Source organism: Microlunatus elymi (assembly GCF_007362775.1).
In the GTDB taxonomy this organism is placed as follows: domain Bacteria; phylum Actinomycetota; class Actinomycetes; order Propionibacteriales; family Propionibacteriaceae; genus Microlunatus; species Microlunatus elymi.
In genome coordinates, this window is the sequence record NZ_CP041692.1 from 1729106 (window position 1) to 1841600 (window position 112495).

Here is a 112495-nt window from a genome sequence, read left to right on the forward strand (position 1 = left end):
GGACTCCGGGTCACGGGACAGCTCGGCCAGCATCTTCGGCATCGCCGCAAATGCCGGTAGCCACTTGTCCGGTCGCCACCATTTGTTGATCGTCATTCCGATCATGAACACGACCAGCTCGCTGTCATGATCATGGGTCATTCGGCCCGCGTTCACCCGCGTCCGGGGGACACGCTGGGGGTTGCTCGTCGACATGAGTGCCTCCGTTGAGATACTAGATAGTGTCACTGTCCAGAAATGGAGAGTAACACTGTCTAATGACCTGTCAAGGAGGAATCGGTGCGAATTTCCGAACTGTCCCGGCGCAGTGGGGTGCCGACGGCAACGATCAAGTACTACCTACGCGAAGGCTTGCTGCCGACCGGCGAACGCACCGCGGCCACCCAAGCGCAGTACGACGATGATCATCTGGCTCGGCTGCGATTGATCCGCGCGTTGCTCGGCCCCGGTCGGCTGTCCATCGCCGAGATCCGCGACGTGCTGGCCGCGGTCGACGATCCGCCGGAGTCCCCGCTGGACCTGCTCGGGCAGGCATCGGAGGCGATCGGTGGGGAGCGCCCTGCCGACGAAGCTGATCTTGAACCGGCCCGGGACCTGCTTGCGGAGCTGCAGTGGTCGGTCGCCGACGACAGCGCCGCCCTGCATGATCTTGCTCGGGCGCTGGCCGCGATCAACCAGGCCCACCTGAAGTTGATCAAGGGTGGCGCGGTGGCCTACGGCAAGTCGATGCACAGGATCGCGGTCGCCGAGATCGCGACTGTGCCGACCGATGCGCCCGACACGGCCGTCCGCCAAGCCGTGCTGGGAACGATCTTGATCGAGCCGTTGCTGCTGTCCCTGCGCCGGCTGGCGTTGCAGGACGCCGCGGCCAGGAAATTCGGTGATCACTGACGGCGTACGGTGTCGGGCATGATCGCCGTCGAACTGACCTACCAGAACCCAGATCCGGAGCGGATCTCACTGCGCCCGCAGCACCGGGAGCGACTGCAGCGGCTGCTCGACGACGGGAAGCTCTACGCCGCCGGGCCGTGGCCCGACGACTCCGGCGCCTTGATCATCTTCACCACCGACTCGATCGACGAGGCCCGGCAACTGATCGCCGACGACCCGTACCTGCACACGCCCGGCGTCAGCGTGGTCGGCTACCGCGAGTGGAACGCCGTCTTCGGCGTCGGCCGAGTAGAGGCGGGCTGATCACAGTCCGGCCGAACACCCCAAACGATGGGAGCAGTCACGATGTCTGATGCTGCACGGCCGCGGACGCCCAATGCTGCCGAAGCGGGGACCTGGACCCTCGGTGACCGGATCGTCAACCGGATCGGATTCGGGGCGATGCGGCTCACCGGAGATCGGGTGTTCTCCCACGGCCGGCCACGCGACCGCGCGCAGGCGCTCGAGGTGTTACGGACCGCAGTCGAGCTGGGCGTGAACCACATCGACACCGCAGCGTTCTACTTCTCCGCGCTCCGCTCCGCCAACGAGCTGATCAACTCCGCCCTCGCGCCGTACCCCGATGATCTGGTGATCGTCACGAAGGTCGGCCCCGGCCGCGATCCGTGGGGCGAATGGACCGAGTCGCTGCGTCCGGATCAACTTCGCGGACAGGTCGAGGAGAACATCCGCCAGCTCGGCCTGGATCAACTCGACGTGGTCAACTTCCGTCGACGTGACGAACCCGACGTCACCGAGTACGTCGGTGCTCTCGACGAACTCCGTCAGGCCGGACTGATTCGGCACATCGGTCTCTCCGGCGTCGACTCGACCGAGATCGCCGCTGCCCGGCGGATAGCCCCGATCGTCTGCGTACAGAACAGGTTCAGTCTGGAGAATCGTCAACAGGAGTTGGAAGCTCTCCGCTACTGCGGGGAACATCGAATCGCTTACGTGCCGTTCTTCGCGGTCTCCGGCAGCCGCGCCACCCAGCCGGCCGGACCGTCGGATCACCCAGACGCCGACCGGGTGATCGGCGAGGTCGCCGCCGCGCACGATGCGTCGGCTGCCCAGGTCAGGCTGGCCTGGATCCTGCACCAGGGCGATCACGTACTGGCGATTCCGGGCACTGGCAGCGTCGAGCATCTGATCGAGAACGTCGCCGCTGCCCGGTTGCGGCTGACGGCCGACGAGATTGCCCGGCTGGACCGGATCGACCCGGACCAGTCGTGATCATGATCGGCCGTAAAACTTGGCGGGCCGGAGATCCAGGATCAGACCGCGAGCTCGCGCCGCAGCTTGGCGACGTGGCCCTTGGCACGCACGTTGTACTGTGCGACCGCGATGGTGCCCACGCCCTTGTCGTCCACGTCGACCACGAAGGTGGAGCGGATCACGCCCTCGATCAACTTGCCGTAGAGCAGCTTCTCCCCGTACGCACCCCAGGCGGACAGCGTGGTCTTGTCCACGTCGGACAGCAGCGGGAAGCTGATCGTCTCCTTCTCCTGGAACCGGGCCAGCTTGGCCGGGGTGTCGGGGGAGATGCCGATCACGCTCAGCCCGGCGGCGTTCAGCTCGTCCATCGCGTCGGTGAAGTCGACCGCCTGGGTGGTGCAGCCGGGCGTCATCGCTGCCGGATAGAAGTAGATGATCACCCGCCGGCCGGCGTAGTCGGACAAAGAGACTGTGCTGCCGGATGCCTCGGGAAGGCTGAATGCGGGGGCGACATCCCCCGGGCTCAGACGCTCGCTCATAGCCCGAACACTAGACGACCGCGCTGACACTGCCGCCGCCCGATCGGCGCCCGGTTCCGTCACCCGATGCCGGTGCAATACGCTGACCGGACAGCAGCATGGCTCGATGGGAGAGAGGTCACCGTGGCCGACGCGACTTCACCCGGTTCAGCCGGGTCCGGTTCTGCACCTGCCCGATCAGCACACCCCCGTACGAAGGCCCAGATCGAGGCTGACCTGGCAGCCACCCGGCAGCGGCTGGCGAACTCGATCGAGGATCTGATCGATCAGGTCCATCCGCAGCGGGTCAAACAGCGCCAGATCGAATCGGCCAAGAGCTTCGCCAAGGCCGAGCTGGACTACGTCAAGGCGCAGCTGTACTACCCCAGCGGTGAGTTGCGGACCAGCCGATTGGCCGCCGTCGGCGGTGCGGTGGCAGGCTTCGTCACGTTTGTGTTGGTGATGCGGCGGATCGTCCGCGGCGGCAAGAGGAGGCAGAGCTGAGCTCCAGCAACGCGTCGGGCTCGGGCCCGGCAGCCAAGGCGAGCCCGTCACTGGAGGCCGGCAGCGATCTGCCGATCCGGATGCTGCACGATCGCGTGCTGGTGCAGCGCGAGGCCGATCCGGGCGAGCGGCGCAGCGGCAGCGGGATCCTGATCCCGGCCACGGTGGCGATGAGCCGACGCCTGGCCTGGGCCGAGGTGGTGGCCACCGGCGGCAGCGTCCGGGTGGTCAAGGTCGGTGACCGGGTGCTGTTCGATCCCGAGGACAAGGCCGAGGTCGAGGTCCGCGGCAAGGACTACATCCTGCTGCGCGAACGAGACCTGCATGCGGTTGCCGCCGAGCGGTTGAACGACGGCCAGACCGGCCTCTACCTCTGAACCGGTCGACACCGGAGCGGTCGACACCGCTGAATCGGCCGACCGGCGAAGTTGATCTTCAAGCCGTCGGTGCGACAGGCAAGTGCGACAGGCAAGATCAACTCGGATGCTGCGAATGCTTCGGAGGACGAGCGGTACGCATCTCGGCGCGATGGACATCGCCGGCCCGTTGATCGGTCGCTCGTTGTCCGGCCGGCTGCTCGAGCCGGGACGCGTCCACCTTGTTGATCTTGGCGTCGAGTTTGTCGCTGTCGAGATCGTTGCTGTTCAGATAGGTCAGTTCGTTCAGCAGATCGGCCGAGGACTCCAGCTCCCGGTACTCCGTCTGCTGACCGGTTCGCCGGCTCCTTCGCCACTGCACCAGCTTGATCAACTGCTGAACCAGCACACTGATGCAGACGGCGAACGCGATCGCGATCACCATGCCCCAGATCGGGTGGCTGGCGATCTTGCCGCCGATGCTGCCGATGGTGGAGTAGATCAGCGCCCAGAGGCCACAGCCGACGATGTCGGCCGGAATGAATCGGCGCAGCGGAAACCGGCCCAGGCCCAGAGCGATGATCACCGGCGCCCGGCCGCCGGGCACCAACCGACCGGTGATGATCGCGCTGAACGCGTTGCCGTGCAGCTTCTTCTCCGCCTGGTGCACCCGGTCGGCGTACTTGCGTCGTTCCAGCCAAGGCCGTAGTCGTTTGGAACCCAGCCGCGCTTCCAGCAGCAGCAGGGTGTCGCCGATCACTGAGGCGATCCAGGTGACGATGAAGATCAGGAAGATGTCCAGCCGCGAATGGGCGGCCAGGGCGGAACTGCCGCTGACCATCTCGCCGGTGGGTACGAACGGGATCGCGGATCCGATGGCGACTGCGAGGAAGAGCAGCAGGTGTCCGCGAATGTGATCCACGGACCCGAATGTAGTCGCTCGCCGGTGGCATCTCCCCCATCGACCTGACGCCCAATGCGTCACACTTCGCGCCCCGGTCGGATCCTCAGCTGCTTCGCAGCTGCCTCGCTTCACCCATCCGACCCAAGGTCCCTGAGCCTGCCGAAGGGCCGCTCAACCGATCCGATCCAACGCGCGATCGACGAAGCCCTGGAAGCGGGCGAGGTGACGATCCAGCCGTCGCGGGTCCAGGCCCCACTCGCCGAGTCGGCCGACCGGCCGGCGCGCGGCGACCAGATCCCAGTACGGCAACCCGTCCAGGTCGAGCTCACCGGCCCGCGCGGCGGCGTACCGCCGGGTGAAGTCCTCGGCCGCGTCGACGCCGTAGGCCCAGACCAGCTCCATCCGCAGGTTAGCCAGGTCCGAGCGCGGATCACCGACCGCGGCGTCTTCCCAGTCGATCGCGACGACCATCCGATTCCCGTGCCACAACGTGTTGCCGGGCCAGATGTCGCCATGCAGGATCCGCGCCGGATGCTCGTTGTGCCGTGGCCACCAGGCGCCGAGCCGGTTTCGGATCAGGGTCTCGCGCATCGACTCGTCCGGCTGCTCCGGGGCTGCGGCCAGCCACCGGTCGACCTTGTCGGCGTAGCGTCCCAGCCGGTCGAGTGCCGGGCCCGGCGGCAGCCGGTGCAACTGGGCCAGCAGTTCGACGAACTGATCGGCCACCGCTGCCGACCACGTGGGCGGGGGAGGGTCGGCGTCGATGAAGTCGATCACGCAGAACGGTCCGCCGAGCAGGTCACCGGTGTCGTCGGCGTACCGCGGGGTCGGCACCGGCAGCCCGTGGTCGGCCAGCTGCCGCAGCAGTTCGGTCTCGGTGCCGGCTGGATGCCGATCGGCGGCCAGATTCTTGGTGCCGTACTCACGGACGACCAGCCCCTCGGCTCGGCCGTCGGGATGTTCGAGTTCGAGTACGGTGATCTCGGCCGACATGCCGCCGAGCAGCCGCCGCACCCCGCGGAGCCGGGCCTCGGGCGCGACGCGCCGGGCCACCGGCAGGAATCGCGACTGTAGATTCACGCCAGCCATCCCATCACGAAGGCCATCCCATCAAGGAGCGAGGGAGACGACGGATGCCGACATCGGGTAGCAGTTCGAGCGCACGCCTGTCGGCTCGGATCGGTGCGCGCATCCTGCGGACTCGCGCGGTGGTGCGGGCACCGATCTGGCTCTACCGGGCCGGTTTCGGGTTCGTCTTCGGCCGACGGCTGTTGCTGCTGGAACACATCGGCCGGCGTTCCGGGGTCGCACGTTACGTCGTGCTGGAGGTCGACGGACGAAGCACTCGCGGCGGCTACGTGGTTGCCTCGGGTTTCGGCACCCGGGCGCAGTGGTACCGCAATCTGATCAAGCAGCCGGAGGTCCGGATCCAGATCGGTTGGAGCGGCTGGCTGCCGGCTCGGGCCCGGCAGCTGCCCGACGACGAGGCGGCCGCGGTGTTGGATCGTTACGCCGAGCAGCACCCGACGGCCTGGCAGCAGCTGCGACCGATCTTCTCCGAGACATTGGGCGCCGACATCGAGGTCGGCGGCACGTCGCTGCCGATGATCGCGCTGGAACCGCGCTGATCTTGTCGCGATTCGGTCGGGTGATCAGAGCGCTGCGGCGACCGAGTTGATGATCTTGCAGAGCTGGTCCGGCTGGGCCAGGAACGAGGAGTGTCCGGAGGCGATCTCGTACGTCTGGTCGGCCCGTTCGCTGAGCCGGCGTTGCACGCTGACGGCGGTCGCGCGGTCATCGGTGGTGATCACGTACGAGGCCGGAATCTCCTTCCAGACAACGGATTGTGGCGATTGGCCGAGCACCGCCGGGTTCATCGGACGGAGATGTTCGATCGCGGCATCCGGGTCCGGACAGTCGTGGAACAGCACCTCCCGGGCCCGTTCCGGTTTCATGATCAACAGTTGCTTCTCGGTCATCGCGAGGTCGACCTCGGGATGGATGTTGGATTCGTCGGCCGGCGGTTCGAAACCGCCCAGGCTCTCGCCGAGGTCGGCCATGTACGCCGACAGATAAAGGATGTGGCGCACCGACGGATGCCCGGCCGCGCCCTCGGTCGCCGGAATCCCGCCGTAGGAGTGAGCGACCAGCAGCGCGTCCTGCTGCCGGTCGAGCACCGTACGGATCGCGGCGGCGTCGTCGTGCAGGTCGCCGTGATCGGGACCGCAGCTGGGCAGATCAACTGTCTCGACCCGTACGCCTTCTCCGGTCAACCCGGCGACGACCTGGTGCCAGTGCCAGGGCGCATGCCAGGCGCCGTGGACAAGGACAACGGTCGGTCCGTCTGCGTGACTCGGGTTGGTTGCGTGCTCGGTCATCGGATCCCCTCCGGTAGCTGCGTTTGCTCCGGGGTGAGTATGCCGCCGAACGCGGGTCAGGTCTGCCGACTTTCGGTGTTGGTGCCCGGGTCGGGCACCAACACCGCCCTCACCACGGAACTGTTCTCACCACGGAACTGGGCCGGAGTCGTCGAAGAACTGCCCGGTCGGGCCGTCGTCGGGCAGGTTGGCGAGCTGAATCGCGACCGCGGCACCCTGCTCCGGCGGACGCACTCCACGGTGGCCGTTCAGATCGGTGTCGCAGTAGCCGGGGTCTGCCGCGTTGATCAAGATCGAGGTGTCGGCGAGTTCCTTGGCGTACTGCACGGTGAGAGCGTTCAGGCAGCTCTTCGACGGCGAGTAGGCGGCCGACACCGGTCCGACCGCGTCGGACTGAGACGTCTGCAGCGTCATCGAGCCGACTCCGCTGGACACGTTCACGATCCGCGGCGACGCGGAGCGGCGCAGCAACGGTAGCATCGCGTTGGTGACTCGGATGACACCGATCACGTTGGTGTCCAGCACGTCTCGCACCGTCGCCGGATCGACCGTGGACGGCTGCTGACTCCAGCCGCCGGTGATCGCCGCGTTGTTCACCAGTACGTCCAGCCGTCCCGTCGTCCGGTCGATCAGCTCGGCAGCCGCGGCCGCGCTGTCCTCGTCGGTCACGTCCAGCGGTACGCCGAACGCGTCGATACCCTCGGCCCGCAGCTTGTCAACGGCGGCCTCGCGGCGTTGTTCGTCGCGGGCGCCGACGCCGACCTGCCAGCCCAGCCGACCCAGCCCGGCCGCGACCTCGTACCCGATTCCCTTGTTGGCGCCGGTCACCAGCGCCACTGTCTTTTCTGTCATGTCGGCCATCGTGTTCTCGGTGACCGTGGCAGATCCAACACCGATCGGGTCCCGGGCGATACCGCAGAGGTATTGCCGGCGGGTACGGTGAGGTCCTGTGGAGACGCGTGAGCTGCGGTATTTCGTTGCGGTGGCCGAGGAGTTGCATTTCGGCCGGGCGGCGGAGCGACTCGGGATGGCACAGCCGCCGTTGTCCCGGGCGATCGCCCAGTTGGAGCGGCGGTTGGACGCGACGTTGCTCGAACGCAACAGCCGGGGCGTCCGGCTGACCGAGGCCGGTACGGTGCTGCTGCGGGAGAGCCGGACGGCGTTGGACGCGGTCGATGCCGCCGAGCGCAGGACGAGGCGGGCGGCCCAGGCGGTCTTTGGCGAGCCGGAAGTGGTGCTGGTGACCAAGGCCGCAGCGACGACCGAGTTGCTGAGCAAGCTGCTCGCCGCGTACGCCGCCGAACCGGGTGCGGTCAAGGTCGAGGTGTTGCTGTGCGGACCCGGCGAGCAGGAGCGGCTGCTGCGCGACGGTCGCGCGGACGTCGGTCTGCTGCATCGCCCGTTCGACAGCATGATCGGGCTGGACGCCGAGGACCTGCTGACCGAGAACCAGCTGCTGATCGTGCCCGCCGGTCACCCGCTGAGCACCCGGCCACGGCTGAGTCTGGCTGAGGTTGACGCGGAGCTGGACCTGCCGATGCCGGTCTGGCCGGACGGGCAGGGGCGGTATCCCGACGTACCGGGCCCGCGGGTGCACGATGCGGCCCAGTTGGCTCAGTTGATTGCGCTCGGCCGGACGGCCGCGATCCTGCCGGAGTCGATCAGAGGTCAGTTACGTGACGACGTGGTGGCGGTACCGATCACTGACGCGCCGCAGGTAACGACGATGATCGCGTGGCCGGCTCAGAGTCGGTCGAGAGCGGTCGCCGACCTGGTCCGTACGGCGACCCGGATGTAGCAGTCTGCCTGGACTTGCTGCGTTTCGGTCGGTCGGTCTTGTCGCATTATGGCCCCGGGTCTTGTCGCATTCTGGCCCCCGGGTCTTGTCACATTTTGGATGGCACTGACGTCATTGTCTGTGCAGGACAGCAGAATGAGGCCGTTGCCTGCCACAGCGCTTGCGCTGATCGACGTCGAGTCACCAGGAGCAGTTGATGCCAGCGAAGATCATGATCACCGGAGCCACCGGAAACCTCGGCCGCGCCCTCGTGCCGGTGCTGCAGCAGGCCGGAGCCGAGCTGCGGTTGCTGAGCCGATCCGAGCAGCCGGCCGGCGACGGGTTCGAATGGGTCCGTGGCGACGTGTCGACCGGCGAGGGTCTCGAGGTCGCGGTCAAGGGCGTGGACACGATCGTGCACTGCGCCGGCAGTGCCCAGGGCGACGCGGACAAGGCACGCCACGTGGTCGAAGCGGCAGCCGCGGCCGGCGTCGAGCACCTCGTACACGTGTCGGTGGTCGGCGCGGACACCATCCCGGTCGTCGGCCGGATCGATCACTCGATGTTCGGCTACTTCGCCGCGAAGCGGGAGGCGGAGCAGGTGGTCATGGGCTCGCCGATCCCGTGGACGATGCTGCGGCCGACCCAGTTCCACAGCTTCGTTGTTGATCAGCTGGACCAGCTGTCGAGGACGCCGGTGTTGTTGCCGGTGTTCAAGGGCGTCAGCTTCCAGCCGGTGGACGTGAACGACGTCGCCGTACGGCTGGGGGAGCTGGCCCTCGCCGATCCCGCCGGCATCGCCGCGCCGATCGGTGGTCCCCGGATCTACTCGTTCGACCAGCTCGCTCATGACTATCTGACCGCGACCGGCAAGCGCCGCGTGGTCGTCAACCTGCCGGTGCCCGGCGCGTCGGTGAAGGCTTTCCGCGCCGGGGCGAACATGGTGCCCGATTACGCCACCGGCACCGGCACTTGGGAGGCCTACCTGGCGGAGCGGTTCGGCCGTTGATCTTGCTCGTCCTGCGGGAAGCGGGTCAGCGCTTCTCGCAGGCGATGCCGTCCTTGTCCCGATCGCTCTTCTTGTTGGCGTTGTAGAGCCCGGCTGACCGCTTGAAGTTGGTCACCTTCTTGGTGTGCCCGCGCACCTTGTCGTGCGCGCCCGGCTTGCCCACCCCGTGCTTGTAGACCTTGTTGAGCGCCGTGCAGTTCTTGTACGTCTTGTAATGCGCGGCCTCAGCAGGAAGCGCCGACGCCGCCAGCGGCAACGAGGCGAGAAGGACCGAGGCAACCGCAACGCGGATCTTCATCTGTTGACTCCGTTCAACGTTTCCGACGTGCATGACTCGCCTGACCAGCGCGTCATGCCGGGATGAGCATAGGGGGCAACCGGCGACGTCCCGCCCGTTCGGGCCAGGACCAAAGTCCCTGATTTCGCGCCGGAACGCTTCCGCGGAAGCGTCTCCGCGGGAACGACTTCTTCTCTTGGTGAGTCGTCGCCTCGGCGTGCTAATGGACCGTGTTGTGCTCGCAGGTGTCCTTCGCCTGTGATGGCGCAGTCGATGGTGCGGCGCGAGCTGGATGCGCCCAGCGGATTCGCAAGGAAGTACGAGGGCAACGCGGCGGGACTTTTCACGACGACAGCGGTAGCGGGGGTTCAGTCTCAGGGCCTGCCAGAGGTGGTGCGCCATCAGGGACTCGAACCCCGAACCCGCTGAAAAGCGCCGCGCTGATTTTGGCGGCTTGCCCGTTCTTGATCATCTGGTCGCTGACTAGGGGAGACGCGGGATTCGCGACCGAGCGGAGAGGTTGGCTCTTGGCTGTTTTGGCTGCAAACGGCGTGGCGTAAAGCGTGGCGTCGGCCCACACCAGCCCCGTCCCCTCGTAGGCGCCAGATTGTAGGTCGGAGCGGAGTGGGTCAAGTGTGGAGCGAAGCGGAATCCGTAGGACGCCGGAGGTGCTTTTGCGGAGGCGCTCTTGACGTGCGGAGTGGAGACCGGAGACTGGTCCGAAGAGGGGACGCGGCGAGCCCGAGGCTGAGATGGGGAATGGACCGGCGCTTGCCGGACCGAGCGAAGGGCACCGTGCGCTGTCCTTGAGGTGGATTTGGGATGTCCAGGTTGCCAACGGCTCGAATGGGCGTCGGTGTCAGCTGGCACAGTGCTGCTCATGTTGTCGATTGTGCTCTCGGTGCTCGCGCTGGTCGGGACGGCAGCGTCCATTACCTGGCAGGTCGTTTCTTGGCATTTGACCGGTCCTCGTCTGAAGGTCTCAGCGACCTGGGGAGTGGCCGGCCGAAGAGACAGGCCTGATCTGCCCGCGCTCTACCTCATGATCGAGGTAGCGAATATAGGTCGAGCCGAGACAACGATTCATACCCTCGGCTACCTCACGCCCGACAATAGTCAACTGGTTGAATTGCAGTGCGCGTTGCAGGGGCAGGTGCTGCCTCGTCGGCTCGCGCCGGGTGACGCGCTGACGTTCTTCTATGACTTGGAGCGCATGCAGCACTCGCTCCGCCACAACGACATCCATGGGGAGCTTCGTCCGTACGTGCGATCCGGACATGGGCGGCGAGTCGGGCGCAGTCGGTACACCGCCGCTGAGGTTGTGAAGCTGGAGCGGTAGTGGGGCTATGGCGACGCGACTCGCGTCGGTCTGGCAGGGTCGTGTACTGGGGATAATATGCTCCGTCGCGGTCGCCCTTTTGAGCGTGCCGTGTGAAGGATGCCGGGCATCTGTCTGAGATCCTGAGCCTCGTGATCCTGACCATCATCGTCGCCATCGTCGGCCTGCTAACCACGCTGGCGGCGGCTCTCCTACAGCCGTGGCTCGGCGCCAAGTATCAACGCGCGGCTTGGACCCGTGATGCTCAGTTTGGGGTCTACTGCACCGCCCTGGCATACGCTGAACACCTAACGGCGTTGGTAGACCGCCTCACGACGCCCTACGCCGATGCCGCCGACGCCATGGAGATCGACCTGGAGTCCGCTAGTGGGCGAATGCGGTTGCTGGCTCCGAGCAATGTCGCTCAGGCGTGGTCGGACCTCCTAGAGGCCGATGCGATCTTGAGGTGGAACGTGAGTGAGAACGGGCCCTGGCAGCCTGGGGAAGTTATGTCAGGGGATGACACAGATCTGGTTCGGCTCAAGAGTGCGATCGACAAGTTGACAAGCTTGATCCGCTCCAGCTTCTCGAGTGGGGCCGTGCCCCCAGCGAAGTCCTCTGGTTGGGCATCGCGGTGGGGCAGCTCCTCGTTATGACCGAGTTGACGCGCAGGGCGAGGACCGGAGCGCAGCGAAGCGAGCACCGGACCGCAAGCCCGCGCGGCGAAGCCGCGCCTTGATCTATTAGAGGTGTATTCGGCAGTGCTTCTTCCGAGACGCTGTGCTCCGTCGGTTGATGTGCGACACACGTCCGTCAGTTGATCTGCGACACCGGTCTTGTCGGCACTCTGATTTTGGGCGTCTCCGTGGGGCGTCTCGGAGTCAGGGAGGCCGGGATTGGTACTGGTTGTCTTGTCTGTGGTGGAGCAGCGTCTGGACGCGGTCCGGGCAGTGCTGAGTGGGATGGATGTGGTCGAGGTTGCGGCCCGGACCGGGGTGCATCGAGCGACGGTGCATCGGTGGGTGGCCCGCTATTTGGCTGAGCAGATCGGCGGTCTGGCGGATCGGTCGCATCGGCCGGTGTCGTGTCCGCATCAGGCTGGTGAGCCGGTCGAGGTGGCGGTGGCGGAGATGCGGCGGTTGCATCCGCGGTGGGGTTCGCGGCGGATCCGGTTGGAGTTGTTGCGTGGACCGCTGCCTTGGGCTCGGGATGGTTCGGTGCCGTTGCCGGTGCCGTCGGAGCGGACGATCGATCGGATCCTGATCCGTCAGGGGTTGTTGCGGCAGCGGCCGCGGAAACGGCCGCGGGAGTCGTTTATCCGGTTCCAGCGTGAGGGGCCGATGCAGTTGTGGGGCATCGATATTGTCGGCGGGATCGAGCTGGTCGATGTGCGGACCGGGGAGATTCGGGGCGCGAAGATCGTGACCGGGGTTGATGATCATTCCCGGTTTTGTGTGATGGCGGCGGTGGTGGAACGGGCGACCGGCCGGGCGGTGTGTCTGGCCTTTGCGCAGGCGCTGGCCCGGTATGGGGTGCCGGAGGAAGTGATCACCGATAACGGCAAGCAGTTCACCGACCGGTTCAACCGGTATGGGCCCAGCCGGGGTGAGGTGTTGTTCGACAAGATCTGCCGCAAGAACGGCATCACGCACCGGCTGACCCGGCCGGCCTCGCCGAATCAGAACGGCAAAGTGGAGAGATTTCACGGCACGTTCCGGCCCGACTTCCTCGATCAGGCTGGCCCGTTCGCATCGGTTGAGGCCGCCCAGGCCGCGGTGGATGCCTGGGTGGCCGGCTATAACGCCGACCGGCCGCACCAGGCACTAGACGACAAGGTGCCGGTAGTGCCGGCCGACCGGTTCACCCCCGCTGCGGCCGTGCCAGGGATTGGGTTGTGGGTGCCGACCGGGTTAGGGATCCTCAACACCACCAGCGATCCCGCCAACGCCGGCAAGTCAGCAAATGATCACGAACCGCCGCGTGTTCATGACCTGGGTGATGATCATGAACCGGTGAGCGGGCAACCAGCGGTTCGGGTGCCGGGCAGTGGTGCGGCGATCGAGTTGGATCGGGTGGTGCCGGCGTCGGGGAACATGGCGTTGTGCAACAACCAGTTCTGGCTCGGACCGGGCCGGGCAGGTCAGGTGGTGCGGTTTTGGATCGACTGCCAATGGGTGCACCTGTCGATCGGCGGAACCCGGGTCAAGTCCTTGCGATCTCGGTTCACCGTCACCGACCTCGATGTGCTGACCGGCCAAGGTGCGGTGCCGGCCGGTGCGCCGCCGTTGCCGGCCAAGCCCGGTCCGGGCAGCCGGGCCAGTCGGACCGTGACCGAGGTCGAGCGGACCGTGGGCCGAGCCGGCACCGTGTCGCTGGGCAACCGGGTGGTCCTGGCAGCGGAGATTCTGGCCGGGCGTCGGGTCGGCATCTTCATCGAGGAAGGTGCCCCGCTGCTGTTCTTCGACCCCGACACGCGAGAACTGCTGCGGGTGCGACCCAACCCGCTGGAACCGGGTGAGGCGTTCGATCTCAGACACGCCCGCCCGGTCGGCCCGGTTCCCCGGCCCTCGACCGAGCCGATCACCGTCCAGCGGCGGGCCTCCAACACCGGCGTCGTCACCGTCGCCGGCCAGCACGTCGCGCTCGGCCGAGAACACCAACACCGCACCGTCACCGTGCATGTGTCCGAGACCAGTCTGGCTATCGAGTTGCCCGGAGCCGATGAACTCGTGGTCCGCAGGACCACCATCGACCCGGTGCGTAGCATCAAGGGACAGCGGCCACGGACCGCTGAACCCTCAGTTTCCTAGGCCAGCTGTCGCACATCAGCTGGCGGAACTCTGTCGCACATCACCTGTCGGATCACATTCTTCCGAGACGCCGGGGGCAAGGAGATTCATGGTCAGGTATCGCGTCACCGGTGTCACAGGCGCACAATTTGGAGTTCAGTGGGAACACAAGGACGACGATCGCGAGATTGCGCGCCGCGTTCTCAATATTCTTTCCGACCGACGGATGCTTTGGAAGGATTTCTCGCTTGAGATTGAGGAGCATTGCGTGAAGTCGGCCAACCTTAGTTCGTGATCGAATCGGAACGCAGCTAGACAATCCTGAGATCGACTTCGACCTGTCGCGGCGCCTTCAACTTTCGCAGCGCCTGTTCCGTGATTTCGCTGATGAGGTAGGACCAGCAGAGTCAGAGCCTGATCGTGCATGGAGGTCGATGGGTACTGATCGGTTGTCTATGGCACTCGGTAGGCTGCGAGCTTTGGTAGGTGTTCAGATCGGCGACTGGGCGAGCGAGTATGACCTCGAAGTCTCGGACGAGTTGGCGGTCAGCGTTCGGGATCAAGTCGGTTGGTTCTTCGAGCGATTCGACCGAGCGCGTCCAGTGAGCTGCGGATCCGCTTGTCGCGGGCCGCGCTGATGTTGGTCGCTTCCAGCGGATCCGGGCGCATCAGCGCAAGAATTGCGCCATGAGCACGAGCACATGGATCGCCGCCGCTGCTGTTGTCGTCGCTGTCGCAGCGCTGTTTTATGCCCGCCGATCGGCGAATGCTGCGCGCGAGCAGACCAAGATACAGAGGCAGCTTCGTGAGGATGCCGCCCAGCCCTACGTGTGGGCTGATCTTAGACCATCTGAGGAGCACGGGCAGTTCATTCTGTTGGTCATCGGTAATAGTGGGCCCACGCTCGCGACGGATGTTCAGGTGAGTATCACTCCGGAACTCCGCACGCAGGAAAAGGAGCGAAGCGGTTTGATCCACAAGGCACTTGCCGATGGGCTTTCGGCGCTGGCTCCAGGCCGGACGATCACCTGGAATCTCGGGGTTCCGTGGGAGGTCATCACCAAAGGGCAGCCGAATATATACAGGATCCGCATACGGGCCAACGGTCCCTTTGGTGCCGTTCCTGCGATGACTTACTCAGTCGACCTTGAAACACTAAGGTATTCGCTTGCTGTTCCACCGGGCACTCTCAATGGTATAGCGGTCGCCATTGCTAAGGCATCGAAGACGCTCAGCGAAGCGGTGGTCGGGCAGGCGGCAGACTGAGTCTCATCGCTCAGTGTCGATTCAACTGGCGCACTATATTCTCGGCCGCATGAACGAGGTCTTTCTGCGGATTCGCGGGGACGGACTTACCGGTGACTTCGGTTTCGTGGAGGTAGTCGTCGACACTGAGTTCGAAGGTGTCCGAGTACGGTCTGCCGCGGTAATCCTTGTACGAGGCAATCACAGTAAATGTGTCTGGAAGTGGCTCAGAGTTGCGCACATCGCTGGGCTTGTTCGGGTTCTGCTCGCCGATATAGTACGCGGACCGGATGGGCCGTCCTGGTGGAAGTATGCGTAGCGTTCCTGTGAACCGCTTCTCAAGCACCGTGGCAACTTGGGGCCTGCGTTCATCCCTCGGAATGATGATCGGGGTTGGGTCGAAGGCTACGCGAAGGTCGCGGGCAGCGGTCGCGCCACTGTTCCGGAGCACTAGATCAAGGTGGCGTTGGTCTCGGCTGAGCGGTGCTCGCTCCAGATCGGCTGTGACAAGCGGCCGCGTGCGCTCTCGGCTGTCTCGCAGGATCGCCAGCAGGCTGATAATTGCGACGGCGGCCGCTGCGGCCGTAGCGATTGCTGTGATTGGTCCCCACATTGGTTTGTTAATCCTTCGGGTTATGAGAAACTCCTTCAACTCTGGAAGCCTTTGGACCTGAGATAGTCCTCGACTGCGGGAGCGAAGCCGTATGGGACGTATTCTGAGGCTTCGCTCGAAGGCACCCAAGCTACGGCGGCGAGCTCTTCGGTGTCGGTGACGTGGGCTTCGCCGGAGTCGATGTCGCAGGCGACGTAGGCCATCCGACGTCCGGTGTTGGGGTGGACGCGTTCGCCGAGGTGTTTGGTGGCGTGGACGGTGAGGCCGACCTCTTCGCTGGTCTCGCGGACGGCGGCTTGTTCTGCGGATTCGCCGGGTTCGACTTCTCCTGCGGGGAACTGCCAGGAGAGACTGCCTTCCCTGACCTTGCGTTGCGCGAGGAGGAGTTTGCCGTCTTGCAGGATGATCGCTGCGGCGATGGCGGGGCGGTCCTCGGGTGCGGTGGTCACACGGCCTCCTTGATGACGTCGAGCACGGGCGGATAGATGCGGTCGATCGGTATGAACTTGGTCAACTGGTCCGTGGGGACCCAGCGGACGTTGAGATTTTCGAAGGGGTCGCGGTTTTCGGGTTCGCCGGCTAGGTACTCACACAGTAGGTAGACGCAGAAGACGCCCGTGATGGGGTGGGTGCGGCTGCCGATCTGCCCGCGTACGGCGCAGTCGATGCCGGTCTCGGCCAGGGTTTCGCGTACGGCCACGGCTTCGGGTGACGATTGCGGTTTGACCACCCCGGCCGGGAACTGCCAGGACGCAGACTCCGGGGTTCGTGGTCGCACGAGGAGGATGTCGGGGCCTTTGATCACGACGGCCAACGCTGCACTGAGTGCAGCCGCTGGCGGGGCCTCGGCATCGCTCGCGTAGAAGCGTTGTCGCTGTTCTGGTGTCGCGGTTTCGAGCGCGTGATCGAGGAGCTGTTGGATCGCCGGTCTAGGGATGACGTCGGGGTCCTGGTGCCAGCGGGCGACGGTGCGCGGGGCGATGTTGAGGTGTTGGGCGAAGTCTTCGATGGAGTGTCTGAGGGCATCTTGCAGTTGCGTTGCGGTGCGTCCGCTCCATTGCTGCATGCCTGTCATGTGTCAGTCCTCGGTGACCTATCGCTGACGGCTGGTTGTCGGTGACATGTCACGGCTGATGCACGGATCCGTCATGGCTCCGCCGGGTCGTCGCGACTTGCCTTGGATGCATGGTGTTCGAGGTCGGATGTACGGCTCGCCAGGTCGGATGTGCCGCGTTCAAGACTGTCGAGTCGGTTGCGGATTGCCCGCAGCTGCTCGGTCAGCGGTTCTTCGTCGGGCGTGGGCACGGCCAGCACGCGGGATCGTGTCCCGCGTCCGGTGGAGACGATGCCTTGCTCCCGCAGTGTTCGCAGAGCCTGTTTCACGGTCATGTGCGAGACCTGGAACTCCTCGGCCAGGTTCGTAACGGTCGGGAGTTCGTCTCCGACGTTGAAGCGGCCGCTGCGGATCTGCGCGCTCAGCGTGGCGACTACGTGACCGTATCTGGTCGAGTTCGCGGACGCCATGCCAGGAATCTTAGCGAAAGGGCTAGACAAGTTCATCTCGAAGTGATAGGCAATAATAAGCTAGCTCAATCTACTCAAGGAGGCTGCGATGCCTGTTCAGGGACCGTTTCGTGTGGAGTGTGCCGAGGTGTTCCCACATGGTGTGGGGATTGTCGGTGAGGTTGGTCCGCTGGCCGATTTTGATCGGTCGACTCGGGAGAACCGAGTTCAGGCCACGGACAAGGATTCCGGGCTGCCCGTCTGGGTGGTGGATGTGATGGATTTCGATCCGGAGGCTCGGGAGCGGACGTTCAAGGTGAAGGTGGCAGCCCCGGTGCAGCCGGTTCCTCCGGAGGCGGTCTCGGGTGTGCCGGTGCGTCCGGTGCATCTGGAGGGGCTGATGGTGACGCCGTACGTGAAGGAGGTCGGCAACTTTCATCGGGTCGCCTACTCGTTCAAGGCGTCGGGATTCTCCGAGCCTCGACAGAACCGCAGTTCGGGCGGTTCGTCGGGTTCGTCGGCGAAGGCGGCGTGATCATGTTCGGCAATGGCCTGGACGTGAGGGTTGGCGGATTGCGGGCCTGGGCTCGCGGTGACTACGCGTGCGAGGCGGCGGTCGAGCTGCTGGTGCGGGGCTTTGGTGGACGGTTCGCCTCGGGCAGTTGGCCGTGGGTTCGGGTGGATGACAGGTCTGGGTCATGTTGGCTTGATCCGGACGAGATCCCTGCTGAGGCCGGCGTCCTGTCGTCGGGTGAGCGCGCCTTTTTGATCTTGGTCGCGGCGTTGGCCGGCGGACCGCCTGCGGCTGATCTGGGTGGTGTGCTGGCCTGTCTGGATCGCGAACACCTCGGGTTGGTGCTGGCAGCTTTTGCTCACGCAGGTGGTTCGCATGAGCATGCGGTGATTTGTTGGACCGATGAGGGCGCTCGGTTTGATCGGCCTGGCCCGTTGGTGGACTGGCCGGTCATGGCCCGCTCGGTGGGGGTGGCGTGATGTCGACGCAACCGACGAAGCAGCAGGAGTGGTCGGCGTCACGGCCTGCCTGGGCGGTGGCTTCGGATCGGGATGAGATCGCTGATTTGGTGCCGTCGTGTTCGCGGACGGATCCGGATGTCTGGTTCTCACGAGAGCGTCAGGATGTCCGGACGTGTGCCCGGATCTGTGCGGGGTGCCCGCTGCGGGCGGCGTGTCTGGCGGGTGCACTGGTACGTGACGAGGAGGCCGGGATCTGGGGTGGTGTTCGGTTCACTCCGGCCTGGGCCTTCGGCGCGGTGTGTACCGACGGCGGTCGCTGCATGCTGGACGGCCGTAGTTCTGCTGGTACGGATGTGGGTCGGGAAGCACGTGATCTGGCCCGTGCCCAGCTGCGGTTGCGGCGGCTGTTGTATCAGGGCCGGCGTCGGGCGTTCGTTGCCCGCTTGGTGCATCGGATCGGTAAGCCGGTGCGGATGGTGCCGGGTGGCTGGTGGGTTGGTCCGTGGACCGACCCTGACCCGGCGCGGGGCCTGTTGCGGATGCGTGCCTTGGTTCCGACGATGCTGGCTGATCGCCCGATCCAGCGGTGGCCGTGGGAGTTGCGGTTGTTGTTCGAGTTCCCCGACTCGGCGATTCCGGAGCCTCGTCGGCTGAGTCGGTGGTGCACCTTGGACGAACTCGACCCTGGTGTTGATCATGAACGCGAATCGGGCCACTCCGTGTTGCTGCGGCCCAAGCATCCGGAGCGGCTTGATCGGTCGGCGGCAGCATGACTGCCTCGGCTCCGATGGCGGTGCGGCGTGGCGGTCGTGCTGTGGTCCGGGAATGCTGGTGGTGGCTGTCCGGCGCGGGCAGGTTGCTGCGCGGCTACCCGTTCCGGTCGTTGGTCTGGCTGCTCGTCGTCGTGATCGCCGTAGTGGCGGATGCGCGGACCGTGTTGGTCATCGTCCTGGTCCCGGTGTTGATCATCGCAGTATGGGCGCGGGTGTTGCCGGTCTCGTACGGGCGGCTGCTGGCCGGTCCGCTGTCGCGGTTCCGGCTGCGGCGGTGGGTGCGGAAGGTGTGGCCGTCGTTGATGGAGTCGTGTGGTCTGGCTCGTCGTGCCCCGCTGCACTCGCGCCGTGCGGACCGGGTGTTACCGGGTGAGCGGTTGGTTCTGCCCCGTCTGGTGTCGTGCCGGTGGCGGCAGGGCCGGCTGGTGATCGTTCCCGGCTTGGTGTCGGGTCAGACGGTCGCCGACGTGGAGGACGCGTCGGAACGGCTGCGGACCAGTCTGGGCGCGGTGCGGCTGCGGGTGATCCCGGATACGGCGCGGACGTCGTGCCGGATCGTGGCTGGGTTCGATGACCCGCTCGCCGCCGTGTTCACCGCATCTCTGCCTGATCCGAATGTGCCAGCGGCGTCGGCGGGCCTGTCAGTGGTGTTGGGCCGCACCGAGGACGACGAGCCGTGGCGGGTCGATCTGGACATCTCCTGTTTGACCGCGGGCTGCTCGGGCGCAGGTAAGGGGTCGGTGATGTGGTCGCTGCTGCTGGGGCTGGCTCCGGCGATCCGGGCCGGTTTGGTCGAGGTCCACGGGATCGACTTGAAGGGCGGCATGGAACTCGGCCTCGGCCGGGGCTTGTTCACCCGTTACGCCGACGAACCGTCGTCTGCGGTGATCTTGCTCGAAGAAGCCGTCCGGGAGTGCGAGGCCAGGGCTCGGCGGATGGCGGGCCGGTCCCGTCAGCACGTGGCCTCGGGGTCGGAGCCGTGGGTGGTCGTGATCATCGACGAGCTGGCCTCGCTGGTGGCGTATCTGTCGGATCGGGATCTGTTGCGGAGGGCTGAGGCGGCGTTGGCGCGGTTGTGTTCAATCGGCCGCGCTCCGGGGTTCGTGGTGTTTGGGTTCCTGCAGGACCCGCGTAAGGAGACGTTGAAGGCCAGGCATCTGTTCGGGCAGACGATCGCGCTACGGCTGCGGGAACGCGAAGAGGTCGCGATGGTCCTGGGCGACGGGGCAATCGGCGCGGGTGCGGAGTGTCACCACATCCCGCGGGACCTTCCCGGTGTGGGCTTCGCTGTTGATGACACCGGCCGGCTGGCGCGGGTTCGGGCCGGGTTCGTACCGGATCGGATGATCATCGATGCCGCACGCCGGTTCGCGGCACCACATCCGCGCCCGATCGTGGTTCCAGAGGAGCCGGAGCAGCCGAAGCGGCGGTCTCGTTCGCGGAGTGCGGCATGAGTATGCGGCTGCTGGTCGATCTGACCACCGACATGGTGCGCGAGCTAGCGGTCGCCGAGAAGGTCTGCGTGCGTCCGTTGCTGCGCCGGGTGCTGGATCGGGAGACCGGCATCGAGGAGACGGTGCCGATCCCGTGCGGCTCGACCCTGGAATCGGTGTGCCCATCGTGCGCGCACAAAGCCAGGGTGCTGCGGATGCAGCAATGCGCCGAAGGCTGGCACCTCGGCACCGAACCCGAAGATCACGAATCCGAAGATGATCAAGAAATCGGCGATCATGGCCAGGCCGACGAGGACGATCACGGTGAGGAAGATCGCGACGGAGACAGTGATCGGCGGGTGCGTTCCACGCGGCGAAGGTCGGATGCAGCGGATCTTCCTCGCGTGGCTGCGGAGGATCGGACGATCGGGCGGACGTTCACCAGTCTGGACGGGCATGAGTACCGGCCCTCGATGTTCCTCACCCTGACCCTGCCCTCCTATGGTGCGATCTGTGCTGGTGCACCGGTCGATCCGGAGTCCTATGACTATCGGCGGGCAGCGATGGATGCCCTCCTGTTCCCGCGGCTGGTGGATCGGTTTTGGCAGAACCTGCGCCGCTGCGCCGGGTACAAGGTGCAGTACTTCGCCGCTGTCGAACCTCAACACCGTCTCGCGCCGCACTTGCACGCGGCGATCCGGGGTGCGATTCCTCGCCAACTGCTCCGGCAGGTGATCAGGGCAACCTACGTGCAGGTGTGGTGGCCACGGTTCGACCGTCCAGTGTTCGTGCAGCGGGTGCCGATGTGGGACGGCACCGGCTACGCCGACCCGGACACCGGCGAAGTCCTCCCCACCTGGGAGGAAGCCGTTGACGGGCTGGCCAATGATCCCGACGCCAGGCCGGCGCACGTGATGCGGTTCGGGACACAGGCCGACATCCGCGGGATCATCGCACCGTCTGAGGAAGCCGACCGGGCCATCCGCTATCTGACGAAGTACCTCACCAAAGCCATCGCCGAACCGCTCACCACCGACCCCGACGAAGATGATCCGGTAGATGAGCGGCGGGACGCGCACATTGATCGACTGCACGCGGAGTTGCGGTGGCTGCCGTGTTCGGAACACTGTGCGAACTGGCTGCGCTACGGCATTCAGCCGAAGAACCCGACACCCGGGATGCAGGCCGGTCACTGCCCGAGCAAGGCCCATGATCGAGAACACCTCGGCGTCGGCGGCCGCCGCGTGCTGGTGTCGCGGCACTGGTCGGGCAAGACCCTGGCCGAACACAAAGCCGACCGCGCCACCGTCGTCCGCGAAGCACTCCATGCGGCAGGAATCGTCCCTCCCGAGGTCGAACGGCTGGCAGCCGACGTGACCGCCCAGGACGGGCTACCTCGCTTCGTCTGGACCGACACCCGGCCCAGTAATGCCGGTGAGTACCGCAAGATCATTTTCGCTGCGATCGAGGAACGGCGGGCCTGGCGGGAACAGTACGACGCCGCCAAGATCATCGTGGCACCTGTGGGCGATCATTCGGCAATTGATCATCACAGTGAGTCGGATGGGCCCGCGCCGTGATCAAGTGCCGTGGTCGGGCTCGCTGTTGTCGGCTGATGTTGATCATGAGCGAGTCGATTTTGGTCCGGTTCCGTTGGAGGGATTGGGATTCAACCGAGAGAGGGTGTTGGTGATGGTGTCCGACGAGATCCCGAGTCGGTTCGAGCAGCTGTGGGACGTGAGTCAGGCTGCGGAGTACATGAAGGTGAGCGCGAACACGCTGTACGGGTGGCGGTGTCGCAAGTACGGGCCACCGAGTTATCGGCTGGGGAACAAGGTTCGGTATCGGCCGGATGAGGTACGCGATTGGGTGACTGCGCAGGAGGTTCGTGCCTGGGTTGAATATCAGTCTGCCTGGGCGTCCTGAGGTGTTGTTGTCATGGGACGTTCTCCGATGCCGATCGGGTCGTGGGGTCTTCTCCGTACGTACCCGATGGGCCACGGTAGGGATGGCAAGCCGACCTGGGTGAAGGCGGTTGCGCAGTACCGAGACTTCGACGGCGTGACGCGACAAGTTCAGGCGAGCGGGAAGTCAGTGACACAGGCGACGCAGAACCTTCGGAGCAAGCTGCAGAGTCGATCAGCCGCGGGGAGACATGGTGAGCTGACTGGGATGACCCGGTTCCGTACGGCGGCGGATGTGTGGTTGGAGAGGATGGACGGGATGGTGGCCGATGGCCGGCGGTCACCGGGCACGGTTGAGACCTATCGGCGGCAGCTGAAGAATCATGTCTTGCCCGCGATGGGTGAGATTCGCCTGGGTGAGGCGACGACGCCGTTGGTTGACAAGGTTGTTGGCAAGATCAAGACTGACGTGAGTGCAGCGACGGCGAAGAGCTGCCGAAGCGTGATTTCGGGCGTCCTCGGGCTGGCAGCCAGATACGGCGCGATCATCGTGAATCCGGTGCGCGACATCGAGCGGATAGAGGCGAAGCCGAAGAAGCCACCTCGGGCGCTGACGGCGGATGAGCGGATCGAGTTGTTGAAGCAGCTGCAGGAGGACGAGAAGGCTCGGCGGCGGGATTTGCCAGATCTGGTGTTCTTCATGTTGGCGACTGGCGTACGGATCGGTGAGGCCTTGGGGGTGGTGTGGTCGGAGGTCGACTTCGAGGCGGGGACGGTCGAGATCACGAGCACCATCATCCGGGTTCGGCATGAGGGACTGTTGCGGAAGGATACGAAGAGTTCGGCGGGCAGACGAACGTTGGCCTTGCCGATGAGTGCCGTGGCCGTGTTGCGGCGTCGGTTCGCAACGGGTGCACGTCTTGATCAGCCGCTGTTTCCGAGCGTCCTGGGCGGCTTTCGGGACCCGGCGAATGTTCGTCGCGAGCTGCGGGATGCGCGGGGTGATGCTGCCTTGGCGTGGATCACATCGCACACGTTTCGGAAGACGGCGGCGACGATCTTGGATGAGGCTGCGTTGTCGGCCCGGCTGGTTGCGGATCAGCTGGGTCATAGCCGGCCCTCGATGACTCAGGATGTCTACATGGCGCGGCGGGCGGTGGACTCGCAAGCGGCGCTCGCGCTCGATGCCGCGTTAAGGGACACACTGGCCGAGAGCGAAAAGCATGGCAAAAGCATGACTGGACCGGAGGGTCGGGCTCGGTAAACCGAGCTGACTAGGGGTTTTGGTGCGCCATCAGGGACTCGAACCCCGAACCCGCTGATTAAGAGTCAGCTGCTCTGCCAATTGAGCTAATGGCGCGTGCGCGGAGAAACAGTAGCAGCGACCGGCCCCGGACCTGAAATCGACGCGTTGACTCATCGAAAATGCCCGCGTAGGTCGTGTCGTTGACTCATCTCAAGTTGCCCGCGTGGGACCTCTCGTTGGATGGAGCTCTCGATGGCGGCGCGGAAGGCGATCACTCAAGCCCAGTTGGACAAGTGGCCGAAGGCGACGAAGGCGGAGAAGTCGGCGATCTTGGATGCGGTCTGCCAGGTGACGGGCTGGCATCGTGATCATGCCCGCAAGGCGATCCGGATCGCGTTGGCCCACCGTGCCCACGGTGGCCCGCCTCCGCGTAAGCAGCGTGAGCCGGTGCTGACCTACGACCAGGCCGCGGTCGATCTGCTGCAACGCTGTTGGGCCGTGCTGGACGGGCCGAGCGGCAAACGGTTGAAACCGGCCCTGGCCGACGTGTTGAACAACCTGGCCCGGCACGGCCACCTCGACGGCATCGACCCCACGGTGATCGCCCAGGTCCGGCAGATGTCACCGGCCACCATCGACCGCCGGCTGGCACCGGCCCGGATCGGTCTGGTCGCAGGCAAGGGCATCTCCCACACCCGGCCCGGATCGTTGCTGAAATCGTCGATCCCGATGAAAACCTGGCACGAGTGGAACGAGTCGATCCCCGGCATCATCCAGATCGACCTGGTCGGCCACGACGGCGGCGACGCCAACGGCCACTTCCACTACAGCCTCGATGCCACCGATGTGGCCACCGGCTGGACCGAAACGATCACCGTCAGGTCCAAGGGCGAGCGGATCGTGGCCGCCGGGCTGGAACAGCTCTGGCTGCGTTTTCCCTTCCACGTCAGTGGAATCCACTCCGACAACGGTTCGGAGTTCATCAACCACCACCTGCTGAAATGGTGCACCACCCGCAAGATCAACTTCTCCCGCGGCCGCGCCTCACACTCCAACGATCAAGCCCACGTCGAGCAGAAGAACTGGTCGGTGGTCCGCCGCAACGTGGGCTACTACCGCTACGACAGCCCGCGCGAGCTCGACCTGCTGAACCAGGTCTGGCCGCTGGTCTCACTCCAGGTCAACCTGTTCCTGCCCCAGCAACGCCTGATCTCCAAAACCCGCCACGGCGCCACCGTCACCAAACGCCACGACACCGCCGCCACCCCGATGGATCGACTCCTCACCCGGTTCGGCGACATGGTCGACCCCCACGACCTTGACCGGTTGCAGACCCTGCACCACGACACCGACATCGAGCAGCTGAAATATCAGATCACCGACCTCCAGGCCAACCTGCTCGAACTGGCCCGACGCCGAGGCCAGGTCCAACGCCGAGCCAAGACCAACCACGTCTACCTCAGCAAACGCAAAATGCCCCGAACCAAGCGGGCACCTTCCGATGAGTCAACGACTCAAAACACGCGGGCATCTTGACATGAGGCAACATGATCGAGGGTCAGGAGTCCAGCACGGCCATCGCGGCGCTGTGGCCGCCGAGGCCGCTGACGGCACCGCCGCGGCGGCTGCTGGAACCGCACAGCAGCAGTCCGGGGTGCTCGGTGGCCACACCCCAGCGTTCGGCCGGGGTCTCGGCTTCTTGATCATCATCTCGCCAGGGCCAGCTGAGGTCGCCGTGGAAGATGTGGCCGCCGGGCATGCCGAGCTCGGCCTCGATGTCGAGCGGTGTCATCAGCTCAAAGCAGGGGTCACCGTTGGCGTCAGTGGCGATGCAGTCGTACAGCGGTTCGGCCAGAAAACCCTTGATGCTGGCCTTCACCGCCCACTCCACAGCAATCGACCGGCCCGGTTCGTCGAAGAGATTCGCCGGGGCGTGCAGGCCGAAAAGCGTGAGCGTGTGCCAGCCCTTCTTGACCAACTCCGGGCCGAGGATGCTCGAGTCCGTGAGCGAGTGGCAGTAGACCTCGCACGGGAACGGGGCTGGCAACTGGCCGGACATCGCGCGCTGGTGCGCAGCGCGAAGCTCCCGATAGCTCTGATGCACATGCAGCGTGCCGGCGAACGCGATCTTCGGATCGAGTCCCGAGCGGAGCGTCGGCAGCCGTTGCAGCACCATGTTGATCTTGATCTGATTGCCGGCCGGTTTGGCTGTGGCCTTGCCGAGCAGGCGATCGAGCGTCCACCGAGCACAGTTCGCCAGCACAACTGGTGCCTGCCAGGATCGGCCGTCGGCAGTGACCGCACGCCAATGATCAACTTCTCGACTCAGCTCGGTCACGGCCACTTCGGTGATCAACTCGGCGCCGGCCGCAGAAGCCGAGCCAACCAGGGCATCCGCGACCGCGCCCATCCCGCCGACCGGCACCCGCCACTCACCGGTGCCCCGTCCGATCACGTGGTAGACGAAGCAGCGGTTCTGCACCAGCGATTGATCATGGACGTCGGCCTCGGTGCCGATCAGCGCATCGGTCAGCACCGTTCCGCGTACGACGTCATGGGCAAACCTGTCCGTGACCAGATCGCCGATGGGCCTAGCGGTCAACGCGTCCATCAGTTCGTCGCCGACGCGGCGGCGGATCTCGCCGACCTGGGGAAGCGGCTCGGTCAGGGTCGGTGCGACCACCGAGGCGAAGCGTTCAAGATCAGCATGGAATCGCTGCCAGGCCCCGTACTCCCGTTCGTTGCCGGTGATCTCGGCGAACGACGCACGCGTCGCGTCGCCTTCCGGGCGTTCCACGAGCAGTCCATGATCACCAACCGGTGTGTACGAGCCGACGGTGCGGGAACGCAGTTCCAGGTCAAGATCAAGATCGGAAATGATCTTGTCCGGCAACAGCGACACCAGGTAGGAGAACCGGGACAGCCGGGCGTCGACGCCCGGAAACGTACGCTCTCCCGCAACTGCGCCGCCGAGCTGGCCGCGCGCCTCCAACACCACCACGGACCTGCCGGCGCGTGCCAGATAACTGGCGGCCACCAGCCCGTTGTGCCCGCCTCCGATGATCACCACGTCAGCGTCGGTCATTCGTTCATCCAATCACCGGCGCCGGCGCGCGTCGACAACCCGCCGCTCCAGACCCGTATGGGCATCAGCCGCACCCAAGATCGTCTCCCGCGCGCGATATTTCGGTAGCGGGAGCGGGTTTTGCGCGCGGCTGTCTCGGGTGACGGCGGTCAGCGGGCCGCGGCGATGCGCTGGCGGCGCAACTCGGTAACCTCCGGGCGGTCCAGCTTGGGCAACTCGGTCTTCAGCGCCAGCTCGAGGACGTGGTCGGCCAGCGCGGGGTTGCGGGCCAGGGCCGGGCCGTGGGGATAGATCGCGATCACGTTGCCCTGCTGGGCGCCGTCGGTGCCGTCGCCGCAGTTGCCGACGCCGACCTCGACCCGGGTGACCGGCCGGGCGTCCGGGCCGAGCCGGGTGTAGCCGCCGTGGTTCTCGAAACCGGTCAGCCACTGGTCCTCGCCGTCGTGTCCGATCCAGTGGCCGAGCAGCTCGCCGACGGCGCGCCGTGGACCGCGGGTGGTGGTCACGTCCAACAGCCCGAGCCCGGCGGTGACCGTGTCGTTGTCGCCGACGGTGAACGAGTTGCCGAGGATTTGATAGCCAGCACAGACGGCGAAGACCGCCGCGCCGCGTTCGACGGCGCGGTAGATGGTGCCGTCGGCCTTGAGCGCCTTCACCGCGGAGATCTGGGCCGCGTCCTCGCCACCGCCGAGCAGGTAGACGTCGCCGTCGGTGGGCAGCGGATCGCCCGGCTCGACCACCGACAGCACCGGGTCGTAGCCACGCCAGGCAAGCCTCTTGATCAACACCGTCGCGTTGCCGCGATCACCGTAGATTCCCAACAGGGATTGGTAAAGCAGGACGACGTGCACCCGCTTGCCGGCACCGTACGAGCTGACGCTCACGCCAGTCCTCCCATCTTCCGCAACCGCTGGAACGGCGTGTACGTGGCGACGATGTCCACCGGTTCACGATGCCCGAGCACCGCCTCACCAAGATCGGGTACGCAGTCGTGCTCGACCTCGGCGTAGGCCAACCGGACCGCCAGATCCTGCGCCCGCGGCCCGGTCGCGATCACCCTCCGACCGGCCAGCTGCTCGTACTCCACATCCCACAGCCAGGACACGTCCCGACCGTCGGCGGCCGCCGAATCGATCGCCAGGATCACCGTCTCGGTCTGCACCAGCGGCAACGCCTCGGCCCAGCCGGCCGGATTCTTGGCCAGCAACAACCGAGCCGTGGTCGAGCCGAAGTGCGCGGTACCGAACCGACCGGCGGGCGAGGTCACCGTCTGCATGCCACCGATCGCGGTCTGCGGATCGATGCCGAACAACCCGGCCGCGGCCAGTGCGCACGCCGCGTTGCTGATGTTGAACTTGCCCGGCACCTGCAGCTGCGGATGCCAGACTCGCCCGTCCGGCGTACTGATCTTCTCGCCGACCACCCGGTAATCGGCCTGCGGCTCGGCCAGCGAACAGTCCCGGCAGCCCCAACTGGTGCCGCCGGCCGACTCCGTGCGCAGCAGCGTGCCGCCGCATTCGGGACACAGCGCCGCGTCCTGCACCCAGCTGCCGGCGGTGTCGACCCAGACCGTCTGCTTCGCGGCGTGTGCGGCCCAGACCACCAGCGGTTCGTCCGCGTTGGCGACCACGACCGGACCCTCGTCGCCGGCGTCGATCAGCGCGTTGCGCCAGGCTCGGGCCAGCGCTTTGATCTCGTGATGGCGATCGAGCTGATCACGGCTGAAGTTCAACAGCACAAGGACTTCCGGCTTGCCGAGCCGGACCACGTCGGCGACCACGCGTTCGTCGGTCTCCAGGATCGCGAGGTCGGCAGCGGGCTTGGCCGACAACGCCGAGGTGATGCCGCTGTGCAGGTTGGCGCCGTCGGCGTTGTGCACCAGCCGATCGTCGCCGCCGACCGCGTTGCGTACGGCTGCGGTGAGCAGGTGGGTGGTGGTGGTCTTGCCGTTCGTCCCGGAGACCGCAGCGATCCGCCGTCCGGCCAGCAACTCGGCCATCGCCTTCGGGTCGACCTTGAGCATCACCTGGCCGCGGATTGCTGTGCCGGTGCCGCGGCCGGCCAGCCGGGACGCGGTTGCAGCAACGTCGCCGGCCCAGGTCGCGGCGCGCAGCCGGAGCCGGGGGATGATGCCCAACCGGGCGCGACGCGGGCCGGTCGGCACCAGTCCGGTGGTGGTCTCGGGTAACGGCATGGCGCCCATTCTCACCCATCGCGCGGGGTGCGACGATTCCGGCCGGGGAGCCCTCGTCGCCGTCCCATCCGCCCATTAGGCTCGCGGGGCGGGCACCCGACGGCTGACGGAGGAACATGATCGACAGCAGGCTGACCAGTGCGTCCCGTACGGCCGCGCTGCAGCGGCTCCGCGACAGTGCGCAGGCCACTCATCAGCTCGACATCCTGGTGATCGGCGGCGGCGTCACCGGCGCCGGCATCGCGCTGGACGCGGCTACCCGGGGACTGAACACGGCCGTGGTGGAGGCGCAGGATTGGGCGTCCGGCACGTCGAGCAAGTCCAGCAAGCTGATCCACGGCGGACTGCGCTACCTGCAGATGTTCGACTTCAAGCTGGTGCACGAGGCCCTGGTCGAACGCGGCCTGCTGCTCAGCCAGTTGGCGCCGCACCTGGTCAAACCGGTGCCGTTCCTCTACCCGCTGCACGGCCGATTCGTCGAGCGCGGCTACGTCGAGGCGGGCATCAGCCTGTACGACGTGCTCGCCAGCCTCAGCCGCGGTACGAAGGTCCGCGGCCAGCGTCGGCGTACGGTGCCCTGGCACAACTACATCGGGCATCGCAAGCTGATGCAGCGTTTTCCCGGGCTGCAGCCGGACGTCGCCCAGGGGGCGATCCAGTACTGGGATGCCTCGGTCGACGATGCCCGGTTCGTCGCCGATCTGCTCCGCACCGCACAGGCGTACGGAGCCCACCCGGCCAGCCGGACCCAAGTGACGAAGTTGATCAAGAACCCGGGCGGCGCGGTGATCGGCGCCGAGCTTGTTGATCTTGAAACCGGTGATCAGTTCGAGGCCCATGCGCAGACGGTGATCAACGCCACCGGGGTGTGGACGGACAAGACCGAGAAGCTGACCGGCGGCAGCGGAAGCCTGCACGTGTTGGCATCCAAGGGCGTACACATCGTGGTGCCGCGGGATCGGATCGACGGTAAGGCCGGATTGATCTTGCAGACCGCGACCAGTGTGCTGTTCGTCATCCCGTGGTCGCGCTACTGGATCATCGGCACCACGGACACGCCGTGGAAGGAGGATGTCGCCAAGCCGGTGGCGACGTCGGCCGACATCGACTACGTGCTTGACCAAGCCAACTCCGTACTGGCGCAGAAGATCGGCCGGGAAGACATCGTCGGCCATTACGCCGGACTGCGACCGCTGCTGCAACCCGGCACCACCGGCGACGGCACCTCGGCGAAGATCTCGCGTGAACACACGGTCGCCTCGCCGGTGCCGGGAGTGGTGTCGATCGCCGGCGGCAAGTTCACCACCTATCGGGTGATGGCCAAGGACGCGGTCGATTTCGCGCTGGGGGAGCGGGCCGAACGGTTGCCGTCGGTGACCGCGAACGTTCCGCTGGTCGGTGCGGTCGGCTATCCCGGTGCCCGCGAACACACCCGGACGCTGGCTTTGCAATACGGCTGGGACGAGTGGCGGATCTCGCACCTGCTGCATCGCTACGGTGCCGAGATCATTCAGATCGCCCAACTGTGCGCCGACGATTCGTCGATGGCCAAGCCGTTGCAGCAGGCACCGGCCTACATCCGGGCCGAGATCGCCTTCGCGATCACGCATGAGGGTGCGCTGCATCTGGACGACATCCTCGCCCGGCGCACCCGGATCGTCTACGAGGTGCCGGAGCAGGGGCTGGCCGCGGTGGACGAGATCGCTGACATCGTCGCGCCGATGCTCGGCTGGTCCGATGATCAACGCGAAGCGGAGGTCGACGCCTATCGCACCTGGACCCTGGCCGAGTTGGCGGCGATCAAGGAACCGGACGATCGGGCAGCGGTCGGGGTGCGCGAGGCGGTCGACGAGCTGATTCCCATGCTGGACGGCGATTCGACTCAGTTCGGATCGAGTCGTCGTGCCCGCGACAGCAGGTAATTGCGTTCGGTCACGGTGGGTGTTCGCCGGGATGCCTGGCGGTAGGTCTCGGCAGCGGCCGGATCGTGGCAGCGCTCCAGCAGATGGGCGCGGACTGCGAGCACGCGATGATGATCAGCGGGCAGGACGGCCGCGATCGGTTCCAGCGCCCGCAGCCCGGTCCGCGGGCCGTACACCATCGATTCGGCCACCACGCGGTTCAGGCTGACCATCGGATTTCCCGTGAGCTCTTCGAGAATTCTGTACAGGGCAAGGATTTCCTGCCAGTCGGTGTCCGCCGTGCTCGCCGCTTCGGCGTGCAGAGCAGCGATGGCCGCCTGAATCAGGTACGGCGTCGGCCGCCGCCCGGGAAGTGCTTCGTGCAGCAGCCGCAGCCCGGAGTTGATCTTGTCCCGATCCCACAAGGTCCGATCCTGCTCGTCCAGCGGGACCATCCGTCCATGATCATCAACCCGGGAGGCTCGGCGTGCGTCGGTGAGCAACAGCAACGCCAGCAGGCCACTGGTCTCACCATGATCGGGAAGCCGGTCGTCCACCTGCCGGGTCAACCGGATCGCCTCGGCAGCAAGATCAACATCGTACAGTTGATCACCGCTGGTGCTGGTGTGCGCCTCGTTGAACATCAGGTAGAGCACGGTCAGCACCGGCTCGAGTCGATCGGTAACGTCGACGGCCGTGGGGAAGCGGAACCCGGCCTCCTTGATGTTGGCCTTCGCCCGGCTGATCCGTTGTGCGATCGTCGCTTCGGGTAGCAGATAGGCGTGCGCGATCTGAGCGGTGGTCAGTCCGCCGACGGCCCGCAGAGTGAGTGGGATCTGCGCCGATCTGTTCAGCTCTGGATGGCAGCACAAGATCAACAACTGCAGACTGTCGTCGGTCTCGGGCACCGGGCTCTCGGCCAGCGGATGAGCAAGCCGGGCTTGGGATTCCTCGCGTTCGCGCCGGTGGGCATCGCTCCGGATCCGATCGATCATCCGCCGGCGGGCGCTGGTCACCAGCCAACCTGCCGGGCTGTCCGGTACGCCGTGGCTCGGCCATTGTGCGTACGCCTCCAGCATCGCTTCTTGGACGGCGTCCTCACAGAGATCGAACTGATCGGTGCCGTAGCGTCTCAGCAGCACGCCGAGGACCTGCGGTCCGATCCGGCGCAGCAGGTCCTCGAACGCGCTCGTTTCCATGATCAGCTCGCGGCCCGCGATCGGGTTCGAGTACGTGATCGGGATCAGACCGGTTCGCCGTCGCTGAACATGACCGGCCGGACCTCCAGCGCAAGACCGTCAATGCTGGCGTCCGGGATCTTCCGGGCCAGCTCGACCGCGCGATCCTTGGACTCGACGTCGATCAGGTAATAACCGCCCATGAACTCCTTGGTCTCCGCGTACGGCCCGTCCAGCACCTCGGGCTTGCCGCCGCGGGCGCGCACCGTGGTGGTCTGGCTCGGATCGCCCAGGGCGTGAGTGCTCAACATCTCGCCGGACGCCTTGATCTCGGCCATGAACGCTGCATGCCCGTCCATGATCGACTTCTGCTGGTCGTCGGTCAGGTTCTCCAGCACGGTCGGGTCGACCTGCATCAAGATCAGGTACTTCATCGAAGGCTCCTTGTCTCGGTGACCGCCAGCGCGGTCTGTGACCTGTGGTCGACACCGACAAGACATTCTCGACAGAACGCGGACGGAATTTCCAGGTTCGTACTGGGCGAAGATCAGCGGCTGCGGGTGTCGGCTAGCCTCAACCCTGTGTTCAAGATCTTTCTCGCCCTGCATCTGATCACCGCCATCGGCGTCGTCGGTCCGCTGATCTACGGCGCGACCACCGCGGTCCGTGGGATTCGGACCAAGGACGCGTCGGCGACCAAGTCGTCGGCCCGGCTGGTGCAGATCTACTCGATCGTCTCGATCGCGGTGGTGATCTTCGGATTCGGGCTGATGTCGGCCACGTCGCCGTACACGCACAAGCCGGTCGCGAGCTTCGGCGAGACCTGGATCTGGCTCTCGCTGCTGCTCTGGGCGATCGCCGTCGCGCTCGGTCTGGCCGTGCTGACGCCGGCGCTGCAGCGGATCACCGCCGAGATCACCGTCGGCAGCGAGGTGAGCTCTGCACTGCGGGGACGCGTCGCGGGGGTCGGCGGCGTCACCGGACTGATCTTCCTGGTGATCATCGTGCTGATGGTCTACCAGCCGGGCGGCCACTGACCGTCACGGCCGGCATCCCGGCGACCGAAGCTCCGTACCCTTCTTGGCACGTGCGGCCCCAGGCTTCGGGTGCCCTCGCACCTGCGGACCGACGCTCCGTACCCGGACCCGTCGGATCTGCGGCCCCCTGCGCACCACGCATGCTCCGGCGCGCAATCACTGTGCTCCGGCGCACCTTCGGTTCTGCCGCGCAGGTACCAACCCGGTACCAACCTGGTTGGAACTTGCGCGGCAGCGCCATGGATGCGCGGGAGCGAGTGCCCGGGGTGACGACGGTGCGCGGGAACGAGGTGCCGGGGCAGCAGCGGGAGTCGGGGAATGGACGGTGTCTGGTCAGCCGGGGGCGTACGGCGATAGCGTCGTCATCCATGTTCTCCGATCTCAGCATGGGCGCTCTGGGCCTGTCCGCAGACCTGCCGACCGCAATTGACCTTGCCGCCAAGCACGGCTTCGGTGGTGTCGATCCCGATCTTGGTTACCTCAAGCAGCTGGGCAGCGATGCTGCCGTCACCGAATTCGCCGCCGGCGTCGGCGACCGCGGGCTGCGATGGGGAATGGCCGGGCTGCCGATCAATCTGACCGCACCGGCCGGCGAGTTCGCCGCCGCCCTGGCCGAGTTGCCGGCGGCGTTGTCGATCTTGACCGCAGCCGGGATCGATCGGGTCGGCACCTGGATCCGGCCGATGCACGACGACCTCAGCTACCGGCGCAACTGGGTGCTGCATGTCAGCCGGCTCACCCTGGTCTCGCAGCTGCTGGCCGATGCCGGCATCCGGATCGGCCTGGAGTACATCGGGCCGAAGACGTTCTGGTCGACCGAACGCTTCCCGTTCCTGCATTCGCTGTCCGAGGCTCGCGAGCTGATCGCCGAGACCGGCGCGAGCAACATCGGGCTGATCCTGGACAGCTACCACTGGTACACGGCCGGCGAGAGCGCCGATGATCTTGCCGGGCTGACCGACGCCGACATCGTTTCCGCCGACATCAACGACGCCCGCGACGATCGTGAACGTGATCAACAACAGGACCTGGATCGGCGGCTGCCGGGATCGACCGGCGTGATCGATCTGGACGGGTTCATGTCCGCGTTGCGCGCGGCCTCGTACACCGGGCCGGTGAAGATCGAGCCGTTCATGAAGTCGCTGGCCTCCCAGCCCGTCGACGAGGTGCTCGCCGACGCCGCGTCCCGGCTGACGAGCGCGATCGGGGGCTGAGCGCTCCGGCCGGGTCCATGATCATCGGGGCTCGGCGACGGCAGTCCTGATCGCCGATCGAGCAACGTCACTGGTCGAGCAGGAGGGCGGCGACCGCCTTCGGGTCCTCGGCCATCGCGTTGTGGCCGGTGGGCAGGTCATGCACCCGCCATCTCGGGTCGGCGGCCAGCCGAGCACGCAGACCGGCGAAGGGCGTCCGGTCCTCCCACCCGCTGCAGTAGACGAATTCGCGACGCGGCACTCGGTCGACGGCGCCGCTGATCCGGATCGACTGCAGCAGCGAGGCGAGCGGGTGCGGACGCCGGCGCGGATCGCCACCGTTCGGCGGACGGAACGGCGCGCGTACGGCGTAGCCCGTGTCGGCTGCACCATCCACGAACGCCTGCCGGTAGCTGTCGTTGGCCAACCACCAGCACGACTCGCCGTCACGAGGAACGTAGGCGTCGAGGTGCACCAGCCGCGAGATCCGACTCGCGGCGCGATCGGCGACGGCGGTGATCACCATGCCGGCGTAACTGTGGCCGACCAGGGTCGCGTCGCCGATCTGCTCTTGATCAAGAAGCCGCAGCACATCGTCGGCGTGGGTGTCGAGGTTGGCGGCGGCGACCGTCGCCCGGTCGTCGTCGGGTCGCAGACCGGTCAAGGTCAGCGCGTGGACCGTGTGTCCGGCGCGTTCCAGCAGGGGGGCGACCTCCTCGAACGTCCAGGATCCGTGCCACGCACCGGGCACGAGGATGTACGTAGTCATGCGTGCAGTCTGGTCGGCTGACGGCGTGGCGTGCTACCGCTAGATTGACAACCGATGCCTGTTCGCCGCCAACCTCGTCCGAGCGCCGAGGTCACGTCCCAGCTGTGGCCCTCCGGCGGACGTCACCTGTGGCCGTCCGGCGAAGCGAGCGAACTGCAGGCGCACGAACGAGGCCATCTGGTGTACGCAGCGACCGGGGTCTTGGCCGTACACACCGAGCGCGGCACCTCGATCGTTCCGGCCAATCGGGTCGCCTGGACGCCGGGCGGGTTCAGCCACTCGCACCGCGCCCACGGCGACACCGACATGCGGATCGTCTTTCTGACGCCGTCGATGGCCCGGCTCGTCGGCGATCGTCCGGCGGTGTTCCAGGCGTCCGGCCTGGCCCGCGAGGTGCTGCTCGCGCTGACCGGTCCCGGCAACTACGACGAGACCGCGCCGCGATACGGCGCTGCGGCCCGGGCTCGGCTGGTGCGCGTCCTGGTCGACGAGCTCCGCGAGGCACGCGAACGACCACTGCAATTGCCCGAGCCACGAGACGACCGGCTGCGGGCCGTCGCGCGGATGCTGTACGAGACGCCGGCCGACAGCGCCCCGTTGCCGGAACTCGGTAAGCGGATCGGCGCCAGCAGTCGTACGCTTAGTCGGCTTTTCCGCGACGAATTCGGCATGTCCTTCTATCAATGGCGCACGCAACTGCGGATCTATCACGCGTTCGTGCTGCTGGCCGACGGCCACGACACCACCCAGACCGCGTACGCCTGCGGCTGGGCCAATCCGAGTGCGTTCATCGCCGCGTTCAGGAAGGTGATCGGTACCACGCCGGGTCGCTACCGTGCCGGCGGGCGTGGCACGGCCCAGGGTCTGGTAGCGAACGCGCCCGACAGCTGAGGAGCGGTTTGCGTCGGCGTACGAAGGCCTGGCAGGGTGGGCGGAAGTGGCCGGGTTGTTATCTCCCCCGAGTAGCTCCCGGCCACGCGGCTTTCAGTACGGCGTCGGCCGCGGAACGCAGCAATCCTGACGAGTGCGCGATTCCGCGGCCTGGACGCTCCCGATCACAGATCAACGATGTGTTTCAGGTGCTGCGTGAGGGTCCCGCCTTGTCAGGCGGTGTCGTCCTTGTCAGGACGATGGGGTGGATGACGAGACTCGAACTCGCGACATCCTGGACCACAACCAGGTGCTCTACCAACTGAGCTACACCCACCATCGGACGACGTTGCGTCATCCGCCGGACGCCGAGATGTTCCCACCCGTGGCACCGGCAGCCGTTGAATCTTAGCGTTACCCAACCGCTGAGCCGAAATCGGATCTCAGCATGAACCTGCGACGCCGAACTCCACCCTGAGGGCTCCCAGCGGACGGCTCGATCAGGCCGATGTCGAGGCGTTGGGCCGCTGCGCGGAGTCGGTCGCAGCCGTCGTTTCCGCAGCGGCAGCGGCCTCGGCTTCGGACGGCGGAGTGAGGCCGCCGCGGTGCTTGGCGGCGATCTCCTTGGCGGTGGCGGAGTCCGGGCCCGGCTGTGGCACGAACACCGCCTCGCGGTAGAAGCGAAGCTCCTCGATCGACTCCCGGATGTCGGCCAGCGCGCGGTGATTGCCCGACTTCTCCGGCGACTGGTAGTAGACCCGCGGATACCAGCGGCGAGCCAGCTCCTTGATCGAGGACACGTCCACGTTGCGGTAGTGGACGTACGACTCCAGGGTCGGCATGTCTCGGGCCAGGAAGGCCCGGTCGGTGCCGATGGTGTTTCCGGCCAGCGGCGCCTTGCCCGGCTCGGGCGCGTACTGGCGGATGTATTCGAGCACCTGCTCCTCGGCCTCCGGCATGGTCAGCCCGGCGTCCAGTTCGGTGAGCAGCCCGGAATGCTCGTGCATGTTGCGGACGAAGTCGCCCATCTGATCGAGTGCGCGCTGCGGCGGCTTGATGATCACATCCACGCCGTCGCCGAGGACCTGCAGCTCGGAATCCGTCACCAACGCGGCCACTTCGATCAGGGCGTCGTCGATGAGGTCGAGGCCGGTCATCTCGCAGTCGATCCAGACCATTACCTGCTCACTCACGCGGGTCACTCTAGACCGGAGCCGCATCCGGCAACCTCGCCCGGTAACCGTTACAGTGAGACCTCGGCCCAGACACGCTCGTGTCCAGCGCTCAGCCCCGGTGGCCAAACGGATAAGGCAGCGAGCTTCTACCTCGCCGATTGGGGGTTCGACTCCCTCCCGGGGCGCCACGATGACTCGTCACTCCGGCAAGGCTCCGGCAGGCAAGGCCGGCAACGGCAGTTGCGTCGCACCTCGGTGAGTCAGCCTGGCAATCGTGGAAGTACCTGTGATCGCGGACCTGACCAATAGGTACGCTGGCGCCGTGTCGGTAGCCCAGAACAGCGGACCCGTGGACAACCCACCCGCTCCCGCAGGGACGTTGGCGGACTCCGGGAGTCCGGCGCCTTCGGGAACACCGGCACCGACAGCGAAGCCTGCGGCCGGCGCAAGACTTGCGCGGCTCTTCGGCCGGCCGCCCGCTGATCCGGCCGCCGATCCGGAGCGCGCTCGCCGACGTAGAGCGGCCAAGTCGGGGCTGCCGAGGGACGTCGACATGTCCCAGCCACTGCCGAAGCGCCTGATCAAGACCCGATTGTTCTGGGTCACCGTCGTGATGCTCTTCGTGTACGCGGCCTGCCTGGTCCTGCTCTACCGCCAGGTCGTGCCCGACCAGGACGTGCCCGGCGGCCGGCTGATCGGACTCGGGCACGAGGCCGTCCCGATCTCTGCAAAGTACGCCGCACTGACTGCCATTCCGCTCTCCCTCCTCTTCCTCTGGCTCGACCGTTTCAAGCCGCAACGCTTCTGGGTCTGGTTCATGACCTTCGCCTGGGGCGCCTGTGTCGCCACCTTCGTGGCGGCCCAGATCAACACGTGGGCATCGGCGCATCTGTCGATCGTCGGGAACGGCGACCCTGCCACCGGATCGCGTGCGGCGATCTACGTCGCCCCGTTCGTGGAGGAGTCCGCCAAGGCCACCGTGCTGTTCTGGCTGGCGATCCTGATGCGTTACCGCTGGGTCAGCCGGCTGAGCGGCATCGCGCTCGCCGGACTGGCCGGCGCTGGTTTCGCGTTCGTGGAGAACATCCTCTATTACGGCCGGGTGTACCGCTACGCGGCCAACACCTTCGGCGAGGTGCAACCCGAGCAGGCGTTGCAGCAGCTCTTCCTCATGCGTGGTGTGCTGACCTTCTTCGGTCACCCCCTGTTCACGTCCATGACCGGCATCGGTCTGGCGATAGCGCTGCGGTCCAAGAGCAAGATCGTCCGAGTGATCGCGCCACTGGCGGGCTTCTGCGCCGCGGCCTTCCTGCACATGAGCTTCAACACCGTGTCCACCCTGGTCCAGGGCACCCAGCTGCTGCTGATGTACATCTTCGTCGCCATCCCGGCGGTGCTGGCGATGGTCGTCTTCGTCGTCCGGCAGGAATTCCGCGAAGGCAGGCTGATCCGCGAGCGGCTCACCGACTACGCACGCGTCGGCTGGCTCCCGGTCGAGGACGCGCTGCCGATGTCCCGACTGCGCACCCGGCTCCGAGCACTGTGGCAGTCGATCTTCCGAGGCTGGCACGGTTTCCTGGCGACGGTCCGAGTCCAACGTGCCGAAACCGAACTGGCCTACCTCCGCGACGCGATGGCGCGGGGTGTCGTCGACGACGCCGGGCTCCAGCGGGAGAAGTACCTGCTGGCCCGGATCCGATCCGAACGCGGCAGGGCCGTGATCCAGCCGGCCGCCCGCGCCGACTACGCCCGGATCAAGGAACTGGTCCGGCGACGCCGACCGGCCCCGGCCTACGCCCCCGCGCACTACCCCGGCCCGGCCGGTCTCGGCGGCAACCTGCCGGCACCCGGCACCGCCCCGATCGGCCCGGGCGCGACCCACTACTCCAAGGTCGACCCCAACTGGAAACCGCCGGGCGAGTAGCCGCCGGACCTACACCGCCACCTCCTCCAAACGCTCCACGCCTGCCAGCTCTGCGTCCGATCCATCAGGCTGCTCGATCGCCGCGTCGTCGTCAGGTGCGGATTCGCTGTCGGACTCGGCTCGCGGCGCCCTGCTGAAGGTCGAGACTCCACGGGTGAGGTCGTGACCGACCTGCGTCGCCTCCAGCACCATCCGCTGATGATGGCCGCCGTCGTCGTCCCAGACCTGGGTCCGTAGCCGACCGGTCACGATCACCGGATCGCCCTTGTTGAGACTGCTGGCCACGTGCTCGGCCAATTGCCGCCAACAGGTCACCGTGATCCAGGTGGTGTAGTCGTCGACCCAGTTGCCGTTGCGGTAGATCCGCGGCGTACAAGCCAGCCGGAAGGTGGCTCGGGCCACGCCCGTCTGCGGGGTCCGGCCGAAGTCGACCGCACTGCCCACATTTCCGTTGATGGTGAGAGTCGCGTCCATGCATCTGTCCTTGTCATCGGCGGAGCCGCCCGACACGGCCCTCTTGCCCCTACATTCCGCCGTGACGAGCAAGGTGTTCGCTCGATTCGAAATCTGTGGACAGTGCTTCGAAGTGCTGATCGGGCTGTGGACAACCGGCGGCGATCCATCTACGCAGACGGCGCGACGTGCGGTGGCGCAGCCGTCGACTCACCGGGCAGGAACTCGCCACACCGAAGCTCCGGCGGGAGCGGTTCGCCACCGGACAGCCGACGCAATAGGGCGCGCACCGCCAGCTGACCAAGCTCGACACCGGGAGAGGTCAACGTGGTCAACGGCGGATCGGTGGTGTAGGCGATGTCGGCGGCGGCCAACGCCGCCACCACAGAGACGTCATCGGGGACACGTCGGCCGGCTGCCCGCAACCCGGCCAACAGACCGGTCACCGTCGGCTCGCCGAAGATCACGACTCCGCTCGCCTGCGGATGCGTACGGCTCAATTCGAGCGCGATCTCGCGTCCGTACTTCGCCCCGGATCGGGTGTTCAGGACAACCGGCTCGAAGTGTCGTTCGGCGGCGATCCGACGAAACGCGTCCTCCATCCGTACGTACGGGCCGTAGCGCTCGAAGCTGGGGACCCGTTGATCGCCGGAGATCAGCGCGATGTTGCGGTGGCCGACATCCCAGAGGTGGTCGACGCAGCGCCGGATGCTCTCGTCGAAATCGATGTCGACGTAGTCCAGACCGCTCGGCTCGGCCGTTCGACCGATCAGTACGAACGGCGAGTCCAGGGACTGCAGCACGCCCACTCGAGGGTCGGCGAGTTGGACTTCCATCAGCAGCACGCCGTCGACCAGACCCTGGCCGACCAGATCGGCCAGTTCGGCGGCATCATTGCTCACCGGCCAGACGACCAGGTGATAGTCGTTCGACCTGGCCTCCCGCGCCGCGCTGGTGATGAACTCGATTCCCGAGGTGCTGAGGTGATGCTCGAGTGCCGGATACACCAGCGCCAGGATCCTGGTCTGCCGACTGGCGAGCGCACGGGCGACCGAGTTGCGCCGGAAGCCGAGTTCGGCCATGGCCTCCTCTATCCGCTTCCGGGTCGAGTCGGTGACCGGTTTGGTGTTGTTGACCACGAACGACACCGTCGCGATCGACACCCCGGCCCGCTCCGCGACGTCGCGCATGGTCGCCATCGTGCTGCCTTTCGTACGGTGAAACCCACCTGTTTCCGGTAGTCATCCTGTTGCGAAGGCCACTTCGACCCTTGACACGACGACATGATCTGGATCACACTCGACCGCGTCAGCCAGTAAAGCGGTTAACCGACTTACCTGCAAGTCATTCGATGCGACGCCAGTTCAACCGCATCGTGGTGAAGCGCTTTGCCAAGTCCAGCAAGGGAGCTGTGAACGATGTTCAAGAGACGACTGATGGTGGCCGCCGCAGCAGTGGCCCTGACGTCATTGAGCCTGACGGCCTGCGGTGGCGGATCGGGCGGCAGTGCGAACAACAAGGCGGGTGGGAAGGTCGACAGCCTCACCGTGCTGGATTACTACACCGACGAGCCGAGTCATTCCCAGATCGCCGATCAACTGAGTAAGTGTGGCACCGCGATCGGGGTCGCCAAGGTGAACCACCAATCGGTCCCCGGACCGACACTGATCCAGAAGGTCCTGCAGCAGGCATCGTCGAAGACGCTGCCGGACGTGTTGATGCTGGACAACCCGGACATCCAGCAGATCGCCCAGGCCGGTGCGCTGGCGCCCCTAAACGATTACGGCATCGACGCCAAGGGGTATGCGAAGGGTCCGATCGACGCTGCGACCTACCAAGGCAAGCTGTACGGGCTCCAGCCGGGCGCCAACACGCTGGCGATCTTCTACAACAAGGACGATCTGAGCAAGGCCGGCGTCAAACCGCCGACGACCTGGGCGGAGTTGAAGGCGGCAGCCAAGAAACTGACGGTCGGCAAGCGTTACGGGTTCGCGTTCAACGCGACCGCCGACTACGAGGGTGCCTGGCAGTTCCTGCCGCCGATGTGGACCAACGGCGGTGACGAGACGAAGCTGACGAGCCCGCAGGTCGCGGGCGCGCTGCAGCTGTGGAAGGACCTCGTCGATGACGGCTCGGTCTCCAAGAGCGTCGTCAACTGGAAGCAGTCGGACGTCAATGATCAGTTCATCGCCGGCAAGGCCGCGATGATGTTGAACGGTCCATGGCAGATCCCCGCGCTGGACAAGGCCAAGATCAACTACGGTGTCGTCCCCTTCCCGGTCAACACCCCTGGCCAGACGTCGGTCGCGCCGCTCGGTGGCGAGGCTTGGACGGTGCCGTTGACCGGCGACACGGCGAAGATGCAGAAGGCTGCCGAGCTGGTGAAGTGCATGAACACCGACGCCAATCAGCTGCTGCGTGCCAAGCAGGGCGGCATCGTGCCGACCAAGCTCGCGCTGGCCGATCAGTTCAAGAAGGAAGATCCGGAGATGGCCGGCTTCGTCGAGCCGGTGGCCAATGCCCGCGCCCGCACCGGAAAGCTCGGCCCGAAGTGGCCGGACACCGCCAAGGTGATCTACACCGGCGTCCAGCTCGTGCTGACCGGGCAGGCAAGTCCGGCCGACGCGATGGCCAAGGCCGGGGCCAGTCAATGAGCCTCGGCAACCGTCGCACCAGGGACAGGAGCGGGTGATGTCGGAGGCCGAGACGCTGCGCGCAACCCGCAGTCCCCAGCCCAGATCGTCCGCCTCGGAGCCCAAGCGGCGGGGGCTCGGGCGCCGGGGTGAGGAGATCGCGAAGATCTTGTTCGTTGTCCCGGCGGCTTTCGCAATCGTAGTGTTGTTCGGCTACCCGGTGGTGAAGAACCTGCTGATGAGCTTCCAGGAATACACCCTGCGGACCTTCATCACCGGGGAAGCGCCCTGGGTCGGGTTGCAGAACTACCTGACGGTGATCAAGGACGATCTCTTCGCCAAGGAGCTGGCCAACACCGCGCTGTTCACGATCGGATCGATCGTCGGACAGTTCGTGATCGGCATGCTGCTGGCGTTGTTCTTCCACAAGCACTTCCCGCTCAACGGCATCCTTCGGGCCCTGTTCCTGCTGCCCTGGTTGATCCCCTTGATCGTCGGGAGTGCGGCCTGGCGGGCGATTCTCGAGCAGGACAGCGGGATCCTCAATGTCACCTTGGAACGCCTGGGAGTGATCACCGAACCGGTGCCTTGGCTGACCTCGCCCGACGTTGCGTTGATCGCGGTGATCTTGGTCAACATCTGGCTCGGCATCCCGTTCAATCTGACCTTGCTGTACAGCGGTTTGCAGGCGATTCCCGATGAGCTGTACGAGGCGGGCTCGCTGGACGGTGCGACCGGGTGGAAGGCGTTCTGGCACATCACCTGGCCGAATCTGAGAGCGGTGGTGAATGTGGTGCTGATGCTCGGCGTGATCTACACCCTGAAGGTGATCGACCTGATCCTCGGCCTGACTCAGGGCGGCCCGGCGAACGCGACGCAGACGATCGCGATCCAGTCGTATCAGCGGTCGTTCGTCGAGTTCAAGTTCGGTGAGGGTGCGGCGCTCAGCAACATTCTGATCGTGATCTCACTGGTGTTCGCGATCGTGTACGTCCGTGCCAACCGTCGCCAGGTCGACGAGTAGGAGAAGATCATGACGCTCACTCACCAGCAGCGGTTGGTGGTCCGGCGGACGGGTCGTGGCTTGCGTACGGCGGTTGCGATCGTGTTGCTCGCAGCGATGCTGTTCCCCGTCTACTGGATGGTCAACACGTCCTTCCAACCCAGCGGAAACACCTTGTCCGCAACATTCTTTCCCGCACATCCGAGCTTGCAGGGCTATTCCGCGGCTATTCATGATCAAGGTCAGAATCTGATCACGAGTCTGATCATCGCCATCGGTACGGTGGCACTGACTCTGCTGGTCGCAACACCCTGCGCGTACGCACTGGCGCAGTTCCGGTTCCGTTGGATCAGTTGGGCGCTGCTGGCGATCTTGATCTCCCAGATGATCCCGGGGATCGTGATTGCGAACGCGCTCTACACGCTGTACGAGAACATCGGACTGTTGAACTCGATCCCAGGATTGATCATCGCCAACTCGGCCAGCACCATTCCCTTCGGGATCTTGATCATGCGTTCGTTCATGCTCGGGGTTCCGCCGTCGATCGTCGAAGCGGCGCGGGTCGACGGAGCCGGGCTCGTGCGTGCCTTCTTGTCCATCGTGGTGCCGATCAGCCGTAACTCGTTGATCACGGCCGGGTTGTTCGCGTTCCTGTTCGCCTGGGGCGACTTCCTGTACGCGCTCACGTTGACGACCAAGGGCAACATCGTCCCGGTGACGCTCGGCATCTACACCTATCTCGGAGCGCACATCTCCAACTGGAGCGCGGTGATGGCCACCGCGATCATGGCCTCGATCCCGGCGATCATCCTGTTGGTCATCGCCCAGAAGTTCATCGCAGCCGGCGCGACCGGAGGAGCGGTCAAGTGACTGCCGACCGCGAAATCATCAATCCTCGAAAGGAAATCAACGCATGACCGTCAGTAGTACCGACCTCGAGTACGCGCCGCCCGGCCGACCGATCCGGGCCCTGGTGTGGGGCGAGAACCGGCATGAGCAGGTCGAGGAGCACGTCGCCAAGCTCTATCCGCAGGGGATGCACAACACGATCAAGGAAGGCATCGAGGAGAACCTCGGCGACGGCGCCGTCGTCAACACCGTCACCCTGGACGACCCGGAGCACGGGCTGACCGAGGAGGTGCTGGCGCAGACCGACGTGTTGCTGTGGTGGGGACATGCGGCGCATCAGGACGTCGATGATCACGTCGTCGACCGGGTCTACCGCCACGTACTGTCCGGGATGGGGCTGATCGTCCTGCACTCCGGGCACTGGTCCAAGATCTTCGGCAAGCTGATGGGTACCTCCTGCACCCTGCGCTGGCGCAGCGAACATGATCGTGAGCTGGTTTGGACCATCGACCGAACCCATCCGATCGCGCGTGGAGTGCCGCATCCGATCGAGATCGAGGCGCAGGAGATGTACGGCGAGCAGTTCGACATCCCCACCCCGGACGAGTTGATCTTCATCAGCTCGTTCAGCGGCGGCGAGGTATTCCGTTCCGGCTGCACCTGGCGCCGCGGCAACGGGCGGATCTTCTACTTCTCGCCCGGTGATCAGGACTATCCCGTCTATCACCACAAGGATGTCCGCCGGGTGATCAGCAACGGTGTGCAGTGGGCACGACCGGCGGTGGAGCGTAGTCTGCCGACACTGCGCCGGCACGAGACCGGACAGTTCTTCGAAGGTCGCGAGTATCAGAGCCCGTGGCAGAACAAGGCGTGAACGCGCGACAGGAGAGGTCAGTGATCAAGGACGGTGCGCCGATCAAGATCATCCAGCTCGGCGCCGGCTCGATGGGACGTGCCTGGCTCGGCACGATCGGCGCCAACCCCGACGTCGAGTTGGTGGGGCTGGTCGATCTCGATGTTGATCTTGCTCGGCGGTCCGCCGCGGAGACCGGCCACGGCGAGGTCCCGGTAGCCACCGAGCTGGCCGGGCTGGAGGTCGACGCCGATGCGGTGATCAACGTGACCATTCCGCAGGCGCACGCGGGCACGACGCAGGACGCCCTGTTCGCCGGGCTGCCGGTGTTGTGCGAGAAGCCGATCGCGCCCGACGTGGCCACCGGACTGGCCATGGCGGCCGCAGCCGAGGCGTCCGGCGCGCTGCTGATGATCAGCCAGTCCCGGCGCTACTTCAACGGCTTCCAGCAGTTCCGCTCAGTAGTCGGTGATCTTGGCGCCGTCGGAACGGTGACCTGCGAATTCTTCAAGGCACCCCACTTCGGCGGCTTTCGCGACGCGATGGAGCATCCACTGCTGGTGGACATGGCGATCCACACCTTCGACGCCGTCCGGGCACTGCTGGGCAGCAACCCGGTCAGCGTCTACTGCGACGCCTACAACCCCAGCTGGAGTTGGTACGCCGGTGACGCGGCCGCGAACGCATCCTTCACCTTCGCCGAGGGTGTCCGGTTCGGTTATCACGGCAGCTGGTGCGCGCCCGGTCAGGAAACCTCCTGGAACGGCAGCTGGCGGGTCAGCGCCGAACGCGGCACCGCCTGTTGGGACGGTGATCATGAACCGACGGCCGAACGTGTCGACGGTTCGATCAAGGTTCCGGCGTCGGATCAGGCCCCCGAGCAGATCAGTGGTTCGCTGGCTGAGTTCGTTGATCATCTGCGTCGCGAGACCATCCCGGCGACCGAAGCCGCGTCCAATGTGGTCAGCTTGGCCATGGTGGAGGCCGCCGTCCGGTCGGCAGAAGAACACCGACCGGTACAGATCGCCGACGTTCTCACGCAGGCGTACGATCTCGCAGTTTCCACTGACCATGATCAGCGAGTGCTGGCGGTACTCAAGTCCTGGAGCGTGCTGCACAAGGTCGGACTGGCGTCCTGAGAAACCGAACAGGCTCAGGATTCCGAAGGGTCCTGAGCCCGTCGAAGGACCGGAAGCCCGGCCCGCGTACCAAGATCGATCAGAGAGCGGTGATCGCGTCGTTCAACGTCGTGGACGGGCGCATCACGGCCGCAGCAAGATCATCATCCGGCCGGTAGTAGCCGCCGATGTCGACGGGGGCGCCCTGCACTGAGTTCAGCTCGCCGACAATCGCATCCTCGTTGCCGGCAAGGGATTCGGCCAGCGGCTTGAACGCCGCCGCCAATTCGGCGTCGTCGGATTGAGTGGCCAGTTCCTGAGCCCAGTAGAGCGCCAGGTAGAAGTGCGAGCCGCGGTTGTCGATGCCACCCAGCCGCCGGGTCGGCGACTTGTCCTCGTTGAGGAAGGTGCCGGTGGCCCGGTCCAGCGTGTCGGCCAGAACCTGCGCCCGAGCGTTGCCGGTGGCGCCGGCCAGATGCTCGAAGCTTGCTGCCAGTGCGAAGAACTCGCCCAGGCTGTCCCAGCGCAGGTAGTTCTCCTTGATCAACTGCTGCACGTGTTTGGGCGCCGAACCGCCGGCACCGGTCTCGAACAGACCGCCGCCGGCCATCAGCGGCACCACGGACAGCATCTTCGCCGAGGTGCCCAGCTCCAGGATCGGGAACAAGTCGGTGTTGTAGTCACGCAGTACGTTGCCGGTCACCGAGATGGTGTCCTCGCCGCGCCGGATCCGCTCCAGTGAGTAGGCGCAGGCGTCCGCCGGCGTCATGATCTTGAGCTCCAGCCCGTCGGTGTCGTGCTCGGGCAGGTACGTGTTGATCTTGGCGATCAGGTTGGCGTCGTGGGCGCGGGCCTCGTCCAGCCAGAACACCGCCGGCGAACCGGTGGCGCGGGCGCGGGTCACCGCAAGCTTGACCCAGTCGCGGATCGGGGCGTCCTTGGTCTGGCAGGCACGCCAGATGTCACCGGTCTCGACCTGGTGGCTGAACAGTTCCTCGCCGGCGGAGTTGATCACCCGAATGGTGCCGTCGGAAGGTGCGGTGAACGTCTTGTCGTGGGAGCCGTACTCCTCGGCCTTCTGGGCCATCAGACCGACGTTCGGCACCGAGCCCATGGCGGCCGGATCGTAAGCCCCATGGGCCTTGCAGTCCTCGATCACGGTCTGGTAGACGCGGGCGTAGCTGGAGTCGGGGATCACCGCGAGAGTGTCGGCTTCCTCACCGTCGGGTCCCCACATGTGGCCGCCGATCCTGATCATGGCAGGCATCGACGCGTCCACGATCACATCGGACGGCACGTGCAGGTTGGTGATGCCGCGATCGGAGTCGACCATGGCCAGCTTGGGCCCGGCCGCGAGCCCGTCGGTCACGGCCTGCTTAATCGCCGCACCGTCGGGCAGGGAGTCGACGCTGTTGAGCAGGGAGCCGAGTCCGTCCCGAGGTGAGATGCCTGCGGCGGCGAGCTCGTCCCCGTACTGGGCGAACAGCTCCGGGAAGAACGCCTGCACCACATGGCCGAAGATGATCGGGTCGGAGACCTTCATCATGGTCGCCTTCAGATGCACCGAGAACAGCACGCCCTCGGCCTTCGCCCGTTCGATCTGCTCGGTCAGGAATCCGCGCAGCGCCGCGACATTCATGAAGGTGCCGTCCACGACCTCACCGGCCAGCACCGGCAGCGACTCCTTCAGCACCGTGACGGTGCCGTCGGCGGCGACGTGTTCGATCTTGAGCGTGTCGTCGGATTCGATGACCACCGACTTCTCGTTGGAGAAGAAGTCGTCGTGGCCCATGGTCGCGACCTCGGTCTTGGAGTCCGCACTCCAGGCACCCATCCGATGCGGGTGCGCCTTGGCGTAGTTCTTCACCGATGCGGGCGCCCGACGATCGGAGTTGCCCTGCCGCAGCACCGGATTCACCGCCGAACCGAGCACCTTGTCGTACTGGGCCCGATCATGCTTCTGCTGCTCGGTCTGGGGTGACTCGGGGTAGTCCGGCAGGTCGTAGCCCTTCGCCTGCAGTTCCTTGATCGCGGCCTTCAGCTGCGGGATCGAGGCGGAGATGTTGGGCAGCTTGATGATGTTGGCTGACGCCTGCTCGGCCAGCTCGCCCAGCTCCGCCAGCGCGTCCGGCTGCCGCTGCTCATCGGTGAGCCGATCAGGGAAGTGAGCGATGATCCGGCCGGACAGCGAGATGTCCCGGGTCTCGACGTCCACCCCGGCCTTGGCTGCGTACGCCCTGATGATCGGCAGGAACGAGTACGTCGCCAGCAGCGGCGCCTCGTCGGTGTGGGTGTAGATGATCTTGGCCATGGTTCGCCTGACTCCTGAGCTGTCGGATCGGTGATTCCTTGACGTCAAGATACCTGACCGGTGCCGATGACGCAGATCCCACCGGAGCACCTGATCCTGGGCCGTCACAGCCGAGGCCCTCGCGAACAAAATCACCCGCGCATCGCTTGGATCCGGCTCGCCGCGGCCGCTCAGAAAGAATTCGCGGGTGATTGTGTTCGCGAACCTCGAGGCGGCAGGTGAGGCAGCGCGGGGATCGGCGGTCGAGCGTCGGCGCGAGCGCGCATTCGTGGCCGTACGGGGGCATCGTCTAGGTTGGACCCTCGGTCAGGACTATCCGCCGGAAGGGGCCGCAATCAGCATGGCTGAGTTCATTTTCCAGCTGCAGAACGTACGCAAGGCGTTGGGGGAGAAGGTCATCCTCGACAACGTCACGCTGGATTTCCTGCCTGGCGCGAAGATCGGCGTCGTCGGCCCGAACGGCATGGGCAAGTCGACCCTGCTGAAGCTGATGGCCGGCATCGAGCAGCCCAACAACGGCGAGGCCCGGCTGGCCAAGGATTCGACCGTCGGCATCCTGCTGCAGGAGCCGCCGCTGACCGAGGGCAAGACCGTGCTGGAGAACGTCGAGGAAGCGGTCGCGGAGACCAAGCAGATGCTGGCCCGCTTCAACGAGATCTCCGAGGAGTTGGCCGACCCGGACGCCGACTACGACGCGCTGCTGGCCGAGATGGGTGACCTGCAGACCGACCTTGATCATCGGCAGGCCTGGGAGATCGATTCCCAACTGGAGCAGGCGATGGACGCGCTGCGCTGCCCGCCGGGCGATGCAGTTGTCGACGTGCTCTCCGGAGGTGAACGCCGCCGGGTCGCCCTCTGCAAGCTGCTGCTGCAGCAGCCCGACCTGCTGCTGCTGGACGAGCCGACCAACCACCTGGATGCGGAGTCCGTCTACTGGCTGCAGGGCCATCTGAAGAACTATCCCGGTGCCGTGCTGGCCGTCACCCACGACCGGTACTTCCTCGATCAGGTTGCCGAGTGGATTCTCGAACTGGACCGCGGCCGGACCTATCCCTACCAGGGCAACTACTCCACCTACCTGGAGACCAAGCGATCCCGGCTGCAGTTGGAGGGACGCAAGGACGCCAAACGGGCCAAGATCCTGGAGAAAGAGTTGGAGTGGGTGCGCTCCAACCCGAAGGCACGGCAGGCCAAGAACCGGGCCCGGTTGGCACGGTACGAGGAGATGGCCGCCGAGGCGGAGCGGACCAAGAAGCTGGACTTCGAGGAGATCAACATCCCGCCGGGTCCGCGGCTGGGCAACCAGGTGCTGGACGCGGAAGACCTGCACAAGGCGTTCGAGGATCGCGAGCTCTTCAACGGGCTCAACTTCTCGCTGCCGCGGGCCGGCATCGTCGGCATCGTCGGCCCGAACGGTGTCGGCAAGTCCACGCTGTTCCGGATGATCGTCGGCGAGGAGACGCCGGACAGCGGGGCGTTGAAGCTCGGCTCGACCGTCTCGGTGTCGTACGTCGACCAGAGCCGGTCCGGTCTGGATCCGAAGAAGAACGTCTGGGAGGTCGTCTCCGACGGGCTCGACTACATCAAGGTCGCCAACTTCGAGATGCCGTCGCGGGCCTACGTGGCCTCGTTCGGGTTCAAGGGGCCGGATCAGCAGAAACCGTCCGGTGTGCTGTCCGGCGGTGAACGCAACCGGCTCAACCTGGCGCTGACGTTGAAGATGGGCGGCAACCTGTTGCTGCTGGACGAGCCGACCAACGACCTGGACGTGGAAACCCTGCAGTCGTTGGAAGACGCGCTGCTGGAGTTCCCGGGCTGTGCCGTTGTCGTCTCCCACGACCGCTGGTTCCTGGACCGCGTCGCCACCCACATCCTCGCTTGGGAAGGCACCGACGAGGACCCGGCCCAGTGGTACTGGTTCGAGGGCAACTTCGAGGACTACGAGGCGAACAAGATCGAACGCCTCGGCGCCGAAGCCGCCCGCCCGCACCGCACCACCCACCGCCGCCTGACCCGGGACTGAGCCTCGCCCGGTCGAGCTTCCGCTCGCCGGCCCGACCCGCTCGCGGCCCATTTCAGCGTACGGTCCGACGCTGCTCAGGACCGTTCCCGCGCACCGTCGGCTCTCCCGCGCACGTTCGTACTTGCGCGGCAGCGCCGTAGGTGCGCGGGAACGGGGTGGAGTCTGTCGTGCATGCGCGGGAGCGCCGTGGGTGCGCGGGAACACTCAGCGGCGGCGCAGGCCGATGATCAGGATCGCGCCGACCACGAGATGCATGGAGACCAACGCAGTCGCGGTCGAGATGCTGATCGCCGCCGTGATCGGGGAGTACAGCGACAGCGCCAAGATCACCAGGGCGACGATCCGCCAGATCGTGGTCGCTCGGGCCGGTGTGAGTCGTTCCAAGATCGCCAGCAAGGCCCAGGCGGCCAAGCCCGACAGGATCGGTGCCGCGGCGACCAGCAGCGGCATCACCTCGGTCGGGCCGAAGCCCTGATCGACCATCAGCGTCAACCCGATGATCTTGGTGCAGATCACCCAGTCCAGCAGGGCGGCGATCAACGCGACCGCGATGGTCCCGGCCCGGAGCAGTCGACGCCGAGCGGCGCCGGCTGTATTGCCTTGTGCTGTTGTGACTTCTGGTGCTGTGTCTTCTCGCGCTGCGGTGCGCTGAGTCATGATCAACTACCTCTCGTTGTCCGTACGATGATCATGGCCATCGGCCGAAGGCGCCGGAACTGCACCTGTCAGGGCCTGTTCGGGACATGTGTCACGGTGCGCTACTCCTGAGCTCGTTGTCCGCGCAGCATCTGATGGCCCGTCCCGCGGTTCCTGTTGCCGCCGGACTTCGGTGGAATGGTGGCGGCTCCGGGAACGTCCTGTGGCCCATGGACATTGCAGTGATCGGCACCGGCAAGATCGGCAGTGCACTCGGTGAGGCGTGGTCCCGCGCGGGGCATCAGGTCAGCTACGGGAGCCGGGATCCGGGCACGACTCGGCAGCCGGGAGTCGACAGTATCGCCGTCGTGCTGCCCGCGGCCGAGGTCGTCATACTTGCTCAACCCGGCAGCGCCGTTGCCGACTTCGTCGCCCAGCATCGGAAGGCGCTCAAGGACAAGATCGTCATCGACGCCGCGAACCGCTCCGGGGAGCGACCGTTGCACAGCCGAGCCGCCTTCGCCGACATCGAGGGCGTCCGCTACGTGCGCGCCTTCAACACCCTTTTGGTACGGAACTTCACCGAACCGCTGCCGGATTCTGACCTCTTCTTCGCCGCCGACGTCTCGGCACGGCCGATCGCCGAGCAGTTGATCAGCGAGGTCGGGCTGCGTCCGCCGTATGTCGGCGGTCCGGATGCGGCCGACGCAGTGGACGGGTTGTTGATCTTGTCCGCAGCGCTGTTCGAGCAGCGTGACGGCGATGCGTACTTCGCCTATCGCCTGATCGAACCGGCATCGGTCGCTGTGGGCAATCAGAGCCCCTGGGGTTGTGTCCCAGCCGAACCCCATCCCGTACGTTTTCCAACCAGTGTGGGGAATCGTCGACCGCTCCCGCTCGAACTGCGTTCGTTTTCCAACCAGAGTGGAGAAACGGGCACCTGGGGCACCCGGCCGGGACACCCAGTGCGCGGGAGCCTGGCCCGGCCCCGGCCCGGTCCCGCCACCCGGACAGCGGTCAGCGGGGGGAGCGGGCGAGCAGGTCGGCCAGGCTGATCGCGGTGCGGTCGCTGAGCTCGGCCAGCTGGGTCCGGCAGGAGAAACCGTCGGCAAGCACAATCGCATCCCTGCTCGCTGCCCGGACGGCAGGCAGCAGATCGTGTTCGGCCACCTTGAGGCTGACCTCGTAATGTCCTTGCTCCATGCCGAAGTTGCCGGCCAGACCACAGCAGCCGGCGACCGTGGTGATCTTGGCGCCGGTCCGCTTCAGCAGGGCGGCGTCGGTCTGCCAGCCGATCACCGAGGTGTGGTGACAGTGCGGCTGCACGACCAGCTCGACGCCGGACAGTTCCGGCGGCTGCCAACCGTCGGTGGAGGTCAGCAGCTCTGCCAGCGTGCTGATCTTGTTCGCCACCGTGGCCACCCGTGGATCGTCCAGCAGCTCCGGTGCGTCGCTGCGCCAGACCGCGAGGCAGGACGGCTCCAGCCCGACGATCGGGATCCCTGCTTTGGCGTACGGGGTGAGCACGTCCAACGCCCGCTCCAGCTGCCGTCGGGCACCGTCCAGCTGGCCGGTGGTGATCCAGGTCAGGCCACAACAGGCGTCGCGGGGTAACAAGTACGGCGTGTAGCCGGCGCGATCCAGCACGGCGATCGCCGAGGCGATCGGGCCGCCGGCGAACTGGGACGAGAGCGAATCGGTCCAGATGATCACCGGGCCATGATCAACTCGGTCTGACGGCCGGCCACGACGCTGCTCCGCCCGGGCAAGCAGGGAGGCCGGACCGTCGGCGATCGCTGCTCTGGAACGGATCTGCGGCAACTGCGTCTCGAACGTCGGCAGACCGCGACGCGGATCGATGCCCGCGGCGCGCTTCAGCAGTCGGCCGATCAGCGGCAGCCGCAGGGACAGGTTGGCGAGCTGTGCCACGACCGGTACCCGGGTGATCATCCGCCCCCAGCGCGGCAACCAACCCAGGGCGTAGTGCGATCGTGGCCGCAGCTTGCCGGCGTAGCTGCGGTCGAGCACCTCCGCCTTGTAGGCAGCCATGTCGATACCGGTCGGGCAATCCCGCCGGCATCCCTTGCAGGACAGGCAAAGATCCAGCGCCTCATGCACCTCTGGCGCGTCCCAGCCGCCGCTGATCAGCCGCCCGTTGATCATCTCCTCCAGCACCCGCGCCCGGCCACGCGTGGAGTCCTTCTCGTTGCCAGTGGCCTGGAACGACGGGCACATCACCCCGGCCGCGGAGTTGGCCACTCCGGCCGGAACGCTCGCCACACACTTGCCGACGCCGGTGCACCGGTGCACCTCGCTGGTGAAGTGCGGCTCGAGCAGGGCCATCGGCCGGGTCCGGACCTCGGGGATCCGCAGATTCTCCTGCAGGGGCTGGGGATCGACCAGGACACCAGGATTGAGCAGGTTGCGGGGGTCGAAGATCTGTTTCACCGCGCCGAACAGCTCCAGCGCCCGCGGCGAGTACATCTTCGGCAGCAGTGCCGACCGATGCCGACCGTCGCCGTGCTCGCCGGACATCGAACCGCCGTAACTGGCCACCAGCTCCGCGGCGTCGGTGACGAACGACTCGTAGGCTGCCGATCCGCCGTCCTCCCACAGCGGGAAGTCGATCCGGATGTGCACGCAGCCGTCGCCGAAGTGTCCGTACGGCAGGCCCGCCACCCCGTACGAGCTCATCAGCTCCTCGAACCGGCGCAGGTAGGAGCCGAGATGCTCCGGTGGCACCGCGGTGTCCTCCCAACCCGCGTGCGCCGGCCGGGACAGGCTGACCGACGCCAGTCCGGCACCGTCCTCGCGGATCTTCCACAATCGGGCCGCCTGCGCGGGATCGGTGACCACAAAGCCGTCCAGGCAACCGGAGTCGGCCAGCAGCCGGTCCGCCCGGGAGCGTACGTCATGATCATCTTCGCCGGTCAGTTCGACCAGCAGCCAACCCTCGCCTCGCGGAAGTTCCGGCACCGATCCCTCGCCCTGCCGGTTGCGGACCACGTCGACGATCCGCGAGTCCAGCCCTTCGGCCGCCGTTGGGCCGTAGGGCAGGATCGCAGTCACCGCATCCGCAGCCTCGGCCATGTCGGGATAACCCAGCGCGATCATGATCTTGAACGGCGCGTCGGCGACCAGCCGTACGGTGGCCTGGGTGATCATCGCCAGCGTGCCTTCGGTGCCGGCGAGGAACTTCAACGCGTCGAATCCCTGCTCAGGCAGAAGATGCTCCATTGCGTAGCCGGACACCTGACGGCCGAATCGGCCGAACTCGGTCCGAATGGTCGCCAGATGATCATGAACGAGCTCATCCAGCCGACCGAACAACGGCGAGACGCTCGGACGACTGTCCGAGGTCAGGGTCAGTCGATTCCCATCCAGAGTGGCGATATCCAGGTCGACCAGATTGTCCGACGTCTTGCCGTAGCCGAGCGCCCGGGAGCCGCACGCATTGTTGCCGATCATGCCGCCGATGGTGCAGCGGCTGTGCGACGACGGATCCGGGCCGAACCGCAAACCGATCTGGGTCACTGCGCGCTGCAGTGCCGCATGGACGATCCCCGGCTGCACGGTCGCGGTCCGAGCCTCGCGGTCCACCGAGATGATCTTGTTCAGATGTTTGGAGGTGTTCAAGATCAAACCGGTGCCGACGGCGTTGCCGGCGATCGAGGTGCCGGCACCTCGGCTGGTGATCGGTACGCCGTACTCGGCAGCCAGCCAGCCGATCTCGGTCAGTTCGTCGGTCGATCGCGGCCAGGCCACCAGCTGCGGCACGACACGGTAGAGGGACGCGTCGGAGGAGTACAGAGCCCGGGTCAGATCAGAACTGTCGACCACGTCACCGAGGCCGCGCCGTCGCAGTGCTGCCAGCAAATCCTGCGCGGCCGGCTCTACTCCGGAGGTCTCCGGCGCTTCGATCCGCGGGCGTTCGGTACGCAGCTCAGGCACGCCCCAACCCTAGAGCGAGCGGGCTGCAGGCTCAGCTGGTGGTGGCGGCGCTGAGACGTCGCGCCGCGTCCGCGGCTTGGTGCGCCGCGTCCGCGGCTTGGCGCGCCGCGTCCGCGGCTCGGTCGGTGCCGGCGACGGTGCCGCCGGTCTCGCCGGAATCATCGGGCTCGAGAGCGTTGTCGGTGTCGTCGGTGTCGTCGGTGTCGTCGGTGTCGTCGGTGTCGTCGGTGTCATCGGCGTCGGCGGTCGGCGACGGCGCCACCCGGAGCAGTTGCCGCGGCGCCATCGTGCCGTCGTCCCGGGGGACATCAAGCACCGCGTCGAAGACCCGGCCCAGCGCAGCGAAGTCCTCGGCTGCACCGGCGTCGACGAAGTGCCGCCGTACCGAGGCGACATGGGCCGGCGCGGCCCGATCCAGCAGTGCGGCGCCGTCCTCGGTCAGCTCGGCCCAGACACCGCGCCGATCCGCGCCGCAGGTGGTCCTCCGGACCCGGCCGGCCAGCTCCATCCGGGTGATGGTGTGCGTCAGCCGTGACCGCGACTGGTGCACCGCGTCGGCCAGCTCGGACATCCGCAGTCGGCGTCCGGGACTCTCCAGCAGGCAGACCAGGATGCTGTACTCGTTCAGGGTCAGGCCGTACGGACGCAGCCCGGTGTCCAGACGCTCCAGCAACTCGGCGGCACCGAGCAGGTAGGTGCGCCAGATGCGCTGTTCGGACTCGGTCAGCCAGCGGGTCTCCCTCATGCGGTCAAATCTATGCGTTCGCCGGGGTCAGCGATCGCGGCCCGATCGATCGTGCGCGGCCCCTGCGGCCGACCGGATACGCGACCTGACGATCCGGTTCGAGATCGATCGCGGCAAGTACGTGCTGGCGTCGCCACAACCTCGTGCACGAGGACATGGGCATGATGGCTGCCTTCGAGGTGACCTGACCCGTCGATCCGAGCCGGCGATTATGGTTAAGGCTTACATCGCAGCTACGGTGCCTGCCGGCACGCGGTGAGTCGTCAGACACGGGAGCGTCAATGTCGTCCAGCAATCAGTCCAGCCCGTATCGGCCGGGCAGCCTCGAGCGCGTGAACGATCGGCCGGGCACGGTTGGGGAGATGTTCCTGGCCCAGGTCGCGCTGTCCGGTCCGCGCGAGGCCTACCGCTACCCGGACGGCGACCGCTGGCTGTCGATGACCTGGGACCAGACCAAGGCGTACGCGTTCAAGCTCGCGGCCGGCCTGATCTCGTACGGACTGGAGCCGGAGGATCGGGTCGCGATCGCCTGCGGCACTCGGATCGAGTGGGTGCTGGCTGATCTCGGGGTGGTCTGTGCCGGCGGCGCGACGACGACGGTCTATCCGAACACACAGGCCGCCGAGGTCGGCTTCATCCTCGCCGATTCCGGCTCGCGGATGATCTTCACCGAGAACGACGAACAGACCGACAAGGTGCTGGGGCAGCTTGATCAACTGAGCGACGTGGTCAAGATCATCCAGATCGACGCCCGCACCGAGAATCAGCCCCGAGTTGATCATGATCTGGTGATCGGCTGGCAGCAGCTGCTGCGGGCCGGTGAGTCCTACCTGGAAGGGCATCCGGACGCGGTCGAGACCGCGATGTCGAAGGTCGGCCCGGACAGCCTGGCCACTTTGATCTACACCTCCGGCACCACCGGTACGCCGAAGGGCGTCCGACTGGTGCACGACAGCTGGACCTACGAGGGTGTGGCGCTGGACGAGCTCGGCCTGGCCGGCCCGGAGGATCTGCAATACCTGTGGCTGCCGTTGGCGCATTCGTTCGGCAAGCTGCTCAGCGTGGTGCAGTTCCGGATCGGCTTCGTCACCGCGGTGGACGGCCGGATCGACAAGATCGTCGACGGCCTCGGCCAGGTGCGGCCGACCTTCATGGCCGGTGCGCCGCGGATCTTCGAGAAGGTCCGCGCGACCGTGATGCTGCAGGCCAGTTCGGGGATCAAGGCGAAGATCTTCGACTGGGCGTTCAAGATCGGCCGCAAGACCAAGCCGTACCGACTCGCCGGCCAGCAGCCGACCGGGTTGTTGCGGATCCAGGCCGCGATCGCCGAGAGGCTGGTCTTCTCCAAGATCAAACAGCGGATGGGCGGCCGGATCCGCTTCTTCGTCTCGGGCTCGGCCGGTTTGAACGACGAGGTGCAGGAGTGGTTCTACGACGCCGGGCTGCTGGTGGTCGAGGGCTACGGGATGACTGAGTCGAGTGCGGCCACCTTCGTCGATGATCCGCGTAACCCGCATTTCGGCACGGTCGGTCCGGTGGCGGTCGGCACCGAGGTGAAGATCGCCGAGGACGGCGAGATCATGATCAAGGGGCCCGGCGTGATGCGCGGCTATCACAATCTGCCCGACTCGACCGCGGAGACGCTGGTGGACGGTTGGTTGCTGACCGGCGACATCGGCCATCTGGACGATGCAGGTTGCCTGGTGATCACCGACCGCAAGAAGGATTTGATCAAGACCTCCGGCGGCAAGTTCGTCGCCCCGCAGAAGGTCGAGGGGGCGGTGAAGGCGGTCTGCCCGTACGTCAGTCAGGTGCTCGTGCACGGCGAACATCGCAAGTACATCAGCGCCCTGATCGCGCTCGACCCGGACGCACTTGCCGGCTGGGCCCGCGAACATGATCTTGGTTCGCAGTCGTCCGAGGAACTGATCGAGCTGCCCGAGCTGCAGTCCATGATCGACGGCTATGTCCAGCAGGCGAACGCCGGGCTGGAACGGTGGGAGACGATCAAGAGGTTCAAGCTCCTGCCGCAGGAGCTGACCGTCGAGGGGGGCGACGTGACGCCCAGCCTCAAGATCAAACGGCGGCTGGTGGAGACCAAGTACGCCGAGTTGCTCGATTCGCTGTACGAGTGAGGCGGGCTGGCTCAGTCGAGGCCGACCCGCTCGGTCGGCGGTTTGATGTCGGGCAGACGCATCATTCGGAACGAGTTCACCAGTCCGATGCCACCGGCGATCAACGGCACCAGCAAGGCGAATTGCAGCGACCGACTCCGCGCCTCGGCGTTGATGGCGAGCACCTCGGCTTCGACCTCGGGCGGCTGACCGGTGATCTGCGCCGCCAGTCGGCTGTTGCTCATCACCTCCGCGTCGTGTTCCAGGGTTGCCGTGATCTGCTGTTTCTCGGCCGGCGGGATGACGGTGCTGTCCTGGGTGAGGTTGGTGAAGCTGATCGAGAGGGTGGCGAGCAGCACGCCGCCGGCCATGGCCAGACCGAACGACAGCCCGAACGACCCCGCGGCGGAATTCACGCCGGCCGCCTCGCTGATCCGCTCGTCCGGCACCGGCGCGAGGGTGTAGTTGTTCAGCTGGGAAACCAGGAGTCCCAGGCCACAGCCGGCAACGGCCAGCGGCAGCACCAGCCACCAGCCGCTGTCGACCCGGGGTACCAGCGGGATGATGCCGGCGAATCCGATGCTGGCCAGCAGAAAGCCGATCCGGATCACCGCCGCCGGCCGCCGCTTCCCGGCCCGTCGACCGGCCAGCATGGCTGCGCCGAACATGCTCAGCGACAACGGTGCCAGCGACAACCCGGCCTTCATCGCGTCGTACTCCAAGGTCATCTGCAGGAACAGCGGCAGGGCGATCATCGCGCCGCCGAGGGTGGTCTGCTGAAGCAGTTGCCCGGAGATGCCGGCGGTGAAATTCGGATGGCGGAACAAGTCCGGGTCCAGCAAGCTCACCCGGCCGGACCGCTTCTGCCGGATCAACCACCAGGCCAGAGCTACCAGGGCCGCTGCTCCCACGACCAGCAGCAGCACGACGTACTCTCCGCCCTCTTGCCAGACCAGGATGCCGAGAACCACTCCACCCATCCCGATGACCGACAGCACCGCGCCCACCAGATCGATCTTTCGTGAGCCGGTGTACGGCACGTCCCGGATCAGCCTCACCTGGGCGAGCACGGCCAAGATGATCACCACCTCCAAGCCGAAGCCGACCCGCCAGGACAGATAGGTGGTGAGGAATCCGCCGAGCAGCGGACCGACCGCCGCGGCGATCGCGGCGGACGCACCGACCAGTGCGTACGCCTGTTTCTGGGCCGGACCGGCGAAGTTGCCGTGGATCAGTGCCTGCATGGCCGGCAGCAACAGCGAGGCACCCAGCCCGCCGACGATCGCCCAGAAGATCACGATCGCGGTCAGACCTTGAGCCAGCGTCATGGCCAGCGCGCCGATGGCGTACGCGACAAGGCCGATCACGTAGGCCCGCTTGCGGCCGATCAGGTCACCGATCTTGCTGTTGATCAAGATGAACGCGGCCGAGACCAGGGCCTCCAACGCGATCGCCGATTGCACCCCGCTCGCGGTGACCTGCAAGTCGTTGACCACCGCCGAGATCGAGACGTTCATCAGCGACGTGTCCACCACCAGGACGAACATCGCCATCGCGATCAAGATCATCAGGCGCTTGCTCGCGGCCGGTGCTGCGGTCGGTGATCGGGCAGTCATCGCACACCCCGGATCTCACTCAGATGTGAACCGGCGCGCAGACCCGTCGGTCTCTGTCGGCAGAGCTGTATCCGTCCAGCTCTACGTGACTAGCTCAGCACAGAGTTGGCCGCGGTACAGCCGTTTGGAGATCACGGGACTTTGGACCCGGCAGCCGTTGATCGTCGGCGCGGGCGCAGTGCTCGGCGCGGATCTTGTCCGATCACAACCAGTGCGTATCGGTGCGATCCTTGTCGTGTACGGGGTCGGGCCGGCGGAATTCTGCCCGCCACCGGATCCGGCTGTCACCGGGAGGACCGGCTTCCTTGACCGGGATCGTCTCCACCACGGCTCGCTCGACTCCGTCGACGGCGAAGTAGCCGAGCTCGTCGCCGGTCAGCGGCCACGGCGGCCCGTCGGGGACCTGGTCGCCGACCCGGGCGCCGGAGATCACCACGATCAACCCGCCGACACCACACAACGACGCCACCGCGGCGGCCGCGGTCTCATGCAAGTCGGGCGGCAGCGCCTGCACCGTGATGCACTCGATCACAAGATCGAATTGTTGCCGCCACTCCTCGGGTAGGGACAGCAGATCGGCCTGCCGATAGTCGACCTCGGAATCGGGGTAACGCTGCCGGGCCAGCTCGACCGCGGTGGCGGAGACGTCGAACGCGGTGGTCTCGAATCCCCGCGCGGCGATCAACTCGGCGTCGTTGCCGTAGCCGCAACCGATGACGATCGCGCGTTGGCCGGCCGCCTCCAGCGGATGATTGGCCAGCCACTCGACCAGCAGCGGGTTGGGGACCTCGCGATCCCACGGCACCACGGCGTCACCACGCCGGGCGGCGGCATACAGCGGCTCGAACCAGCCGGTGGGCTCGCCCCGCTGCACGGCTTCGGCCCAGTTCCGTCGGGCGTCGCGATCTCGGTCGGGCACGTTCTCGGGCATGACTGCACGCTACCGTTCGGCTCCATCGGCTGGACCCGTCCGGTGATCAACGATCGACGAATCAGCGAGCGGTATCGGCGCTCTCGGCCGACGCGTCGGTAGAGGCCCGGATCACCAGTTCGGGCTGGAACACCACCTGCTCATGATCGACTTCGACACCGGACTCGATCGCATCCAGTTCCCGCAGCATCAGCTCGACCGCGGTCCGGCCGATCAACTCCGAGGGCTGCCGGATCGACGACAGCGGGATCACCGAGGCCGCCGCGAAGTCGATGTCGTCGTAACCGATCATGGCGATCTCGTCGGGAACCAGCCGATGTTCCAACAGCGCAAGGGATTGCATCAGACCGATGGCAACCATGTCGTTGGCGGCGAAGATCGCGTCCGGCCGGTCCTGCGGCCTGCGGGCGACAAGTTCGTGGCCGATCTTGCGGCCGGTCTCCACGATCAAGCCGTCGGTCTCGATGATCTCCAGAGCGGCACCGCTGCCGCCCACCGCCTGCTCGGCACCGATACGCCGGTCGGCCACCTGCCGGATCGTCGCCGGGCCGCCCACGAAAGCGATCCGCCGCCGCCCGGTCTGCAACAGATGCTCGGTCGCCATCCGGCCGCCTGCCACGTCGTCGACCCAGACCGAGGAGTAGGGGTTGTCGCCGGCCGGCCGATCCACCAGCACGATCGGGGTGCCGCGGCGGCGCAGCCGGCCCAGCCGGGCGGAGACGTCGCCGAGCGGCGAGATCAGCAGGCCGCGTACCCGTTGCTGTTCGAACAGATCCAGATGCGCCGATTCCCGGCTCTCGCTCTCGTCGGAGTTGCCGAGCAGCACCGACAGACCCTCCTCGGCGGCGCGATCCTCGACCCCGCGGGACACGTCGGTGAAGAACGGGTTGGCCACATCCAGCACGATCAGCCCGAGTGTCCGGCTCAACCCGGCGCGCAGTTGGCGAGCCGCGTCGTTGCGGACGAAGCCCAGTTCGTCGATGGCGTCCAGCACCCGCTTGCGGGTCGGTTCGGCGACCTTCTGCGGCCGGTTCAGCACGTTGGAAACGGTGCCCAGCGCGACCCCCGCACGCTCCGCGACATCGCGAATACTGACTGCGGTCGAGCGTTCCACCATGCGCCCATCTTGCCCTACCGGCGGCTCCGGTCGGGGTACGCCCGACGAGGGCCGACGCCGCGGTTGACGGGTCGGCTGGGGCACAGTAAAGTCCGAGCTGATATGAAACGATTCAAGCACGGTTGCCGGACGACGTGAGGCCGTCGGCAACGGGCTGTGCTCGAGGCCGAGAATGGTCCGAGACGGCCATACTCAACGAGGAGATGTGAGGTCATGTCCAGCTTTGACCAGATTGCACCGCAGCTCGAACATCAGGCGATCGAGCTGCCGTCCTGGGCGTTCGGCAACTCCGGCACCCGCTTCCGGGTCTTCCCGCAGGCCGGCGTGCCGCGCAATCCGGAGGAGAAGATCGCCGATGCGGCCAAGGTGAACGAGGTCACCGGGCTGGCGCCGTCGGTCGCATTGCACATCCCGTGGGACAAGGTCGACGACTACGACAAGCTCGGCCGATTCGCGGCTGATCATGGCGTCCGGCTGGGCACGATCAACTCGAACACCTTCCAGGACGACGACTACATGCTGGGCAGCCTGACCCATCATGATCAACGGGTCCGGGACAAGGCCGTCGCACACCTCTACGAGTGCATCGAGATCATGAACACCACCGGCTCCCGGGATCTGAAGATCTGGCTGGCGGACGGCACCAACTACCCGGGCCAGGCCGACATCCGGCAGCGGCAGGAGTGGCTGGCCGAGGGGCTGAAGAAGGCCTACGACAAGCTGGCGCCGCAGCAGCGGTTGATCTTGGAGTACAAGTTCTTCGAGCCGGCGTTCTACCACACCGACGTGCCGGACTGGGGCACCTCGTACGCGCATTGTGCGGCGCTGGGTGATCAGGCCAAGGTCTGCCTGGACACCGGTCACCACGCGCCCGGCACCAACATCGAATTCATCGTCGCGCAGCTGCTGCGGCTCGGGAAGCTCGGCTCGTTCGACTTCAACTCCCGCTTCTACGCCGACGACGACCTGATCGTCGGCGCGGCCGATCCGTTCCAGCTCTTCCGGATCCTGTACGAGGTGATCCGCGGCGGCGGCTACGGTCCGGACTCCGAGGTCGCCTTCATGCTCGATCAGTGCCACAACATCGAGGCCAAGATCCCCGGCCAGATCCGTTCGGTGCTGAACGTCTCCGAGATGACCGCCCGAGCGCTGCTGGTTGATCATGACGCGCTGGCCGCGGCGCAGAACGCCGGTGACGTGCTGGCCGCGAACCAGATCCTGATGGACGCCTTCTACACCGACGTACGCAGTGATCTTGCCGACTGGCGGGTCAGCCGCGGCCTGCCCGCCGACCCGATGGCCGCCTACGCCGAGAGTGGTTACGCCGAGCAGATCGCCGCCGAACGGATCGGCGGCAGCCAGGCCGGCTGGGGCGCCTGAACCAACCCGACTTGTCAGAAGGTAGTTGCGCTATAGCCCAACTACCTTCTGACATCTCCGCAGAAGGATGAACGTGAACGAGACAGTTGAGCAGTTGCTCACCCGGTCCAACCGGCTGGGCGCCAACAAGGAGAACACCAACTACGCCGGCGGCAACACCTCCGCCAAGGGCGCCGACACCGATCCGGTCACTGGTGAGCAGGTCGAATTGCTGTGGGTGAAGGGATCCGGCGGAGACCTTGGCACGCTGAAGGAGTCCGGACTGGCCGTCCTGCGGCTGGATCGGATGCGGGCACTGCCCAATGTCTACCCGGGCATCGACCGGGAAGACGAAATGGTCGCCGCCTTCGACTACTGCCTGCATGGCTTGGGTGGTGCCGCGCCGTCGATCGACACCGCGATGCACGGGCTCGTCGATGCGCCACATGTCGATCACCTGCATCCCGACTCGGGCATCGCCATCGCCACCGCGGCGGACGGTGAGCAGCTGACCGCCGAGATCTTCGGCGACGAGGTGGTCTGGGTGCCGTGGCGGCGGCCGGGATTCCAACTGGGCTTGGACATCGCCAAGATCAAGAGCGAGAACCCGCAGGCCGTCGGCTGCATTCTCGGCGGCCACGGCATCACTGCCTGGGGTGACACCAGCGAGGAGTGCGAGGCCAACTCGCTGAAGATCATCAAGACCGCCAAGGACTACCTGGCCGAGCACGGCAAGGTCGAACCGTTCGGCGCCGAATTGCCCGGCTACGGGGCCCTGCCCCAAGCCGAACGTCGGGCCAAGGCGGCCGCGCTGGCGCCGCACCTGCGCGCGATCGCGTCGGCGGACAAGCCGATGGTCGGTCACTTCACCGACGACGCCGTGGTGCTGGATTTCCTGTCCCACCAGGAACATCCGCGGCTGGCCGAGCTCGGCACCTCCTGCCCTGACCACTTCCTGCGGACCAAGATCAAGCCGCTGGTGCTGGACCTGCCGGCCGACGCTTCGGTCGAGGACAGTGTGGCTCGGCTGAAGGAACTGCACGAGCAGTACCGGGCCGATTACGCCGCCTACTACAACAAGTTCGCTGACGAGAGCACGCCGGCGATGCGCGGCGCCGACCCGGCGATCGTGCTGATTCCCGGTGTCGGGATGTTCTCCTACGGGGCCAACAAGCAGACCGCCCGGGTCGCCGGCGAGTTCTACGTCAACGCGATCAACGTGATGCGCGGCGCCGAGTCGGTGTCCAGCTACGCGCCGATCGATGATCATGAGAAGTTCCGGATCGAGTACTGGGCGCTGGAAGAGGCCAAGCTGCAGCGGATGCCCAAGCCCCGCAGCCATGCCGGCCGGATCGCGCTGGTCACCGGTGCCGCCAGTGGCATCGGCAAGGCGATCGCCACCCGGCTGGCTGCCGAGGGTGCCTGTGTCGTGATCGCCGATCTTGATCAGGGCAAGGCTGCCGAGGCAGCAGCCGAGCTGGGCAACACTGATGTCGCGGTCGGCATCCGGGCCGACGTCACCGATCCCCAGCAGGTCAAGGCCGCCTTCGACGAGGCGGTGCTGGCCTTCGGCGGTGTTGATCTGGTCGTCAACAACGCCGGTCTGTCGATCTCGAAGCCGCTGCTGGAGACCAGCGAGAAGGACTGGGATCTGCAGCACGACGTGATGGCCAAGGGTGCGTTCCTGGTATCCCAGGCCGCGGCCAAGATCATGATCGATCAGAACATCGGCGGCGACATCGTCTACATCTCCAGCAAGAACTCGGTCTTCGCCGGCCCGAACAACATCGCCTACAGCGCGGTCAAGGCCGATCAGGCCCACCAGGTGCGCTTGCTGGCCGCCGAGTTGGGGGAGTACGGCATCCGGGTGAACGGGATCAACCCCGACGGTGTGGTCCGCGGTTCCGGCATCTTCGCCGGCGGCTGGGGCGCGCAGCGGGCCAAGGTGTACGGCGTACCGGAGGAGGATCTGGGCAAGTTCTACGCCCAGCGCACCCTGCTCAAGCGGGAGGTGTTGCCGGAGCACTGCGCCAACGCGGTGGCCGTGATCACCTCCGCCGAACTCGACCACACCACCGGCCTGCACATCCCGGTCGACGCCGGCGTTGCCGCCGCATTCCTGCGGTGATCACCGAGAACTTGCAGGAAGGGCCCTGAGCCTGTCGAAGGGCCGGGAACGTAAGCATCAAAGGGGATAGCAGTGGGTGAGGATTCGGTCCTTCGACGAGCTCAGGACCCTGGTGAAGGGGCTCAGGACCCTGCGGGTCCGGTGTTCGCGGCGGTGGACATCGGTGCCTCCGGCGGGCGGGTGATCGCCGGCTGGCTCGCCGACGGCAAGATCAACACCGAGGTCGTCCACCGATTCGGCAACGGTCCCCAACAGACCGATCGCGGTCTGCGCTGGGACATCCGCGGGCTGTACGACGAGGTGATCGCCGGGCTGCGGCTGCTGGCCGAGCGCTTCCCGGCGGTGGTCAGCATCGGCATCGACACCTGGGCTGTCGACTACGGGCTGCTGGACGCCGACGGCGAGTTGATCGAGGACCCGCACTGCTACCGCGATCCGCGGACCGGCGACGCGGTGCGGTCGGTCCATGATCGAATCGATCCCGCCGAGCTGTACCAGATCACCGGACTGCAGTACCTGAGTTTCAACACCATCTACCAGTTGGTGGCCGAGCAGGACTGTCCGGAATGGAGGCGGGCGGCCAAGATCGTGATGCTGCCCGACCTGCTCGGCTATTGGCTGACCGGCGACCTGGGCACCGACGTGACCAATGCGTCCAGCACGGCCCTGCTGGACGCCAGCACCCGGGACTGGTCACCGCGGCTGCTGCAGTTGATCGGGATCGACGCCGACATGCTGCCGCCGATCCAGCCGGCAGGCACCGTACGCGGCCGGATCAGCCCCGAAGTGATCAAGCAGACCGGGCTGCCGGACGACGTCGTACTGACCTCGATCGGATCCCACGACACCGCCTCGGCGGTGGCAGCGGTCCCGGCCACCGAACCCGGCTTCGCCTACATCTCGTCCGGCACCTGGTCCCTGGTCGGACTGGAAATCGCCGAACCGATCCTGACCGAGGACAGCCGGCGCGCCAACTTCACCAACGAGGGCGGCGTCGACGGCCGGATTCGCTATCTGCGCAACGAAGGCGGGCTCTGGCTGCTGCAGGAGTCGCTGCGGCAGTGGAAGCTCGACGGAGTTGATCATGATCTTGGTCGGCTGCTGGCCGCGGCTGCGGAGTTGCCCGCCGGTGGTCCGACGGTGGACGTCGGTGCGGAGGAATTCATCGCACCGGGTGGGATGCCGGAGCGGATCGCGGCGGCCTGTCGTCGTGACGGTCAGCCGGTGCCGACGACGGCGGCCGAGTTCACCCGCTGTGTCCTGGATTCGCTTGCGCTGGCCTACGGCAGAACGCTGGTCGAGGCTGCATCCCTGTCAGGGCAGGAGATCGAGCGGGTGCACGTGGTCGGCGGCGGCTCCCAGAACGCCCTGCTGTGCCGGCTGACAGCCGAGGCAACCGGCCGCGAGGTGATCGCCGGTCCGGTCGAGGCGACCGCGCTCGGCAACCTGCTGGTGCAGGCCCGCACCCACGGCGCGATCAGCGGAGCGCTGGAGGACCTGCGCGCCCTGGTGGCGGCCTCGAGTGAGCTGACCACGTACTCGCCGCAGCGTCAGGACGCGGACACGCGGTAGCGGACGGCCACCGTCCATGCCGACAGGGCGACGATGGTGGCCGGCCAGAGCACGAGCGCAACGACGAACCAACCCGGCAACGGATGTCCCGGAGCGGCGGAGGCGGAGACCAGAGCCGGTGGCAGGCAACAGAAGAACGCCTGGAACAGGCAGCCCAGCAGGGCGAAGTCGGCCGACAGCATCCTCCGTGCCCGAGGCAGGTTCTTCGGCTCCACCCAGTAGCTCTTGTTCGGGATGTTGATGCCGGTCTGACGGCGGCTCCGCGGGACCAGCACCTGCAGCAGCACGAACACACCGATTGTCACCAGGCATACAGCCCACTCAGTGCCCCGAACACCCGTCTCCAAACCCGCACCGAGCCACCTTAACGGCGCTGCGGTTCGCTTCCTGACATGATCGAGAACATGGTTCAGTCAGTCGATCGCGACGATGCGCAAACCCTGCGGCTGATCTGGCCGCAGTGGCAGGGCGGCGGCAGCTCGAGCGTCCGAGAACTCGCTCCGGAATTTCCGTTCGATATCGCTCGCAGGGGCTATGCAGTGGGGACGGCGGTGCTGCAGGCAGCACTGCACCGCACAACGGCCCGACCGCGACGGTCCCGGTGTCGATGACCGATCCTGGTCTGGTGCTGCGGGACGGTGTGGAGGCCAAGGAGATCGTCGTCGAGCAGTTGGCCGCTGCGGTGAAGATCATCCGGGAACACGGTCCGACCAAGATCATCACGCTGGGCGGCGAATGCTCGGTCAGTGTGGCGCCCTTCACCGCGCTCGCCGGCCGCTACGGAGATGATCTTGCCGTCGTCTGGATCGACTCCCATCCCGATGTCGGGCAAAGCGACTATCCCGGCTACCACGCGATGGCGGTGTCCGCGATCACCGGGCACGGCGACCCGGACGTGCTGGCCCAGCTGCCCGCGACCGTCGCTCCGGACCGCGTTGCGCTCACCGGTCTGCATGCGTGGACCGACGACGACTATCCGCACCTCGCCGAATGGGGACTGGCATCATTGGCTCCCGATCAGCTGCGAGAGACGAGCGAACCGCTGCTGCGCTGGCTTGAGCAGACCGGCTGTTCACGCGTCGCCATCCACTTCGACGTGGACACGATCGACAGCACCGAACAGGTGTATGGGCTCGGCGCCGAGCCCGACGGTCTGACCGATGCCCAGGTCAAGCGGTTGATCGCCGACCTGAATCGTACGGCCGACGTGGTCGGGTTGACGATTGCCGAATTCATCCCCCGACAGGTCATGCACCTGCAGCGACTTGCCGACGGATTTCCCTTGCTGGGTTGAGGATTGGCTGACAGTGGCCGGCTTGCCGGACGTCCGGACACAGTGGCGAAGGAGCACGACATGATCGATCAGCGGGAGCTGGACCGGCTTTGGGATTTTGCCGACCCGATCGCCTCCGAGGCGCGGCTGCGGGAGGCGTCGCTGACCGCGCCGGCAGTCGACCGGGCCGAGTATTCGACTCAGCTCGCCCGAGCGCTCGGACTTCAGGACCGGTTCGACGAGGCCCGGTCGCTGCTGGACGGGATCGACCCGACCTCCTGCACCCCGGCGGCGCTGGTGCGGATCGATCTGGAGCGAGGCCGGGTGGAGAACAGTGCCGGGCGACCGGCCGCCGCCGTGCCGCACTTCCTGCACGTCGCGGAGGCGGGCGCCGCGGACGGGCTGGACTTCCTGCGCATCGATGCACTACACATGCTCGCGATCGCCGATCGTGATCATGCCGTCGACTGGACCCGGCAGGGTGTCGAGGCGGCCGCAGCGAGCAGCGACGACCGGACTCGGCGATGGGCCGTCTCGCTGCACAACAATCTCGGCTGGACCCTGTACGAGGCCGGTGACCTGACCGGCGCGATCGCCGAATTCGAGCAGGCACTGGGCTGGGCGGAACAAGTCGGCACCGAGGATCAGCGGCGCTACGCCCGCGAGGCACTCGACCAGGCTCACTCTCACCTGGACGAATCGCCGTGATCGGCCGTCCTCTACGGTGGTCGGGTGACTGAGGTACGCACGCTGACCGGATGGGCGCGAACCGCGCCGAGCGCCGCCGAAGTGATCCCGGCCGCCGATCTGGCGATCATCCGTACCACGCTGGACCGGGCAAGGACGCAGCGGCGCAGCAACCCTGGCGTTGCGCGCGGCCTGATCGCGCGTGGCCTGGGCCGCAGCTACGGCGACCCGGCGCAGAACGGCGGCGGCACCGTACTGGACATGAGCGCGTACCGGCAGATCCACAGCATCGACGCCGACACCGGGCTGGCGGTGGTGGATGCCGGTGTTTCTCTTGATCAACTTCTCCGCACGGCGGTCCGGTTCGGGCTGTGGCTGCCGGTGATGCCGGGCACCCGACAGGTCACGATCGGGGGCGCGATCGGTTCCGACGTACACGGCAAGAACCACCACACCGCAGGAAGTTTCGGCAATCACGTCCGTTCGGTGGAGGTGCTGACCGCCGACGGCGAGGTCAGGACCTTGACACCGGACGGCGATGATCAAGATCTTTTCTGGGCGACCGTCGGCGGCATGGGCCTGACCGGGATCGTGCTTCGTGCCACCGTGGCGTTGAAGAACGTGCCGACCGCGTACTTCGTGGTGGACAGCGAACGCACCGCCGACCTGGACGAGACGCTGGCGCTCTACAACGACGGCCGAGACGACGACTACGACTACTCGATGGCCTGGTTCGATTCGATGTCGACAGGTCACCGACTCGGCCGGGCCGCCTTCTCCCGCGGTTCGATCGCCGAGGTTGATCAACTTCCGAAGAAGCTGCGCCGGAATCCGTTGAAATTCGACGCACCGCAGTTGATCACGCTGCCGGACCTGTTTCCGAACGGGCTGGCGAACAAGATCACCTTCGGCATGATCAGCAAGGTCTGGTTCTACAAGACCAGGGCGCACGGACGTGCTCAGATCCAGAACCTGACCTCCTTCTACCACCCACTGGACATGATCGGCGAGTGGAATCGCGCCTACGGCAGCAGGGGATTCCTGCAGTATCAGTGTCTGCTCCCGTTCGACCGCGAAGATCAACTTCGTGCCATCGTGCGGCGGATCGCCGAGAGCGGCCAGGTCTCGTTCCTCAACGTGCTGAAGCGGATGGGGCAGGCGAATCGTGCGCCGCTGTCGTTTCCCCGTCCGGGGTGGACGATCACCCTCGACTTCCCGATCGGTGCCGGTCTGGAACGGCTCTGTGATGATCTTGATGCCATGGTCGCCGAAGCCGACGGCCGGCTCTATCTGGCGAAGGATTCCCGGATGACTCCGGAGTCCTTCGCGGCCATGTACCCGCGGCTCGACGAGTGGCGCAAGATCAGAAACGCAGTCGACCCGGACCGGGTCCTCGTCTCCGATCAGGCCCGCCGCCTCGGCCTCTGACCCCGGCCGCCCTGCCGCGGGTCGACGCCCACCACCCAAACTCGCGACAACACGAGTTCGGGTTGCCGGGTCTGTCGTCCGAAGCGCTCGAAGTCGCGACAACGCGAGTTTGGGCGACAAGATCCGGCTGCCGCCCGCCGGAAGTCGTGTTGTCGCGACTTCGGGTCGTTGCCGGGGTCATTGGGGCTGCGGAAGTCGTGACAACACGAGTTGCGAAGATGGGGCCGTGTTCCAGTACCAGGTGCCCAAGCGCTTCACCGATCTCAACGCCGGCGGGCATGTCGATCATGGGGTGTTGATCGACTACCTGCAGGAGGCGCGGACCGAGTTCCTGTTGTCCGCGCCGGGGCCGGTGCCGGCGATGCTGGACAGCGGCGTGCTGGTCACCGGGCACTGGGTCGAATACCTGGCGCCGATCGCCTACCGCACACCGACCGTGGACGCCGAGGTCTGGGTCGACCAGGTCGGCGGCGCCCGGTTCTCGATCAGCTACCGGCTGAGTGACGACGGGGTGCCGGTCGCGCTGGCGCGGACCTTCTGCGTCCCGTACGACCTCGAGGTCGGCGAGCTGCGCCGATTGGCCGCCGACGAGCGCGCCCTGCTGACTCAGGCGGTGGCCGAACCGGTGTCGGTGCAGCCGCTGGGCAAAGTCAAACCGACCGAGTTGGCACAAGCCCGGCCGATGCCGTTGCGAGTCCGGTGGGCCGACCTCGACTCCTATCGGCACGTCAACAACGTCAAGTTCTTCGACTACTTCGGCCAGGCCCGGTTGGAGTTGATCGCCGGCGCGGGCCCGTTGCGGCCGGGTGACCCGTGGGTGGTGGCCCGGCAGGATCTGGACTACCGGCTGCCGATCGACTTCCGCCGCGAGCCCTACCAGGTGCGTACGGGGGTTGCTCGCGTCGGGACCAGTTCGTGTGAGTTCGTCGCCGACATCGTCGACCCGGCCGACAGGCGCTGTTTCGCCACAGCGCGGTCGGTGCTGGTGTCGGTCGACGAGGCCGGCCGACCCGAGCCGATCACCGAACCCGTACGCAAGCTGCTCACCGCCCGACAAGCGTCCGATTAGGCTCGGCCGGACCGCGGTGGAATCAAGGAGGAACCCGATGACCGATCTGCCGACCCAGCAACGTCGCTCGCTGTTGATCAAGCCCGAAGTGGTACGCGTCGAGCCGGCCGACGTGCCCAGCCCGGGGCCGGACCAGGTGCTGGTGGAGGTCTCCGCGGTCGGCATCTGCGGCTCCGACGTGCACTATTACGAGCACGGCCGGATCGCCGACTTCGTGGTCACCGAACCGCTGGTGCTCGGGCACGAGGCATCCGGGGTGATCCGTGCGGTCGGCAGCGCCGTGACCGATCGGACGGTCGGGCAGCGGGTGGCGCTGGAGCCGCAGGAGACCTGCGGACGTTGCCGACAGTGCCAGGCTGGCCGCTACAACCTGTGTCCGCAGGTGCAGTTCTACGCCACCCCGCCGGTGCACGGCGCGTTCGCCGAGTACGTGGTGCTGGAGTCGATCCGAGCCCACCCGATCCCGGACTCGCTGTCCGATGAGGCCGGTGCGTTGATCGAGCCGCTGTCGGTCGGCGTCTGGGCCAATCGCAAGGCAGCGGTCGAACCCGGCGACCGGGTGCTCGTCACCGGCGCCGGCCCGGTCGGCCTGCTCGCCGCCGACGTCGCCCGGGCGCGGGGTGGTTGGGTCGCGGTCAGCGACACGAACGACTACCGGCTGCAGGTCGCCGCCCAGCGCGGCGCGCATGCCACCGTCGACGTCAGCCAGGGATCGCCGCGCGATCAGCAGGGCGAATTCGACGTGATCCTGGAGTGCAGCGGCGCCGCGCCGGCCGTGCAGGGTGCCTTCGAATCGGCCGCACCGGCCGCCCGGGTGGTGCTGATCGGAATGGGCGCCGCGACCATGGAGCTGCCGGTCGGGCTGATCCAGAACCGGGAGCTCTGGGTGACCGGCGTCTTCCGTTACGCCAACTGCTACCCGGCCGCGATCGCGCTCGCCGCCAGCGGCGCTGTTGATCTTGATTCGCTGGTCACCGCGCGGTTCGGGATCGAGGAGGTCGCCGACGCGCTGACCGCGCTGCGCCGGGACCCGCACACCCTGAAGCCGGTGGTCTACCCGCGTCGCTGACACCCGGTCGAAAGATCAGCGCAGGCTCGTACGTCAGAGCGGACCGGGTTGGAGCCGGCGTCATGCCGGGCGTCGAACCGGGCGTCGAACCGGCCCGGCTCGGCGCCACAGCAGGCGAGTCAGGACTCGGGGCGGACCGTGAGACCGAGCCCGGGCTGACTCTGGGCATCGAGCGGCGCGACCCCGTCGAAGCTGTTCACCATCGCGTGCGCGGCTCGGGTCAGATAGTCCCAGAAAAGTTGATCCTGCTCGGCCGGCAGTGCGACCTCGTCCAGCGCGTCGCGCATGTGCCGCAGCCAGCGGTCCCGCTGGTCCGGCGTCACCGCGTACGGCAGATGACGCATCCGCAACCGCGGATGTCCGCGCTGTTCGCTGTAGCTGGTCGGCCCGCCCCAGTACTGCTCCAGGAACATCCGCAGCCGGACCTCGGCCGGGCCCAGATCCTCCTCGGGGTAGAGCGCCCGCAACTCGGGATCGCCCGCCACGCCCTGATAGAAGCGGTGCACCAACTTCTCGAACGTCGGCGCGCCGCCGAAGAGTTCGTAGAAGGTCTGCTGGGTCTGGTCCTGGCTGGTCATCGCTGTCCAACGTTACCCATCAACCGAGCCCGGCCGACTGTCACGCTCATCACGTGAGTAGCTGGGCCTGATTACAGGAATCCTGCTCCAGTCGCACTCTGCTGGCTGAGATCGGGCAGCGGAGGCCGACTGGCGCAGGATTCTTGTAAACACAAGCGCATCAGCCCGGCAAGGAATAGCGCGAGTCGAAGACGTTGTGCGGGTCGTACTTCTTGTTGATCGCCACCAGCCGTTGGTAGTTGCCGCCGTAGTAGTCGGAGACGTGAGTCCGGCCGGGTTCCAGATAGTTGACGTAGGCGCCGATCGAGGCGCTGCCGATCGCGCTGTGGCAGCGCTTGAGCCAGGCAGCGGCTCGGTCCAGATTGGCCCTGCTGGTGCTGCCGAGGCCGACATACCACTGGACGTCGGCGATGGCGTCGCGCCAACGGAAGGCGGTGGCGGACGCCGACGGCGGCGACATCGCGCCGCCGAAGGGATCGAAGATCGCCGCGACCGACCCGGAGCCGTTCCAGCTGCCGACCGCGCGGATGATCGCGTCCGCACGGCTGCCGTAGAGCTTGTGCCCGACGATGTCCGAGCCTGCGGACCAGGACTGGCGCTTGCGACCGGCCGATCCGCCGGCGAACCAGCTCATCGCACCGGCGTGGGACTCGTGCCAGATCTGTTTGCCGGAAGGGGATCGGCCGATCGCCGAGGTCAGCTGCTTGATCTCGGCCGTGGCGCTGGAGTCCCAGCAGACGCCGGTGATGCTGGGGTGCACCGAACCGCCGGAGGAGTCCAGATGCAGGTTGGCCCAGGCGTGTTTCGGCATCCCGCCGAGCAGCCGGTGCTGCCAGCCGGTGAGCACCCGGTGGGCGTCGTCGGAGGGCCAACTCAGCCGGAAGATCTCGCCCGGCAGCGCCGGGTAGCTGCGGTAGCTGAGCCGGGTGACGACGCCGAAATTGCCGCCGCCTCCGCCGCGCAGCGCCCAGAACAGGTCACTGTGTTCGTCCTTGCTGCATTGATAAGTACGGCCGTCCGGCCCGATCACGGTGGCGCCGGTGAGCGCGTCGCAGGTCAACCCGTACAGCCGGTCCTCGACGCCGATCCCGCCGCCCAAGGTCAGCCCGGCGGCGCCGACGGTGGGGCAGGTGCCGGTGGGGATGGTCCGGCCGTGCCGATCGAGGACGTCGTGCAGATCGCCCAGCCGTACCCCGGGACTGATGGTGACGGTCTTGTCGGAGTGGTAGTGGATGTTGGTCATCCGGCTGCAGTCGACCACCAGGACGCCGTTGCCGGTGGACGCACCGACGTAGGAGTGACCGCCGGACCGCGGTCGCGGCTTGAGGTCGAACTTGACCGCGAATCGCAGCGCGTCGGCGACATCGCCGGCCCCGGCGGCCTGCACGATGCCCGCCGGGCGCTGAACGTCGCGACGCGGGTCGAACGTCTTCAACGCCGAGTAGTACGCGTCCTGTCCGGGCCGCAACAGCCGTCCGTCCAACTGCTTGGCCAACGCCGCCCAGTCGGCCGATTTCGGTCCGGCCGCGACGGCCGTCGGAAGGTTGCTGGCGGACGCTCCGACGGCGAGTGCGGCGGCCGCGCCGGCGCCCAGCAACGTACGCCGGGACAGCTTGTTTCCAGCCGATTCGGTGAACATGAACTGAGTCTGAAACGCGGACGGGCCATCGCAGTCACGGTCGGGGCACGGACCGGTCACAAGGGCCGCTCGATCCGGCCGCGGGCGATCCGGCATGATCAGCAGTAGTCACATCTGCAGAGGAGAAGACATGGCAACCGTACGCAAGGCCAACGCACATTGGGAAGGCTCGCTCTTCGAGGGCTCGGGCACCGTCGAGCTGGCGTCCTCCGGGATCGGCAGCTATCCGGTCAGCTGGCCGTCGCGCGCCGAGGAGGCGAACGGTAAGACCAGCCCGGAGGAGCTGATCGCGGCCGCGCACTCGACCTGCTTCTCGATGGCGTTCTCCAACGGACTGGCCCAGGCCGGCACCCCGCCGACCAGCCTGGACACGACCGCCGAGGTCACCTTCCAGCCGGGTGAGGGCATCACCGGCATCAAGCTGATCGTCAACGGCGTGGTGCCCGGTATCAACGCCGAGCAGTTCGCCGAGGCGGCGCAGAAGGCCAAGGAAGGCTGCCCGGTCAGCCAGGCGCTGGCCGGCACCACCATCACCCTGGAAGCAAACCTCTCCGAGTAGTCCTCAACTCCCGCCGACTTGTCAGCATCAGGACGCGCTATGGCGCCTTGTCATGCTGACAAGTCGGTCAGGGAGCGGGGGTCTCGTTCTCGGGTTCGGCGTCGGCGGGGGTGGTCGGCGAGTTGCCGCTCCGGCTGCGCTGGCTGTAGTTGGCGACCTTGGAGATGTCGCCGTTGCGGAAGTACCAGACCGTGCCCTCGTCGTCGCGGATCTGGGTGATCCGCAGGCCGACGTCCTCGACCACACCGTTCACGTCGGAGATCTGGATGTAGTCGCCCATCCCGATCTGGTCCTCGATCAGCATGAAGATGCCGGAGATCACGTCTCGCAGGAAGGTCTGTACGCCGAACGCGACCGCGATGCCGATGATGGACGTTCCGGCCAGCAGGGTGGCGACGGGGAAGCCGAGTTGGTCCAGCACCACCAGGCCGACGATCACCAGCAGGATGATCGACACCGCGCTGCGGCCCAGTGATCCGAGGGCGCCGATCCGCTGTTGCCGTCGTTCGTCGTACCCCGAACCCGGCGTCGCCACGATCCGTGCGGTCATCGTCGGACCGTTCTTGGTTTTCTTGGCGACCTTGCGGGGCACCGTACGCCGCCGCGGGTGCGAACGATCCGTCACCATCGTCTGCACGGCCTTGGTGATCATGTGATGAGCGATGAATCGTACGATCACGGCCGCGATGATGATCAACGCGATACGCACCGGCAACAGCCAGGCGGAGTTCAGGAATTCGTCGGTCAGCTCATCGGGCATGCGGACGAGGTTAGACGCCCCGACGCGCCACGTCGAAACCCTCCGGCCGAGCTTGAGCCAGGCTTAACGCGATGATCGCCGAACGGTGATGTTGATCACTGCCGCTGGTAGCTGATCCGGCCGTCGGCAATCGTGATCATCACCGGATCCGGCAACTCCCGACCATGCCAAGGATTGTTGCGGGACAGCGAAAACGACTCGGCCGCATCGACGGGGTTGCGTCGCTGCGGGTCGATCACGGTCAGCTGAGCGGTCTGCCCGTACGCCGGTCGCATGCCCAGATCGCTGCCCAGGCCGGCGATCCTTCCGGGTGCGATCGAGGTCCGCTGCACCAGGGTGTCCCAGTCCAGCGCACCGGTGTTGAGCATGGTCTCGATCACCACGCCGAGCGCGGTCTCCAGTCCGAGCATGCCGAAGGCGGCGTCGGCGAAGGCGTGTTCCTTGTCGTGGCGGGCATGCGGAGCATGATCGGTGGCGACGGCGTCGATGGTGCCGTCGGCCAGCGCGGCCCGCAGCGCTGCCACGTCCTCGTCCGGGCGCAGCGGCGGATTGACCTTGTACGTGGGGTCGTAGCCCTGTACCTCGGCGGTGGTCAGCAGCAGGTGATGCGGCGTGACCTCGGCGGTGATCTTGATCCCGCGCTTCTTCGCCCAAGCCAACACGTCGACGGATTCGGCGGTGGACACGTGGCAGACGTGCAGTCGGCTGTTGGTCAGCTTGGCCAACTCGGCGTCGCGAGCGATCACCGTCGCCTCTGCCGCCGACGGCCAGCCGGCCAGCCCCAACCGGCCGGAGATCTCACCCTCGTGACAGCACGCATCCCGGCCGGCCAGCCGAGGATCCTGGGAGTGTTGAGCGATCACACCGTCGAAGGCGCGGACGTACTCCAGGGCCCGCCGCATCAGCCGGGAATCGCTGACACAGTTGCCGTCGTCGCTGAACATCCGTACACCGATCCGGGCCATCAGCCCGAGTTCGGCCAGTTCCTCACCGGCCAGCCCCTTGCTCACCGCCCCGATCGGGAACACCTGCGCAAACCCGGCCTTCTCGCCCAGCGTACGGATGTGGGCCGCGGCCTCGGCGGTGTCGGTGACCGGGTTGGTGTTGGCCATCGCCAGCACCGCGGCGAACCCGCCCCGCGCGGCCGCCCGCGTGCCGGACTCGACGGTTTCCGCGTCCTCCCGACCCGGCTCGCGCAGATGGGTGTGCAGGTCGATCAGGCCGGGCAGGGCGGTCAGCCCGTCGGCGTCGATCACGGTCGCCTCGGCACTCGCGTCGGCCGGATCGGCGTACCGGCCGTCCTTGATCAAGATGTCCTGGCCGCCCGCCGGCAGCGCGTTCTCATGATCATCGCCGCCGGTCACCAGGTTGGCGCCCTTGATCAACAACTCGGTCATCGTTCGTCCTCGCGATCGGGGGTAGTCCGCACAGCCGCACCCGAAATCGCTCCGCGCACGCGAAATATCCGGTGCGGAGGTCGTTTTGGGGTGCGGCTGGGGGTAGTCCGCACAGCCGCACCCGAAATCGCTCCGCGCACGCGAAATATCCGGTGCGGAGGTCGTTTTGGGGTGCGGCTGTACGGGAGGGCCGGGGTCGGAGCGTACGAGGTGGGGTTGCGGCCGATCACGACTCACCCTCGCCGCCGAGCAGGTGGTAGAGCACACTCATCCGGACGGCGACCCCGGCGGCGACCTGGTCCAAGATCAACGAGTTGGCGGCGTCGGCCGCGTCGGCGGAGATCTCCAGCCCGCGGTTCATCGGACCGGGATGGCAGATCGCGGTGCCGGGTTTGAGCGCGGCGACGCGATCGCGGGTCAGCCCGTAGCCGACGGTGTACTCCCGCGGAGTGGGGAAGTAGCCGCCGGACATCCGTTCCCGCTGCACCCGCAGCATCATCACCGCGTCCACCCCGGTGATCACCTGATCAAGATCATGACTGACCTCGCAGCCCCAACTGTCCACCCCGGACGGCAGCAGCGTCGGCGGCGCGACCAGGATCGGCGTCGCGCCCAGCTTCTTGAGCAAGATCACGTTGCTGCGCGCCACCCGCGAGTGGGTGATGTCGCCGACGATCGCGATCCGCCGACCGGCGAACGCATCCACACCCGAGTCGGCGCCGAAATGCTTACGGAGGGTGAAACTGTCCAGCAGAGCCTGGGTTGGATGCTCGTGCATGCCGTCACCGGCGTTGATCACCTGGGCATCGATCCAGCCGGTCACCTGCTGCGGCGCCCCGGAGGCGGCGTGCCGGATGACCAGTGCGTCCACCCCCATCGCGGCCACCGTCAGCACCGTGTCGCGCAGCGATTCCCCTTTGGACACAGAGGATCCCTTGGCGGAGATGTTGATCACGTCGGCCGACAGCCACTTGCCGGCGATCTCGAACGAGGACCGGGTCCGGGTCGAGTCCTCGAAGAACAGATTCACCACGGTACGGCCGCGCAGCGCGGGCAGCTTCTTGATCGACCGATGCTGCACATCGGCCATCTCCTCGGCCAGGTCCAGGATCGATCCGACGTCGGTCAGGCTCAGGTCGGCCGCGGACAGCAGATGTCGCATCAGTTCGCTCCCTCCGACGAGCCGGTTCGAGCCGGTGTCGCGGCGTCCGGGTCGGTCTTGGTGGCCTTGGTGATCACGACCTCGTTCACACCGTCGGTCTCGGCCAGCCGGACCAACACGCGTTCGTCGGCCGACGTGGGCAGGTTCTTGCCGACGTGGTCCGCGCGGACCGGCAGTTGCCGGTGCCCGCGATCGACCAGCACGGCCAGCCGAACCGCACGCGGCCGACCGAGATCCCCCAGCGCATCCAGCGCGGCCCGCACCGTACGCCCGGAGAAGAGGACGTCGTCGACCAGCACGACCACCGCATCGTCGATGTCGCCGGGCATCCGGGTGTGCCCAACCGGACGCGTCGGCTGGCTGCGCAGGTCGTCGCGGTACATGGTGATGTCCAGCGCGCCCACCGGAACCCGTACCCCTTCGGCGGCCTCGATCGCGACCGCCAGCCGCTCGGCCAGCGGGACGCCGCGGCGAGGGATGCCGGCCAGCACCAGACCGCTCGCGCCGCGGTTGGTCTCCAGGATCTGATGCGCCATCCGGGTCAGGGCCCGGGAGATGTCCTCGGCGTCCAGGACCACCCGTCCCAGCTCGCCGTCGACTGCCGCTGTGGTGTCGGATCGCGTCGTGGGGCGAGCTTCGCCCGCGTCGGTCGATTCCGAGCCGGTGTCGGCCACCCGTTCTCCTCTGTGTTGCCGCTGCTGGTCGGCGGACCTGCTCGCATCGAATCGGTGTTCAACGGATACGGTAGGCCCGTGACTGAACTCGTGAGCATGCTAGTGCCCCTGCAGGGGACACTGCCGTTCTGGCCGACCGTGCAGGAGCCGACGGCGGTCGAGGTGCTGGGGCTGTTGATCGGTCTGCCCGCGTTGACCTTCGTCATCATCGCCGTGCTCGGCAAGAGCAAGGAGCTCCTGCGGGCCGGACGCGGCGAGGCCGACACTCACCTGGACGAGCCGCTGTGGCTCGGTGTCGCGCCGGCCGACCGGTCCGCGATCACCGCCGGCGACCAGGTGCCTGCGACGGTTCCGGCCGAGGGACGGCGCGCGATCGCTCCCGCTGAGGTAGGAGGCACAAGTGCCCGCTGGTGACGTGGTTCCCGCAACACAGCCGAACGTGGCCGGCTCCGACCAGCGTTCGGCCAAGCCCGATCTGACCGACCCGTTCCGCCCGGTGCACGGCGTCGGGCCGCTCACGCCGCACGAGATCGACCGGATCGAACGGCTCGCGCATTCGGCCGAGCGCACCTGCGGGGTGCAGTTCTCCGTCTTCGTCGGCCCCGCCGGCGAGCAGCCGAGGGCGTACGCGGTTCGGCTGCACTCCGCGCTGCCCCAGGCCGCCCGTTCGGTGCTGCTGTTGGTGGATCCGACCGACCGGGTGCTGGAGATCGTCTCCGGCTCGGCCGTCCGCCGGGTGCTCAGCGACGGCGACTGCCGGCTGGCCGCCGCGAGCATGCAGACCAGCTTTGTCGCCCACGACATCGCCGGTGGGCTGACCGCTGGCATCCAGCAGTTGGCCAACGCCGCGTACGAGGCCCCGACGATGCACACGAACGAACCGATCTGACCTGCTGAGGCAACCGGCCGTTCCGACCCCCCACAGCCGCGCGCAAAACCTGCTCTCGCACCCGATATTCCGCGTGCGGGAGTGAGTTTTGCGCGCGGCTGTTTCCGACTCCCACCGGCGCGCGCAAAACCTGCTCTCGCACCCGATATTCCGCGTGCGGGAGTGAGTTTTGCGCGCGGCTGTTCCGTTCCGACCGCCGCAGTGGCTGTGCGGGTCGGGCGGGGCGAGTCTGCGGCGGAGCTGAATTCACGCCTCGTGGGCCAGCAGGGTGCGCTTGATGTCCAGGCCGTAACGGAATCCGCCGAGGCGGCCGTCGCGGCGGACGATCCGGTGGCAGGGCACGAAGAGCGCGGCCGCGTTGTAGGCGCAGGCCGCCGCGGCGGCCCGAACCGCGGCCGGTCGACCGGCACGACCCGCCAGCTCGGTGTAGGTCGAGCCGTGACCCGGCGGGGTCGCACGCAGGGCGTCCCAGGCCGCCTCGATGAACGGACCGGAGTGCTGCTCGACCCTGATCACATCGATCGCCTCCAGCCTGCCGGCGCCGTAGTCACGCACGGCGTCGTCGATGATCTTGCTGTTGGCACGCCCGACCTCGCCGATCGGACGCAAGGACGGATGCACCAGGGCGATCAGTTCTTCGGGATCCGCCGTCCAGCCGGAGCCGATGATCACCGGTCCATCGGCGTCGTTGCGCCACAGATAGCCGAACGCTCCCGCGATGCTGTCGGTGTCGCCGAAGTTGATCTTGCTGTCGATCAGGTTGCTGGTGGTCGGGTCATTGTTGATCATGCTGCCGCCTCCTGGTGGCTGGTCTGCCAGAGTCGCATGGTTGCGTACGAGCGCCACGGCGCCCATTCCGGATGTCCGCCGGGATCGAGGTCTCGGCGTTCCAACTCACGCCTGATCACCAGATCCTCGGTCAGCAACACATCCGGGTCGCCGAGCCCGCGCATCGCGATGTAGCCGGCCGTCCACGGGCCGATCCCGGGCAGCTCGAGCAGTCGCGTCCGCGCCTCGGCCCGGTCGGCACCGGCGGACAGATCGATCCGGCCCTCGGCGAGCGCGGCGGCCATACCGACCAATGCCCGGCCTCTCGATCGGGGCATCGGCAGGGTTGCCGGATCGGCTGCTGCCAGCGCGGCGGCGGTGGGGAACAGATGAGTCGGTTGCGTGGCGTCGAGCCGTCGGCCGGTTCGATGATCATGATCGGATGAGGCCGGACGATGATCGAACTCGGATCGGGTCGGCCGACGATCGGGATCCTCGCGGCTCGCGTCGCCAGCAGTCTCCTGTTCCGGCAGCACCGCGCCGTACTGGCGGACGATCGAGGCGGCGGTGGTGGCCGCGCCCGCAACCGAGATCTGCTGCCCGATCAGCGCCCGTACCGCGAGTTCGTCGCCGGACGTCACGCCCGGCACCCGGACGCCGGGCAGCGCCGCGACCGCCGCAGCCAACTGCGGATCACCGCCCAGGGTGCTGTCGATGGCCACCGGATCGGCGTCCAGGTCGAGCAACCGGCGGATCTTGCTCACCGCGGCAGCAAGATCACGTAGATCATCGAGCCGCAGCGCCGCCGTCAGTGTGCCGGTCCGCTCGTCCATGATCAACGAGACGAGGCCGGCACCGTGCGGCAGTTCGCAGCTGCGGCTGAATCGGCGGACCCGCCCGTCCTCCTGCGCCAGTTCGATCCCACGAATCGCCCGCAGGGCAAGGAAATCGAACAACGGTCCGGCCGCGAACGGCTGCCGCACCGGCAGCCGAAGGGTGATCATCGGCGGTCGGGCCGAGGCCGTGGCTCGGCCGGCCGACGGCGTACGTCGCAGCGTCGACGGTGCACGGCCGTACACCTGCAGCACTGTGTCGTTGAACTGCCTGATGCTGGCGAAGCCGGCGGCGAACGCGACGTCGGCCATCCGCAGGTCGGTGTTCTCGATCAACATCCGCGCGGTCTGGGCCCGTTGCGCCCGGGCGATCGCCAACGGACCGGCGCCGACCTCGGCGATCAGCAGCCGGTTGAGTTGGCGTTCGCTGTAGCCCACCGCCGCCGCCAAACCGGAGACACCGTCGCGATCGACCATGCCGTCGGCGATCAGCCGCATCGCCCGGGCAGCCACGTCGGCGCGCGGATTCCACAGCGGCGAACCCGGTACGACGTCGGGCCGGCAGCGTCGGCAGGCCCGGAATCCGGCCTGCTGTGCCGCACCGGCCGCAGCGAAGAAGCGGCAGTTCGCCGGCTGCGGTGTCTTGGCCGGGCAACTCGGTCGGCAGTAGATCCCGGTCGAGGTGACGCCGACGTAGATCCAGCCGTCGAAGCGTGGATCACGTCCCGCCACCGCCCGATAACAGATCTCGTCGTCGGGAATCACGGGCACCCGCCGTTCGGTCAGCTGTGCAGTCATGGCCACCATCCTGGCACCGTCCCGGTGCCGCCACTCGCGGAAATCGGACACGACGATTGGCCCATGAGCCACTAGTTTGAGTGCATCATGAATGCGAAATCTTCCCCACAGGAGCGAGCCCTTGTCCTGGCCGGCGGTGGCGCCGCCGGCAACGCCTGGGAGATCGGTCTCGTCGCCGGGCTGGCCGATGCCGGCGTCGACGTCACCGGCGCCGACCTGATCATCGGAACGTCGGCAGGTTCGACGGTCGCTGCTCAGCTGACCGGTGATGCACGACCGGCCGAGCTGTACGCGGCCGTCGTCGCCGAAGTGCCGCCACCGCGTCCCGGCCCGGCCGGGCCGAGCGCGAGACGTGCGGCGAACTCCTCCGGACCCAGCTACCTGGAGTGGTCGAACAAGATCATCGCCTCGGCCGATGATCCCGCCGACATGCGGCGCCGGTTGGGCGCCGCGGCGATCGCGCTGGACGACTCCGACGGAGCGAATCAGGTGCGCTGGCGGGGCATCGTCGCATCCCGCCTGCCCGGCGCGCGCTGGCCCGACCAGCGAATGCTGATCGTCGCCGTGGATGCGATCAGCGGCGAACCGGTCGTGTTCGACCGCGCCAGCGGCATCGACCTGGTGGATGCGGTCGCGGCCAGCACGTCGTCGATGACGCCCTACCGGATCGGCGAGAAGCGCTACCTCAACGGCGGCTATCGGCGCAGTGAGAATGCCGATCTGGCCGCCGGATACCAACGGGTGTTGGTGTTCTCGCCCTTCGGCGGCCGGTCTCGGATGAAGGCCGAGTGGCGGATGGATCTGGCCAGCCAGGTCGCCGAGTTGCGCGCCGGCGGGAGCGTGGTCGAGACCGTGTTTCCGGACGCGGGCGCCGGCGAGGTGTTCGACGCCAACGCGCTGGACCCGTCGACCCGGCCGCAGGCGGCACGTGGCGGCTACGACCAGGGCCGGTCGCTCGCCGCATCGATCGGCGAGCTCTGGCAGTAGGGCCGATCCGGCACTGTGCGGAGGCGCTCAGGTCGTCGGTCGGGCGACCACGAAGTCCCACGGATCAGTACGGAGTTCGGAGACGGTGATCTTGATCGCCGGATCGGCGAGCTGCGTCTGCAGTTCGGTTTGCAGCGGGGGCAGCCAGATCCACTCCGCGGCCCAGTGGGAGACGTCGATCAGGGCCGGGGAATCCTTCCAGGCAACGGCTTCCGAGGCCGGATGGTGGCGCAGATCGGAGGTCAGATAGACGTCCGCGCCGGATTGCCGGGCGAGGTCGAGAAGATCATCTCCGGCACCGCCCTGCAGTGCGACGGTGCTGATCGTCCGGTCCGGGTCACCCGCTACTCGTACGCCACCGGCGGTGGCCGGCAGGACTGCGGCAACTCGCTCGGCAAAGGCCGCCAACGTGATCGGCTCGATCCGGCCGATCCGTCCCATCCCGGCCACCGCCGCGGCGTCGGTCGATTCGGTGACCTCGATCACCTGCAGCGGACGGGTGTCGGCCAGCCCGAGCGCCGCGGCGAGGGACTCCGCGACTCCACCGGCCGGGATGTCGGCGTTGGTGTGTGCGGTGATCAACGCGATCCGATGCCGGATCAGGCTGGTGATCATCCGCCCCTTCGGGTGCGCGGGATCGACCGCGTTGACCCCACGCAACAGCAGCGGATGATGGGCGATGATCAGGTTCGCGCCGAGCCGGATCGCCTGCTCGATCACCGCGTCGGTGACGTCCACGGTGAGCAGCACACCGCGAAGTTGATCATCGACGTCGCCGGTCACCAACCCGACCCGGTCCCAGCCCTGCGCGGAACCGGGCGGGTAGTGCCGATGCAGTCGATCTTGCAGCTCGGCGATCCTGATCATCGTCAGCGGGCCGCTTGCTGGCAGCGATGCGCACGTTCGACCGCGTCCAGTTCCTCGGCGACCAGATGCTTGACCATGTCGCCCAACGGGCCGCCGTTGGCTGTCACCCCGGCCGCGAGCCAGCCCCGGACCCGGCCGATGAACGCCGCGTCGTCGGCGATGTCGGGGAACAGGTAGGTCAGCACGTTCTGCCGGAAGATCGACGACTTCTGCGCCCAAATCCCTGCCGAGGTGGAGATCTGTTCGGCCGCGTTCAGGTACTTGTCGAGGTAGTCGGACAACACGTCGGCCTGACCGGGCTGCCAGAACGCCAGGCAGATCTGCCGCTGCGTCTCGTTCGGGATGTCGTTGCCGTCCACCGCCAGCGCCCAGGCCGTTGCCTTGGCCTCGGCAGTCGGACGGGCCGCGCGAGCTGCCGCGGCCTGTTCCTGACCGGAAGCGGTGTTGTCGCGTTCCGACTCGGCCATGATCAACTCGTCGTCGACTCGGCCCAACCGGGCCAGCTGCTTGATCAACAACCAGCGCAGCTCGGTGTCGATCTCCAACCCCTTCGGTACGGCAGCGCCTTGCAGCCAGCCGCCCAACCGGGCCGCGCCGGTGGTCGAGTTCACGGCCGCCGCGTACGCCCTGGCCAACGCCAGCTGATGATCACTGCCCGCTTCAGCGTCGTTGACCAGTTCGGCCAGCCCGTCCTCCCACCGCGAGCTGATCTTGTCCCGGGCCGTCGGCGGCGTGTACGAGCGAACTGCCGCGCCGGCGTTGGCCAGCACGGCTCGTACGGTGCTCAGATCGGACTCGGTGCTGACGTTGTGCAGCACCAGTTCGGCATAGTCGGCGGCCGGCAGTTCGGCGTCTCGGCACAGGTCCCAGGCAGCGCCCCAGCAGACCGCACGGGCCAGCGGCGACGGCAGCGCCGACAGGTTTTCGATCAAGGTCTGCAGCGAACGCTGGTCGAATCTGATCTTGGCGTAGCTCAGGTCGTCGTCGTTCAGCAGGACCAGATCCGGTTGCTCGGCACCGACCAGTTCGGCGATCTCGGTGCGGGCATCGGCGACGTCGACCTCGACCCGGTGGGTCCGCTGCAGTGTGCCGTCGATCAGGTTGTAGAACCCGATCGCGATCCGGTGATGCCGAAGCGTCGGGTATTTCTCGATCGCCGTCTGTTCGACCGCGAAGCGGGTGAAGACGCCGGAGTCGTCGGTCTCGAAGACCGGCCACAGCGTGTTCACCCCGGCGGTCTGGAGCCATTCGGCGGACCAACCGGAAAGATCACGACCGGACGGACCTTCCAGCGCGGCGAGCAGATCCGCCAGCCGGGTGTTGCCGAACGCGTGCTCGGCGAAATAGCCGCGAACCCCTTCCAGGAAAGCGTCCTGGCCGACGAAGGCGACCAGCTGCCGCAACACCGAAGCACCCTTGGCGTAGGTGATGCCGTCGAAGTTGGATTCGACCGCCTCGAGATCAACCATGTCCGCGGCGATCGGATGGGTGGTCGGAAGTTGATCTTGACGATAGGCCCAGTTCTTCCGGGATCCGGTGAAGGTGGCCCAGGCCGTCTCCGGATCACCGCTGCGTTCGGCGATGGCGAAGGTGGCGGCGAACTCGGCGAAGGACTCCTTCAGCCACATGTCGTCCCACCACACCATGGTGACCAGATCGCCGAACCACATGTGCGCCAGCTCGTGCAGGATGGTGTCGTCGCGGGTCCGGTAGGACGCCTCGGTCACCCGGGAGCGGAAGACCAACTCGTCGCGCAGGGTGACGCAGCCGATGTTCTCCATCGCGCCCATGTTGTACTCCGGCACGAACGACTGGTCGTACTTGCCGAACGGGTAGGCGTAGCCGAAGTGCTGCTCGAAGATGTCGAAGCCCGCCTTGGTGGTGGCGAAGATCCGATCGGCGTCCAGGTACTCCCGCAACGACTGCCTGACCAAGATCGACATCGGCAGCTCACCGGACTTGGCCCGGTGACTGTCGGTGACCACCGCGTACTCGCCGGCGATCAGGCTGGTCAGATAGGTCGACACCCGAGGGGTCGGCGGGAAGTGCCACCAGCTGTTGACTTCCTGGCCCTCAACCGGTTCCCGCTCATCACCGATCGAGTTGGCGATCACGGTCCAGCTCGACGGCGCCAGCACGGTCAGCTCGAAGGTCGCCTTCAGGTCCGGCTGCTCGAAGCAGGCGTACACCCGGCGGGCCTCGGAGGCCTCGAACTGGGTGTAGAGGTAGATCCGACCGTCGGCCGGATCGACGAAACGGTGCAGTCCCTCACCACTGCGGCTGTAACGACACAGCGCGGTCACCACCAGCTCGTTGTCACCCTCGGCCACCCGCAGTGGCAGTCGGGATCCGTCGAAGGTCGCCGGATCAAGATCAACACCGTTCAGCGACGCGGACAGCACCCGCTCCGCGATCAGGTCGACGTGGGTGTCGGCCTCCTCAACGGCGGCGAAGTCGACCACCGATCGGGAGACGAAGGTGGTCTCCGGCTGCTCCAGTCGATTCCCGGCGAGGTCGCCGCCGGTCAGATCGATGGTGACGTTGTAGGAGCGGGTGTCGAGCAGCCCAGATCGGCGTCCGGCCTCGTCCCGCGTGAGGTTGTGCAAGAACATGGGCTCGATCCTGCCACGCCCGCCGACGCCCCCGGAAAGCCAGCCGGGCCGTCAACCGGACCCTCAGGACCGAGTCGGATGACCGGGATCGACATGACATAGTGAGCGCATGCGCGTACACATCGGCAGCGACCATGCCGGCTTCGAGCTCAAGAACCACCTGATCGAAGTGCTCTCTGCCGACGGTCACGACGTTGTCGATCATGGTCCTCAGGCCCTCGATCCGGACGACGACTACCCGCTCTACTGCATCCCCGCGGCCGCCGCGACCGTCGCCGACCCGGGCTCGCTGGGGATCGTCATCGGCGGCTCCGGCAACGGCGAGCAGATCGCCGCCAACAAGGTCACCGGAGTACGTGCCGTGCTGGCCTACGACGCCGACACCGCACGGCTGGGCCGGCTGCACAACAACGCCAACGTGATCTCGATCGGCGCGAGGATGCACAGCGAGGACGAGGCCACGGAGCTGATCAAACTCTTCCTGGCAACGGAATTCTCCGGTGAGCCGCGGCACCAGCGGCGGATCGAGCAGCTGGCGGCGTACGAGAAGACGGGCAAGCTGCCCGGCGCCTGACCGGCGGCGACCGTTGGTCGTACGAGGTCGGGTGTCCGCGTCTCAGCAGACCGGTACGCGGCGCGGTCTGCCCTCGGCGCGGGCGATCAGGCTGTCCACGACCTCACGGGCCAATTCCTCTTCGGCCGTTCCCGGCCGAGACACGTCTCGGGCCCGCATCGACCGGTCGAAGTCCAGCAACCCGGACACGCCGTCGCGGCCGAAGTCACGATCCCGACCGAAGTCGCGCCCGGCGTCCCGGGTCGGATCGGTGCTGAAGCGGTCGCTGTGGCGAACCTCACCCGACGAAGAGCCATTCCCCGCGTCATCGGCGACCCCTCGCCGATCACGTTCTTTGATCACGGGCCATAGTGTAGATCCGGTCGAGCCGAGCTGCGCAGTCTTGATCTCGATCACCTGTCGATCGGCTCGGACCGATCGCACCGTTGACCACCTCACCGCCGACGATCGGAGAAGGATGCCCGAGGGCCACACCCTGCACCGGCTGGCGCTCGATCTGACCGACGCGTTCGCCGGCACCAAGCCGCAGGTGTCCAGTCCACAAGGCAGATTCGCCGATTCGGCCGCGTTACTCAACGGTCGTGAGTGCCGCGGCGCGGATGCCCACGGCAAGCACCTGTTCGTCGATTTCGATGATCAACTTCTGCACATCCACCTCGGTCTGATCGGCAAGCTTCGGCTGGCGCCGCCGGCTCCGCCGCTGGGGCAGGTCCGGGTGCGGCTGGCCACCCCGCAGGTGGCCGCCGACCTGACTGGCCCGCAGTTGTGCGTGGTGCGGACGCCGGCCGAGGTGCGCGCCGAATTGGCCAGGCTCGGCCCCGATCCGTTGCAGCCCGACGCCGATCCGGAGCGCGCCTGGAATCGAATCCATCGCTCCGGCAAGCCGATCGCCGCACTGCTGATGGATCAGACGGTCCTGTCCGGTGTCGGCAACGTGTATCGCGCCGAAGTCCTGTTCCGGCAGCGGATCCGACCGCACGTCGAGGGCCGCAAGCTGGCTCGTCAATCCTGGCTGGCGATCTGGGACGACCTGGTCACGCTGATGCCGCAGGGCGTCGTCGACAACCGGATCGACACCGTCCGGGGAGAGCATTCGCCCGAGGCGATGGGCCGGCCGCCGCGAGTCGATGATCATGGTGGTGAGGTGTACGTGTACCGCCGGGCACAACTGCCGTGTCACGTCTGCGGTTCACGGATCCGTACTGAGGTGCTGGAGGGCCGGAATCTCTTCTGGTGTGGGCGATGTCAGCGCAGGAACTGACCTTCACCGCCGGTGGGCTGAAGATCATCATCGGCCCCGGTGGGTTGCCGGTACGTGTTGCCGTCGACGGCCGGGACGTGCTGGTCGGCCAGGATCGGCCGGGCGCGGTGACGATCGATGGACGCCGGCGGCACTGGGAGTTCGCGGGTCTGGTCACCGATCTGGACGAGACCGAGGCCAGCTACGGCGTCGTTGATCATCCCGAGTTGGCATACACCGTGCGTGACGGGTTCACCGGCAGCTGGCTGCAACGGCACATGCTGTTGAACACGTCGTCCTCGACCGTCACGGTGGACGACCTGGTGCTCCGGCTGCAGCCGGCGGCCGACCAGATCGGCTGGGCGCTGATCGCAGCCGGGCACACCCGGTGGAGCGTCCAATCAGCCGACGGACGAGGACCGCTGCTGGTCGGTGACCTGACCCAGGGCGTTCTGGCCGGCCAGGTCGAGGACGGATTCCGGACCGGACGGCTGGTGCTGCCGCCGGGACGCCGGCTGGTGTTGCAATGGCGGATCGAGTTGGTGCCGGAGATCGCCCGGATGACCTCCTGGCACGGGCCCACGACCTCGCTGCGCACCGAACTGCCGCGTGGGGAGCCGTACGAGATCGACGATCCGGATGTCGCGGTGCTGGCGTCCGATCCGGTTCTGGTGGAGACCGAGGGCGACAGCCAGTTGGTGACCAGTGATCAGCCGGGCCGCTATCCGGTCGAGCTGCGGTCAGCTCGCGGCACCACCCGGCTCGATCTGGCGTGGGTGCCGCCGGCCGACGAGTTGATCACCGAGCTGAGCAGTCGTTGGCTGGCCGCCGATCGCTCCGCTGCCGGCATCGGGGTGATGCCCGGCGGGGGAGCCGCTCTGGGCTTGCAGCAGGCAGTGATCGGGCGACTCTCGGATGATCAATCCGATGCAGAAGATGCGGTCGCGCTGCACACGGCCAGGCTGTTGGACAAGGATCGGCTGTCGATCATGGATCAGGCCTTCCTGGCCCAGGAGACGGTCCGGACCGGTGACCCGGAACCGTTGGCCAGGGCCCGGCAGGCGATGCTCGATATTGAGGAACCTCTACCAGGCTTGGGATTGGCGGGTACCAGGTTGTGTCTGGCCGAGCTGGCGTCCGGCGGTGATCCGGGCGTGTTGTTGGCGCGGCTGCACGACGTAGCAGGCTCGGTGGACATCGATGATCCGACAGCCGCCGGCGAAGATCATCTTCGAACCGTGTCGGCGCACCTGGAGTTGATCACGGTCACCGGGCCTGCGACCGGTGCCGGCACGACGGCGTTGCTGCCGTACGCCCGGTCGCTCGGCGCCGAACTGGGATCCGGTCTTCCCGGACGGCGGATCGGCGCACTGAGAGCGAGCACCCAGCTCTACGCCGCCGCCGTTCTTGATCTGCTGCCGGAGGAGATCGGTCCGGCGCTGACCTCCGTCTGGGGTATCTCGCCGCATGCCCTGGCCGAACAAACCCGTACGAGTGCGCTCGCCGCCACGCTGTGGCCCGACGACGGCGGCCCCGACCAGAGCGAACTCAGCGACGCGATCGGCTGGCTGGTGCTCGGCGGCCCGATCGAGTGATCCGGCGACGGTCATCGCTCGTCGTCGGAGTGGGCGAGGTCGCGATGGGCGGACAGCAACTCGAATTCGGCTCGGCCGGCGACCAGGCGTTCGGCGGCGTCCAGCAGCTCCACCACGTGTGCGCGTTGGGCGGCGACGCAACTCATCCCGACGCCGGCTCGCCGATGCAGGTCCAGATGATCAACTTCGGCGGCGCTGACCTGGAACCGGCGTCGCAACTCGGCCACCAACGGTCGTACCGCGGCACGTTTCTCCTTCAGCGAATGGACATCCCCGAGCAACAGGTCGAACTCGATCCAGCCGATCCACATCGCCCCATCCTCGCACTGACTTGTCAGCGTTACGAAGCGCTATAACGCCTTCTGCCGCTGACAAGTCAGTCAGCAGCGGTGCAGTTTGGGGTCGTCGTCGGCGAAGGTACGGACCGGGCCGGGCGGCGTGTCGGCGGTCTCGAAGCGGACGGTGACCCGGCCCAGACCGGCGCCCCAGACCCAGCCGAGGCCATGATCATCATGTTCGACGTCGGCGCCGGGCGGCCAGTCCAGCCTGCTCCGGCCTCGATGCAGCCCGGCCGCTTCGGCATCGACGCCGCCGGTGGGGCGGTCGTCGTTCAGCCGCGGGTCGGCCGGGTCGGAGTGGGCCTGGTCGGGATCGACCGAATCTGCGGTTGTCTGGGCCGCCGCATGTTCTTGATCAACTGTGCGCTGATCTTCGGACTGGTCGGCAGCGCCGTCACCCTCGACGTCCTCGGTGAGATCCTCGCTGCCGGAGAAGAGATCCTCCTGCAGCACGTCGGTCAGTCCGGCAACCCCGACGCCGAGCAGCCGCACTCCAGGACTGGTGTCCACCTCAGTCAGCAGTGACCGGCCGATCTGCGCGATCAGGTCGACCCGATCGGTCGCCCCGTTCAAGGTACGGCTGCGGGTGTGGGTGACGAAGCCGTGCAGTCGTACCTTGACCGTCACCGTCCGGGCCAACAGACGGGCGGCAGCAAGTCGCGTGGCGACCTGCCGGGCGTCGTTGTCGATGATCGCGTCGAGTTCGTCCCGGTCGACCAGGTCGGTGTCGAAGGTGTCCTCGACCGAGATCGACTTCGCCTCCCGCTCCGGTTCCACCGCGCGGTCGTCGCGGGCGAAGGCCAACTCCTTCAGCCCGATGCCATGGGAGCGGCCGACCTCGCGGATCAACTCCTGATCACTGATCTGTTGCAGATCGGCGATGGTGGCGATGCCGATCCGGCGCAGTTTGTCGAACGTCGCCGGGCCGACGCCGGGGATCTTCCGTACGCTCATCGGGCTGATCAACTCCACCTCCCGGCCGGGTTCGACCAGGGTGTAGCCGTCGGGCTTGCCCAACTCGGTGGCCAGCTTGGCGATGAACTTGGAACTGCCGATGCCGACCGAGGCGGTCAGCCCGCCCGTCGCCCGGCCGACCTCGTCCTTGATCTCGGCGGCGAGCGCGGCCAGCCCGTCCTCGTCCAGAGTGACCGGACGCGTCGCGGCCGCCAGGTCGACGAACGCCTCGTCCAGGCTGAGCGGTTCGACCAGCGGTGAGACGCTGCGCAACACACCCATCACCGCACGGCTGGCGGTTCGATACGCGTCGAAACGACCGGACAGGAAAGCCGCCTGCGGGCAGCGCCGGCGCGCCTCGTGGGACGGCATCGCCGAGTGCACGCCGAAGACCCTGGCCTCGTACGACGCGGTCGAGACCACCCCGCGCGGACCGATCCCGCCGACGATCACCGGTTTGCCCCGCAGCGACGGCTTGTCCCGTTGCTCGACCGAGGCGAAGAAGGCATCCAGATCCAGATGCAGGATGGATGCCCGACTTCTCACCTGCCCATTCTGGACCACGGCGCCGACAGGCCCGACTCGGTGCGTCAGAGCCAGAGCAGGATCGCTGCGATGATCATCACCAGCGCGGTCAGGCCGTGGATCCCGAAGGCCCTCGCCCTGCTGCCCCCATTCCCGAGGATGACCAGCATGTCGCCGATCGGGATCAGCGCCTCGGCCAGGATCAGCCACGGCAGTGCTGCCGGTTGCACGAAGAACAGCGTGATCGGGGCGATTCCGGTGGTGATGTCGCGTACTCCCTTGACCTGCCACCACCCTCGCGCGGCCGGTTCGGGCAGCACCGGCAGGCCGAAGCCGGCTGCGTTGCTCTGGTTGCGGAAGAGGTAGGCGATACCGATTCCGATGATCATGATGCTGACGATCCAGACCAGGACCGAACCGATGATGTCAGTCACAACAAGCTCCTTGAGGCTAGCGCTGCTAGGTTTCGGCGCAACGATAGTGCAGCGAATCTAGCAGTGCTAGCGTCTTTTTCATGTCGACAACCGAACGACGGCAGCGGGACCGGCAGGCACGCGAGAAGATGATCATCGGCGCCGCTCGGCGGATCGCCGAGGCGGAGGGCTGGGCAGCGGTCACCACCCGCCGGCTGTCGGACGCCATCGAATACAGCCAGCCGGTCCTCTACAGCCATTTCCCGGGCGGCATGTCCGCGGTGATGGACGCGGTTGCGCTGCAGGGCTTCGACGAACTCGCTGAGGTCGTCCGGGCGAGCCGGCACGGTACGCGATCGGTACGGACTCGGCTGGCCCGACTGGTCGACGGCTATCTCGACTTCGCGGCGGCCAACCCGGCGCTCTACCAGGCGATGTTCTCCCATCAGGGCGGGCTGGCGTTCGGGGTGAAGGACACGCCGGCCAACCTCCGCGCAGCGTTCGGCGAGATCGTCGAGACGATTCGACCGGCCACCGACGGGCGGGACGTGCAGGTGTACGCCGAGGTCGTCTGGGCGGCACTGCACGGGATGGCCATCCTGACCCGGGACGGTCGGCTGCCGCCGGCCGGGCGTGCCAGCCGGACCCGGCTGCTGGTCGACGTACTGCTCCACTGAACGGATCGCCCGGCCGAGCCGACGTCGACACGACACCGGGATGACACCTTCCGGTCATCTGGCGTCGATTCACTCCCAGAAGCCCGGCAGGTCGGCACCAGATCGCCGGGCCATCGAGGAGGGACAGTGGATCGACCACAGGTCGTGATGTTCGCGCGGACGATCAGTCGCCGGGTGGCCGGCGGCAGCCGCGCGGTGCTGCAACGGGCCAACCTGTACGCGGCCGAGGGATATCCGGTGACGCTGGTGATCTCCGGGATGGCTTCGGATTCGGAGATCGCCGCGTTGCGATCGGCGGGCGGTCTGCATCCGCAGGTCGCGGTCCGGTTCGTCTGGCTGGACGCGCCGGGCTGGGAACATCAGTTGGCCGGGGCCGATCATGAACTTGTCGACCTGCCGCGACTCGACGAGCGGACACCCGGCACGGTCCGGTCCGTGTTGGTTCCCGGCCGGGACCCGGTGCGCGCGCGCGTGGTCCGGATCGAGGTCGACGGCCGGTTGCGCAGCGAGGAGGTGCTGGACACCGACGGCGGCGCGATCCGGTCGTTCCGGCTGTACGACGGTGACGGCAGCTGCACCCAGCTGTGGCGGTTCGTCGACGGCAAGGTGGCCATGGTCGACGACCTCGCCGACGGCGTGCCGACCATCCGCCGATTCTTCATCGACGGCAGGTATTGCTGGCTGACGGCCGACGTCTCGGGCTCGGCCGGCACCGGCCGCGCCGTCTACGCCGACGGCACGATCAGCGACTACGCGAGCGTGATCGCGGACTGGCTGGACCGTGAGTACGCCGACAGTCCGCAGCTGATCGTCTTCGCCGACGGCGAGAACGTGTGGCAGCGGGTTGTCCGGTGCATGCGGCACCCGGCGGTACGCGGTGTCAGCGTCCTGCACAACTCACATCTGGACGCGCCGTACGACTCAACGGCGCCGACCAAGCCGGACTGGGAGCCGTACTTCACCGATCAGCGCAACGTCCGAGTCCTGGTCTGTCTGACCGAGCGGCAGCGAATTGATCTTGAACGGCGCTACCCGGGTCTGCCGTTGGCGGTGGTCCATCATCAGGTGCCGCCGACCTCTGTTGATCACCGCGGACGGCGGTCGCGGCGGATGATCTTCCTCGGAAGACTGGCCGAGCAGAAGCGGTTGGAACATCTGGTCGAGGTGATCGACCGGGTTCGGCGGGCGGTGCCGGAGGTGGTCCTGGACGTCTACGGCAGCGGTCCGGCCGAACCCGATTTCCGTTCCCGGCTTGAGGAATGTGGCTTGATCGACCGGGTCAACTTCGCCGGTTTCACCCAGGATGCGCTGGCCGCGTTCGCCGGTGCCCGGGTGGCGGTGATGACCTCGCGGTACGAGGGTCTGCCGCTCACCCTGACCGAGGCGATGTCGGTGGGCACCGTTTGGGTGGCCTACGACCTCAACTACGGTCCGGCCGAGGTGATCCGTGATCACGTCGACGGATTCCTCGTCCCACCGGGCGATCTCGATCGTTTCGCCGCCTCGGTCGTCCGGCTGCTGACCGACGATGATCTTGCTGCCCGGATGTCGCGGGCTGCCCGCGAGGTGTCCGGCCGGTTCTCCCGGGAACGGTATCGCCGGGAGTGGCTGCAGGTGCTGGCCCGGGCGATCGAACCGATCGAAGAGCCGACAACCGATCGAGTACCGGACGTGGTGCCGGTCTCGTGATCAACTATCGAGGAAAGACCTTGTCCACAACGGAATTCGCCTCTGCGGCGCTGCGTCGCGGACGGCAGGAGCTGCACCAGGGACGGTTGGATCTGCAACGGGTACGGCGTCTGCCCGCTCGTCTGCGGTCGGCGCCCCGCAGCCGGGAGCAACTGAGGTCACGGCTGACCGGCCGTGGCGCGAGAAACCGCGAGTTCGTGCTCGCGGTGATCAACCGGGTGCCCGCGCCGGACTACTGGCAGCCGTTCACCCGGACGATCGCCGCCGGTTGGTACGCCAACTCCGTCACCTCCGGCCTGGTCCGACACGGGCTGCGTAGCTGGCGGTCGCTGCCGGGCGTCACGGTCGGACAGGTGATCGAGGTGGGCTACCGCGCGCTGGCTGCGGGCGACCTGGAGTGGGTCGAGTTGATCATCGACGGCATTCTCGCCGACTCACCCAGACATCAACGTGCACACCGGTTGAAGGCACGCCTGCACGCCGTACGGGGGGAGTGGCGGCCGGCCCAGGACGCCTGGAGAACCGCACTGGGCGGCAGCCGGCATCGCAACGAGGCCCGGCGCTGGGTGATCAACGAGCGGGGGCGACAACGCGCTCGCCGGCTGATCGCGCTGATGCCGGAGCCGGAGCGACGGCACCGATCCGAGTCGGCCGCTCTGGCAACCGTCGCGCAGCTGCCGGCCGAACAGCCGGCCGACTTTGACGCCCGACTGGCATCAGTGTTGATCAACAGGGCAATCGCCGCCTCGGGGTCGGGGAGCGGGGAGACCGCCGGACTGCGTCCGCTGATGCAGGCCTGGGCCTCCAGTCAGCAACGAGAACGGATCGTGCTGGCGCCGGCCGAGGTCGCACAGTCGGTGCGGACGATCAACCGGGATCGCTTCCGGTCCTACCTTTCCGGCCGGTCGGTCGCGCTGGTGGCCAACTCGCCGAGTTTGCTGGGCAGTGGTCTGGGTCGACAGATCGACGATCATGATCTGGTCCTGCGGTTCAACTCGTTCGCCTTGCAGGAGGCGGACACCGGCCGGCGGACCAGCATCCACGTCGCCTTCCACAAGTACGACTTCAACACCGACGTGCCGGTCGATGTCAGGATCCTGCTGTCGGCCAAGGAGAACCTGTGGCGGGACTCGTTGAAGCTGCGTGTGCGTCCGGGCGCTCAGGACTGGCTGGGTGACGCCAGTCTGCGATGGCCGGCCGTGCAGCTGGGCTTGATCACCAAGAACGACCCGTTCAAGCTGCCGACCGCCGGCTTCCAGTTCATCCGGCTGCTGATGCACTTCGGCGTCAGCACCGCGATCGACCTGTACGGCTTCGATTTCTACGCGTCGGGCATGCACCGGCTCTCGCCGGCGTCGTTGATCCCGCACTCGCCGGGACACAACTCGGCGGCAGAGAAGGAGTGGGTGATGGCCCACGCCGACTCGGTCGCCGGTCCGGTGATCTCCATGCCCACGGACGACCATCTGAGGAGGACCGCCTGATGGCGATCTTGGCCGGCAAGCTCCGAACCACTGCCGATGATCAAGACCAGCCGATCGATCGTGATCACCGACTCGTCCCCGAGCCGGGCCAAGATCAAGATCAAGACCATGATCAGGACCGGAGTGCGCGAGCTGATCAACCGACGATCGGTCAACGGCTCGCATGCGCCGAGGCGCAGGTTGCGGATGCGGATTTCGTTGCTGCATTGCAAACCCTGACCGAGCTGGCGGCGGCCGAGCTGCCGAGCAGCAGCTCCGGTGACTTCCAGCGGTTCATCCTGCTGCTGGCCCGGGTGCTGCGCGCGTTGAGCCGCTACGACGCGGCCCGGGACGTGTTGCAGCTGGCTCGGCACAGCACCCTCACCGCGAGTCGGGCCGCCGCGGAGGAGGCGGAGATCGCCTGGATCCAACACGACTACGACCGCGGCGCCGAGGCGGCCACGTACGCGTTGCGGGCGAATCTGGCCAACCGCAAGGCAGAGATCGCGCTGCGGCGTTGCCGGCAGCCGATCACGCCGAGCCTGGCCGATGCGCCGACCGGTGGCGTCGGCCATGTCGCCTTCTACGTTTCCGAGGGCGGGAACTTCGGCGACGTAGCGCTGCCGGTCTCGGTCCGCGAGTCGATCGAGCATGTTGCCGGTCAGACCGATTGGCTGCCGATCCACGCCCATCAGGTGTTCGACGAGGCGCGGCTGGAGCTGGTCAACGGTCAGCGTTCCTTGATCATCGGCGGCGGCGGACTGTTCCTGCCCGACACCTCGCCGAACGGCAACAGCGGCTGGCAGTGGAACGTGCCGGCCGAGCTGCTGAACCGGATCGAGGTGCCGATCAGCGTCTTTGCGGTGGGCTTCAATCTCTTTACCGGGCAGCGATTCCGCGGTGACCTGTTTACCCGAAACCTGCTCGCGCTGACCGAACGGGCGCAGCTGATCGGGCTGCGTAACCACGGGTCGATGGCCGCGGTGCGGGCCATGCTGCCCGAGCGGTTGCATGAGCGAGTCCGCTTCGTGCCGTGTCCGACGACGATCACCGAGCACATCCATCCCGGACTCCCACCCGCCCGATCCGGAACCGGGGTGGTGCTGCTGAACGCGGCCTTCGACCGGGCCGAACGTCGATTCGGTGACGGCTACGCGGCATTCCTGGAGCAGATCCACAGATTCGCGCAGCGGGTCCGCGCGGCCGGTGCCGAGCTGAGACTGGCGGCTCACCTGCCGGCCGACGAGAAGCTCGCCGATGATCTTGACAGCAGCTACGGCGTACGACTGCCGATCGATCCGCTCTACGATCGGACGCTCGATCAGGGTTACGCGATCTACCGCGCGGCAAGCGTGGTGGTCGGGATGCGTGGCCACGCGACGATGATCCCGTTCGGCTTGGGCACGCCGGTGCTCAGCATCGTCTCCCATCCGAAGCTCCGCTTCTTCTGCGAGGACATCGGCCGCCCGGACTGGGCCTTCGACGCCGATGATCCGCGACTCGGATCGCTGTTGGCCGATCGGGTGATCGACATCCTCGGCACCGAAGACGCCTACCGCGCCGACATCGCGCGTCTTCAACTGGGCTTGAAAGAACACATCGACGCGGCCGCCCGGGACGCTGCCGTCCTGCCCGGCCCGCAGGACGTCAGTCGAGCTTCTGCAGGATCTCCTCCAGGCGTCGCAGTTCGGCGGCCGACAGCCGGGTGAATGCGTCCGGCGGTGTGTCCAAGATCAACTCCGCCTGCTCGGCGACCTTCCGGCCGGCGGGTGTCAGGTGGACGATCTTGCCGCGGCGATCCGACGGATCCGGCCGGCGGACGACCAGGCCGCGTTGTTCGAGATCATCCACGAACACGGTGGTGTAGGGCCGGTCGGTGGCCAGTTCCTCGGCCAGCCTGCGCATGCTCATCGGCTCCTGGGCCAGGCGCCGCAGTGCCTTGCTACGAATGAAACTCATCCCCAGCGCGTCCGCCACTCGACGTCGGCGGTCGTTGCTCTGCACCAGGTTGCGCAGCTCTCGCCACGCCCGTACGGCGGCGTCGTTCGGGCCCGCCGGCTGCCGGCTCACGGCGCCGCCTCCGGACCGCCGCCCAGATCACTGACCTCCGGCTCCTGCAACCGTTCCGCGGTACGAGCCGCAGTGGCCAGCGCCCACCGGGTCGTGGTGAGCACGCCAAGACCCAGCACCAGAGCTCCGTACACGATGATCATCACCCAACCCGACTCGCTCGGCACCGGCCCGCGTACCGTCGCTGAGGTGACCAGCGCGCCGGCGATCGCGACTCCGAGCGAGGTGCCGATCTGCCGACTGGTGGACGCGGTCGCGGCGGCCACACCGGCCTGCGAGCGTGGCATCCCCGACACCGCGGTGTTGGTGATCGGCGAGTTGACCAGCCCGAAGCCGATGCCGAAGATCAGATAGCTGATGATCAACTGCCACAACGGGGTGTGCGCATCGAGCAGCGTGAGCAGAATGCCTGCCACGGTGAGGGCGAGACCGGCGAAGAACAACGACGGCCGCGGTCCGCGACTGCCGACCAGCCGACCGGACAGCGGCGCGAAGATCACCGTCATGATCGCCATCGGCAGGGTGTGCAGACCCGCCTGCAGCGGCGACATTCCGCGCAGATTCTGCAGATAGAGCGTGGTCAGGAAGAGAAAACTGCCCATCCCGGCGAAGGCGCTGATGGCGATCAAGGTCGCGCCGGAGAAGGGCACACTGCGGAAGAAATTGATCTCGATCAACGGTTCGTGCCGACGCGGCTCGTACCAGAGCAGCCCCGCCAGCGCGACGGCGCAAAGGGTGAAGCAGCCGACGATCACCGGCGATCCCCAACCCAGCGAGGACCCCTCGATGATCGCGAACGTGAGCGAACCGAGGATCAAGATCACCAGCAGCTGGCCGACGGGATCGAACCGGCGTGGTTTTGCCGCCCGCGACTCGGGCACCAACAGGCCGGTCAAGATCACCGCGGTCAACGCCACCGGCACGTTGATCCAGAAGATCGCCCGCCAACTGACAGCGCCGACCAGGATGCCGCCGAGAATCGGGCCCAGCGCCTGGCTGATGCCGACCACCCCGCCCCAGATGCCGATCGCACGGGCTCGTTCGGTCCGATCGGTGAAGGTGTTGGTGATGATCGACATCGCCACCGGGTTGAGCATCGAACCGCCGATCGCCTGCAACATCCGGAACGCGATCAACCAACCCAGCGACGGGGCCAGCGCACACAGCGCGGACGAAGTCAGGAAGATCACCAAGCCGGTCTGGAAGATTCGCTTCCGGCCGATCCGGTCGGCAGTCGAACCGCCGAGCATCAGCAAACTGGCCAGCACCAGGGTGTAGGCGTCGATCGTCCATTGCATTCCGCTGACCGGTGCGTGCAGTTCGCGTTGCATGGTCGGCAGCGCCACGTTGACCACGGTGGAGTCCAGGCCGACGATGAACAGGCTCATGCAGCAGGTCGCCAGCACGGCGAGTCGGCGGCGATGGGACAGGGCAGGGGAGGTGTCGGTCGTGGACGTGGTGGTCTCCAGACGCGCTCGTTCGTGGCGTTCGGTCGATCGGGAGTTAGTTGTGCTTGTACAACGATAGGCTTTCCGACCGGTTGCGGGCTCGCCGGGCCGTTGGCAGAGTGTCGAGGGTGCCACGTACACGGAGTCAGTCGACGACCAACTCATCAACGACGATGCGATCCGCGGCCCGGCGCCGAAGGCTGCGCGGCCTGGCTGCGATGGTCTCCGCGGCGGCGCTGCTCACCGCCTGGTTCTGCCAACCCGCCGGGGCCGAGCCGTCCGGCAGCGCGGTCCGCATCCACGACCTGCAAGGCGATGCCTGGCTGTCGCCGTACGACGATCAGTTGGTCACCGACGTGCCCGGCGTGGTGACTGCGGTACGGACCTCCGGCAGCAGCCGCGGATTCTGGATCCAGGACCCGCAACCCGACGACGACCCGGCCACCAGTGAGGGCATCTTCGTCTTCCGGTCCAAGCCGGGTGTGGCGGTCGGTGACTCCGTGCTGGTCTCCGGAACGGTGCAGGACTACTACCCGCTGGGCAGTGGCGAGACGGTCGAGGACACCTCCAACCTGTCCACCACCGAGATCTCCGCGCCGACCGTGACCATGCTCGACCATGATCAGCAACTGCCGGCCGCGGAGAAGATCACCGCCGCGGACCTGCCCGACACTTACGCTCCTGATCTTGGTGGCGGCAACATCGAGAAGACGGCGCTGCAGCCGAAGCGGTCGGTGCTGGACTTCTGGGAGGCTCGCGAAGGGATGCGGGTGCAGGTCGACGACGCGCGAGTGGTCGGTCCGAGCAACAGCTACGGCGAACAGTTCGTCACGATCAAGCCGGACGAATCGGTGACCTACCGCGGCGGCACCGAGTTGCGCGCAGAGGACCGGACACCGACCGGCCGGATCAAGATCACCCCGATCGAGAATCCGTCCCTCGGTGTCAACGTCGGTGACGTGATCACCGGCGCGACGGTCGGACCGGTGGAGTGGTCGGCCTACGGCGGGTACTCGATCGACGCGACCGAGGTGGGCCCGATCGTGCATCATGATCTTGCTCGCGGGCAGGCTGATCCGCAGAACCGCAAGCAGTTGGCGATCGCCACCTACAACGTGGAGAACCTCGCGCCGTCCGATCCGGACAGCAAGTTCGCCGCACTGGCGAAGGGCATCGTGGACAACCTGGCCAAGCCCGACATCGTTGCTGTGGAAGAGATTCAGGACAACAGCGGGGACACCGACAACGGCGTGGTCGGGGCGGACCGTACGCTGCAGCAGTTGACCGCGGCGATCATCGATGCCGGCGGGCCGTCGTACGCGTGGCGGCAGGTCGATCCGGTCAACGATCGCGACGGTGGCGAGCCCGGCGGCAACATCCGGGTCGCGTTCCTCTACAACCCCGATCGGGTGTCGTTCGTCGATCGGGGTGCGGACTCGGTGGACAGATCGATCACCGGGACCAAGATCATCACGAAGCACGGCAAGCCGGCGTTGAGCCTGTCGCCGGGCCGGATCGACCCGGCCAACCGGGTTTGGGACGACAGCCGCAAACCCCTGGTGGGCGAGTTCTCCTTCCGTGGCAAGCCCGTTTTCGTGATCGCCAACCACTTCGACTCCAAGGGCGGCGATCAGAACGCCGACGGCCGGTTCCAGTATCCGGACCGATCATCGGAGATCCAGCGAGCCGGCCAGGCGCTGGCCGTGCACGACTTCGTACGCAAGATCCTGGCAACCGATCGGCGGGCCGATGTGGTCGTCGCCGGTGATCTGAACGACTACCAGTTCAGTCCTGCATTGTCGGTGCTGCGTACGGGCGTCGCGGATGCAAGCGAGCCGCCGATCCTGGCCGACCTGATCAGCACGCTGCCGGCGAGTCGGCGCTACACCTATGTGTACAACGGAATCTCCCAGGTCCTTGATCACATCCTGACCACCCGCGGCGTCGGCCGGGTCGAATACCAGGTCATCCACCTGAACGCCGAGTACGCCCAGCAGACCAGTGATCATGATCCCCAGGTGGTCCGCCTGCACCCCTGACCAAGATTTCTGAGCCTGTCGAAGGGCAGCAACCCAGCCCGGCACTCGACACCGGTCACCGATCGGCGAGGATGACCGAATGAGTGATCAGGAAGTGGTCGTGGTCGGTGGCGGCATCGCCGGCGCCAGTACAGCATTCGGGCTGGCACGCCGCGGCGTAGCGGTGACCATCGTCGACGACGGTGCGACACCTGTTCCCACCGTTGGCACGCGACCTGGAAGCGATCTTGGTCACCGGTGGCGGCCGGGTGGACGGCCGGACTCTGCGTGACGGGCTGCTTGCTGCTGCCGTTCAACTCGGCGCCGTCCGGCGTGCAGGCCACGTAGAAGTTGATCATGACAAAGTCGATCATGGCGGAGTTGATCATGGCGGGAAGCGGCCGGCGATCATGGTCGACGGCGAAAGACTGGATGCCGACGCGGTTGTGCTGGCCGCGGGTGCGTGGACGAGTGCTCTGCTGGCCAAGATCAACTTCAGGCTGCCGGTCGCGCCGCAGAAGGGCCAGATCACCCATCTCCGGGTGGAGGCCGACACCTCGAACTGGCCGACCGTTCTCCCGTCGCATCACTACCTGGTCGCCTTCGACGACTCGCGAGTGGCGGTCGGCGCGACCCGTGAGACCGGCAGCGGCTTCGACACGAGAGTGACGGCGGCCGGCCAACTTCAGGTGCTCCGCGATGCGCTGTCGGTCGCGCCGGGACTGGCCGACGCCACCCTGATCGAGACCCGGGTCGGTCTGCGACCACTGACCGACGATCTTCCGATCGCCGGCGCGGTGCCCGGCCACGACGGCCTCTACGTCGCGACCGGCTACGGCGCCGCCGGTCTGACCATGGGACCGCTGATCGGTGACGCGATCGCCCGCCAGGTGCTCGGTCAACCCGCTCCGGAGTTGGCCGCCGTGGCGGTCCGCTGAGTAGGGCACCACGGGGCGAACGTCCCGTCCGGGCAGGACGCGCCGACCTGCCGTGAACCGCAGCCGACCGAACGCCGTATGGGCAGCGGGGGACTCGCGACGGGCGAGACCCACGTCAAGGAGGATTGTGATGGTTGCAAAGCGGACCATGGTCGGCGCCGCGGTCTCGGTGGCGTTGACCGGTCTACTGGTGGCACCACCGGGTGCGGCGGGCGCCGAGAAGTCGGCGTCCTGGCCCGGAACGCGATTCGGCGCGTTCCGTGAGATCAAGCTCGTCTCCGACCAGCCGGGCGTGGCGGCGCTGACCGATCCCGATCTGGTGAATCCGTGGGGGATGTCGCGCGGACCCAACACGCCGGTCTGGGTCTCGGACAACGGCGCCGACGTGTCCACGCTGTATCGGACGGACACCCCGGGAGCCGCGGTGACCAAGGTGCCGCTGGTCGTGAGCATCCCCGGCGGAGCTCCGACCGGCCAGGTCGCCAACGACACCACCGCGTTCACGGTGCCCGGGACCGGCCAGCCCGCGCGGTTCATCTTCATCGGTGAGGACGGCGATCTGTCGGCCTGGAATCAGGGCACCGCGGCGGTCGCGGTCGGGCACACGAAGGGTGCGGTCTACAAGGGATTGGCGCTGGTGCACGCTGCCTCCGGTCCGCGGCTGGTGGCCGCGAACTTCGGCCAGAATCGGATCGACGTCTTCGACGGCGCGTTCCAGCGGGTGCCGACAGGGTTCGGATTCCGCGATCCGTTCCTTCCTCGCGGCTACGCCCCGTTCAATGTGGCCGAGATCGGTGGCCGCGTCTTCGTCACGTACGCCCTGCAGGATGCTGCCCACGAGGATGACGTTGCCGGTCCCGGCCACGGGTTCGTCGACGTGTACTCGACCGGCGGTCGATTCCTGTACCGGTTCGCCAACCGCGGTGTGCTGAACTCGCCGTGGGGGCTGGCGATCGCTCCGTCGTCGTTCGGCCGGTTCGCCGATGATCTGCTGATCGGCAACTTCGGTGACGGCCGGATCCACGCGTTCGACCAGCGGACCGGTGCACTGCGCGGCGCCCTGCGGGACGGCTCCGGGCGTGCGTTGAAGATCGACGGTCTGTGGGGACTGCTGGTCGGCGACCAGGTCGCGGGCGGCACCAACTCCCTGTGGTTCAGCGCCGGCCCCGACGATGAACAGCACGGCCTGCTCGGCCTCGTACAGCCGGCGATGCCCTGATCGCCTGGATAAGCGGTAAAAACGTCGGACGGGATCGGTCGAACCCGCCGGATCGGGCGGGTTCAGTCGATCTGGTCCGACGTTGTTACCGCTGCTTGGTGGAGCGGGTGACGAGAATCGAACTCGCATGACCAGCTTGGAAGGCTGGGGCTCTGCCATTGAGCTACACCCGCAGGAGGACACCCTCGGAGGCGTCACTGTAGTCGATCCGCGGCAGCGCCAACAACGCGGCCCGCGGCGCTGCCGCCGAGATCGCTACAGCTGGTAGATGTGCACGGTGTTGCCGTCGGCGAAGGTGTCGGTGAAACGACCACCGGTCATGATCACGTGACGATTCTCGCCGTAGACCGAAACCAAGCCGGTCGGAGCCCCGGCCAGCGTGAAGGTCACCCGCTGTGATTTCTGATCGCGCTCGTGACAGAACAGCGTCGGCCGGCCCCGGTTCCACTTCGCCAGAACGTCGACCGAACCAGAGCTACTGACCAGACCGACAGCCTCCGGGCCGTGCAACGCCGCGGCATGATCCTGCACTTCGGTGTAGATCCGTCGAGCCATCCGTTCGTGAGCGGCGTAGCGCGGATCGTCGAAGGAGTTGGCGTAGCCGCCCTCCTCGATGAAGTTGTGCGTGAAATAGACGATGCCCTGCGCGCCGTTGACGATCGCCGACCAGACACCCGCTCGCAGCTGCTCCGGTGTCGGCCCGGCGGCGATCTCGTGCACGGACCAGACCGGTTTGTCCACGCCGATGTGGCCGCGGGTGTATTTGATCAAGCGACCGTAGTTCGAGGCTTGCCGGATCTGCGCCTCGGTCAGCGCCTGGTCGCCGTGTTCGGGGCCGAGGACGATCTTGCTCGCACCCCAGTACGGCACGTCCAAGATCTTTTCGGTGAACCAGTAGACGTCGGAGCCCATCACGTCGGCGCGCCGAGCCCATTCGTGCATGAGTTCGTCCCCGGACATCATCGAGAACACCTTGGAGTAGCCGATGTACCGGAATCGTTTCGACCTGTCGCGGGAGAGCAGGGTGTCGACGACCGTGTAGCCGCAGTCGAGCTTGCCGGACTTGCAGACGCCGTCGACGAAGCCGCTCTTGCCGGTCCAGGCTCCGTACCCGGGGCCGGCCCACTGGTCGGGTTCGTCGGTGACCAGGGAGCCGACATCCTGATCGTGGGAACCGACGCCGTAGAAACCGGCGGTGTCGAAGTCGTGCCAGTCCGGGTTGTACGCGTCCTCGACGAACGTGTTCACCCGGCCGCGATGCCGATCCAGGTCGGCCTGACTGCCGATGCCGACCACCGCCCAATGTCCGATCATGAACGTGCCGGCCGCCGGAAACTCGGGGGAGAACCGGTCGAAGTAGTTCGGCCCACCGTCCACGTCACGAAGCGTCACCCCGGTCGGCAGCCTGAATCGGTACGGGGCCGGTCCCGGCCAGCGCGAACTCGCACTCGGCCGGCTGTCGCCCGACGCGTCGGCCGCCGGCGCGCCCGTGCCGGCGAGCAGTGCGACGCCGCCGGCCCCGGCCAGCAATGATCGGCGACTCAGTCGAGGATGTCCGCCCTTGTCGCCCGCGCTGGCTGGTGTGTCCGGCATCACATCAGGCTAAGGCCTTTGCGTCACGGTCGGGGCGACCGGACTCGAACCGGCGATCTTCTGCTCCCAAAGCAGACGCGCTAGCCACTACGCTACGCCCCGGCCCGCCTGCGCTCAGGCGGTGCTCGACGAGTTTAGGGCACGGCGGGAAGGAACCGACAACCGGAAACCGCTCGAACCGCGCCCCGTGCGCGTCGGCGGGCGTCAGTGCGGCGAGGCCAGGGCGACCAGGCGATGGCGATGCTTCGGCAGCCAGATCCATTCCCGGACGCGGTCGGCATCCCCGGTCGGCCACAACTCCGCGATCCGCAACACCTCGGGATCGGTGATCGCCTGCCGCAGCGCTCCCGGGAAGTCGCCCCAGTGAACACCGAACGGCCGCCCGCACATTCGTACGAGTTCGGTCGGCACGAAATCGGTGACCCGGGCGGCGTTGTGCATGGCGGCGAGTTCTCGATAGGCGTCAATCAGGGCTGCCTCCCGGTCCGGCCAAGACACTCCGGACAGTGCACGTTGCAGGATTGGCACCATGACCGCCCCGCATTTCAGTCGGGAGAACGCGGTGCCGAACCATTTCCGGTACGGGGCGTATTCGCGTTCCAGGAGAAAGCACAATCGCATGATGCCGTCGACCATGTCGGCGGTGATCAGCCGGGACCCCAGGTCGTCGCCCACGTAGCCGATTCGGCCGACCAAGTTCATCTCGGGGTGGATACGCCACCAGGCCGCGAGCATCAGGTAGCGCCACACGTCGTCGGGGTAGTAGGAGATCCGATCGAGTGACTCCCGCAGCCCGACCTCGTCGTGGTAGACGGTGCCCCCGGCCATCATGCGCAGTCGCTGCTCGGGCAGAGTCAGCCAGTCCGTCGGGGTGATCACACACTTGATGTCGATCGCCAATTGCTCCTGCAGATAACTCCGAGTCGTTGTCACGGTGAGGCCGGTGGGGTAGCCCTCGAACCGCTCGGGAATGACACCGCGGAGGGCGGCCTCGACCACGTCGGTCGTGGACTCGTCGCGGTCGTCGACGAAGATCAACGTCCGTGGCTGCCAGTCGTGGTCGGAGGACATCTTGTCGTCGAAACCGAGCACCTCGGAGCCGCGGCCGAGCAAGGCGGCCGCGTGCGGCAGTCCGGGGAAAAGGGCCGCGATGGAAGGTCGGACCTGCTGTTGATAGAAACGTCGGCAGAGTTCAATTCCGGAGGCGTCCAGCATGACATCCAGAATGCCACCGGGGAATCATCAGCACAATTAATTCGAGCGAATTGGGCTGGATAAACTCGACGGCGGCAGTGAATTAATTCGTGAATCACATTCTACCGGATTCCGATCGGGTGCGTGCGAAATTCGGCAGAATCCGGGCGGACTCGAACCGAAGCCACACCTCGACTCGTGGCCGCCCCGTCGCCTTGCCCCGATCCGACTCCTGGCGCGTTCGCGCACCAGCCGGGTCGTAGCCGTGCCCATCGGTCCTCCGCGCCCGGGGTATCGCTCTGCGTTCGCGTCAGCAACCCCAGCGCGTACCAGGTTTGGCCCTGCCAGCGCCCGACCGTAGGATTGCCAAGGCTCGGAATCGAGCCCCTCTGATCAGAATGTCGTCTAGCGCGCGCACCGGCCAAACGCAGCCGTCCGGTGCATCAGGAGTAATTACTGTGCCCAGCACCGTCGAGCAGTTGAGCCCATCGCGGGTGAAGATCACGGTCGAGGTCCCGTTCGCGGAACTGAAGCCGAACATGGACAAGGCCTACCGCGATCTGGCTTCGCAGGTGCAGATCCCGGGCTTCCGCAAGGGCAAGGTGCCGCCGCGGATCCTGGATCAGCGGTTCGGCCGCGGCGCGATCCTCTCCGAGGCGCTGAACGACGCCATCCCGGACCTCTACAACACCGCGGTCACCGACAACTCGCTCAGCCCGCTGGCCCAGCCCGAGGTCGAGGTCACCAAGCTGGAGGACGGCGAGGTGGTCGAGTTCACCGCCGAGGTCGACGTTCGGCCCGACTTCGACGTCCCGGCCTTCGACACCGTCGAGGCGCAGGTGGACGCGATCGAGATCACCGACGAGGCCGTGGACGAGCGGCTGGAGTCGCTGCGCGCCCGGTTCGGCTCGCTGGACGAGGTCGACCGCCCGGTCGAGGACGGAGACCACCTGACCATCGACCTGGTCGCCCGCAAGGACGGCGAGGTGCTGGAGGACGCCAACGTCACCGATATCTCGTACGAGGTCGGCACCGGCCGGATGGTCGACGGCCTGGACGAGGCCGTGCTCGGGCTCTCCGCCGGCGACTCGAAGAAGTTCACCTCCGTCCTGGTCGGCGGTCCGCTGAAGGACGAAGAGGCCGAGATCGAGGTCACGGTCAAGAAGGTGCAGGTCCAGGACCTGCCGGCCGCCGACGACGAGTTCGCCCAGCTGGCCAGCGAGTTCGACACCATCGCGGAACTGCGCGAGGACCTGAAGCGCGAACTGATTCAGACCGGTCGGGTCGAGCAGGCCAACGCCGCTCGCGACGCGGTGCTGGAGGCGATCATCGCCCAGGTCGATGCCGATGTCCCCGAAGGCGTGCTGAACACCGAGGTCGAGGCTCGCAAGGAGCAGATCAACAATCAGCTCGCGCAGGCCGGCCTGACCCTGGAGCGTTACTTGGAGGAGTCCGACGAGGAGGAGGACGACGACGAGGATGCGCCGAAGGACGTCGAGTCCTTCTGGGCCGACACCGAGAAGCGCGCGGCGGATGCGCTGAAGGCGCAGATGATCTTGGACAAGGTCGCCGACGACCGCGAGATCGGCGTCGAGCAGGATGAGCTGACCCAGTTCATCGTTCGGCGCGCACAGGCCACCGGTGTCACCCCGGACCAGGAAGTCCAGCACATGCTGGAGCACAACCACGTATCCGAATACATGGGTGAGATCCGCCGCAGCAAGGTGCTGGACCTGATGATGTCGGCGGCCAAGGTGACCGACAGCAACGGTGAACCGGTCGAGCTGGCCAACCTGCAGGCCGACGGCAGCATCGCCGATCCGGCGCAGGCTGCGGCCGAAGCCGACGCCGAGGTGTCCGAGGACGAGGAGTCCGCCGAGGTCATCGAAGAGTCCGCCGAGGAGGCCGACGCCAAGGCCTGATCTGTAAAGATCAAGATCAACTTCGTACGGGAGCCGATGCCACGGGGCATCGGCTCCCGTTCGTTATCGTTCGACCATGATCAGCGACGGCCGAGTCAGCCTCCGTACGCTCACCCTTGATGATCTTGATGCGCTGGTCGACGGTGCCGGCGACGGTCGGATGGACGCACCGACCGATCGGCAACAGCTCGCGGATCAGCTGCGTTCCATGATCGAAAAGTCACCGACGCTCGACCGGGACGGCTTCGTCACGTACGGCATCGAGGTCGACGGCGAGCTGGTCGGGGACATCCAAGCCCGGGCGCCGAAGAACGCCACCCCGCCAGGTGTTTGTGAGTTGGGCATCACGCTGTTCCCGGGGAGGCGCGGAGCAGGCATCGGTACGGGCGCAGTCCGGTTGCTAACCGACGACCTGATTGTCCAAGGCTGGCAGCGAATCCAAGCCGGTACGGCGGTCGGCAACCGGCCCATGCGGCGCGTCCTGGAGAAGCTCGGCTTCTTCGAGGAGGGCGTCATGCGCGGCTTCGCCCCGGGGCCGTCGGGACGCGAGGACTACGTCCTCTACGCCCGTCTGGCCACCGACCGCTGACTCAATCCTGGAGTTGCTCGAGCGAAATGCGGCGAATCGGGCGTTTCATCAGCACTCTCCTCGAGCAAGATCATTCGTAGCCCCCCGAGGGGTCGATCATCCACCGGTCGTGGCTCCGATCGCGGCGCTGACCTCGGTGGTATCCGTCGATCATGCGGCGGATCAGTGACGGCCGTTTCCTCCACCGCAGGTCCAGGCTGTCCGCCCGGACCACGGTGACGCCTACGGATTCGAACCGCTCCTCGCGGATGTTGTCTCGCCGGTGTTGATGACGATCGCGATGATGCTCGCCGTCGAACTCGACGCCCAGTGCTGCGTCCGGGTCGAACAGGTCCGGATTGCCGAGGAACACGCCGTCATCGTCGAACAGTCGTACATTGATCAACGGCTCCGGCAGCCCGGCCTGGATCCGATAGCAGTAGCGCAGTCCGGACTCCCATGGGCTCCACACGTTGGGGCGGGTCAATCGGGCGGCCGCACGCGCATGACCCAAGCCCTGTAGGGATTTCAGGCGATCAAGGTGTGCCAGCAACCGGCGTGGCCCGACCACCTCGAACCGGACCATCGCGTCCAGGAAGACCAATGCTTCCTCGACTGTCCCGGCCCAGCGAGCCCCGTCTGCTGCCGTCTGCAGCGGTGCGGTGATCGGAATGCCGTGGCGGATGATCACTCGTGGCTTCTGTCGCGCGAATCGATACCTGATCAGATCGTGGCTTTGCCGGCGGCTCGTGCCGACCAGATCGATCGGCAGCAACTGTCGGGTCCACGGGTCCATGCCGTCCAGCCAGTCAACCCCGAGAACGTAGGCTGCAGCCCAGCCGCCCAGGGCGGCATCAGCCGCCAGCAGGGGACGGGCGTTGAGGACTCGTTGCGCAGTCGGGATCGGAGCACCCGCGTTGACCTCGGCGCTCGGCAAATAGAGCCCCTGGCCGATGCGGCGCCACGCCTTTCCGCCGAGGCGGGCTTGGGTAATCCCGCGCGATTTCAGGCTCGTCGCGGTCAGCGGCGTGATTGTGTGCTGCAGTTCCTGTTCGAACCGAGATGGCGGCATTCCCCAACTCTGCGGCCGTTTCGTCGCGACGCCCGGAAGTTATCCACAGCCCGAGGGCGGCAGGCCCAAGCCGAGTTGCTCGAGCAGAGTGAGGGGATTCTTGCCGAAGTCGCTCGTTTTCCTCGAGCAACTCGGCACCTGTGCCCGGGTTGGGTGACCGGCTCAGGCGAGCGCGGACTCCACATCGGGAGCGAGGTCCTCGGGGGTCACCTTGGGGTGGTAGCGCTTGATCAACTCGCCGTCCCTGTTGATCAGGAACTTGGCGAAGTTCCACTCGATGGCCGGTCCGTCCTCGCCGGGCTGCTCGGTGGTCAGCCACTGGTAGAGCGGGTGCGCGCCGGGCCCGTTCACCTCGATCTTGGCGAACATCGGGAAGCTCACCCCGTAGTTCAGCTCGCAGAAGTCGGCGATCTCGGCCTCCGAGCCGGGCTCCTGGTTGCCGAACTGATCACACGGGAATCCCAAGATCACCAGGCCGCGATCGGCGTAGGTCTCGTACAGCTTCTGCAGACCAGCGTATTGCGGGGTCAGCCCGCACTTCGAAGCGGTGTTGACGATCAGGACCACTTGGCCCCGGTAGTTCCCGAGATCGGCCAAGTCACCCGTGATCTTGGTCGCCGAGAAGTTCGAGAGGACAGCCATTCGCCGACCATACCGCCTTGCCGCGCGGTCGGGTTGGGTGCCTGCTGCCGCTGTCCGGTCTGGCGTCGTACGTTCCGGGTTGCGACCCCCGGACCCCCGGACGTGGGCACCTTCACAGGTACGGTCGCCGCGACGCCTCAGCTGCGCTTCGGCGCCGGTCTCGCGCTAGCGCGCTCGACGTGCATGCGTAGGTTGCGTTAGGGCGAACGGTCTGCGGTCGTGGTTGGGAATGATCCCTAGCACAACGCTGGCTCCCGACTCGACCGAGTGGCGAAGGGCCGACGCAAATCGGTGGCAGCGGCACCCCACCCAGCAGGCGCCTAATCGGCCCAGAGCGAACACCGCGATACAGCGCTCAGTTTCGTCCGGGGTGGGCGGTAGGTTCGCACCCGTGAATGCACTTCCTGCTCTGCAAAGTACGTCGAATGAGACTCGCTCGACCCAGATGGCGGCGAAGGGCAACGGCAGCTTCGGGTTGGACGACAACGTCTACCAGTCCCTGCTGGCCAACCGCATCATCTTCCTCGGCTCCGAGGTGAAGGACGAGAACTCCAACGCGATCTGCGCCCAGATGCTGCTGTTGAATGCGGAGGATCCGCACAAGGACATCTGGCTCTACATCAACTCACCGGGCGGTTCGGTGGACTCCGGCATGGCCATCTACGACACCATGCAGTGGATCTCCAACGACGTGGCCACGGTGGCCATGGGGCTGGCCGCCTCGATGGGCCAGTTCCTGTTGTGCGCCGGCACCAAGGGTAAGCGGTACGCGCTGCCGCACAGCCGGATCATGATGCACCAGCCGTCCGGCGGCCTGGGCGGTACGGCCTCCGACATCCGGATTCAGGCCGAGCAGTCTCTGCACATCAAGTCGGTGATGCAGAACCTGATCGCCGAGCACACCGAGCAGACGTTGGCCCAGATCGAGGCCGACTCCGACCGCGACCGCTGGTTCACCGCCGAGCAGGCCAGGGATTACGGCTTCATCGACCACGTCTTCCATTCGGCTTCCCAGATCCGCGCCGCCGACGCGCCCAACCAGTGAAGGAGTTCCAGGTGACCGACCACAACACCATGCCGTCGGGACTGGCAGCGCCTTCCCCAAATATGCAGGGAGGGCTGTCGCCCCGGATGGAGTACTACATCCCGCAGTGGGAGGAACGCACCTCCTACGGCATGCGCCGGATCGATCCGTACACCAAGCTCTTCGAGGACCGGATCATCTTCCTCGGCACGCCGATCAGCGACGACATCGCCAATGCGGTGATGGCGCAGCTGCTCTGCCTGCAGTCGATGGACTCCGAGCGTGACATCGACATTTACATCAACTCACCCGGTGGTTCGTTCACCGCGCTGACCGCGATCTACGACACGATGCGCTACATCAAGCCCAACGTGCGTACGGTCTGCCTCGGCCAGGCTGCCTCGGCCGCCGCGGTGATCCTGGCCGCCGGCACCAAGGGCAAGCGGCTCGCGCTGCCGAACAGCCGGATCCTGATCCATCAGCCGGCCACCGAGGGCGGCTACGGACAGTCCTCCGACATCGAGATCCAGGCCCGCGAGATCATGCGGATCCGGGAGCTGATGGAGGGCATGCTGTCGTCCGACACCGGCCGCGACACCAGCGAGATCAGCAAGGACATCGAGCGGGACAAGTATCTGACCGCCGAGCAGGCCAAGGAGTACGGGATCATCGACGACATTCTGTTGTCGCTGAAGGATGCCCCGAGCAGCGATCGAGCCTGATCGAGCAGTAGGCACGAACGACGAGGGTCTGCCGCTTCCGGTGGCGGCAGACCCCCGTACCGGCACAGGAGGAAAATCCTGTCCCGGGCGGAAGCACCGGGCTAGGGTTGGAAACTCGTAGACGACTCCAACCGGCGAGGCGA

Annotated in this window: 109 protein-coding genes and 5 tRNA genes (1 of these 114 only partly in view); 62 read left to right on the top strand and 52 right to left on the bottom strand. The window is 66.7% G+C overall.

What is annotated here, in order from left to right; all coding sequences use genetic code 11:
* Positions 1–141, bottom strand: partial view of a DUF4188 domain-containing protein gene (locus tag FOE78_RS07740; RefSeq protein WP_228266094.1) — the start only. Its footprint begins 315 nt before the window's first position; the window shows 141 of its 456 coding nt (coding positions 1–141); the start codon lies at positions 139–141; its stop codon lies off the left edge, out of view.
* 138 nt (positions 142–279) lie between these two features.
* Here FOE78_RS07740 and FOE78_RS07745 point away from each other — a divergent pair, with 138 nt between their 5' ends.
* From FOE78_RS07745 to FOE78_RS07755, 3 genes are read left to right on the top strand one after another with little or no spacing between them, the layout of a single operon-like run.
* Entirely contained in the window at positions 280–891 is a 612-nt protein-coding gene (locus tag FOE78_RS07745) for a MerR family transcriptional regulator (protein WP_143985771.1), read from the top strand.
* Positions 892–909: 18 nt separating this feature from the next.
* Entirely contained in the window at positions 910–1194 is a 285-nt protein-coding gene (locus tag FOE78_RS07750; protein ID WP_143985772.1) for a YciI family protein, read from the top strand.
* 42 nt (positions 1195–1236) lie between these two features.
* The gene (locus tag FOE78_RS07755; protein ID WP_143985773.1) at positions 1237–2163 is read left to right on the top strand and encodes an oxidoreductase; all 927 of its coding nucleotides are present in this window, start codon (positions 1237–1239) and stop codon (positions 2161–2163) included.
* 41 nt (positions 2164–2204) lie between these two features.
* Here FOE78_RS07755 and bcp read toward each other — a convergent pair whose 3' ends face one another.
* Complete coding sequence (gene bcp / locus FOE78_RS07760; protein ID WP_143985774.1) at positions 2205–2684, bottom strand: thioredoxin-dependent thiol peroxidase; 480 nt, start codon at positions 2682–2684, stop codon at positions 2205–2207.
* A 123-nt stretch (positions 2685–2807) separates the two neighbouring features.
* On the opposite strand from bcp, the gene FOE78_RS07765 reads away from it, so the two are divergent.
* Both FOE78_RS07765 and FOE78_RS07770 read left to right on the top strand, forming a co-directional pair.
* Positions 2808–3167: a DUF3618 domain-containing protein gene (locus tag FOE78_RS07765; protein ID WP_228266095.1), complete on the top strand. Its 360-nt coding sequence runs from the start codon at positions 2808–2810 to the stop codon at positions 3165–3167.
* Positions 3168–3247: 80 nt separating this feature from the next.
* Entirely contained in the window at positions 3248–3544 is a 297-nt protein-coding gene (locus FOE78_RS07770; RefSeq protein ID WP_143985776.1) for a GroES family chaperonin, read from the top strand.
* Positions 3545–3641: 97 nt separating this feature from the next.
* Here FOE78_RS07770 and FOE78_RS07775 read toward each other — a convergent pair whose 3' ends face one another.
* Positions 3642–4445, bottom strand: coding sequence for a DedA family protein (locus FOE78_RS07775; protein ID WP_143985777.1), 804 nt, complete (start codon positions 4443–4445; stop codon positions 3642–3644).
* Positions 4446–4598: 153 nt separating this feature from the next.
* A complete protein-coding gene (locus FOE78_RS07780) occupies positions 4599–5507 on the bottom strand; it encodes a phosphotransferase family protein (protein WP_168207419.1) in 909 nt (302 codons plus the stop codon).
* A 53-nt stretch (positions 5508–5560) separates the two neighbouring features.
* Here FOE78_RS07780 and FOE78_RS07785 point away from each other — a divergent pair, with 53 nt between their 5' ends.
* Complete coding sequence (locus FOE78_RS07785) at positions 5561–6055, top strand: nitroreductase family deazaflavin-dependent oxidoreductase (protein ID WP_143985779.1); 495 nt, start codon at positions 5561–5563, stop codon at positions 6053–6055.
* A 24-nt stretch (positions 6056–6079) separates the two neighbouring features.
* On the opposite strand, the gene FOE78_RS07790 is transcribed toward FOE78_RS07785, so the two are convergent.
* Both FOE78_RS07790 and FOE78_RS07795 read right to left on the bottom strand, forming a co-directional pair.
* Entirely contained in the window at positions 6080–6805 is a 726-nt protein-coding gene (locus tag FOE78_RS07790) for an alpha/beta hydrolase (RefSeq protein ID WP_143985780.1), read from the bottom strand.
* 126 nt (positions 6806–6931) lie between these two features.
* Positions 6932–7657 (bottom strand): SDR family oxidoreductase, encoded by a 726-nt coding sequence (locus FOE78_RS07795; protein ID WP_143985781.1) that lies wholly within the window; start codon positions 7655–7657, stop codon positions 6932–6934.
* A 97-nt stretch (positions 7658–7754) separates the two neighbouring features.
* Between FOE78_RS07795 and FOE78_RS07800 the strand changes: the two genes are divergently transcribed.
* Positions 7755–8603: a LysR family transcriptional regulator gene (locus FOE78_RS07800; protein ID WP_143985782.1), complete on the top strand. Its 849-nt coding sequence runs from the start codon at positions 7755–7757 to the stop codon at positions 8601–8603.
* Between the two features lie 196 nt (positions 8604–8799).
* The gene (locus tag FOE78_RS07805; protein WP_143985783.1) at positions 8800–9591 is read left to right on the top strand and encodes an SDR family oxidoreductase; all 792 of its coding nucleotides are present in this window, start codon (positions 8800–8802) and stop codon (positions 9589–9591) included.
* A gap of 25 nt (positions 9592–9616) precedes the next feature.
* On the opposite strand, the gene FOE78_RS07810 is transcribed toward FOE78_RS07805, so the two are convergent.
* A complete protein-coding gene (locus FOE78_RS07810; RefSeq protein WP_143985784.1) occupies positions 9617–9889 on the bottom strand; it encodes an excalibur calcium-binding domain-containing protein in 273 nt (90 codons plus the stop codon).
* Between the two features lie 859 nt (positions 9890–10748).
* On the opposite strand from FOE78_RS07810, the gene FOE78_RS07815 reads away from it, so the two are divergent.
* The 5 genes from FOE78_RS07815 to FOE78_RS07835 all read left to right on the top strand — a co-directional run bounded on the left by FOE78_RS07815 (position 10749) and on the right by FOE78_RS07835 (position 15241).
* The gene (locus FOE78_RS07815; protein WP_143985785.1) at positions 10749–11207 is read left to right on the top strand and encodes a hypothetical protein; all 459 of its coding nucleotides are present in this window, start codon (positions 10749–10751) and stop codon (positions 11205–11207) included.
* 92 nt (positions 11208–11299) lie between these two features.
* On the top strand, positions 11300–11842 hold the full coding sequence (locus FOE78_RS07820; RefSeq protein WP_143985786.1) for a hypothetical protein: 543 nt from the start codon (positions 11300–11302) through the stop codon (positions 11840–11842).
* Positions 11843–12148: 306 nt separating this feature from the next.
* A complete protein-coding gene (locus tag FOE78_RS07825) occupies positions 12149–13996 on the top strand; it encodes an IS481 family transposase (RefSeq protein ID WP_407662642.1) in 1848 nt (615 codons plus the stop codon).
* Between the two features lie 88 nt (positions 13997–14084).
* On the top strand, positions 14085–14270 hold the full coding sequence (locus FOE78_RS07830; protein WP_143985787.1) for a hypothetical protein: 186 nt from the start codon (positions 14085–14087) through the stop codon (positions 14268–14270).
* Between the two features lie 392 nt (positions 14271–14662).
* Positions 14663–15241, top strand: coding sequence for a hypothetical protein (locus FOE78_RS07835; RefSeq protein WP_143985788.1), 579 nt, complete (start codon positions 14663–14665; stop codon positions 15239–15241).
* A gap of 10 nt (positions 15242–15251) precedes the next feature.
* Here the strand turns inward: FOE78_RS07835 and FOE78_RS07840 are convergent, their stop codons facing one another.
* The 4 genes from FOE78_RS07840 to FOE78_RS07855 form a co-directional block, all read right to left on the bottom strand.
* Positions 15252–15872: a COG1361 family protein gene (locus FOE78_RS07840; RefSeq protein WP_143985789.1), complete on the bottom strand. Its 621-nt coding sequence runs from the start codon at positions 15870–15872 to the stop codon at positions 15252–15254.
* Positions 15869–16282, bottom strand: a complete 414-nt coding sequence (locus FOE78_RS07845; RefSeq protein ID WP_143985790.1) for an NUDIX hydrolase — start codon at positions 16280–16282, stop codon at positions 15869–15871. Before FOE78_RS07845 ends, FOE78_RS07840 begins: the two co-directional genes overlap by 4 nt.
* On the bottom strand, positions 16279–16908 hold the full coding sequence (locus tag FOE78_RS07850; protein ID WP_143985791.1) for an NUDIX hydrolase: 630 nt from the start codon (positions 16906–16908) through the stop codon (positions 16279–16281). Before FOE78_RS07850 ends, FOE78_RS07845 begins: the two co-directional genes overlap by 4 nt.
* Positions 16909–16979: 71 nt before the next feature.
* Positions 16980–17357, bottom strand: a complete 378-nt coding sequence (locus tag FOE78_RS07855) for a winged helix-turn-helix domain-containing protein (protein ID WP_168207420.1) — start codon at positions 17355–17357, stop codon at positions 16980–16982.
* Positions 17358–17445: 88 nt separating this feature from the next.
* On the opposite strand from FOE78_RS07855, the gene FOE78_RS07860 reads away from it, so the two are divergent.
* The 7 genes from FOE78_RS07860 (at position 17446) to FOE78_RS07890 (ending at position 23685) form a co-directional block, all read left to right on the top strand.
* Entirely contained in the window at positions 17446–17871 is a 426-nt protein-coding gene (locus FOE78_RS07860; RefSeq protein WP_143985793.1) for a hypothetical protein, read from the top strand.
* A 2-nt stretch (positions 17872–17873) separates the two neighbouring features.
* Positions 17874–18329 carry a hypothetical protein gene (locus tag FOE78_RS07865; RefSeq protein WP_143985794.1) on the top strand — a complete coding sequence of 152 codons (456 nt, stop codon included), beginning with the start codon at positions 17874–17876 and terminating at the stop codon, positions 18327–18329.
* Positions 18329–19084 carry a WhiB family transcriptional regulator gene (locus FOE78_RS07870; protein WP_143985795.1) on the top strand — a complete coding sequence of 252 codons (756 nt, stop codon included), beginning with the start codon at positions 18329–18331 and terminating at the stop codon, positions 19082–19084. Before FOE78_RS07865 ends, FOE78_RS07870 begins: the two co-directional genes overlap by 1 nt.
* Positions 19081–20538: a P-loop NTPase family protein gene (locus FOE78_RS07875; protein ID WP_143985796.1), complete on the top strand. Its 1458-nt coding sequence runs from the start codon at positions 19081–19083 to the stop codon at positions 20536–20538. Before FOE78_RS07870 ends, FOE78_RS07875 begins: the two co-directional genes overlap by 4 nt.
* On the top strand, positions 20535–22097 hold the full coding sequence (locus FOE78_RS07880; RefSeq protein WP_143985797.1) for a replication initiator: 1563 nt from the start codon (positions 20535–20537) through the stop codon (positions 22095–22097). The genes FOE78_RS07875 and FOE78_RS07880 overlap by 4 nt, the downstream gene beginning before the upstream one ends.
* Complete coding sequence (locus FOE78_RS24095) at positions 22060–22443, top strand: helix-turn-helix domain-containing protein (protein ID WP_228266096.1); 384 nt, start codon at positions 22060–22062, stop codon at positions 22441–22443. Before FOE78_RS07880 ends, FOE78_RS24095 begins: the two co-directional genes overlap by 38 nt.
* Positions 22444–22740: 297 nt before the next feature.
* A complete protein-coding gene (locus FOE78_RS07890) occupies positions 22741–23685 on the top strand; it encodes a site-specific integrase (protein WP_228266097.1) in 945 nt (314 codons plus the stop codon).
* Positions 23686–23705: 20 nt separating this feature from the next.
* Here the strand turns inward: FOE78_RS07890 and FOE78_RS07895 are convergent.
* A tRNA-Lys gene (locus FOE78_RS07895) sits at positions 23706–23781 on the bottom strand.
* Positions 23782–23919: 138 nt separating this feature from the next.
* On the opposite strand from FOE78_RS07895, the gene FOE78_RS07900 reads away from it, so the two are divergent.
* Positions 23920–25203, top strand: a complete 1284-nt coding sequence (locus FOE78_RS07900) for an integrase catalytic domain-containing protein (protein WP_143985799.1) — start codon at positions 23920–23922, stop codon at positions 25201–25203.
* 22 nt (positions 25204–25225) lie between these two features.
* Here FOE78_RS07900 and FOE78_RS07905 read toward each other — a convergent pair whose 3' ends face one another.
* From FOE78_RS07905 to FOE78_RS07915, 3 genes are all read right to left on the bottom strand, one after another.
* The gene (locus FOE78_RS07905) at positions 25226–26752 is read right to left on the bottom strand and encodes a phytoene desaturase family protein (RefSeq protein ID WP_143985800.1); all 1527 of its coding nucleotides are present in this window, start codon (positions 26750–26752) and stop codon (positions 25226–25228) included.
* A gap of 149 nt (positions 26753–26901) precedes the next feature.
* Positions 26902–27636, bottom strand: coding sequence for a type 1 glutamine amidotransferase (locus FOE78_RS07910; protein WP_228266098.1), 735 nt, complete (start codon positions 27634–27636; stop codon positions 26902–26904).
* The gene (locus FOE78_RS07915) at positions 27633–28775 is read right to left on the bottom strand and encodes a Mur ligase family protein (RefSeq protein ID WP_228266196.1); all 1143 of its coding nucleotides are present in this window, start codon (positions 28773–28775) and stop codon (positions 27633–27635) included. The genes FOE78_RS07910 and FOE78_RS07915 overlap by 4 nt, the downstream gene beginning before the upstream one ends.
* 287 nt (positions 28776–29062) lie before the next feature.
* On the opposite strand from FOE78_RS07915, the gene FOE78_RS07920 reads away from it, so the two are divergent.
* The gene (locus tag FOE78_RS07920) at positions 29063–30868 is read left to right on the top strand and encodes a glycerol-3-phosphate dehydrogenase/oxidase (RefSeq protein WP_143985802.1); all 1806 of its coding nucleotides are present in this window, start codon (positions 29063–29065) and stop codon (positions 30866–30868) included.
* On the opposite strand, the gene FOE78_RS07925 is transcribed toward FOE78_RS07920, so the two are convergent.
* Positions 30829–32046 carry an RNA polymerase sigma factor gene (locus FOE78_RS07925; RefSeq protein ID WP_143985803.1) on the bottom strand — a complete coding sequence of 406 codons (1218 nt, stop codon included), beginning with the start codon at positions 32044–32046 and terminating at the stop codon, positions 30829–30831. The genes FOE78_RS07920 and FOE78_RS07925 overlap by 40 nt on opposite strands.
* Before the next feature lie 44 nt (positions 32047–32090).
* Positions 32091–32459: a YciI family protein gene (locus FOE78_RS07930; protein ID WP_143985804.1), complete on the bottom strand. Its 369-nt coding sequence runs from the start codon at positions 32457–32459 to the stop codon at positions 32091–32093.
* Between the two features lie 147 nt (positions 32460–32606).
* Between FOE78_RS07930 and FOE78_RS07935 the strand changes: the two genes are divergently transcribed.
* Together FOE78_RS07935 and FOE78_RS07940 are read left to right on the top strand one after the other, a co-directional pair.
* On the top strand, positions 32607–33062 hold the full coding sequence (locus FOE78_RS07935; RefSeq protein ID WP_168207421.1) for a DUF2269 family protein: 456 nt from the start codon (positions 32607–32609) through the stop codon (positions 33060–33062).
* 368 nt (positions 33063–33430) lie between these two features.
* Entirely contained in the window at positions 33431–34276 is an 846-nt protein-coding gene (locus tag FOE78_RS07940) for a sugar phosphate isomerase/epimerase family protein (protein WP_143985806.1), read from the top strand.
* 67 nt (positions 34277–34343) lie between these two features.
* Here the strand turns inward: FOE78_RS07940 and FOE78_RS07945 are convergent, their stop codons facing one another.
* On the bottom strand, positions 34344–35024 hold the full coding sequence (locus FOE78_RS07945) for an alpha/beta fold hydrolase (RefSeq protein ID WP_143985807.1): 681 nt from the start codon (positions 35022–35024) through the stop codon (positions 34344–34346).
* 54 nt (positions 35025–35078) lie between these two features.
* On the opposite strand from FOE78_RS07945, the gene FOE78_RS07950 reads away from it, so the two are divergent.
* Positions 35079–35915, top strand: coding sequence for a helix-turn-helix domain-containing protein (locus FOE78_RS07950; RefSeq protein WP_143985808.1), 837 nt, complete (start codon positions 35079–35081; stop codon positions 35913–35915).
* A 240-nt stretch (positions 35916–36155) separates the two neighbouring features.
* On the opposite strand, the gene FOE78_RS07955 is transcribed toward FOE78_RS07950, so the two are convergent.
* Together FOE78_RS07955 and orn are read right to left on the bottom strand one after the other, a co-directional pair.
* Positions 36156–36231: transfer RNA gene (locus tag FOE78_RS07955), tRNA-His, on the bottom strand.
* Positions 36232–36394: 163 nt separating this feature from the next.
* Entirely contained in the window at positions 36395–37072 is a 678-nt protein-coding gene (gene orn / locus FOE78_RS07960; protein ID WP_143988672.1) for an oligoribonuclease, read from the bottom strand.
* 109 nt (positions 37073–37181) lie between these two features.
* Between orn and FOE78_RS07965 the strand changes: the two genes are divergently transcribed.
* Together FOE78_RS07965 and FOE78_RS07970 are read left to right on the top strand one after the other, a co-directional pair.
* A tRNA-Arg gene (locus tag FOE78_RS07965) sits at positions 37182–37257 on the top strand.
* Between the two features lie 365 nt (positions 37258–37622).
* Positions 37623–38993: a PrsW family intramembrane metalloprotease gene (locus FOE78_RS07970; protein WP_143985809.1), complete on the top strand. Its 1371-nt coding sequence runs from the start codon at positions 37623–37625 to the stop codon at positions 38991–38993.
* Positions 38994–39002: 9 nt separating this feature from the next.
* Here the strand turns inward: FOE78_RS07970 and FOE78_RS07975 are convergent, their stop codons facing one another.
* Together FOE78_RS07975 and FOE78_RS07980 are read right to left on the bottom strand one after the other, a co-directional pair.
* Positions 39003–39467 carry a single-stranded DNA-binding protein gene (locus tag FOE78_RS07975; protein ID WP_143985810.1) on the bottom strand — a complete coding sequence of 155 codons (465 nt, stop codon included), beginning with the start codon at positions 39465–39467 and terminating at the stop codon, positions 39003–39005.
* Between the two features lie 149 nt (positions 39468–39616).
* Positions 39617–40636: a LacI family DNA-binding transcriptional regulator gene (locus tag FOE78_RS07980; RefSeq protein WP_228266099.1), complete on the bottom strand. Its 1020-nt coding sequence runs from the start codon at positions 40634–40636 to the stop codon at positions 39617–39619.
* 228 nt (positions 40637–40864) lie between these two features.
* Between FOE78_RS07980 and FOE78_RS07985 the strand changes: the two genes are divergently transcribed.
* Genes FOE78_RS07985 through FOE78_RS08005 form a run of 5 tightly spaced genes read left to right on the top strand, consistent with a single transcriptional unit; the run spans position 40865 to position 45923 of the window.
* Complete coding sequence (locus tag FOE78_RS07985) at positions 40865–42100, top strand: sugar ABC transporter substrate-binding protein (protein WP_143985812.1); 1236 nt, start codon at positions 40865–40867, stop codon at positions 42098–42100.
* Between the two features lie 37 nt (positions 42101–42137).
* Positions 42138–43103: a carbohydrate ABC transporter permease gene (locus FOE78_RS07990; RefSeq protein ID WP_143985813.1), complete on the top strand. Its 966-nt coding sequence runs from the start codon at positions 42138–42140 to the stop codon at positions 43101–43103.
* 9 nt (positions 43104–43112) lie between these two features.
* On the top strand, positions 43113–43952 hold the full coding sequence (locus tag FOE78_RS07995; protein WP_143985814.1) for a carbohydrate ABC transporter permease: 840 nt from the start codon (positions 43113–43115) through the stop codon (positions 43950–43952).
* A gap of 43 nt (positions 43953–43995) precedes the next feature.
* Complete coding sequence (locus FOE78_RS08000; protein ID WP_143985815.1) at positions 43996–44805, top strand: ThuA domain-containing protein; 810 nt, start codon at positions 43996–43998, stop codon at positions 44803–44805.
* Between the two features lie 20 nt (positions 44806–44825).
* Positions 44826–45923 (top strand): Gfo/Idh/MocA family protein, encoded by a 1098-nt coding sequence (locus tag FOE78_RS08005; protein ID WP_228266100.1) that lies wholly within the window; start codon positions 44826–44828, stop codon positions 45921–45923.
* Between the two features lie 79 nt (positions 45924–46002).
* Here FOE78_RS08005 and FOE78_RS08010 read toward each other — a convergent pair whose 3' ends face one another.
* Entirely contained in the window at positions 46003–48213 is a 2211-nt protein-coding gene (locus FOE78_RS08010) for an NADP-dependent isocitrate dehydrogenase (protein ID WP_143985816.1), read from the bottom strand.
* Positions 48214–48553: 340 nt separating this feature from the next.
* Between FOE78_RS08010 and ettA the strand changes: the two genes are divergently transcribed.
* On the top strand, positions 48554–50236 hold the full coding sequence (gene ettA / locus FOE78_RS08015) for an energy-dependent translational throttle protein EttA (protein ID WP_143985817.1): 1683 nt from the start codon (positions 48554–48556) through the stop codon (positions 50234–50236).
* Positions 50237–50440: 204 nt separating this feature from the next.
* Here the strand turns inward: ettA and FOE78_RS08020 are convergent, their stop codons facing one another.
* Positions 50441–50893 (bottom strand): DUF6069 family protein, encoded by a 453-nt coding sequence (locus FOE78_RS08020; protein ID WP_143985818.1) that lies wholly within the window; start codon positions 50891–50893, stop codon positions 50441–50443.
* A 209-nt stretch (positions 50894–51102) separates the two neighbouring features.
* Here FOE78_RS08020 and FOE78_RS08025 point away from each other — a divergent pair, with 209 nt between their 5' ends.
* Positions 51103–51927, top strand: a complete 825-nt coding sequence (locus FOE78_RS08025; RefSeq protein ID WP_168207422.1) for an NADPH-dependent F420 reductase — start codon at positions 51103–51105, stop codon at positions 51925–51927.
* On the opposite strand, the gene FOE78_RS08030 is transcribed toward FOE78_RS08025, so the two are convergent.
* Positions 51890–54814, bottom strand: coding sequence for an FAD-binding and (Fe-S)-binding domain-containing protein (locus FOE78_RS08030; protein ID WP_407662650.1), 2925 nt, complete (start codon positions 54812–54814; stop codon positions 51890–51892). The genes FOE78_RS08025 and FOE78_RS08030 overlap by 38 nt on opposite strands.
* Before the next feature lie 40 nt (positions 54815–54854).
* Positions 54855–55568 (bottom strand): MarR family winged helix-turn-helix transcriptional regulator, encoded by a 714-nt coding sequence (locus FOE78_RS24555; protein WP_143985820.1) that lies wholly within the window; start codon positions 55566–55568, stop codon positions 54855–54857.
* Between the two features lie 332 nt (positions 55569–55900).
* On the opposite strand from FOE78_RS24555, the gene FOE78_RS08040 reads away from it, so the two are divergent.
* The gene (locus FOE78_RS08040; protein WP_323125717.1) at positions 55901–57703 is read left to right on the top strand and encodes an AMP-dependent synthetase/ligase; all 1803 of its coding nucleotides are present in this window, start codon (positions 55901–55903) and stop codon (positions 57701–57703) included.
* A gap of 11 nt (positions 57704–57714) precedes the next feature.
* Here FOE78_RS08040 and FOE78_RS08045 read toward each other — a convergent pair whose 3' ends face one another.
* The 3 genes from FOE78_RS08045 to FOE78_RS08055 all read right to left on the bottom strand — a co-directional run bounded on the left by FOE78_RS08045 (position 57715) and on the right by FOE78_RS08055 (position 61346).
* On the bottom strand, positions 57715–59298 hold the full coding sequence (locus FOE78_RS08045; RefSeq protein WP_210414880.1) for an MFS transporter: 1584 nt from the start codon (positions 59296–59298) through the stop codon (positions 57715–57717).
* A 202-nt stretch (positions 59299–59500) separates the two neighbouring features.
* The gene (locus tag FOE78_RS08050) at positions 59501–60229 is read right to left on the bottom strand and encodes a class I SAM-dependent methyltransferase (protein WP_143985822.1); all 729 of its coding nucleotides are present in this window, start codon (positions 60227–60229) and stop codon (positions 59501–59503) included.
* Between the two features lie 61 nt (positions 60230–60290).
* Positions 60291–61346, bottom strand: coding sequence for a LacI family DNA-binding transcriptional regulator (locus FOE78_RS08055; protein WP_143985823.1), 1056 nt, complete (start codon positions 61344–61346; stop codon positions 60291–60293).
* A 213-nt stretch (positions 61347–61559) separates the two neighbouring features.
* On the opposite strand from FOE78_RS08055, the gene rhaI reads away from it, so the two are divergent.
* From rhaI to FOE78_RS08070, 3 genes are all read left to right on the top strand, one after another.
* On the top strand, positions 61560–62726 hold the full coding sequence (rhaI, locus tag FOE78_RS08060; protein WP_143985824.1) for an L-rhamnose isomerase: 1167 nt from the start codon (positions 61560–61562) through the stop codon (positions 62724–62726).
* A gap of 67 nt (positions 62727–62793) precedes the next feature.
* Entirely contained in the window at positions 62794–64833 is a 2040-nt protein-coding gene (locus FOE78_RS08065) for a bifunctional aldolase/short-chain dehydrogenase (protein WP_143985825.1), read from the top strand.
* Positions 64834–64905: 72 nt separating this feature from the next.
* Positions 64906–66405: a rhamnulokinase gene (locus tag FOE78_RS08070; RefSeq protein ID WP_228266102.1), complete on the top strand. Its 1500-nt coding sequence runs from the start codon at positions 64906–64908 to the stop codon at positions 66403–66405.
* Here the strand turns inward: FOE78_RS08070 and FOE78_RS08075 are convergent.
* Positions 66384–66710 (bottom strand): hypothetical protein, encoded by a 327-nt coding sequence (locus tag FOE78_RS08075; protein ID WP_143985826.1) that lies wholly within the window; start codon positions 66708–66710, stop codon positions 66384–66386. The two genes, FOE78_RS08070 and FOE78_RS08075, sit on opposite strands and share 22 nt — an antisense overlap.
* Positions 66711–67012: 302 nt before the next feature.
* Here FOE78_RS08075 and FOE78_RS08080 point away from each other — a divergent pair, with 302 nt between their 5' ends.
* The 5 genes from FOE78_RS08080 (at position 67013) to FOE78_RS08100 (ending at position 71931) form a co-directional block, all read left to right on the top strand.
* Complete coding sequence (locus FOE78_RS08080) at positions 67013–67699, top strand: arginase family protein (RefSeq protein ID WP_143985827.1); 687 nt, start codon at positions 67013–67015, stop codon at positions 67697–67699.
* 60 nt (positions 67700–67759) lie between these two features.
* Positions 67760–68386, top strand: coding sequence for a hypothetical protein (locus tag FOE78_RS08085; protein ID WP_143985828.1), 627 nt, complete (start codon positions 67760–67762; stop codon positions 68384–68386).
* Positions 68387–68410: 24 nt separating this feature from the next.
* On the top strand, positions 68411–69793 hold the full coding sequence (locus FOE78_RS08090) for an FAD-binding oxidoreductase (RefSeq protein ID WP_143985829.1): 1383 nt from the start codon (positions 68411–68413) through the stop codon (positions 69791–69793).
* Between the two features lie 226 nt (positions 69794–70019).
* Positions 70020–70862, top strand: a complete 843-nt coding sequence (locus FOE78_RS08095) for an acyl-CoA thioesterase (RefSeq protein WP_143985830.1) — start codon at positions 70020–70022, stop codon at positions 70860–70862.
* Between the two features lie 37 nt (positions 70863–70899).
* Complete coding sequence (locus FOE78_RS08100) at positions 70900–71931, top strand: NAD(P)-dependent alcohol dehydrogenase (protein ID WP_143985831.1); 1032 nt, start codon at positions 70900–70902, stop codon at positions 71929–71931.
* Between the two features lie 119 nt (positions 71932–72050).
* On the opposite strand, the gene FOE78_RS08105 is transcribed toward FOE78_RS08100, so the two are convergent.
* A complete protein-coding gene (locus FOE78_RS08105) occupies positions 72051–72509 on the bottom strand; it encodes a globin (protein WP_143985832.1) in 459 nt (152 codons plus the stop codon).
* A gap of 160 nt (positions 72510–72669) precedes the next feature.
* Positions 72670–74148, bottom strand: a complete 1479-nt coding sequence (locus tag FOE78_RS08110; RefSeq protein ID WP_168207423.1) for an FAD-binding oxidoreductase — start codon at positions 74146–74148, stop codon at positions 72670–72672.
* A 130-nt stretch (positions 74149–74278) separates the two neighbouring features.
* Between FOE78_RS08110 and FOE78_RS08115 the strand changes: the two genes are divergently transcribed.
* Positions 74279–74707 (top strand): OsmC family protein, encoded by a 429-nt coding sequence (locus FOE78_RS08115; protein WP_143985834.1) that lies wholly within the window; start codon positions 74279–74281, stop codon positions 74705–74707.
* 67 nt (positions 74708–74774) lie between these two features.
* Here FOE78_RS08115 and FOE78_RS08120 read toward each other — a convergent pair whose 3' ends face one another.
* The 4 genes from FOE78_RS08120 to pyrR all read right to left on the bottom strand — a co-directional run bounded on the left by FOE78_RS08120 (position 74775) and on the right by pyrR (position 78562).
* A complete protein-coding gene (locus tag FOE78_RS08120) occupies positions 74775–75467 on the bottom strand; it encodes a mechanosensitive ion channel family protein (protein ID WP_143985835.1) in 693 nt (230 codons plus the stop codon).
* Positions 75468–75562: 95 nt separating this feature from the next.
* Complete coding sequence (locus FOE78_RS08125) at positions 75563–76864, bottom strand: dihydroorotase (protein ID WP_143985836.1); 1302 nt, start codon at positions 76862–76864, stop codon at positions 75563–75565.
* Between the two features lie 226 nt (positions 76865–77090).
* Entirely contained in the window at positions 77091–78026 is a 936-nt protein-coding gene (locus FOE78_RS08130) for an aspartate carbamoyltransferase catalytic subunit (RefSeq protein ID WP_143985837.1), read from the bottom strand.
* Positions 78026–78562, bottom strand: coding sequence for a bifunctional pyr operon transcriptional regulator/uracil phosphoribosyltransferase PyrR (gene pyrR, locus FOE78_RS08135; protein ID WP_266095027.1), 537 nt, complete (start codon positions 78560–78562; stop codon positions 78026–78028). Before pyrR ends, FOE78_RS08130 begins: the two co-directional genes overlap by 1 nt.
* A 216-nt stretch (positions 78563–78778) precedes the next feature.
* Between pyrR and FOE78_RS08140 the strand changes: the two genes are divergently transcribed.
* Positions 78779–79114 (top strand): hypothetical protein, encoded by a 336-nt coding sequence (locus FOE78_RS08140; RefSeq protein ID WP_143985838.1) that lies wholly within the window; start codon positions 78779–78781, stop codon positions 79112–79114.
* The gene (locus FOE78_RS08145; RefSeq protein WP_143985839.1) at positions 79101–79589 is read left to right on the top strand and encodes a TPM domain-containing protein; all 489 of its coding nucleotides are present in this window, start codon (positions 79101–79103) and stop codon (positions 79587–79589) included. Before FOE78_RS08140 ends, FOE78_RS08145 begins: the two co-directional genes overlap by 14 nt.
* A gap of 246 nt (positions 79590–79835) precedes the next feature.
* On the opposite strand, the gene FOE78_RS08150 is transcribed toward FOE78_RS08145, so the two are convergent.
* Together FOE78_RS08150 and FOE78_RS08155 are read right to left on the bottom strand one after the other, a co-directional pair.
* Entirely contained in the window at positions 79836–80378 is a 543-nt protein-coding gene (locus FOE78_RS08150; protein WP_143985840.1) for a methylated-DNA--[protein]-cysteine S-methyltransferase, read from the bottom strand.
* Positions 80375–81988: an AlkA N-terminal domain-containing protein gene (locus FOE78_RS08155; protein ID WP_210414881.1), complete on the bottom strand. Its 1614-nt coding sequence runs from the start codon at positions 81986–81988 to the stop codon at positions 80375–80377. The genes FOE78_RS08150 and FOE78_RS08155 overlap by 4 nt, the downstream gene beginning before the upstream one ends.
* Positions 81989–82075: 87 nt before the next feature.
* Here FOE78_RS08155 and FOE78_RS08160 point away from each other — a divergent pair, with 87 nt between their 5' ends.
* The gene (locus tag FOE78_RS08160) at positions 82076–82975 is read left to right on the top strand and encodes a patatin-like phospholipase family protein (RefSeq protein WP_143985841.1); all 900 of its coding nucleotides are present in this window, start codon (positions 82076–82078) and stop codon (positions 82973–82975) included.
* Positions 82976–83002: 27 nt separating this feature from the next.
* Here FOE78_RS08160 and FOE78_RS08165 read toward each other — a convergent pair whose 3' ends face one another.
* Both FOE78_RS08165 and pepN read right to left on the bottom strand, forming a co-directional pair.
* On the bottom strand, positions 83003–83842 hold the full coding sequence (locus tag FOE78_RS08165; protein ID WP_143985842.1) for a Nif3-like dinuclear metal center hexameric protein: 840 nt from the start codon (positions 83840–83842) through the stop codon (positions 83003–83005).
* Between the two features lie 2 nt (positions 83843–83844).
* On the bottom strand, positions 83845–86454 hold the full coding sequence (pepN, locus tag FOE78_RS08170; protein WP_143985843.1) for an aminopeptidase N: 2610 nt from the start codon (positions 86452–86454) through the stop codon (positions 83845–83847).
* A 109-nt stretch (positions 86455–86563) separates the two neighbouring features.
* Between pepN and FOE78_RS08175 the strand changes: the two genes are divergently transcribed.
* Positions 86564–87028 carry a ribose-5-phosphate isomerase gene (locus FOE78_RS08175; protein ID WP_143985844.1) on the top strand — a complete coding sequence of 155 codons (465 nt, stop codon included), beginning with the start codon at positions 86564–86566 and terminating at the stop codon, positions 87026–87028.
* A 42-nt stretch (positions 87029–87070) separates the two neighbouring features.
* Here FOE78_RS08175 and FOE78_RS08180 read toward each other — a convergent pair whose 3' ends face one another.
* The gene (locus FOE78_RS08180; protein ID WP_143985845.1) at positions 87071–87370 is read right to left on the bottom strand and encodes a hypothetical protein; all 300 of its coding nucleotides are present in this window, start codon (positions 87368–87370) and stop codon (positions 87071–87073) included.
* A gap of 43 nt (positions 87371–87413) precedes the next feature.
* On the opposite strand from FOE78_RS08180, the gene FOE78_RS08185 reads away from it, so the two are divergent.
* Complete coding sequence (locus FOE78_RS08185; RefSeq protein WP_407662651.1) at positions 87414–88289, top strand: Fpg/Nei family DNA glycosylase; 876 nt, start codon at positions 87414–87416, stop codon at positions 88287–88289.
* Positions 88271–89863, top strand: a complete 1593-nt coding sequence (locus tag FOE78_RS08190) for a hypothetical protein (RefSeq protein ID WP_143985847.1) — start codon at positions 88271–88273, stop codon at positions 89861–89863. Before FOE78_RS08185 ends, FOE78_RS08190 begins: the two co-directional genes overlap by 19 nt.
* 11 nt (positions 89864–89874) lie before the next feature.
* On the opposite strand, the gene FOE78_RS08195 is transcribed toward FOE78_RS08190, so the two are convergent.
* The 3 genes from FOE78_RS08195 to FOE78_RS08205 all read right to left on the bottom strand — a co-directional run bounded on the left by FOE78_RS08195 (position 89875) and on the right by FOE78_RS08205 (position 92114).
* Positions 89875–90174 (bottom strand): DUF503 domain-containing protein, encoded by a 300-nt coding sequence (locus FOE78_RS08195; protein WP_143985848.1) that lies wholly within the window; start codon positions 90172–90174, stop codon positions 89875–89877.
* 69 nt (positions 90175–90243) lie between these two features.
* Positions 90244–91701: a DNA polymerase IV gene (locus FOE78_RS08200; protein WP_143985849.1), complete on the bottom strand. Its 1458-nt coding sequence runs from the start codon at positions 91699–91701 to the stop codon at positions 90244–90246.
* A 44-nt stretch (positions 91702–91745) separates the two neighbouring features.
* Positions 91746–92114, bottom strand: coding sequence for a DUF4267 domain-containing protein (locus FOE78_RS08205; protein WP_143985850.1), 369 nt, complete (start codon positions 92112–92114; stop codon positions 91746–91748).
* A gap of 80 nt (positions 92115–92194) precedes the next feature.
* On the opposite strand from FOE78_RS08205, the gene FOE78_RS08210 reads away from it, so the two are divergent.
* The 4 genes from FOE78_RS08210 (at position 92195) to FOE78_RS08225 (ending at position 97631) form a co-directional block, all read left to right on the top strand.
* Positions 92195–92770, top strand: a complete 576-nt coding sequence (locus tag FOE78_RS08210) for a TetR/AcrR family transcriptional regulator (RefSeq protein WP_143985851.1) — start codon at positions 92195–92197, stop codon at positions 92768–92770.
* Between the two features lie 126 nt (positions 92771–92896).
* Positions 92897–94459: a glycosyltransferase gene (locus tag FOE78_RS08215; protein WP_143985852.1), complete on the top strand. Its 1563-nt coding sequence runs from the start codon at positions 92897–92899 to the stop codon at positions 94457–94459.
* 20 nt (positions 94460–94479) lie between these two features.
* Positions 94480–95943: a glycosyltransferase family 29 protein gene (locus FOE78_RS08220; RefSeq protein ID WP_143985853.1), complete on the top strand. Its 1464-nt coding sequence runs from the start codon at positions 94480–94482 to the stop codon at positions 95941–95943.
* Entirely contained in the window at positions 95943–97631 is a 1689-nt protein-coding gene (locus FOE78_RS08225; RefSeq protein ID WP_168207425.1) for a polysaccharide pyruvyl transferase family protein, read from the top strand. Before FOE78_RS08220 ends, FOE78_RS08225 begins: the two co-directional genes overlap by 1 nt.
* On the opposite strand, the gene FOE78_RS08230 is transcribed toward FOE78_RS08225, so the two are convergent.
* Positions 97570–97992, bottom strand: coding sequence for a MarR family winged helix-turn-helix transcriptional regulator (locus FOE78_RS08230; RefSeq protein WP_228266104.1), 423 nt, complete (start codon positions 97990–97992; stop codon positions 97570–97572). The genes FOE78_RS08225 and FOE78_RS08230 overlap by 62 nt on opposite strands.
* Positions 97989–99380, bottom strand: a complete 1392-nt coding sequence (locus FOE78_RS08235; protein WP_266095009.1) for an MFS transporter — start codon at positions 99378–99380, stop codon at positions 97989–97991. Before FOE78_RS08235 ends, FOE78_RS08230 begins: the two co-directional genes overlap by 4 nt.
* A gap of 188 nt (positions 99381–99568) precedes the next feature.
* Between FOE78_RS08235 and FOE78_RS08240 the strand changes: the two genes are divergently transcribed.
* From FOE78_RS08240 to FOE78_RS08255, 4 genes are all read left to right on the top strand, one after another.
* Positions 99569–101479: an endonuclease/exonuclease/phosphatase family protein gene (locus tag FOE78_RS08240; protein WP_210414882.1), complete on the top strand. Its 1911-nt coding sequence runs from the start codon at positions 99569–99571 to the stop codon at positions 101477–101479.
* Positions 101480–101558: 79 nt separating this feature from the next.
* On the top strand, positions 101559–101750 hold the full coding sequence (locus FOE78_RS24755; RefSeq protein ID WP_143985856.1) for an FAD-dependent oxidoreductase: 192 nt from the start codon (positions 101559–101561) through the stop codon (positions 101748–101750).
* Positions 101662–102396: an NAD(P)/FAD-dependent oxidoreductase gene (locus FOE78_RS08250; protein WP_143985857.1), complete on the top strand. Its 735-nt coding sequence runs from the start codon at positions 101662–101664 to the stop codon at positions 102394–102396. Before FOE78_RS24755 ends, FOE78_RS08250 begins: the two co-directional genes overlap by 89 nt.
* A gap of 130 nt (positions 102397–102526) precedes the next feature.
* Positions 102527–103615, top strand: a complete 1089-nt coding sequence (locus FOE78_RS08255) for a TIGR03118 family protein (protein WP_143985858.1) — start codon at positions 102527–102529, stop codon at positions 103613–103615.
* A 99-nt stretch (positions 103616–103714) separates the two neighbouring features.
* Here the strand turns inward: FOE78_RS08255 and FOE78_RS08260 are convergent.
* The 4 genes from FOE78_RS08260 to FOE78_RS08275 all read right to left on the bottom strand — a co-directional run bounded on the left by FOE78_RS08260 (position 103715) and on the right by FOE78_RS08275 (position 106423).
* A tRNA-Gly gene (locus tag FOE78_RS08260) sits at positions 103715–103788 on the bottom strand.
* An 82-nt stretch (positions 103789–103870) separates the two neighbouring features.
* Entirely contained in the window at positions 103871–105208 is a 1338-nt protein-coding gene (locus tag FOE78_RS08265; RefSeq protein ID WP_143985859.1) for a hypothetical protein, read from the bottom strand.
* Between the two features lie 29 nt (positions 105209–105237).
* Positions 105238–105310 (bottom strand) — tRNA-Pro (locus FOE78_RS08270).
* Between the two features lie 102 nt (positions 105311–105412).
* Complete coding sequence (locus FOE78_RS08275) at positions 105413–106423, bottom strand: DUF4037 domain-containing protein (RefSeq protein ID WP_143985860.1); 1011 nt, start codon at positions 106421–106423, stop codon at positions 105413–105415.
* A gap of 437 nt (positions 106424–106860) precedes the next feature.
* On the opposite strand from FOE78_RS08275, the gene tig reads away from it, so the two are divergent.
* Positions 106861–108324, top strand: coding sequence for a trigger factor (gene tig / locus FOE78_RS08280; RefSeq protein WP_210414883.1), 1464 nt, complete (start codon positions 106861–106863; stop codon positions 108322–108324).
* Positions 108325–108400: 76 nt separating this feature from the next.
* Positions 108401–108913, top strand: a complete 513-nt coding sequence (locus FOE78_RS08285) for a GNAT family N-acetyltransferase (protein ID WP_143985862.1) — start codon at positions 108401–108403, stop codon at positions 108911–108913.
* Positions 108914–108983: 70 nt separating this feature from the next.
* On the opposite strand, the gene FOE78_RS08290 is transcribed toward FOE78_RS08285, so the two are convergent.
* Positions 108984–109964: a hypothetical protein gene (locus tag FOE78_RS08290; protein ID WP_143985863.1), complete on the bottom strand. Its 981-nt coding sequence runs from the start codon at positions 109962–109964 to the stop codon at positions 108984–108986.
* 162 nt (positions 109965–110126) lie between these two features.
* Entirely contained in the window at positions 110127–110606 is a 480-nt protein-coding gene (locus FOE78_RS08295) for a glutathione peroxidase (protein ID WP_143985864.1), read from the bottom strand.
* A 445-nt stretch (positions 110607–111051) separates the two neighbouring features.
* Between FOE78_RS08295 and FOE78_RS08300 the strand changes: the two genes are divergently transcribed.
* Positions 111052–111651, top strand: a complete 600-nt coding sequence (locus FOE78_RS08300; RefSeq protein WP_143988681.1) for an ATP-dependent Clp protease proteolytic subunit — start codon at positions 111052–111054, stop codon at positions 111649–111651.
* A gap of 29 nt (positions 111652–111680) precedes the next feature.
* Entirely contained in the window at positions 111681–112352 is a 672-nt protein-coding gene (locus FOE78_RS08305; protein WP_407662652.1) for an ATP-dependent Clp protease proteolytic subunit, read from the top strand.
* Positions 112353–112495 lie beyond the last annotated feature (143 nt).

What these genes read in the sequence shown, in the direction of transcription:
- FOE78_RS07805 (WP_143985783.1), top strand. Translation starts at nt 8,800, where the DNA reads ATGCCAGCGAAGATCATGATCACCGGAGCCACCGGAAACCTCGGCCGC.
- FOE78_RS08050 (WP_143985822.1), bottom strand. Translation starts at nt 60,229, where the DNA reads ATGCCCGAGAACGTGCCCGACCGAGATCGCGACGCCCGACGGAACTGG.
- FOE78_RS07930 (WP_143985804.1), bottom strand. Translation starts at nt 32,459, where the DNA reads ATGAAGTACCTGATCTTGATGCAGGTCGACCCGACCGTGCTGGAGAAC.
- FOE78_RS07945 (WP_143985807.1), bottom strand. Translation starts at nt 35,024, where the DNA reads ATGACTACGTACATCCTCGTGCCCGGTGCGTGGCACGGATCCTGGACG.
- pyrR (WP_266095027.1), bottom strand. Translation starts at nt 78,562, where the DNA reads ATGGCGCATCAGATCCTGGAGACCAACCGCGGCGCGAGCGGTCTGGTG.
- FOE78_RS08195 (WP_143985848.1), bottom strand. Translation starts at nt 90,174, where the DNA reads ATGTGGATCGGCTGGATCGAGTTCGACCTGTTGCTCGGGGATGTCCAT.
- FOE78_RS07900 (WP_143985799.1), top strand. Translation starts at nt 23,920, where the DNA reads ATGGCGGCGCGGAAGGCGATCACTCAAGCCCAGTTGGACAAGTGGCCG.
- FOE78_RS08210 (WP_143985851.1), top strand. Translation starts at nt 92,195, where the DNA reads ATGTCGACAACCGAACGACGGCAGCGGGACCGGCAGGCACGCGAGAAG.
- FOE78_RS08010 (WP_143985816.1), bottom strand. Translation starts at nt 48,213, where the DNA reads ATGGCCAAGATCATCTACACCCACACCGACGAGGCGCCGCTGCTGGCG.
- FOE78_RS08100 (WP_143985831.1), top strand. Translation starts at nt 70,900, where the DNA reads ATGACCGATCTGCCGACCCAGCAACGTCGCTCGCTGTTGATCAAGCCC.
- FOE78_RS07830 (WP_143985787.1), top strand. Translation starts at nt 14,085, where the DNA reads ATGGTCAGGTATCGCGTCACCGGTGTCACAGGCGCACAATTTGGAGTT.
- FOE78_RS08165 (WP_143985842.1), bottom strand. Translation starts at nt 83,842, where the DNA reads ATGATCAGGATCGCCGAGCTGCAAGATCGACTGCATCGGCACTACCCG.
- FOE78_RS08305 (WP_407662652.1), top strand. Translation starts at nt 111,681, where the DNA reads ATGCCGTCGGGACTGGCAGCGCCTTCCCCAAATATGCAGGGAGGGCTG.
- FOE78_RS08045 (WP_210414880.1), bottom strand. Translation starts at nt 59,298, where the DNA reads ATGACTGCCCGATCACCGACCGCAGCACCGGCCGCGAGCAAGCGCCTG.
- FOE78_RS07750 (WP_143985772.1), top strand. Translation starts at nt 910, where the DNA reads ATGATCGCCGTCGAACTGACCTACCAGAACCCAGATCCGGAGCGGATC.
- FOE78_RS07970 (WP_143985809.1), top strand. Translation starts at nt 37,623, where the DNA reads ATGTCCCAGCCACTGCCGAAGCGCCTGATCAAGACCCGATTGTTCTGG.
- FOE78_RS07790 (WP_143985780.1), bottom strand. Translation starts at nt 6,805, where the DNA reads ATGACCGAGCACGCAACCAACCCGAGTCACGCAGACGGACCGACCGTT.
- FOE78_RS07755 (WP_143985773.1), top strand. Translation starts at nt 1,237, where the DNA reads ATGTCTGATGCTGCACGGCCGCGGACGCCCAATGCTGCCGAAGCGGGG.
- FOE78_RS07835 (WP_143985788.1), top strand. Translation starts at nt 14,663, where the DNA reads ATGAGCACGAGCACATGGATCGCCGCCGCTGCTGTTGTCGTCGCTGTC.
- FOE78_RS24755 (WP_143985856.1), top strand. Translation starts at nt 101,559, where the DNA reads ATGAGTGATCAGGAAGTGGTCGTGGTCGGTGGCGGCATCGCCGGCGCC.
- FOE78_RS07890 (WP_228266097.1), top strand. Translation starts at nt 22,741, where the DNA reads ATGGTGGCCGATGGCCGGCGGTCACCGGGCACGGTTGAGACCTATCGG.
- FOE78_RS08175 (WP_143985844.1), top strand. Translation starts at nt 86,564, where the DNA reads ATGCGCGTACACATCGGCAGCGACCATGCCGGCTTCGAGCTCAAGAAC.
- FOE78_RS08155 (WP_210414881.1), bottom strand. Translation starts at nt 81,988, where the DNA reads ATGACTGCACAGCTGACCGAACGGCGGGTGCCCGTGATTCCCGACGAC.
- FOE78_RS08020 (WP_143985818.1), bottom strand. Translation starts at nt 50,893, where the DNA reads ATGACTCAGCGCACCGCAGCGCGAGAAGACACAGCACCAGAAGTCACA.
- FOE78_RS08265 (WP_143985859.1), bottom strand. Translation starts at nt 105,208, where the DNA reads ATGCCGGACACACCAGCCAGCGCGGGCGACAAGGGCGGACATCCTCGA.
- FOE78_RS07865 (WP_143985794.1), top strand. Translation starts at nt 17,874, where the DNA reads ATGTTCGGCAATGGCCTGGACGTGAGGGTTGGCGGATTGCGGGCCTGG.
- FOE78_RS08235 (WP_266095009.1), bottom strand. Translation starts at nt 99,380, where the DNA reads ATGAGCCTGTTCATCGTCGGCCTGGACTCCACCGTGGTCAACGTGGCG.
- FOE78_RS08285 (WP_143985862.1), top strand. Translation starts at nt 108,401, where the DNA reads ATGATCAGCGACGGCCGAGTCAGCCTCCGTACGCTCACCCTTGATGAT.
- FOE78_RS08110 (WP_168207423.1), bottom strand. Translation starts at nt 74,148, where the DNA reads ATGTTCACCGAATCGGCTGGAAACAAGCTGTCCCGGCGTACGTTGCTG.
- FOE78_RS07870 (WP_143985795.1), top strand. Translation starts at nt 18,329, where the DNA reads ATGTCGACGCAACCGACGAAGCAGCAGGAGTGGTCGGCGTCACGGCCT.
- FOE78_RS08290 (WP_143985863.1), bottom strand. Translation starts at nt 109,964, where the DNA reads ATGCCGCCATCTCGGTTCGAACAGGAACTGCAGCACACAATCACGCCG.
- FOE78_RS07990 (WP_143985813.1), top strand. Translation starts at nt 42,138, where the DNA reads ATGTCGGAGGCCGAGACGCTGCGCGCAACCCGCAGTCCCCAGCCCAGA.
- FOE78_RS08025 (WP_168207422.1), top strand. Translation starts at nt 51,103, where the DNA reads ATGGACATTGCAGTGATCGGCACCGGCAAGATCGGCAGTGCACTCGGT.
- FOE78_RS08125 (WP_143985836.1), bottom strand. Translation starts at nt 76,864, where the DNA reads ATGACCGAGTTGTTGATCAAGGGCGCCAACCTGGTGACCGGCGGCGAT.
- FOE78_RS08160 (WP_143985841.1), top strand. Translation starts at nt 82,076, where the DNA reads ATGAATGCGAAATCTTCCCCACAGGAGCGAGCCCTTGTCCTGGCCGGC.
- FOE78_RS08000 (WP_143985815.1), top strand. Translation starts at nt 43,996, where the DNA reads ATGACCGTCAGTAGTACCGACCTCGAGTACGCGCCGCCCGGCCGACCG.
- FOE78_RS08225 (WP_168207425.1), top strand. Translation starts at nt 95,943, where the DNA reads ATGGCGATCTTGGCCGGCAAGCTCCGAACCACTGCCGATGATCAAGAC.
- FOE78_RS08130 (WP_143985837.1), bottom strand. Translation starts at nt 78,026, where the DNA reads ATGCGACATCTGCTGTCCGCGGCCGACCTGAGCCTGACCGACGTCGGA.
- FOE78_RS07860 (WP_143985793.1), top strand. Translation starts at nt 17,446, where the DNA reads ATGCCTGTTCAGGGACCGTTTCGTGTGGAGTGTGCCGAGGTGTTCCCA.
- FOE78_RS07825 (WP_407662642.1), top strand. Translation starts at nt 12,149, where the DNA reads ATGGATGTGGTCGAGGTTGCGGCCCGGACCGGGGTGCATCGAGCGACG.
- pepN (WP_143985843.1), bottom strand. Translation starts at nt 86,454, where the DNA reads ATGTTCTTGCACAACCTCACGCGGGACGAGGCCGGACGCCGATCTGGG.
- FOE78_RS08190 (WP_143985847.1), top strand. Translation starts at nt 88,271, where the DNA reads ATGTCAGCGCAGGAACTGACCTTCACCGCCGGTGGGCTGAAGATCATC.
- FOE78_RS08115 (WP_143985834.1), top strand. Translation starts at nt 74,279, where the DNA reads ATGGCAACCGTACGCAAGGCCAACGCACATTGGGAAGGCTCGCTCTTC.
- FOE78_RS08150 (WP_143985840.1), bottom strand. Translation starts at nt 80,378, where the DNA reads ATGATCAACAATGACCCGACCACCAGCAACCTGATCGACAGCAAGATC.
- FOE78_RS07880 (WP_143985797.1), top strand. Translation starts at nt 20,535, where the DNA reads ATGAGTATGCGGCTGCTGGTCGATCTGACCACCGACATGGTGCGCGAG.
- FOE78_RS08085 (WP_143985828.1), top strand. Translation starts at nt 67,760, where the DNA reads ATGATCGATCAGCGGGAGCTGGACCGGCTTTGGGATTTTGCCGACCCG.
- FOE78_RS07785 (WP_143985779.1), top strand. Translation starts at nt 5,561, where the DNA reads ATGCCGACATCGGGTAGCAGTTCGAGCGCACGCCTGTCGGCTCGGATC.
- FOE78_RS08080 (WP_143985827.1), top strand. Translation starts at nt 67,013, where the DNA reads ATGACCGATCCTGGTCTGGTGCTGCGGGACGGTGTGGAGGCCAAGGAG.
- FOE78_RS08295 (WP_143985864.1), bottom strand. Translation starts at nt 110,606, where the DNA reads ATGGCTGTCCTCTCGAACTTCTCGGCGACCAAGATCACGGGTGACTTG.
- FOE78_RS24555 (WP_143985820.1), bottom strand. Translation starts at nt 55,568, where the DNA reads ATGAGGGAGACCCGCTGGCTGACCGAGTCCGAACAGCGCATCTGGCGC.
- FOE78_RS08105 (WP_143985832.1), bottom strand. Translation starts at nt 72,509, where the DNA reads ATGACCAGCCAGGACCAGACCCAGCAGACCTTCTACGAACTCTTCGGC.
- rhaI (WP_143985824.1), top strand. Translation starts at nt 61,560, where the DNA reads ATGTCCAGCTTTGACCAGATTGCACCGCAGCTCGAACATCAGGCGATC.
- FOE78_RS07980 (WP_228266099.1), bottom strand. Translation starts at nt 40,636, where the DNA reads ATGCGCGACGTCGCGGAGCGGGCCGGGGTGTCGATCGCGACGGTGTCG.
- FOE78_RS07855 (WP_168207420.1), bottom strand. Translation starts at nt 17,357, where the DNA reads ATGGCGTCCGCGAACTCGACCAGATACGGTCACGTAGTCGCCACGCTG.
- FOE78_RS08275 (WP_143985860.1), bottom strand. Translation starts at nt 106,423, where the DNA reads ATGCTGGACGCCTCCGGAATTGAACTCTGCCGACGTTTCTATCAACAG.
- FOE78_RS07905 (WP_143985800.1), bottom strand. Translation starts at nt 26,752, where the DNA reads ATGACCGACGCTGACGTGGTGATCATCGGAGGCGGGCACAACGGGCTG.
- FOE78_RS08255 (WP_143985858.1), top strand. Translation starts at nt 102,527, where the DNA reads ATGGTTGCAAAGCGGACCATGGTCGGCGCCGCGGTCTCGGTGGCGTTG.
- FOE78_RS07770 (WP_143985776.1), top strand. Translation starts at nt 3,248, where the DNA reads ATGCTGCACGATCGCGTGCTGGTGCAGCGCGAGGCCGATCCGGGCGAG.
- FOE78_RS07995 (WP_143985814.1), top strand. Translation starts at nt 43,113, where the DNA reads ATGACGCTCACTCACCAGCAGCGGTTGGTGGTCCGGCGGACGGGTCGT.
- FOE78_RS07815 (WP_143985785.1), top strand. Translation starts at nt 10,749, where the DNA reads ATGTTGTCGATTGTGCTCTCGGTGCTCGCGCTGGTCGGGACGGCAGCG.
- orn (WP_143988672.1), bottom strand. Translation starts at nt 37,072, where the DNA reads ATGGTCTGGATCGACTGCGAGATGACCGGCCTCGACCTCATCGACGAC.
- FOE78_RS08120 (WP_143985835.1), bottom strand. Translation starts at nt 75,467, where the DNA reads ATGCCCGATGAGCTGACCGACGAATTCCTGAACTCCGCCTGGCTGTTG.
- bcp (WP_143985774.1), bottom strand. Translation starts at nt 2,684, where the DNA reads ATGAGCGAGCGTCTGAGCCCGGGGGATGTCGCCCCCGCATTCAGCCTT.
- FOE78_RS07810 (WP_143985784.1), bottom strand. Translation starts at nt 9,889, where the DNA reads ATGAAGATCCGCGTTGCGGTTGCCTCGGTCCTTCTCGCCTCGTTGCCG.
- FOE78_RS08300 (WP_143988681.1), top strand. Translation starts at nt 111,052, where the DNA reads ATGGCGGCGAAGGGCAACGGCAGCTTCGGGTTGGACGACAACGTCTAC.
- FOE78_RS07795 (WP_143985781.1), bottom strand. Translation starts at nt 7,657, where the DNA reads ATGACAGAAAAGACAGTGGCGCTGGTGACCGGCGCCAACAAGGGAATC.
- FOE78_RS07950 (WP_143985808.1), top strand. Translation starts at nt 35,079, where the DNA reads ATGCCTGTTCGCCGCCAACCTCGTCCGAGCGCCGAGGTCACGTCCCAG.
- FOE78_RS07975 (WP_143985810.1), bottom strand. Translation starts at nt 39,467, where the DNA reads ATGGACGCGACTCTCACCATCAACGGAAATGTGGGCAGTGCGGTCGAC.
- FOE78_RS07985 (WP_143985812.1), top strand. Translation starts at nt 40,865, where the DNA reads ATGTTCAAGAGACGACTGATGGTGGCCGCCGCAGCAGTGGCCCTGACG.
- FOE78_RS07920 (WP_143985802.1), top strand. Translation starts at nt 29,063, where the DNA reads ATGATCGACAGCAGGCTGACCAGTGCGTCCCGTACGGCCGCGCTGCAG.
- FOE78_RS08065 (WP_143985825.1), top strand. Translation starts at nt 62,794, where the DNA reads ATGAACGTGAACGAGACAGTTGAGCAGTTGCTCACCCGGTCCAACCGG.
- FOE78_RS08055 (WP_143985823.1), bottom strand. Translation starts at nt 61,346, where the DNA reads ATGGTGGAACGCTCGACCGCAGTCAGTATTCGCGATGTCGCGGAGCGT.
- FOE78_RS07875 (WP_143985796.1), top strand. Translation starts at nt 19,081, where the DNA reads ATGACTGCCTCGGCTCCGATGGCGGTGCGGCGTGGCGGTCGTGCTGTG.
- FOE78_RS07850 (WP_143985791.1), bottom strand. Translation starts at nt 16,908, where the DNA reads ATGACAGGCATGCAGCAATGGAGCGGACGCACCGCAACGCAACTGCAA.
- ettA (WP_143985817.1), top strand. Translation starts at nt 48,554, where the DNA reads ATGGCTGAGTTCATTTTCCAGCTGCAGAACGTACGCAAGGCGTTGGGG.
- FOE78_RS07925 (WP_143985803.1), bottom strand. Translation starts at nt 32,046, where the DNA reads ATGGAAACGAGCGCGTTCGAGGACCTGCTGCGCCGGATCGGACCGCAG.
- FOE78_RS07940 (WP_143985806.1), top strand. Translation starts at nt 33,431, where the DNA reads ATGTTCTCCGATCTCAGCATGGGCGCTCTGGGCCTGTCCGCAGACCTG.
- FOE78_RS07915 (WP_228266196.1), bottom strand. Translation starts at nt 28,775, where the DNA reads ATGCTCAAGGTCGACCCGAAGGCGATGGCCGAGTTGCTGGCCGGACGG.